A 115,343-nucleotide genomic window follows, 5' to 3' on the forward strand; every position below is an offset into this window, starting at 1 on the left:
TTCACTCGCTTGTCCCGTCACTATCAGGTAGAATGTTTTCGGCCTTATGACAGGAGGTGACGGCATGATTTCAGCGTTAGCGGCGTACAAGGCGATGATTCTGGGTTCCACCACCGATACCGGTTCAGCCAAGCCCTCCCCGAAGAAAGAGGGCGGCGCGAACGCCACCGCCGATGCCGATCTGGTCAACATCTCCACCTCTCAGGATGTCTTCACCGCGGTAGATAACTTCTTCAATCTCGGCGCATCGAACCGTTTCGACGCCTTCCACAAACTCTCCCCAAACGACAAGGAGCAGTTCGTCCAGATCGTCGCCGACCTCGCGAAGTCCGGCTACATGGGATACGAGGAACTCGTGGTGAACAAGAAGGTGGAACGTCACGACCTGGAAAACAAGATCGGCGATGACCGCATCCGAGGCGCCAGGGTCTACGACCGCGCGAAGGACACCCACCGAGGCTAGTCGATAGCGCCCCCCAACTCCAAAGTTGCGCTCCCACGAAGCACCGCCCAAGCCCAGCGTCCCCCCCTTGAAAGGGGGATATGGAGATTCCAGCGGACTCGTACTACAGCTGTCCACGAAGCTCTGCCCGAGCCCAGCGTTCCCCCCTTTGCGAAGGGGGGGCAGGGGGGATTTGCCTTTGGTTACGCGCCTAATGGGACAGGCACCTGCGGAGCCAGTCCCCTCCCCCACTTTCAGGAGATGTCATGTCAGACCAGAAAATAAAGGTTTACCTCGCCTCCCCGCTTGGCTTCAGCCGCGAGAACACCCCCTACCGCGAACGGATCAAGAATCGCCTCAAAGCGCTTAACTGCGAGATCTTCGACCCGTGGGAGCAAGAGGAGGTGGCGAAACGGATCGAGGCGGCGCTCTCCATCGAGGAAGGACCGCGCCGCGCGGCCGCCATCAAGGAGGCGGCCTCCTTCACCGGGGGTGTGAACGCGCAGGGGCTGAAGGGGGCCGACCTGGTGCTTGCGGTTCTCGACGGGACCGAACCGGACAGCGGAACCGTCGCCGAGGTGGGTTACGGCGCGGGGATCGGGAAGCGGTGCTTCGGCCTGCGCACCGACTTCAGGGACTGCGGCGATTTCCCGGGCGTGCCGCTTAACCTGCAGGTGATCTACTTCATCGAGGAAAGCGGCGGCCGGCTCTTCCGCAGCATCGAGGAGATCGAGCTGCACCCCTCCTAAGTCGGTACGTCCCCCTCTCCTCCGGGAGAGGGCCGGGGTGAGGGCGTTGCGATAACAGACACGTTGGCGTCAGTCGTAATCGGCTCCCGGCGGGTTTCATATTGACAGCGGCGGGCGTTGCGGCTAGTTTTGCCCGACCATGAATGACACCGGCAAAAATGGCGAAGAGCTCGCCGCACAGTACGCACCACCCCGACACCGGCACACCCTGCAGGTCCTCACCTGTTGCCTCATCGGCTTCATCTGCTTTCTCGGCGCCTACATGCGCATCCCGGTGCTGCCGCTTTTAGCCAGCGGCATCGGCGCCGGCACCACGGAAATCGGCCTCATCAACGCCGCCTTCATGCTCTCGGCCGGCATCCTCGCCGTTCCCGCTGGGCTCCTGTCGGACCGCATAGGCATCCGACCGGTGCTCCTCACCGGGCTCGCCCTCATGAGCTGCTCGTCCCTACTAATCCCCTTCTGCGGCACCCCCCTTCTGCTCGGCGCCATCTACCTCGTCTTCGGCATGGGGCTTTCCGCCTTCACCCCGACCATGATGTCGTCGGTAGCAAAGGTGGTCCCGCGCTCCCACGTCGGTCGCGCCTACAGCTGGTACACCACCGCTGTCTACCTTGCCATGACCATAGGTCCGGCCAGCGGCGGCTGGTTCGGCCGCATCATCGGCATTCGGGAGGTCTTCTTCGTGTCGGGGGGATTGATCCTGCTGGCACTGGCGGCGGTCCTCTTCTTCCGCCCGGGCCAAGGGGAGGAACACCACGCCCACGCCGACGAGCACCCGGAGCACCTCTCCGGCGTCTTCTCGAACCGCAGGCTCATGGCCGCCCTCGTCGGGACCCTCGGGGGGTGCTTCGGCTTCGGCATGTTCATTTCCTTTCTCCCGCTGCACGCCCGCGCCCAGGGGCTCAATGTTGGGGAGATCGGCATCGTCTTCGCCGCCCAGGCCCTCATGAACGTGCTCCTGCGCATCCCGTTCGGCCGTCTGAGCGACCGGGTCGACCGCGGCCTCATGTCCGGCACCGGCCTCATCGTCTGTGCCGTCGCCGTCATGCTCACCGGTCCCGCCCAAGGGATGGCCGCGCTCATCGCCTGCGCCTGCCTCCTCGGCGCTGGCATGGGGGTCTGCTTCACCGCGCTCAGCTCGCTCGTCGTGGTGGTCACCCCTCCCAAACAGCGCGGGCTGGGCCTGGGTCTCTACAACAGCTGCATCTACCTAGGCATGATGCTCAGTTCCGCGACCATGGGGATAGTGATCAAGAGAACCAGCTTCTCCTTCGGCTTCATGGTGACCGGCGCCGCGACTTTCGTGATGGCGCTCCTCTTCTTCTGCCTGTACCGCACCGTCGTCTCCGCTCCGGAAAAAACTGGGGCGGCCAGATAATCACCCGGACCGCCCCTTCTTGCCACACCGTTACGTGACGTACTCCCCTTCTCATTCCGCCGAGCCGCGCTATTTCCCTAGCACCACCTTACCCTGGGCAAGCCTGTCGGCTTCGGCCGCGCTGATCACCTTGGCGCAAAAGATGTCCGCCTCCTTGAAGGAGCCGGCGGCCTTGGCGGGGTAATCGTCTACCTGCGAGGGGTTGATGCTGAGATAGATCCACATCTCCTTTACGGTCGCGAGCTTGACCAGGTAGGTGTCCCACTCCTTCACCCGGACCACCGACTGGATCGTGGGAATCGCCTTGAAAACGGCCTCACCCTTGCCTGTCGAAGCCGATGGCTGCTGCGCGTTTGCCAGCGCCGTCACCAGGCCGACCGCTTCGAGCTCCGGGCTCTTTTCCCACGCAAGCCGTAGCGCCTGTTTCTTCCCTTTCCCCGCGCCACTCTCTTTGTCCTGCAACGGTACAGCCGATACGCCCACCACAGCAGGCTTGGCAGGCGGGGCCGCTTGGGGCTCCGCAGCCGGCTTACCCGTTTGCGGCACGCTCTCCGCGGTGGGCGCCGGCGTTCCACCGGTCGTCATCGTCCCTTTCTGCAAGGCTCCGCCGACGGGGAAGGGAAGCCCGTTTATCACCGGGCTCGCAGCCGACGGCGCCGCCCCGTTCACCTTCATCTTCGCCAGGATGTCCGCCTGGGTCGCCAGGGTGATGCCGCCGCTGATCATGCCGTACCCTCCGAGGAAGGGGTGGGGCTTCGATTGGAGCAGGGAGAGGCACTCGGTCCGACGCCCCAGTTTCTCCTTGTCCAGAAACGGGAGGGATACCGCGCCCTGAAGCCGCTCTACGTCCCGGCTCCACTGCTCGAAGTCGATGTCCCGCCGCACCGGAAGGTCAAGCAGAAAATCGAGCTGGTGCAGGCCGCTCACCTTGAGCATCAGGATGATGCAGCTCCATTTCTGGATCTGGTTCAGCCTGTGATATGCGGGCTCGTAGTCGGCGAAGGCATCGTAATGCCGGTCCCACCATCCGAGAAACTCCTTGCTCTGGTAGTTCGGGGCGGTCTCCTCCTTGCCCGGCGTCAGCATATTCGAGGAGGCGGCGTAGACCCTGGTCGCCGTCGGCTGGAACAGGGTCTTGTTCCCGTACACCTCAAAGGCGTCCTGCTTGAGGCCGAACCAGAGCCTCGTGTTGGCCGCCCGGCCGTACCCCTGCCAGTACAGTTTCGGAATGAGGATCTCGGTCATGGGGCGGAACCCCTTGATGGCTGCCTTTGGTGAGCTCCCCGCGTAGTCCATGGCCCACATCTTGGCGAGGAGATCGGTGTAGAAGAGCGTCATGCCGGCCTGCGTCCCCTGCAGGTTCCCGTCGTAGCGCGCCTTCTGGTAGGTGTGGTACTGCTGGATGCTGTAAATGGCCGAGAAGACGCGCATGTCCGCGTCGCTGCCTGATGCCGAAAGGGTGCGTAGGAGCGCCACGAGAGGGGCATCGCTCCTCGTCATCCTGACGCGCTGCGCGACGGTGCCGAGGTCCGAGGCGGAGGCGCCGACAAAGCCCGGGTTCCGCATGAGCGGCGAGGTTCGGACGAACTCCTCCAAATCGGAGGCGAACGCGCCGTAGTCCATGTCGAGGTCGAGGGAGAAGCCGATTTTGGCGGGGCTCCCCGGTGCGATGTATGCCTGGTAGAGCGCAGCGATCTCTTCCACCGTCACCGCACGGTGCGCGTCGTGCCCGTAGGAGCGCGCGCCTATGAGCAGGGCGCCGGGGCTCCACTGCACCATGACGACGTCGTCGGCGTTCTTGAGAAACTTCCTGAGCTCGGGAAGATTGGAAACGGAGGCGGTGCTGTAACCATACTCGGCGGTAAAGACGGCGGCGGTATCGAGGGTCTTCTCGAAGGAGATGTCAAGGCTTGTTGCCCCTTCGGGTAGCGCGTAGGTGAAGACGGAAATCTTCTCGGGGAGTGTATTGCTCTTCGCGTAACGCTTGTCGATGAGGGAGCCGATGAGCGGCTTGTCGCCGCGTTTCTCCCTGGGGATGAGTACCGCCCACTCCTTGTCGGAGACCGCGAACACCCTTCCCTTCGACACCTCCCCCGGAACGGTTTCGTTGAGCGACGGGTGGCGGATGGGGATCTCTTCCCCCGTCGATACGCCGAGCTCGTTTTTCAGACCGTAGGCTGCCCAGTCGCGCACCTGCTCGTCCTTTTCGTCCGTGCTCAGCGTGCCGAGGAAGGAAACAAGGCTCGAGATGTCGACAGAAACGTTTGCCGGGTGGGCGGCAACGGCCTGGGTGTTGAGGTCTGAGACCAGCAGGAAGGCGACTAGGGTCACGCAGGTGAGAAAGACTCTGAGGAACAACGGGCATCTGGTCGTGCGGGGCGGGAAACGGTGCATAGCATCTCCTGACAATAACAATTCATGTGCCGCCGATTTTTATCGCACTATATAGATATCCCCCTTCCATGTCAAAGCCACTTTTCCCGTGCGGCGGTCCATCAGGGCGGCGTGCACTGTCACCCGCGTCTTTTGCGGCTCCATGAGTTCCTCGCGCAGAATGAACTCAAGTTCGCTACCTCCGCACCATTCCATCCCCCAGGCGTGCACGTTTCCGATTTGCACGGAGGCGTTCCTGATTGACCTGTCCGCGTTTAAAACTGACACGGGCAGGGTTCAGGCTTGTACGCGCGCGTTTAAAATCCCCATGTCCGCGTTGTAAGTTAGTACGTCCATGTTGCAAGTTTCCATGAGCATGTTTCAAGTTAGTATGTCCACGTTGCAAGTTTTCACGGACGAGTTTTAAGTTAAACCTCCGCGCTGCAGGTTTCCACGACCGCATTTCAAGCTGGTACGTTCGCATTGCAAGTTTCCACGACCGCGTGGAGACTTGGTTTGTCCGCGTTGCAAACTACAACGGGCGCGTTTCAGGTTAGCACGCGGACGTTGCAATTTTGTACCGACCCGCGTGAGGCGGGGCCCGCCGCCTCACGCCCAACCGCCCTGTTTCCACTACCAACCCACGACGAGTTCACCGCCAGAGTATGGCCGCGCAGGTAGTAGTCCTCCCTGGAGAAGTATCCTCCGGCGTGCCCGGCGCTCATACTTGTGAGATGGACATCATGGCTTTTAACCTCTGCGACCGGGATGGGGCCGACTGGGTCGTGCCTTACCCCCCAGAACCTTTCAGAGGATGTTACAACAACCTAGTCTTCCAATATAAATAATGAAAATCCACATTGATTACAACTAACCGTGCATGTTAACCTGCTGCACGCCATTTGGTGCTCGATGCCGGAGGCACTCAGGACTGGAGGGGACCTGTTGTATTAGAGACGAAGTCGGCCTTCTCCAATATGGAAATTGCTTATATAGGTAATCGAGAGAAGTTACCTGTATAGGGAACAAGTTACTTATATAGGTAACCAGCACCCTATATAGGGAACGTTTCTAACCGGTCAACAACGAGTTGGAATCCTTAACGCACTTTAGAGACCAAAGATGGAATCAGTGATCTGCCTATTACTTATTGCCGGATGGAGTGCTAAGGTCTCTTACCACTGCTTCCGGTACAAAAATGCCTACTGGGTCTATCCCACTATCTCCGGCTTCAAGAGTAGAAAAGATCCAATTGACTCAAAAGGAGTGTATCGCCTCTTCGGCTTTTGGACGGGCCTCTGGGCGATATTCTTCTCCGTGATTACTTGTATTTACGTCAGGCAACTGTTCAGTATGAAGTGGTGATTAGCCTTGGTTTGATGATTTGTAAATCCTTTTCCAACAAAGTGGGTAGACCGGGCTGCGCGGTGGTCGGGGTTGGAACGGGCTTGAAAAAGGCGGGCGCTTCGCCGGTCACCTCACGGCGTTGGAAGAAAAAACAATTGAACAGATTGCTGTTGACGGAGTTGTGAGTGACAAAGTTAACTGCAATTTGTAAAGTATGCAGTGCTGAGAGTACTTATGAAGCTGGTACAGCATCTCCTGGTGGGTTAATACCTACGCTGTTGCTATTGAACTATTATTTGCATCGATTACAGCATTAAAGCTGCAAAATCTGGTGCTATGAGTGTCCATCGGGCCGCGCGCCCTTAACCTTTTCTCCGCTGCTCCTCTTCCCACCCGATGCAGGCAAGCTCGACGGTGCGGGGAATGGGGCGAGCGCCCGAGCCGTACGCGCTCACGGTACGCACCGTGACCCCGAGTTCGTGGCTGGCGGCGGCTAGGGAGAGACCGTTACGGATGCGCCAAACGGTAAAACGGTCCGCCGGCGTTTGGGAGTTCTGCTCGAGCATGTCGGCCAGAAGCGTGTCAGCGCCGATCTGTATGTCAAATTCGAGCCATTCCGCCTCCCAGCCGTATTCCCCCAGCACCGCGCCGGAGAAGGCGGCGGGATCTCGAAGAGGTGCAAGCCCGGGAGAATTGAAGATCGATTCCTTGAGGCTGACTGTACCGCCGGAGCCATCGGCGAAACTGACGGACAGAGAAAATTCCGCAACGGGAGTCACGGCGGTCAATCTCGGGCGAGTTACCCGTGTAGCGTGTGCCATTGTTCTAGCCATCTTGAAGTTGGAAAAGCGGTATTTTGCCGTCATAAAAATATAGAAATTTTTTCTACACGTCAAGCGGTCGAAATAAACCGGCTAATTGAATTCCATTTTGTAATAAAGGTCCGCGCCGGATTCGGAACCGCTCTGGGTCTCGATCTGCAGACGTTTGAAGATGTCGTAGCGCAGCCGGAAGAGGTTCTGGCCGGTGATGAGGGAGCGGCCGTAACTCAGGTAGAGCTTGGGGGTGAGGTACTTGCCGACGGTAAAGAGGGACTCTCCTACGGTGGGCTGTTTCACGCCGCCGGGGGTGGTGGGGAGTTCCTTGTACCCCATGCGGCCGGTGGTGGAGGTGTCGACCCGCTCGAGGCCTAGCGTGCTCAGCCCGAGGCGGTCCTTGATCTGCTCCTGCAGCGACTCGGATTTACCCAGGGAGAAGAGCGAGGCGGCGGCGGTGGCGAGCATTCCCCCCTGCTCGCCGCTCTCGCCCATCGGATGGCCGAGCACCATGTACGCCAGGATGTCCACCTCGGGCATGGTCGGCTCGGAGTAGAGCTTGACCACCGGGGTCTTCAGGCTGCCGCCGACGGTGACGCCGGCCTTGACGTCGCCTACCGTACGCAGGGCGAGGACGTCGAGGGTCGGACGGGTCACCGGGTCGTTCACGTAGTAGAGCCTGCCGCGCACGATCTGCAGGTCCATGCCGTAGGCGCGGTAACGCCCCTCCACCACCTTGATCTCGCCGGAACTCTGAATATCGTCGATCCCGTTCAAGACGAGATCCATGCTCCCGCCGAGCCGGGCATCGATCCCGGAGGCCTCCACCCGCACCTTGTCCCCGAGCGTCACCTTCACGCGCCCTTCGAGGTGCAACGGGAACGCGGCCTGCTTCGCCTGGGGCAACGCCCCCTCGAAGACGACGTCCTCGCTCGGGGTGACCGTCTTCTGCACCGGTGGGCCGCTCACGAGCATCTCCGGGATGCCGATCTCACCGGCCAAGGTGGCGCGGGTCCCGGTTCCCTCGAAGGTGAGCTGCGGCGAGGTGTACATGGTGAGTTCCGGAAGGTAGACGGTCTGGAAGCGCTGACCGCTCAGGGTCCCCTGGAAGTCACGCACCTCCCATCCAGCAAGCCGCGCCTTCAGGTTGCCGACCAGCTCGCCGCCGCCGGAGACGGCGCGCAGCCGCTCGATGAGGAACTGATCCTTTTCCAGGCGCGCAGAGAGTTCGACCCCGGTCAGGGTGATCCCGGCACTCGGGAGGTAGGCACCGGCATCGGAGAGGTGCAGGGTCCCCTGCACGGTCGGATCGCCCCAGACGCCCCCCACCTTCAGATCGGCGTCGATGAGGCCGCGGCTCTCCTGCACGAGGCCGGGGAAAAGGGCGGTGAGGAAGCCGTGCTCGCGCAGCTTTCCGGCGAAGCTCCCGCTCACCGCGCCGTTTTGTTCGGGGGTGACCGGGAGTCGGGCGGGCACCGGGAGCCGGAACTCCCCTTTCCCCTGGCCGTATTCGGCAAGGGCGAGGTCGAGGGCGCCGGTTAGGGCGTCGCCGCGCCAGTCGAAGGTGAAACGGGCGGTGCGGATGCCGGCGCTCGCCGCGCCGTTTGCCCCCTGCCAGGTGGCGCTTCCCTGGGTGAAGAGGGCCTCGCCCGCCGCCTCCAGGCGCCTTCCCGGGAGAAGCCTTCCTTTCGCGTTCCCGTCCAGTTCACCCTGCAGTTCGAGCGCTCCGGGAAGCCACGGGCGCAAAAGCGCCGGCTTGATGCCGCTCCACTGAACGGTGACGTCGCCGGTCTCCGGGAGTGCTGTGCCGGCGGGGGTCGTCGAGGAGAGCGCCGCGGTGAGGCTCCCACCGGTGTCGAGCCAGAGCTGCGCCTCCCCCTTCGTCCCGCTTTTGTCCGCATCGACGGCGACGGTGAACTGGCTGCCGATCAGCTTCTCCCCTTCCGAGCGGTACTCACCGGTCGCCTCGGCCCGGCCGTGCAGGACGAGTTCACCTCCCCGTTTCCCTGCGGCGGCTGCGTTCAGCCAGCGGAAGGAGAGGCCGGCCCGGTCGATCGAGGCATCGAACTGATCCCCCTTGTCGCGCCACTTAAAGGCCCCACCGGTGAGCGCGGAGTCTCCCTCGACGTCCAGCTTCCCGCCCGGCAGCAGCCGCCCGTGCGCCTCGGCGTTCAGACGGCCGTCAAGGGCCGTTTCCGTCGCGAGGAAGGGACGCAAAAGCGCCAGGTCCAGGTTCGTTAGCAAAAGCGAGACCTCGCCCCGGTCGGGAAGCGCGAGCCGTGCCGGGCGGTCGGAACGGAAACCGAGACGGGCGGTGCCTCCCCCCTTTTCCAGCGCGAGGTCGACGGCGGCGGCGATGCCGCTTCTCCCGCCGTCCAGCGTCGCTTGGAGCCGGTCGAAGGCTACCCTTTTCCCTTCCCTTGCGAAGGATCCCGCGGCCTCGGCCCTCGCGGTGACGGTGAGTCCCCCCGCAGAAGCAAGGGCGAGCTCCAGGTTCCCGGAACTCTCGCCGGCCACCTCCCCCCCGGCGAGCCACGCGTTGGCGCGAGCAAGGTTCAGGCGCTCCCATACGCCGACGAGCTTGCCGGAACGGTCCCGGCCCATGCTTCCGGAGAGCTCGACGCGCTCGCCGGGGACGCCGTTTAGGACAAGCGGCGTGGTGCTGAAGCGCCCGTTCCCGACGACTAAGTGTGCCGGTGCAGCGAGGGCAAAGGGGCCGACGCCGTCGTTTCCGGCAAGGCGTGCGAGTTCGCCGCGCCACGTACCGTCGGCGTAGCCGCCGGAGGCCAGGAAATCGACGGTGGCGCCCCGGGAGGCAAGGCGCGCCTCCAGGGTGTGCCGCGTCGCGGTCCCTGCGAGGGCGAAGCTTGCCGTGTCGACGCGCAGCCCCCCGGCGGAGAGCGCCGACGCCGTCCCGGATAGCTTCATCGGATGGTCCTTCCCCTCGCCCAGCGTGGCGGAGAGCTGCACAGCCCCGGCAGTGGCGCCCCCTGCGGCGAGGTTCCTCCCGGTCCCGTCTGCCGCACCGGAGAGCATCCCATCGCGCCAGCGCAGCCAGCCGTCGGTCTTGAGCGCCCCGGCGCTTCCCGGCAACAGCGAGGAGAGGTCACTCACGTCGGCGGCAAAATCGAAGCGCCGGTCGACCTCGCCGTGGCCTGAGAACCGGAAGCCCCGCCCGGTGAGGAGGAGGCGTTTGACGGCAAGGCGCGCACCTTGAAAGCCCCCTTCCAGCTCGCCGGAGAGCTCGCGCCCCTTGAGCCTGCTTTGTAAGAGGTGCGCCTGGAGCGCCCCGGATACGGGACCGTCGCCCGCCTGACCGATCGAGCCGGTTATGTCGAGATTGACCTTGCCGTCCCACTCCGCGGCAAGGCGCGAGGGATCGAGACCGCGGCCGGAAAGGTTCCCCGCCACCTTCCACCCGCGGCTCCAGTCCACATCGAGCGCGCCGCGCACGCTTCCTTCAAGCCAGTTGCCTGAAAGGGGCGCTAACCGCACGCCGCTCTTGCCGCCGCGGTAATTTGCCGCTAGTCCCATATTCTCCCAGCCGGTCCCCTTGTTGGAGAGCGCGAAGGTGCCGGCATAGGCGGTGGGGGTCCCGGAAAAGCTGAGCGTTCCGTTCAAAACGGAGGGGCGGTCGAGTTCCTTCGAGAGGTCGAGATGGTCGGCGGCAAGCGCCAGGGCGAAGAGTGGTTCCGAGGCGGTGAGGGTCATGCTCCCGTTGCCGGTGAGGGTCCCCGGGCGCCCGGGACGGACGAGACGCAGCGACCTGAAGTTGAAGCCGGTACTGGTGATGCCCAGCTCTGCATTCACCTCCAGGCGGCGCGCCACTCCCCTTTTCCCCTCGAGTTCCACCGGTCCGGCAAGCTGCTCCGGCGCGCGACCGGGAACAAGGCGCGCCTTGACCGAAACGGCGTCGAGGTCGGCCACGGGGGTTGCCGGTGCGAGCTGCAGGTCGAGCCTCAAAGACGGCTGCCACAGCCCCGCCTCGACAAGGCCGGTCGCCTTGCCGTTTTCCAGGGAGAGGCTCCCCCCCGAGAGGGTCAAAAGGCCGTCCTTCAGGGTCATCCCAGCAGCAAGCTCCTTGAGCACGAACCGCTCACCCTGCAGGTGGCGGTAGTGCACCCCCTTGACCGAGATGCGCTCCACGCGGGCGTCCAGGCGGCGCAAAAGCGCGCTCGGCTGCGGCCAGGCGAGATTGGGGGCCTTGGCGGAAAGCGGTGTGTCATCCTGGATGCGCACCGAGGAGACCCCTATATCGTGCACCAAAAGTTCGCCCCGGAAGAGTCGCTCAGGCTCCCAGGAAAGCTCTAAACGCTCCACCTCGACAACCATGTTCCGACGGGAGAGGCGCAGTCCTTTGACGAGGAGCCGGTCGCGAAGGCGCCCCTCCACCTGTTGCACGCTCGCCTTCCCCCCCATCCCGGCGATGGTGACCAGGGCAAAGCGCGCCCCGGAACTCGTGTAGACGAGCCAGGCCGCCCCGCCGGCTAAAAGCAGGGAAAGGCCGACCGCAGGGGCCGCTATGTAGAGTGCGACGCGTTTCAAAACTCGAACCCCACGGTGAAATGGATGCGGAAGAGACGGGAGTCGTTCAAGGGCTTCGCGAAGTAAAGGTTCAGCCCCCCCACTGGCGTGTAGTAGTGCGCACCTATCCCCGCCCCCTGGTGCAGGTCCATGCGCGCGTAGTCGTTGAAGGCGTTGCCGATGTCATGGAACAGGGAGACGCCCCAGTTTTTGTACAGCGCACGCTCCACCTCCATGCTCCCGACCAGGAGGTGCTTACCACCCACCACCTTGCCCGATGAGTCCTTGGGACCAAGGCTCTGGTAGGCGTAGCCGCGCACGCTCTGGTCGCCGCCGGCGAAGAAGCGGATCGAGGGGGGAAGGTCGGCGAAGGGGTCGGTGAGGACGCTGTAGCCTACGTTGCCCCGGGCGTGGAAGGTGAGACGCCAGGGGAGCGGGACCAGGACGCTCCCGTTGCCGATGAACTGGGCAAGGCCTACGTCGGAGCCGAAATAGGGGTGCGCCCCGCGCACATCGAAGGAGAGTCGGTAGCCTATGGTCGGGCGGATCATGTCGTTGAAGCGCTCCTTGGAGAAGCGAAAGCCCGGGAGCACCAGGCGGGAGCGCGAATCCGCCGTGCCGACGGTATAAAACTCCTCTTGGAACTTCACGTAAACCGTCGCGAGTTCGCCGCGCCCGAGGCCGAAGGTGCGGTCGAGTTCCAACGAGGCGAGGCGGCTTTGGTAGGTGGAGACGTCCTCCTGCTGCAGGTTTAGCTGTATCGCGCTCGAGCTGCGATGGTCGGTCTCGTCCGGCATGGTGTAGCGGCCGGCAAAACCCTGCAGCCTCTCGGCGACGTAGATGCTGAGATCGAGGTCGTTTCCTTCGTGGGCGAGGTTCAGGTCGCGGTAGCGCACCGAGAAGCGGCCGCCGGTATCGGTGCCGTAGCCGACGCCGGGGCGCAGGGTGCGGCGCGGCGCCGCGGTGAGCCGGATGAGCACCGGCACCTTCTGACCCTTCGCCTCCTCGCGCTGCGGCGTCACCACCACCTGGCGGAAGCGCTCGGAGTTGGCGAAGTTCAACTGGGTCTCCCCGAGTTTCGCGTAGGAGAAGGGGTCTCCCTCCTTGAAGGCGACGAAGCGCTTTAAAAAGACCTGCGGATAGTCGGGGGCTCCCTCGATGCGCACGCCGTCGAAGCGGTAGCGCGCGCCGGTTTCCATGGTGAGCAGGACGCGAGCCGTGGCCAGGTCGGGGGAGATGCGGATCTCGTGGTGGGAAAAGGAGGCGTCAAGGTAACCCAGCGTCTGCGCCTGCGACTGCAGGGCTCCCTTGCCCCGCTCGTAATCGGGCTGGGACAGCACCTCGCCCCGGCGCACCGGGAAGGAGGTAACCAGATGGGCGAGCGCCTTTTCCTTGCTTCCGCTCCCCTCTAGCCTTACCTCGACCTCGGCCACGCGCACCGGCTCGCCGGGCTCCACCATCACCGCCAGGACGCTTTTCTCTTTACCCCCCCCCTGCACCGCGGCGGTCACCCGGGCGCGGTAGTAGCCGTAGGGCTGCAGCGCCACCCGCGCCTTTTCCGGCGCCTGGCGCGAAAAACGCTCGAGCCAGAGCCGGTCCACCTTCCCCTCGCGCACGAGACCGTGCGGCAGGGCAAGCGCCTGGCGCACGTTTTCCAACGCGTCCCCCTCGACGCCTGAAATCTCCACCTCGACAGGCTCAGCGGCGCGCGCGGGCGCGGCCTGGGTGAGGCTCCAGGAGAAAGCGAGGGCAAGCACGAGGTATGTGGGAAGGGGTCTCGGCATGTGACACCACGTCATAGGTCTGCGCCGGCGGCTACTGGGGCGACGGGGCGCTGACATAGATGGGAGGCGGCTAACCTTAGGATTTTGGACCCATGAAGTTTACCATGTAAATCTGCGCTGTTGTCCTTGAAGACGTTTTTCCGGAAGCGCGGCTGCGACATGGGGTGAAATGAGGTGACAGCGACGGCAAACGCTGTGACTGCCCACGGGTCTTCCCGCCGGGATAAGTACCATCACAACACGACTTATCCGCTCTTACGGCGAAGACTCGATGCTTCCGGCTCACGGAGCGCTTGGCGCTGTGAGCGTCTCACGCCACACAGTGAGATCGGCGAAAAAAGCTCTCCCAGTCCGGCGCCGCGTAACTCTGATATAATGTCAGCAGCAGGTATCAGAGCCGTCACGAGGTAGCTCATGTCGCAAGAAGTCCAGCACGAAGAAGACGCCCCCCGTATCCGCGAGATGATCATCGACGATCTGGCCGAGGTGTTCCACATCGGCGAGGAGGTCTTCACCGCCGAGTACTCCCAGAGCCTCTACCGCACCTGGGACGAGTACGAAATCACCACCCTCTTCAACTCCGACAACGAGCTCTGCATCGTCGCCGAGCACGAGGAACGCATCGTCGGCTTCGCCCTCGGGACCACGGTGAAAAAGCACAACTCCCCCTGGAAGTACGGCTACCTGGTGTGGCTTGGCGTGCGCCGCGAACTCCAGAAGCTGCGCGTCGGGGAGCGCCTTTTCAAGGAACTGAAGAGGCGCTTCAAGGAGCAGGGGGTGCGCATGATCATCATCGACACCTCGGCCGACAACGAAGCCGCCATCCGCTTCTTCAAAAAGCACGGCTTTGACAACGTGCAGGAGCACGTCTACATGACCCTCAACCTCTCCAAACGTCACAAGAAAAGATCGGTGAAGAAGCTGTGAGCGGGCGCCTAGCGGAGGTGATGGCCGCCATCGACCCGGTCCGCCTCAAAGGGACCCTCACCGACATGCTCGACGTCTACTCCCCTTCCGGCAAGGAGGAGGACGTGCAGCTCTACCTGGAGGACCTCCTCTCCCGCGCCGGCTTCACCGTGGAGCGCCAGGAGGTCGAGGAGGAGCGCTACAACCTGCGCGTGACCATGGGGGAGGACGAGCCGGAGCTCTACCTGGTGGGACATGTGGACACGGTCCCGGCCTGGGACCTGGAGGAATTCGGCGCGCGCGAAGAAGGTGACATCGTGCGCGGCCTGGGGAGCGCCGACATGAAGGGGGGGTGTGCGGCGATGCTGGAGACCTGGTTCGCCATGGCACAGGCGCTGAAACCCGCCCGCCGCCCGAGCGTCGGGCTTTTGCTGGTGGTCGGAGAGGAGGAAAACGGCGACGGTAGCACCGCCTTCCTGAAGCGCTGCCGCCCCGCCTGGGCGGTTATCGGGGAGCCGACGAGCCTCTCCGCCTGCTTCGCCCACTTCGGTTACCTCGAGGCGGGGTTCGTCACCCGGGGGGTCAGGAGCCACTCATCGCTTCCGGAGCTTGGGCACAACGCGGTGGAAAGCATGCTCAGGGTACTCCTGCACCTTGGCAAGGATCCCCTTTTCAAGCGCGGAGCATCGGAGATCGTCTACTCGGTCCGCGAGATGCACTCCTCCCAGAAAGGGTTCGTGGTGCCGGACCGCTGCGAGACCTGGATCGACCTGCACCTGCCGCCGGAGCGCGATCCCGCCTCGGTGGAACAGGGGATCCGGCGCGCCGTAGCCGGGGCGGGTCAGTTCATCCCCGGACTCGACCTCTCCGTCAGCTTCGACTTCGCCTCGGCCGGGTACAACCTCGGCACCGATAACGCCCCCGCACGCATCCTCGAAGAGGTCTACCGTACCCTCGGCCTCACCTTGCGCTTCGACGCCTTCCGCTCTCATTCCGACGGGAATCTTTTCCACGCCGCCGGGTGCAGTCCGCTCATCCTGGGACCCGGGGCGCTGGAACTCGCGCACACCCCGGAGGAGCAGGTCCCCTTCCCCGAGGTACTGGCGGCAGCGCGCATCTACGCAGCACTTTGCCTCGGCATGGACCGGTACGCGGCGCTTAGGGTCGAGGATAGGGGAACCATCGTCGGCTTCGACAGGCAGGCCTGCTGGGCCGGGTGCAGAAGGGATCAGTAGGAGTTGCTCATCCCCTTGTGGCAGCGCCTGCAGTCGTTCATGGGGAAGGCAACCAACATGTGGCAGACGCCGCAGAAGTTGCCGTAGATGTTGGTTTCCATGGTGAAGGCGGTGGTGGATTTGAGCTTGATGTTGAAGACGTCGGGGTGGCAGGAGGAGCAGTCGAGCTCGGCGTAGTGATCCTGGTGCGAGAAGCTCACGTCGCTGCGCGGCGAGGCGGTGCCGAGTTTGAGGGGTTTTTTCAGTTTCTCCGGAAAGGGGAGCGTCACCTGGCCGGCAAGCGAGTTGACCGGGCGGATGTTCCCCTCGTTGTAGGCGGTGGCCCAGTCGATGCCGTTGCCGAAACTTGCCAGCGGCATCCCTTCTGCGAACTCCGCGAAGCGCTTGTTGAGCTCCTTGGTGTTCGCCATGTGGCACCTGTTGCACTGCTGGTTCGGCCCCGCCTGGACGGTGAAGGCGGTGGTACCGTTATGACAGGCGCCGCAGAACTTGCCGCTCGTGTACAGAGCCCTCGTGATCCCGGTGTCGCCGCGCCGCATGCCGAAATTGAGCTCCATGTGGCAGACCCGACAGGTGTAGCGCGCCCGGTGCACCCAGTGGGGAAAGACCACCGGCGCCATCCCGGCCGCTTTGGCCCTGCTGCGCATGGTGACGTTGCCGTACCGTTCGAAGGGGCCGTTCGGGGGAATGGTCTGCAGGACCTTGGCGAGGTCGGCGCGGTCCATGGCCTGGGCACCCACGCGGAGGGCGAGCGCCAGGGCAAGCGCCACCGCCGCCGTAAGCATCACCCTCGTCACTATCCGCATCCCCCCCGGTTTCATCTTCCCCCCAGTCCAATGCACGCTACTTGGCGTCGTTTTGCTTGTACTCCAGCATGTAGGCGTAAAGGTTGCGGCAAAGTGCCAGCCGCTTCAGGTACACCTTTCTTAACGAATCCTCCTGCACCTCGATCACCTTTTGCAGCGCCTCACACTTCGCCAGGAGGTCGCGCAGTTCCTTTACCGACATGGTCATCGCCTGGTCCGTTTTCGAGCAGGTTGCCTCGAAGTCGGCACGCCAGGATTCCTCCGCCGCTGCCGGCTGCGCCAGGGCAAGGGCGAGGATGAGGGCCGCGGTCGCTTTCTTCCAGTTAGCGGTCATGGCTCACCCCGCAACCGGCTTCGCATGGCAGCGTTTGCAGTCGCTCTGCGGGAAGGCGACCTTGTCGTGGCATACGCCGCAGTACTTGCCGTCGAACAGGTCGATCATGGAGTACTTGGTCGCCCCTTTCCTGATACCGACGAAGATGTCGGGGTGGCAGACCTCGCAGCCGTTCCAGACCGTGTGCTTCGCGTGGGAGAAGATGATGTCGGGCATCCCCTCGACTTTTCCCTTGAGGGTGAAATCCTTCTGCACCTTCATGGTCCCCTTCTTCAGGGAGACCCCTTCCAGGGTGTCCACCAATTTGATCTGCCCCGACTCTTCGGCCTTTTCCCAGTTGATGCCGTTACCGAAGGTCTCGCGCGGCATCCTGTCCTGGAAGCGGTAGAACGCCTCCTCCCGGGCCGGGTCCTTCTCCAGGGCATGGCACTTCACGCAGCGCTTGTACTCCTCGCGGTTATAGGTGGTGGTGCAAGAGGCGAAGATCTTGGTCTTGTTGAAGGTGGAGGAGCCGTTGTGGCAGGCACCGCAGAAAAACCCTTTGCCGTTGTCGGCGGCGTGGATCTGGGTGGAATTGGCGGTCATGCCGAAACCGATGTCGACATGGCAGAGGCGGCAGGTGTAGTTCTTGCGGTGCACCCAGTGGTCGAACACCACCGGCGGCATCCCGGCCTGCTGCGAATAGTTGTTGATGGTGACGCTCCCAAAGTCCTGAGGCAGCGGCTTTTTCTTCTTCATCCCCGCGCCCCAAAGAACACCGGCGCAGCATAAAAGGATCAGGCAGGCAAGAAACAGTCTTCGCATGGCACTCCCCCCAGGTCATCCCAGACAGCAGGAAGACATCATTATCATCAGCAAATGTGATCAATCTATTCCAAACATTCAAATATGACAAGACTTATTTTTAATACCTTTTTGATGAAAGGCAACACAGGATCAGGCCACGGTCTATGCCTGTCCTCCCCGCCGCTCTGCCCTTGGGCCGCCCCCCTCTCTCTCTCACCCGTAGCCTTGGCGAAGGTTGATGGGGCTTGCTCTTACGGTCCGGTTTACGGTAAGCTCTCGTATCATCAAAACCTCAAGGCGGTAGAACGTGTATCGAGCAGTACCTTCCGTTGTGGCAGTAATCCTCGTACTGATCCTTTCCTTTCCCATACCTTCCCTGGCCACGGTGAAGACCGGAGCCGAGGTACTGAGCGAGCAGAATTTTCTCCCTCTGCAGGGGAAGCGTTTCGCCCTGGTCACCAACCAATCGGCGGTGGTAGACGGCACCCACATCATCGAGTTGATGCGGCAAAAAGGGGTGCATCCGGCACTCATCTTCACACCCGAACACGGTCTCAAGGGGAACGCCGAGGACGGCGTTAAGCTCGCCGACGACGACAGCGCGACCATCCCGGTGAAAAGCCTGTACGGCGTAACGAAGAAGCCACGCCCCGAGGACCTAAAGGGGATCGACCTCATCGTCTTCGACATCCAGGACGCTGGCGTGCGCTTTTACACCTACATTTCCACCATGGGGCTCGCCATGGAGGCGGCGGCGCAGGCGGGCATCCCTTTCATGGTGCTCGACCGTCCGAACCCGCTGGGGGGGGACTACGTGGCGGGCTTCACACGCGACAAGATCCCCGGGAGCTTCACCTCGCTCTATCCCATTCCGCTCGCGCACGGCATGACCGTTGGCGAACTCGCTGGGATGATCAAGGGGGAAGCGATGCTGCCGGGGCTTGCCCGGCTCGAGCTCTCCGTGGTGCGCATGCAGGGGTGGGAGCGCGGCATGCGCTGGCCCGACACCACCCTCACCTGGGTGGCTACGAGCCCCAACCTCGCCGCGCTCGAGTCGGTGCTGCTCTACCCGGGGACTGGACTCCTGGAGGGGACCGGCGCCTCGGAAGGGCGCGGCAGCAGCACACCCTTTAGGCTCGCGGGGTGGCCCGGCATCGACGCGAACGCGCTCGCACAGCGCCTGAACGAACAGCAGCTCCCGGGGGTGCGCTTCTCCCCGGTGCTGTTCACGCCGGTCCGGCTCCCCGGTATCTCCAGCGCGCCCAAGTACCGGGACCGCGAGGTGGCCGGCGTGAGCCTAAGCATCACCGATTACCGGAAGCTCCTCCCGGTCGAGACGGGTGTCGCCGTCCTGAAGGCGCTCCAGGAGGCGCTCCCGGAGAAGGCCCGCGCCGCGTTCTTCCGGGGTGGTTTTGACGACATGGCGGGATCGGCCGAGCTGCGCAAGGCGCTCGTGGCGGGACTGTCGGCGCAACAGGTCGAGCTCCTGTGGACCCCCGGGGTGGAGGCCTTCCTGGAGCGGCGCCGCCCTTACCTGCTTTACTGAGCTTGAGAAAAAGAAAAAAAATGGGGGTACCCGCTAGGGTACCCCCGGTGCAACGTGGGTATCGGCCGCACTGCGCACATTCCTTCAGGGAAGTCTGCCGGGCCGCCTTCTGGCGCCTTCTCCCCGGCGCAATGCCGGGCCTGGCGCACTTCTGTGCCCCGGCATCCATATGCGTCAACACCTGTCGCTTATCGCCGTCCCCTTCCGCTACTTGAGCACTATTTTCGCGACACCGTCCCTGCCACTCTCAGTAAAACCTCCCTTACAGACTCAAGCATCAGTTTTTGCGCACTTTTAACGGCAAAAAACCCTAAATTGCCGTTACGCCCTGCCGATATGATTGGTTGAGACCGCGACAACGACGTCCAACAACATAAGGAAAAACTCATGGAACGGAAAAATAGACTGTCATTTCGAATCAAACTGCTTCTACTGGTGCTGGTTAGTTGCGGCGTCCTAGGGGCCCCCACCGGTCTCACCGTGATGAAGCAGTTTTATGACTCCAACAACCGTTTCAACGCGACCTACCACGACGTCCTCTATTCCTCTTCCGACGCGCTCCTGAAGTCCGAGGTGCAGACCGCGGTCAGCCTGCTGCAGGCCGTGAGCGATCGCGCCTCCAAAGGCGAGATTACCCTCGATGATGCGAAGAAGCAGGGGGCCGATCTTTTGCGCGGCCTCAAGTTCGGCAAGGACGGCTACTTCTGGGCCGACACCTCCGACGGCACCAACGTCGTCCTCCTGGGCAAGCCCGCAGAAGGGAAGAACAGGATGAACGCGCAGGATGCGAAGGGAAAGTACCTGATCCGCGAGATCATCAAGAACGGCATGCAGCCCGAGGGGGGCTTCACCGATTACCATTTCCCCCGTCCGGGTAGCGACACCCCCATCGCCAAACGGGGCTACTCGCTCTACTTCAAGCCTTTCGACTGGGTGATCGGCACCGGCACCTACGTCGACGACCTGGACGCCAGGGTCGCCAAGGAGGCCCAGACCAACAAGGAACTGATCCTCAAGGACGTCTACCTCGTGATCGTTCTCACCGTAGTGCTCCTGGCGGGGATCTGCATCGTCGCGATACTCGTGGTGCGCCAGCTCCTAAGCCACATCGGCACCGAGCCCGAGGAGCTCGCCTCGATCGCCGAACAGGTGGCCGCGGGAGACCTCACCGTTCGCCTCGAGCCGGGGAAAAGCGGCATCTACGAGGCGATGCGCCGCATGGTGGAGGGGCTTAGGGACGTGATGACCAAGGTGAACCGCAGCGCGCTGGACGTCTCGGCCGCGGCCGGGGAGCTCAACGAAAACGCCCGCCGCACCGCCGACGGCGCGAGCGAGGTGGTGCACCAGGCCGAGACCGTGGCCGTGGCGAGCGAAGAGATGTCCTGCACCAGCAACGAGATCGCCAAGAACTGCCAGCTTGCCGCCGGGAGTTCCGGGCGCGCCAGCAGCTCGGCGCAAAGCGGCGCCGCCATCGTGAAGGAGACGGTGCAGGGGATGAACCGGATCGCGGAGCATGTGCGCCAGTCCGCGGGGGTCGTGGAACAACTCGGGACCCGCAGCGACCAGATCGGCGAGATCGTCGCCACCATCGAGGACATCGCCGACCAGACGAACCTGCTCGCCCTAAACGCGGCCATCGAGGCGGCGCGCGCCGGTGAACAGGGGCGCGGTTTCGCGGTGGTCGCCGACGAGGTACGGGCGCTCGCGGAGCGGACCACCAAGGCGACCCGCGAGATCGGCAACATGATCAAGTCGATCCAGCAGGAAACCAGGCAGGCGGTACAGGCAATGGAAGAGGGAGTGCAGGAGGTGGAGCGCGGCACCGGCGAGGCGGCCCGTTCCGGCGAGGCGCTCGAGGAGATCCTCTCCCAGATAGAGGAGGTCGCGGGACAGATCAGCCAGATCGTCACCGCGGCGGAAGAGCAGACCGCAACGACGCACGAGATCACCGACAACATCCACCGGATCTCGGAAACCGTCCAGGAGAGCGCTCGCGGTGCCGAGGAGATTTCCGCCGCCTCGAACCAGCTCTCGCGGCTCTCGGTGGAGATGCAGGAGATGGTGCAGCGCTTCAGGATCTAGCATCGTCCAACATCCGATGCTTTGGTATCCGGGGCGATTCGTGTATCCTATTGCCTATGCCCAGCCAGAAACCGAACCGCCAAGACGACGTCATCATCGAGGAGGATGTCCTCCTCGCCCCCTTCACCACCTTCCAAATCGGCGGGCCGGCGCGCTATTTCGCCCGTGCCCGCACCGTTCAACAGGTGCGCCAGGCCTTGCGTTTCGCCCAGGACCAGGCGCTTCCCTTTTGTTTCCTCGGCGGCGGCAGCAACCTTCTCGTGAGCGATGACGGCTTCGAGGGCCTCGTGGTGCGGCTAGTCATGGATGCGGTTTCGGTCGACGGTGCGACCGTTTCGGTCGAGGCCGGGTACGACCTGAACCGCCTCGTGCTCGACTCGGCACAGTGGGGGCTCTCGGGGCTCGAGTCGCTTGCGGGGATACCAGGCACGGTGGGCGGGGCGGTACGCGGCAACGCCGGTGCCTACGGCGGCGCCATCGGCGACGTGGTGCATTCGGTCTCGGTGCTCGACACGGCGACCCTGGATGTGATCACCATGCCGCGCGAAGAGTGCTCCTTCGCTTACCGGGACAGCCTGTTCAAACGCGATCCGTGGCTTGCCGTGATGGGGACAGTCCTCACCCTCTCCCCGGCTCCCCCGGCAGAGATCAAGGGACGCATCGAGCAGACCGTCGCCAAGCGCGAGGCAAAACAGCTCTCCTGCGACCGGAGCGCCGGCTCCTTCTTCATGAACCCCGTAGTGCAGGACGCCGAACTGATCAGGAGCTTCGAGGCGGAACAGGGGGTGCGTTGCCGGGAGTGCCGCATTCCCGCCGGCTGGCTTATCGACCGGGCCGGGATGCGCAAACTGCGGGTCGGAGGGGCGGCGGTGAGCCACAGGCACGCCAACTACCTGGTCAACACCGGAGGCGCGACGGCGGCCCAGATGATGGAACTGGCTCAACAGGTCAAGGCGGGGGTGCGGGAAAGGCTCGGGGTGCTGCTCCAAGAGGAGGTCAGCACCCTCGGGTTCACGCGGTAGCGGCGCAGGCCACGCGCCTGAACTCGGCGAAGGAGGCCTCGAGTTCGGAGAGCAGCATGGGAAGGGTCGGCTGTTCTTCGGGCTTTTGGGCCGCATGCTCCATCTGCAGTGCGACGGCGCGCATCACCTCGGCTCCGATGCTCGCAGCAGCCCCCTTGATCGAATGGGCCTGCAGGCGCACCTCCGGGTAGTCCCCACCCTCCACCGCCTCACTAAGCAAAAGGATCAGTTTTTCGCTGGTCGCGCAGTACTTCTCCACGAAGATCTCCACGAATTCAGCCCCACCCATCCTCTGCACCAAACCATTGCGATCAAAAACGGGCGGGGCTTCCCCCACCACAGGAGACGCCGAAGCCGCATCTGCCAGGCCGGCGCCGGAGCTGCCCGACGACACCTCGGCGGCGGTCGCCCCGGATGCCTCGACGGCAGTCGAAACCGCCCCTTCGCCGGAGCTTGCCCCACGCTCGGGAATCCAGCGCCGCAAGACATCGCGCAACTGACCGCAGTCATAAGGCTTGCTGAGGTAATCGTCCATCCCGGCGGCAAGACAGAGCTCCCGGTCTCCGGCCACCGCGTTCGCGGTGAGGGCCACGATGGGGAGGTGCCCCCCAGTCTCCTTCTCCTGGGCGCGTATCGCCCTTGTCGCGGCGAAGCCGTCCATCTGCGGCATTTGACAGTCCATGAACAGCAGGTGATACCTACCCTGCGCCGCCGCGGTAACGGCAAGCGCCCCGTTCTCCACGATCACCACCCGGCATCCCAGAAGCCCCAGCATGTGGCGCACTACGTCCTGGTTCACCGGGTTGTCCTCGGCGACGAGGATCAAGGCGTCGAAGCGCTCCGACGGCTCTCCTGCCGGCAGACAGAGCTGGTGCGCGAGGCTTTCAGGGACGCCGTCGATGGCCTTCATGCTGACGCTGAACCAGAAGGTGGAGCCGACCCCGTACTCGCTGGAAAGCCCGAGCTCCCCTCCCATCAGCTCGGCGAGCTGCCTGGAGATGGCAAGCCCCAGGCCGGTGCCGCCAAAAGTGCGGGTGGTCGAGTAATCGGCCTGGGAGAAGCTTTCGAAGATGTGCGCCTGCGCCTCTGGGCGGATACCGATACCGGTGTCGGCCACCTCGAAACGCACAACCCCCTCCCCTTGTCCGGCGACCGGTGCGGCAGACAAGCCCACCTCGCCGCGGCTGGTGAACTTGACGGCGTTCCCCGCTAGGTTCACGAGGATCTGACGCAGACGCACCACGTCCCCCTCGACGTAACGAGGCAGTTCCGGGTCGATCGTGAGCGAGATCCCAACCCCCTTGCGCTGCGCACCGGCGGCGAAGATCTCCAGCACCCCGCCCAGGAGGTCGTGCAGGTCGAACGGGGCGGGCTCGAGCTCCATGCGCCCGGCCTCGATTTTCGAGAAATCGAGGATGTCGTTGATGATGGAGAGGAGCGATTCGCCGGAATTGCGCACTGCGTCGGCAAAGCGGCGCTGCTCGCCGGAGAGCCCGCTTTCCAGAAGGACGCTCACCATGCCGAGCACCCCGTTCATCGGGGTACGGATCTCGTGGCTCATGTTGGCTAGAAACTGCGACTTGGCGAGGCTCGCCGCCTCGGCCGTCTCCTTGGAGACGCGCAGCTCGGCCACCGTCTGGTTCAGCTCCCGGTTCGCGGCGCTTAGCTCAGCGGTCCTGCGCTGCACCTCGGCCTCGAGCTCCTGGCGATGCGCCTCGAGCTTCTCGTCTCGCTGCTGGATCTGCACCAGCATCCCGTTGAACCCCTCGATGAGGGTGCCGAGCTCGTCGTTTCCCTGCTTTTTGGCGCGCACCGAATAGTTCTTGTCGACCGACACGGCCCTGATGACCTGCGCCAGGTGTGTGATGGGAGCCGAGATGAAACGCTGCAGACGTGAGGCGAGGAAATAGGCGATCAGGAGCGCGCTCAGCATGACCGCCGCCACGAGGAAGAAGTAGCGTGCCAGGCGGTCGGTGAACTCGCTGGCGTCGGACTGCAACACCACGGTGCCGATCTTCTGCTGGTCCAGAACGATGGGGTAGACGCCGTAGATGGCGTCGCTGATGGCAAGGGGGGACCGCGAGTGCTCGAGGGTATCGCGCAGCCGCTTTTCATCGATGTGCAACCGGCCGCCGAACCCGGTCATGAACCAGGGCTTGGTGCCTCCCGGCGCCTGGTAGCTGGCAAGCACCGTGTTGTCCTGCAGCATGATGAATGCAAGGCGGATGTAAGGCTTGGCGCGGAGCGCGGCGACGGTCTCTCCAGCGGCGGCCCGATCGCTGAAAGCGACCGCGGCGGAGCTGTTGTTGCCGATGATCTCGGCGAGGGCGGAAAGCTCGGTTTGCATCTCCCTGCGGAAGCGGTTGGCCTCGTTCACCACGAAAGCGACCGAAACGAGCGCGAGTACGACCGCGTTGGTGAGCAGCAGCATGCCGATGAGTTTGCGTCTGATGGAGAGGTCGCGGAACCGGTTGATCATGAACTCTTTTCTCGTGCGGGAGCGCCGTGAGCGTTAGAAACCATAGCAGCCTTGTCGGCAAAGCCCGCGATTTCTTTAGCTCAAAATCCCGCCAGTACCCGTGCGCCCACCTTCATCTGCCGAGACGGCACACCTTTCTTCCAAAAACATAACCGCCGTCCCCGATCAACGCCGCGCCGGTCGCCTTAACGGGACAGGCACCTGCGGAGCCAGTCCCCTCGCAGCGCTCCCCCGGTTCACCTGCTCACCGCGGCCTTGTGCTCCGCGATGAGGCCGCGGTCCGCCACCACGGCGTGTCCTACGACGGCAATTCCGGCCATGATGACGGCGATGCAGCAGTACCGCGTCTTCCTGTTGATTTTCATAAGGCACCCCTAAGGATTAAATTCGACCAATAGTGGATAACACAGGGGGGAGGGTTGTCAACAAAAGTTGACGAGACAGGGGGGGATGCAACCGATGTTGCTGCGCGGAATGCCGGCGGAAGGCAAAAAAAAAGTCCCGGATCGCTCCGGGACTTTTTTATGCGGCTGATGGTGACTCGCTATACCCGGGACACGTTCGCGGCCTGCAGACCTTTCGGTCCCTTGGCCACTTCGAAGGTGACGCTATCGCCTTCAGCAAGGGATTTGAACCCGTCGCCGGTGATGGCGGAGAAATGCACGAACACGTCGTCGCCATTCTCCTGCTCAATGAAACCAAACCCCTTGCTGTCGTTAAACCATTTTACAGTTCCGTTAACCATTTACTTTTACCTTCTCCATGTCTTTCTGCTGATATTCGTCCGGCTCGTCCGGACCTTCGACACATTAACAGCTTGGTTCCGACAAAGCAAGCATTTAAATTTTCGCCTTTTTCCCAGCCTTGCTACTGCGCCAGGTTCACCACGATGTCGAGTCCGTCGATGGTGAGCGTCGTCACCGCGCCTGCGCCCACCACTGTGGAGAGGTTGCGCACGAAGATCCGCCTTCCGTTCAGGAAGGGGAAGGTCCTGGTATCGTTGAAGAAGTTGCTGGGGATCTCGTCGGTCTCGCTTACGCCGTAGAGCGCCTTGCCTGAGTTCAGCGAGTCCTTGATGCTCACCACGTGCGTCCCAAAAACGCCGTCGACGCTGGTGATCACCGCCATCGCCTGCCGGTAGGGGGAGGGCTGCAGCACCGTGAGCGTGAAAGAAGGTTTCTCAATATACCTGGTGGTGCTGATGAACTGGGCGCTTTCACTCCCGATTGAGAGCGTGCTCGTGGTCGTGGTCCCCAGGGTGCTCGCAGCGGTGTGGGTCACGGTGACCTTGTCGCCGTTTTGCACCGTCCCGTCGCTGTTCGTCGGGGTGCCGCCGTTCACCGAGTACTTGCTGTCCCCTCCCACCGAACCGATGACGCTGATCGGGCTCGTGGAGCCGGTGAGTCCTGAGACGGTGATCGGGGCGGAGGTCACCTGGGCGTCGGGCTCGGTTCCGGGCACGGCGGCGAAAGAGAAGGAGTCGGGGGTGGTCGGGAGGCGCTGGTACTCCGGCAGCCATTCTACCTTGCCGCAGCCGGCGACGGTGAAGATGAGCAGCAACAGGAAGGTCTTGAAAAGGGCGCTGCGGCGCATGCATGGCACGCGGTGCGGACCTGCGTTCAGGGTTTCCATGGCATATCCTCGTGTATTGGAAGGTGCGAAAGCTGGATACTACTCAAAGAAGGGGGCGTTGACAAGGGCTACTCTTTGCAGAGCCCCTTGAACGCCTCTCGCAGCGCGGAAAGCTTGTACGGTTTCTGGATGAAACCTGCGATCCCCTTGCCCAGAAACTTGTGGATCACCTCGTGTTCGGTGAAGCCGCTGGAGATGATCACCCTGACCCCTGGATCGATGCTGCGCAACTCCCGGAAGCACTGCTCCCCGTCCATCTGCGGCATGGTCAGGTCGAGCAGCACGACGCTGATGTCGTTGCGGCTTTTGAAAAGCTCAACCCCCTGTAACCCGTCCGCCGCGGCCACCACATCGAACCCCAGCTCACGCAACATCTCGCTTGCCAGGGAGCGGATGGTCTCCTCGTCGTCGATGAGGAGCACGGTCCCGCTACCCTTCCATGGCACGGAGTCACCATCCCGATGGTTGCTGGTGGCGGCAGGTCTGTCTCCGGCAGGAAACATCACCTTGAAGGTGCTTCCCTCCCCCGGCTCGCTGTAGACCCGGATCGCCCCGCTATGCCCGCGCACGATGCCGAGGACGGCGGCCATGCCCAGTCCCCGTCCGGTGAACTTGGTGGTGAAAAAGGGCTCGAAGATCTTGCCGATGGTATCCCGGTCCATGCCGCAGCCGGTATCGGCGACCTCAAGGAAGACGTATCGCCCGGGCGGAACCGGGTCGGAAAGCCACCCCCCCTTCAGGTATTCCGGGGTCACTTCGATGCAGCCGGTGGACAACGAGATCACCCCGTTTCGATCGCCGATCGCCTCGGAGGAGTTGATCACGAGGTTCATCACCACCTGACGGACCTGGGTCGCATCGACGGTCACCGCGGGAAGCGGGTGTTGCAGGTGGTAGCGCAGCGCCGCCTTCTTGGAGATGGAGACGCTCAGCATGTGCCCCATCTCCTCCACCAGCCGGTTCAGGTCGAGCTCCTCGGTGACGAAGCGCCCCTTGCCGGAATAGGCGAGCATTTGGCGCGCCAGATCGGCGGCCCGCGACGCCGCGGTCTCTATGCTGCGCAGGTTTTCCACCGCCGGTGACTCGGGGGAGAGACGCATCAGGGCGAGATCGGCATTACCGACGATCGCGGTGAGGATGTTGTTGAAATCGTGGGCGATCCCACCGGCCAGCACGCCCAGGCTCTCCAGCTTCTGGGTGTGCAGCATCTGCTTTTCGAGTTTAAGACGCTCTTCCTCGGAGTTTTTGCGCTCCGTGATGTCGTGCACGGACCAGACCACCCGCTCCCGTGCCATGGGGGCAACGCTCCCGGCGAACCAGACCTCTTTCCCGCCTATGGAGAGCTGGTATTCGACCGTTACGGTGCGCCCCGTCTCCTGTGCCTCGTGGATCGCGGCGAGAAAGGAGTCGGCCTGCGCCTTAGGAAAGATCTCGTGCAGGCGCTTGCCTAGCAGTTCCGCGGGGGGGCGGTAAAGGGTGTTCGTCCCGGTGGGGGCGATCTCGAGGTAGCGTCCCTCCGCGTCCAGGACCAGGATGACATCGGTCAGGGAGGCGAAGATGGAACGAAACTTCTCCTGCGAGGACTTGAGGGCCTCCTCGGCGTGCTTGCGCTCCGCCACCTCGACCTGCAGCAACTCGTTGGACTCCGAGAGCTCCCGCGTCTTCTCTTCCACCATGTGCTGCAAAAGAATGGGCTGGCGCAGGAACCACCAGGCGAGGAGCGCGCAGAGGGAACTGAGGAACAGGATCAAGAGCAGCTCGAGGGCGACGAAGCCACCAAGGTGCCACCCCTGCACCGGCTCGACCGAGACGGTCCAGGCGCCGTTGGGGACAGCTACCTCCTGGCTTACCGGGTCGCGCAGAGGGCTCCCCACCGACCAGAAGACCTCCTTCTTCCCCGTCTCCGGGTTCGTGCGCGAGATCTGGTAGTTGTAATCCTGCCCCAGCACCTCCAGGTTCGAGCTGTGCATGAAATCCTGCAGGCGCAGCATGGCGACGGTAAAGCCCCAGAAGCGCTCGCCCCCCTCTTCCTTAATAAAAACGGGGAGTCTGCCGACGACGGCCTTGCCTCCGCCCTGGATCAGGTCGAAGGGGCCTGCGAGGGTGAGCTTCTTGGTGCGTAAGGCAAGAAGCGCTTCCTTGTTGCGCCGGTTGTCGGCAAGCAGGTTGTGACCGATGGCTTTTTCGTTGCCGGTGAGGGGAACGACCTGGCTGATGATCCCACGGGGGGCAAGCTGGAGGGCGCTGGTACCGGGATAGAGCTCGAGCATTTCCCGGGCTATTTGGGGGAAATTGGAAATTTCACCGTCACCCTGCCGGATGAGCGCGGCGAGGGCGTAGGTCGAGGAAAGGGCGCGGTTCAGGTTGTCCCGGATGCCGTGCGCCACCTGGGCGGTGAGGTCGCCTGCCGCCTGGCGCCGACTCTGCACGCGGTTCTCCTCGTAGAGCCAGATGATGGTGCCGCTCACCGCCGCGCCGAACAAGAAGGCGGCAATAACGGTCAGTACCAGTCTGGCGCTGCAGGCGGGGCTTTTATGCACTTTTTGGTGCTGAATGTTTTCTTGCATCGGCTCCACTTTTGCCGCTCGGGGCCTGCGCCGACGGCAGCCTCAAAGCCTCATTTCCGCCTCCCACTCAATACATTAAATGGAAAGGGTACGCCAGCAAAAAGTAAAGACCCCGGACACCTCACTCCAACCGGTCCAGAAGGCGCAGCAGGCCGTCCAGGATGGTGAGCGGGTGCGGTGGGCACCCCGGGATGTAGAGGTCCACCGGGATGAGTCCGTCCACGCCGTCGTGCACCTCGGAAGAGCCGATGAAGGGACCGCCGTTGATGGCGCAGGCGCCGCAGGCGATGACGAGCTTAGGTGCCGGGATCGCCTGGTAGGTGAGCAGAAGCGCCTCGCGCATGTTCTCGGTAACCGGCCCGGTGACCCAGAGGGCGTCGGCATGGCGCGGGCTCGCCACGAACTGAAGGCCAAAGCGGCCGAGGTCCCAGCCGATGGTGGAGAGGACGTTACTGTCCGCTTCGCAGGCGCCGCACCCGCCGGCGACGACGGAGCGAAACTTGAGCGATCTGCCGAAGATGGAGAGCATCTTCTTGTCGAGTGCGCGGGCCAGGCGCCGCTCCTCACCCTCCCGGATTATGAGGTCCTCGCGCCGGTTCGCCGCAAGGCTGTGGTCGCCCGAGTAGGAGATGGCGCCGTGCGGGCAGGCGGCGGAGCACTCGGCGCAGAAAAGGCACTTGCCGAGGTCGACGCTTAACCCCTTGTCGCAGCCGATCGCCCCGACCGGGCAGGCGTCGGCGCAGAGTCGGCAGTCGGCGGGACAGAGCGAGCCCTTGAGCTCCGGGTACCCCCGAAAGCGTTCGGGAAGCGGCAGCGGCTTTTTCGGGTACGCCATGGTGCGGTGCCCCTGCTTGATGCGGGCGAGTACGGCCTTGATCATGATACGACTCCTGTCGATCCCCTACAGGTCGACCCCGCAGTAGGAAAGGTTGAAGCTCTTGTTGCAAAGCGGGAAGTCCGAGATCTGCCCACCTCTCAGCGCCATGGCGAGCCCGCTCCAGTTGTGGAAGGAGGGGTCGGTCACCTTGTAGCGGGAAAATGCCCCGCGCGCGTCGGTGAGCGCCACGTGACACACCTCGCCGCGCCACCCCTCGGTGAGGGCGACGGCGAGACATTCCGCGGAAACCTCCCCCACCGCGCGCCGCGTCGCCCCACCGGGTAGTTGGGCGAGCTGTTCCTCGATGAAGTCGAGCGACTTCTCCATCTCCAGCCAGCGCACCATGGTCCGGGCATAGACGTCCCCGCTCTTTCCGGTCTCCACCGGGATCTGGCTCATGCTGTAGATGCCGAAGGGGTGGTCGCGCCGGATGTCGCGGTTCAACCCGCTCGCGCGCGCCGCGGGCCCCACAAGGCCTAGCTCCAGGGCGGTCTGTTCGCTCACGACACCGGTCCCCTCGAGCCTTGCCAGCACGGACGGGGTATCCCAAAGCAGATCGATGGCGTTGGTCACCTCGTCCCGGGCGGTCCTGATCCGGTCCGCGAGCTGGCGCGCCCCATCGGCGGAGAGATCGAAGGCGACGCCGCCGGGAACCACCAGGTCGCGCCCGAAGCGGCTGCCGCAGATGCCGGCGGTCATGTTGAGGAAGTCGCCCCGGATCCTGCCGCAGAAGGAAGCGGTGGGGAGGTAGCCCACGTCGCCTGAGATAGCGCCCAGATCCCCGGTGTGGTTCGCCAGGCGCTCCAGTTCGAGGGCAATGCCGCGCACGGCCTGGGCGCGGGCGGGAGGCGCCGTCGAGGCGAGCGCCTCCACGATCATGGCGTAGGCGGTGCCGTGGCCGATGGTGGTGTCCCCGGCCATGGTCTCGGCAAGCTTTCTCATCCTCTCGCCCGGGCGCCCCTGCATCATGCGCTCGACGCCGCGGTGCTGGTAACCAAGCGAGACCTCCAGGTGCATCACCTCCTCGCCAAAGCACTGGAAGCGGAAGTGCCCCGGCTCGATGATGCCGGCGTGCACCGGCCCCACCGCCACCTCGTGCACCTCGTCCCCCTCGACGCGATAGAAGTCCATGATGCCGATGGTCGGCGGGCGGTGCGGGGCCGACCCGGGAAGGGAGCCCAGCGCCGGGGCGAAACGGACCGGCTTTGGCCAAGGGTGCCCCTCCGGGTCCAGCGAGAACTGCTCAGCTATCTCCCGCTCGAAGAGATGGAGCTGCGGCGCCTCGTCGGTCAGGGAGTAGAAAGACTTACCCGTGACCAGCGTGCTCATGACACCTATGGTCGCGTGGCTCTTGAAGGAGAGGAGGCAGTAAAGCCTCACCCCGTCCTCGGCCTGGACCCCGAAGTAGGAGACCACGCGCCAGCCGCCGGAAAGAGCCGAGAGAAGCGCCTGGGCGAAACGATCCGGGGCGTGCTGCGGGATCTCGCGCAGGGAAAGGGTGCCGCCGTTTTGCGTGAAGACCATGGAAGGGGTCATGCCTCACCTCCCAAAAGTGCGGCGGCGTCATGCAAGAGCACCCGCAGCGGCTCGGGTATCCATACCCCCAGGACCAGCACGATCCCCATCAGGATGAGCGGCGGGAACACGGTCGGGAAGGCGTCGCGGTAACGGGTGCGCTCCAGGTCCTTCGGGACCTCGCCCAGGACCACCGGGAGCACGGTCGAGGCCATGCCGATGAAGATGAGGGCTAAGAACAGCAGGAAGAGCGCGCCGGTCACGTGGTTTCCCTGCCCGAAGGCGGAGGAGACGATGAGGAACTCGCTCACGAAGGGGGCGAAGGGGGGTGACCCGGTGATGGCAAGAAAGGCCGCCATGAAGAGCGCCCCGGACCATGGGGTGCGCCGGATCGCGCCGCGCACGAACTGGGTGCTCTTCGAGTTGTAGGCGCGGTGGATGTTGCCACAGGAAAGAAAGAGCACCCCCTTGGTGAGGGAGTTGTTGATCATGTGCAAAAGCCCCGCGAAGAGCGCCCCCTTGCCGAGGCCGAGCGCCACGGTGATGATGCCTACGTGCTCGACGCTTGAGTAGGCGAGCATCCTCTTGAAGTCGCTCTGGCGTGCCATGAAGACGGCGGCGAAGGCCATGGAGACAAGCCCCATGACGAGGAGCACCTGCTGGAAGAGCGCCCCTTCCGTGGAGGCGACCGCGATCTGGTACACCCGCAGGAGGGCGAGGAGCGCGCAGTTCACTAGCCCACCCGCAAGGAGGGCACCAACGAGCCCCGGGGCCTCGCCGTAGGCGTCCGGCTTCCAGGTGTGCAAGGGGGCGAGTCCCATCTTTGAACCGAAGCCGACCAGGAGGAAGATGAAGGCGGCGTGGCGCCACCCCGGGTGGAGCGCGGCGGCGTTGCCGATCAGGGTCGGCAGCAGAAGGGTCACCTCCTGCTTTGCGACGATGGTGGAGTAGGCAAGAAAGAAGAGCCCCAAAAGGGCGATGGCGATCCCCACCGAGCAGATGAGGAGGTATTTCCAGGTCGCCTCGATGGAGCGGGCGTTGTGGTTGAAGTAGATGAGGGGCGCCATGGTGAGGGTGGTCGCCTCGAGGGCGATCCATAGGAGCCCCAGGTGGTGCGAGATGGCGACGAGCGAAGTAGCCGACAGGCAGACGAGGAGCGATGCGCACAGGACCCGGTTCGGGCGTTTCAAGCGATAGGCGAGGTAGCCTACGGCGTAGAGCGAGCAGACCGTGAAGAGGATGGAGTTGCCCGCGAGCACCAGCTTGCCGAGCGCGTCGAGCAGGATCCACCCCCCCGGGGACGCCGCGGGAGCCTCGGCGATGAGCGTCGCGGTGATGGCCAGGTGCGCTAGCGAAACCACCGGGAGCACCCAGGCGCGCCGGCGGTTGTCCGGGACGAGCCAGGTAAGCGCGGCACCAAAAAGCGGGAGAAGAACCAGGGCCCACATCATGCAGTTATTCCTCCCTCAGCGCGGAGAGTCTCGAGGTGTCGATGCTCGAGAACTCGCGGCTGATGTGATTGATGACGATCCCCATGACGAAGATGCCGACCAGGAGGTCGAGAAGCGCCCCAGCCTCCACCATGACCGGCATGGCGTCGGCAAGGAGCAGGCCGAACAGGAAGATCCCGTTTTCCATGAGGAGGTAGCCGAGCACCTGGGAGATCGCCTTGCGCCGCCCCATGAGGACCAGGAAACCGCACATGAGGGTCGCCGCGGCGGCAGGGACCACGAGGAGCCCCTCGTGCTCGGGGGCGAGCGGAAGCTTCGCCGCGAAGATGAAGGCGAGCGAGGTGAAGAGCGCACCGAGCACCAGGGACGGGATGTAGCCGATGAACGGGGAGAACTCCCGCTCGATCTCCGCCTTCTTGATGGCGCGGATGATGAGGGTCGGGATCAGCGCCCCCTTGACGAGGACGATGCTCACCACGATGAAGGCCAGGTGCCAGGAGAAGGGGTGCACGAGCGCCGGGAGGACGCCGAGCAGCACCCCCTGCACGGCGACGCTTCGCACCGAAAAGGCGAGGCGGCTCGTGCCGAGGACGGCGAAGTTGATGAGTAGGCAAAGTACCAGGAGCTGGTCGGCCAGGGAATTCATATCGTCACCTCACTACCAGGACCAGGGAGAACGCGGTCAGAATCAGGGCTGCCACCAAAAGCTGGGGCACGCGGATCAGCCTCAGGCGCGCCATCACCGACTCGACCACACCGATGGCGACGGCAAGCCCCAGCATGCCGCAGGCGAAGATGCCCCAGTCGAGATAGCCGTTACCCGAGGAAAAGGGAAGCGCGATGTTCACGAAGAGCGCGCCCAGGAGGTAGAGCTTCAGGGCCGCGCCGTAGAGTATGCAGCAGAAATAGGGCCCGCTGTGGTCGAGCACCATCACCTCGTGGATCATGGTGAGCTCCAAGTGGGTGTTCGGGTCGTCGAAGGGGATGCGGCAGTTCTCGGCGAGGACCACCACGAAGAGCCCGGCCAAAAGCAGGATGAGAGCGGCACCGGTGGCGAGCCATACCGAGAGTGTCACGTGCTGCAGCATCGGCGTGAGACTCATGGTCCCCGAAAGCCTCGTGAGCGTGATGAGAGCGAAGAAGAGGGTCGGCTCGGCGAGGCAGGAGAAGGTGACCTCGCGGGCCGCCCCCATCCCCTCGAAGCTCGAGGCGGTGTCGAGCGCCGCGGTCGTGGTGAAGAAGCGCCCCAGGGCGAAGAGATAGGCGAAGAGGATCATGTCCCCCTCGAAGGAGATCGGTGCGGCGTGTCGCCCGAGAGGTACCAGAAGCGAGGCGAAGAGGGTCGCGGCGAGCGTCACCACGGGACCGGCGCGGAAGATCCAGGTCGTGCTATCCGAGAGGACGATCCCCTTTTGCATCAGCCGCCCCATATCGTAGTAGGGCTGCAGAAAAGGGGCGCCGACCCGGCCCGCGAAGGCCGCCTTGGTCTTGCCGATCACCCCGAGAAGCAGCGGGGGCATGGCGAGCACCAGCGCCATGTGGAAGATTGTGTCGATCATGTCCGACTCCTGTTCGCAATCATGCTCGCATAATTCAATGCACCCACAAAAGAAGCAGCATCAGCGTCACGAAGATGTAGAGGATGTAGATCTGCACCTCGCCATGCTGCAGCCTTCTCAGGAAGGCGCAGGCGACCCCCGCGATGTTCAGGAACGGGAGCACCACCCGATGCAGCAGGGTCTCCTCCGGCGCGTAACTGAGCCTCGCCGCCGCCGGGGCAAGTCCCCGCACCGGATCGACATGGAGCCGGGTCCGGATCAGGGCGCCGGAGAGGGACGAGAAGAAGACGCCGAAGGAGCTGCCGGTGTACTGGATGCGCGGCGAAGGGCGCAAGTAGCCGCATCCCCAGGTGGGTCCCGAGGTCGAGCATCCCTTCACCCTCCCCTGCAGGAAGAGGTACAGGACGGCAGCCAGGATGAGCACGCTTCCCCCCGCGACGGCAAACCAGACCGGGGGCACCGGCAGCGCCGAGACAAGCCCGGTGTCCGGGGCGAGCGCCCTCAGTGCCGGCTGCACCAACGCCATGAAGACCGGCGGGAAAAGCCCGCCCAGAAGGGAAAGGGCCGCGAGGAGGCCAATCGGGGCGAGCATGGTGACCGGCGCCTCGTGTCCGTGCGCGGCGGCTTCGGTGCGGGGTTCGCCCAGAAAAGCGATGCCGTAGAGTTTCACGAAGGCGATCACCGCAACGCCCCCCACCATGGCGAGGACCGGCGCCCCGAGCGCGATAAAGGGCGCTGCGGAGCGGGCCTCCCCGAAGAAGCCCAAGTAAAGGAGCATCTCGGAGGCGAAGCCGTTGAAGGGAGGGAGACCGCAGATGGCGATGGAACCGCACAGGGCGAAGAAGGCGGTGAAGGGAAGACGGCGCGCGAGTCCCCCCATCCGGTCGAGGTCGCGGGTCCCGGCGGCGTGCATGACGCTCCCGGCGCAGAAAAAGAGCAGCGGCTTGAATATGGCGTGGTTCAGGACGTGGAACAGCGCGGCGGCAAGCCCCAGGAAGGCGAGGCGCGGGTTGCCGCTTCCCTCCCCCAGAAGGAAGAGGCCGATGCCGGTGGTTATGATCCCGAGGTTTTCGATGCTGCTGTAGGCGAGCAGACGCTTGATGTCCTTTTGCGCCGAGGCGACGCAGATCCCGGCAAGGGCGGAGGTGAGCCCTACCGCGGTGAGGAGCGCGCCCCACCAGAGCGGACGTTCCGACACGAAGGACATGACCCGCAGAAGGCCATAGATCCCGACCTTGAGCATCACGCCGGAGAGGAGCGCGGATACGTGACTCGGCGCGTTGGCGTGCGCCGACGGGAGCCACAGGTGGAGCGGCATCATCCCGGCCTTGGAACCAAAACCGGCCAGGGCGAGGAGGAAGAGGACGCTCGTGACGCCGCCGGCGACGGCCAGGGACTGCGGCGCCGGAAAGGAGAAGCTCCCGGTGATCCAGAAAAGCGAAGCGAAAAGGGCCGTCAGCGCCGCCCCACCCAAGTGGCTCGCCACCAGGTACACGATCCCTGCGCTTCTCACCTCTTTCTCACCATGTTCGGCGACGAGCAGAAAATAGCCGGAGAGCGCCATCACCTCCCACGACATCATGAAGAGAAACCCGTTTCTCGCTACGACCACCATGGCCATGGCACAGGCGAGGAGACCGTAGAAAAAGGTGACGCTTTTTTCGGAATTATGGGAGGTTGCGGGCCAGTAACCGAGGGCGTAAAGGGAGCCTGCGGGGAAGATGAGGAAGATGGGGATCAGAAAGAATAGAGAGAGAGGGTCGAGGGCGACTTCGCAGGGGCCAAAGGGGAGGTTCCAGTTCAGGGTGAAGCTTGCTTCTCCACCGCCGATGAGCAGGTAGAGAATGGAAGGCAGCGCGAGAATTGAGCTTGTCAGGGCCGCTACCGAGGCCAGCCGCTGTCCCAGTGTTCCGTGTCTCAGAAAGAGACCGGGCAACCCGGAACAGCCGGCTAAAACTATTGCGCAAAGGACCAGAAATGCCGGGTCCCGCATCATGTCAAAAAACAACATAACCCACCCTTTCGAACCAGGAACGGATCGCGAATCTGACCATCGAGTTTCAACCTTCCGCGGCGTTCACCACGAAGCGGAAGGGGAGCAAAGCTGCCGGTACTGCCGCCCCCCGTGCGGCACGGCACGAAGTGCCGTTACTGTTTACAGGGGTGACAGGGACCTCAACATACTCCCTGAATATCGATTTGTCAAAAAAAGATTATTAATCTTTGAGCTGCGCCGATAAAACAACCGCACGGCTCAAGTTCCTTGTTTTCCTGCCGACTGGGGTTATCATTAAGGCCACACGTCCATCCATTCCGAACGATGTTATACAAAATACCAGATTCATAGTTTTTTTCATCCACTGTCGGGATTGATTACGAAGAAAAAAGGGGTTTCAAGACGGCGCTCCGGTAATGAGGTCACGCGAACAGGCGTGGTTTCAACGCGGACTCCCGGAGTACCGGAAGTTTGTCCACGAAGCGCTGCAGATGCCACCACGTCCTCCCCTTTGCGAAGGGGAGACAGAGGGGATTTGCTTTGGTCAATCACAGAACATCTAGCTGAGGCGGCCTTGGAAAAAACCAAATCCCCCCTGCCCCCCCTTCGCAAAGGGGGGAACGCTAGGGCTCGTGCAGCACTACGTGGGCAGTTGAATCCTGATTCCCAGCAACTTTTTGAACAACTAAACAAAAGGAGGGTGACGTGAAGAGTCACGTTTGGCGACCGCTTTTCGTCGTGCTGGTGGTGATCGCCCTGGTGCTGGTGGCGCGCAAGCTCCTGGTGCCGGCCGACTTCGGCGTCGGTGCGCGGGGGTACATGTACGGCTGGCACCGCGCCGGCAACGAGCAGCAGTGGAAAGAGGTGGCGGTGAAGTACAAGACCGCTCAGCACTGCATGCAGTGCCACCGCGACAAGTACGACGAGATGAAGGAGTCCCCGCACCGCAACATCAACTGCGAGAACTGTCACGGACCCGCCCTGAACCACCCGGACGATCCCCACACCCTGACCATGGACCGCAGCCGCGAACTCTGCGCGCGCTGCCACACCCGCCTCCCCTACCCCGGCAGCAACCGCGGCGTCATGAAGGGAATCGATCCGAAGACGCACAACGTCGGGCTTGACTGCGTGACCTGCCACTGGCCGCACGATCCCAGGAAGGAGGGACACAAGAGATGATCACTAGACGATCCTTCTGTAAAAAATCGCTGCTCATCGCCGGCGGCCTCGCCGTTCCCCTCGCCGCGCTGGAACTCTTCGATCCGCGCAAACTTCTCGCCGAGAAGGACCAGAAGGGGCCCCGTTGGGTGTTCCTGGTGGACACCCGCAAGTGCGTCGGCTGCGGCTTCTGCGTCAAGGGGTGCAAGGTGGAGAACGAGGTCCCTTACGATGCCAACGTGACCCGCACCTGGGTCGAGCGCTACGTGGTCACCAACGACGGCAAGACCCACATCGACTCCCCGAAGGGGGCGCGCGACGGCTTCCCGGAAAAGGGAATCGACATCGGCCACGGCAAGTTGGAGGAGATCAGGGACGAGGACATCGAGAAGGCGTTCTTCGTGCCGAAGCTGTGCAACCAGTGCGACAACCCGCCCTGCGTGCAGGTCTGCCCGGTGGGGGCCACCTACCAGACCGCGGACGGCGTGGTGCTCGTCGACCGCAAGTGGTGCATAGGCTGCGGCTACTGCATCATGGGGTGCCCGTACGGGGTACGCTTTTTCCACCCGGTCTACCACGTGGCCGAGAAGTGCAACTTCTGCTACCACCGCATCACCAAGGGGATGCAAACCGCCTGCGTCGACAGCTGCGCCTTCGGCGCCCGGCGCGTGGGGAACCTGCGGGACCCGGAAGACCCGGTGACCAAGGTGATCATGACCGAGCGAGTGAATGTGCTTAAAGAAGAGTACGGAACCAAGCCGCAGGTGTTCTACCTGGGGCTCTCCAAGGAGGTGAAATAGCCATGGTGCACGGAGAAGCCTGGACCATAAAGGAGTTTTTCACCTATCCCAACGAGTACATCTACTGGACCATCCAGATCGTCATGTACCCCTTCATGACCGGCCTCGTGGCGGGCGCCTTCGTGCTCTCCTCGCTGTACCACGTCTTCGGGGTGAAGCAGCTCAAAGACATCGCGCGTTTCTCGCTGGTCTTCTCGTTCGCGCTGTTGCCCGTTGCCATGCTGCCGCTTTTGATGCACCTGCAGCAGCCGTTCAGGGGGATCGAGGTGATGATGACGCCGCACTTCACCTCGGCCATCGCCGCCTTCGGCATCGTCTTCAGCACCTACGGCATGATCGTCGCGTCCGAGCTCTGGTTCGTGTACCGGAAGCACTTCGTGGAGACGGCGCAGGAATTGAAGGCGCTGCCGCAACCGGGGGCAGTGGACAAGCTGCGCTGCATCCTCTTCTCGGTCCTCACCCTCGGCGCGTGGGACGTCTCGCACGAGGCGCTCGAGGCGGACGAGCGGGCGGTGAAAAAGCTCGCCGCGGCGGGCATCCCGGTCGCCTGCTTCCTGCACGGCTACGCCGGTTTCATCTTCGGCTCGGTGAAGGCCAACGCGCTCTGGATGACGCCGCTCATGCCGGTCATCTTCATATGTTCCGCGGTCGTCTCCGGTATCGCCCTTTGCATCCTCACCTACATTCTCACCATGGAAATCAGGAAGCAGCTCTCGCTCAGGCGCCGCCTCGCCCATCCCGAGATCCCCTCCATGGAGGAGCTGAAGAGCGCCGAGGCGCACGTAGTCGCCATGACCTCGCGCTACCTCCTCATGTTCATGGTGGCGGCGATCACTCTGGAGCTTCTCGACCTGATCTTCAGGGGGTACACAGCTGTCAAATCGTGGGACATCCTGCGGAGCGTAATCTACGAGCGGGACTTCGTGAACATCTTCGTGATCCAGTACGGGCTAGGGAACCTGGTCCCCTTCTTCCTCTTCCTGATCCCCGGGCTCACCATCAGACGCGCCACGGTCGGGACGGTGCTCGTGCTTTTAGGGGTCTTCATGATGCGCTGGAACGTCGTCATCGGCGGGCAGGCGTTCTCCTCGTCCTTCTCTGGGTTCATGCACTACGTCCTGCCGATTTGGCCGACCAGCATGGAGACCCTGAAGGAAGGGCTCTTCGGCGCCCTCATCGTCGCCATCGTCCCCTTCTGCATCTTCTACGTGCTGAACAAGGTCATGCCGGTGTTTAAAAAGGCGTGAGGTACTTCAACGTTCGACGTTGAGCATTCGTCCACGCTCCTCCCCCCGCAGGGGGAGGGTCGGGAGGGGGGATTTCATGCCGGACAAAAGCCCCCTCCCTGCCCTCCCCCTCCGGGGGCGGGGTTTATCAAGTCAGCGCAAGCAGCAGCACCAGCGTGAGGAAGGTATAGAAGATGTAGATGTTCAGCCTGCCGTGCTGAAGCCTGCGCACCGGCGCGGCCTTCTCGAAGAGATACTCCAGGAAGGGAAGGTAGATCTTCTCCAGCGTGGTCTCGGGGACGTGGGTCGCTCGACTGGAAGCTCCCGGAAAAAGCCCCTGCACCTCTTCCCGATGCTCCTCCGGACGGAGCATCACGGAAAACCAGCGCACCACCGTGGAGCCAAACGATGACGCGGTGTATTGTATTCTCGGCGATGGCCTCAGATAACCGCACCCCCAGGTGGGGCCGACCTGCACCGGCAACTTGGCGGCGCTCCTGGCAAAGAAGACCCAGAGCAGGACGAGCAGCAGAATCAGCCCCAGTCCAAGCAAGGAAATCCAGTTGAATGGCACCAGGTTCCAGATCCCCTGCGAGGCGAGCGCACCCTGGTACTCAACTAGCGCCTCATTCAGAAGATGCCCGAAAAGCCCGGGGAAGAGCCCGATCAGCGCGCAGCACAAGGCAAGCACCCACATCGGCGCCAGCATCCCCCCCGCCGCTTCTTCCCCACCGTCATGCGCACTCGAGCGCGGCGCACCCAAGAAAACCACACCAAAGACCTTCACGAAACAGGCAACCGCCAGCCCCCCTACCAGCGCAAGTACCGGCGCGGCGAGCGCCGGAAGCAACCCGGCGACGCTGCCGGCGGTCCCGACGGCGCTGAAGGAGCCTAAATAGACCATCAGCTCGCTCACGAAACCGTTCAGAGGCGGGAGTCCGCAGATCGCCACCGCCCCGACCAGGAAAAAGAGCGCCGTGTAGGGAAGCCGCCGCGAGACGCCACCCAAGAGGTCGATCTCGCGGGTGTGCACGGCATGGATCACCGATCCCGCCGACAGGAAGAGCAGCGCCTTGAAAAGCGCGTGGTTCATCACGTGCAGCAGCGCCCCACCCGCTCCGAGCGCCACCAACGCAGGTCGTCCCTGGCTGTCGCCGATCAGGGCGATCCCCAATCCCATCATGATGATGCCGATGTTCTCGATGCTGTGGTAGGCGAGAAGCCGTTTCAGGTCATGCTGTCCGATGGCGTAGACGACTCCGACAACGGCGGAGATGCAGCCAAGGAGCAGAACCAGCCCCCCCCACCAGACCGGCGGCGCCGCGAACCCTGAGAAGATGCGCATCATCCCGTAGATGCCGGTCTTCAGCACCAGCCCGGAAAGGATCGCGGAGATGTGGCTCGGCGCGTTGGCGTGGGCTGAGGGGAGCCAGATGTGCAGCGGCATCACGCCCGCCTTCATCCCGAAACCGACGAGGGCGGTGAGAAAGATACCGGTAGCGACGGGCCCCGCGGCGGGGAGTGCCCCCTCGGCCGGGAAAAGGTAGGCGCCGGTCGCGGCGTTGATCAGCGAGAAGGTGGCGAAAAGCGCCAGCGCACCGAGATGCGCCGTGATCAGGTAGAGCGTTCCCGCCTCGCGCACCTGCTCCTTCTCGTCTTCGGCGGTGAGGGCGAAGTAGGCCGCGAAGGCCATCACCTCCCAGGCCATGAGAAAAAGCATCATGCTCTTCGCGATGAAAAGCATGGTGAGCGACGCCCCGAGGAGTCCCAGGAAAAAGGCGAGCTTACCGCCGTGCGCCGGATGGCGGTCGACGGGCCAGTAGGCGGCGCCGTAAACCGCGCTGCAGCCGATAATTGTATAGACTGGAAGCAGGAAGAAGGCGGAAAGGGGATCGACGCCGATCTCAAGGTCGCCGAAAGGAAGCCCGGAGGGGAGCAAGAAGCTTCCGGGAACAGGGTGAACGAGGGCGAAGAGGGCGCCGGCAAGGCCTAGCAGGGAAGCGGCCACCATGAAGGCGACGCCGAACTTCTGGGCGGGACGCGACTCCTTCTGCAGCAGAAGCGGCACACCGGAGACGAGCTGGCAGCCACCGGCGAGCAACAACAGTACAAGGGACGTCGCAGGCTCGCCGGAGAGGAACATGGTCAGCTCCTTTTGCCGCGCTCGCAGCGCCTTGCCGCCTCCATGATGGCCGCGGGATCACAGGCAAGGTTCAGGGAGGCCCGGAATTCCTTGTCGTGCAGGGCGTAAGCGAGTCGTGAAAGCAGGTGCAGATGCACCTTAACTGTCGGACTGGTGATAAGGAAGAGGATGCGCACCGGGAGGCCGTCGAGGGCGCCGAAGTCGATGGGCTTTTCCAGGAAACAAAGCGTGACGGCGGGCAGCGGCTTGTTCTGCAGGAGAATGGGGTTGCGGACGTGCGGGATGGCGATGCCGTCGCCGATGGCGGTGGTGCCGAGGGCCTCGCGGGCCAGAAGCACCTGGAGCAGGAACTCCGGGTCCATCTGCGGGGGAAGCGGCAGGAGGTTCACCATGTTGCGCAGCACGGAGAGCTTGTCGTCGCCGGCTACGCCGCAGTGCACACCGCCCGCCTCGAGCGCCTGGCTGAGCGTGGGGAGCTCGACATCGGCCTGCGCCGCCTCGAACAGCTCCGGCGGCACCTTGATACCGTGCTCGGTCGCCCACTCAAGCAGGTCCACCCGGTTGATCTGGAACGTGCCCCGCACCAGGGTGGCCGGCAGTTTATCCCTCTTGATCCACTTCATGACCGTGCTCTCGTCCTGATGCAGCAACGCGGCCACTTCCGAAGACTTCATCAACATCGGTTGCTCCCCCAAAGGTCCTGAAAACAGGGTAAGGTATAGCACCGTTAAGACAAAGATACAAGGTCGTTAATCTGGAAAAACTTGAATCGAACCGCCCCCTTGGGGCCATACGCGCGCGAGCGGTAAAAAGAAAGCCCCCGGATCACTCCGGGGGCTTTCTGGTGCAGCCTTTAACTCTTATTTCTTGGCGTGTTGCTCGCCGCCCGGGACGTCCTGCCCGCCTGCGCTGTGGCAGTCGCTGCAGTTCGCCTTGAAGAGCTCGTCGCCGATGTCGACCGGGTGCACGAACTCACTGTGCTTACTTCCCTCCAGGATATTCTCCTGCTTCTGGCTAAGGACGGTGTGGCACATGTTGCAGTCCTTGGAGATCACCTTGCCGGTTGCCGTCTTGTGCTTGCCATCGTGGCAGCGGAAGCAACCCGGAGTGTAGAAGTGGCCGATGTGGTTCGGGTAGGTGTTCCAGCTAACCTTCATCGCCGGGAAGAAGTTCCTGGTGTAGATGTCCTGCACCACGGTCACCGCGTGGGCAATCTCCTTGGTCTTCTGCTTGGAGACGTTCGGGTAATTCTTCGCGTAGTACTCCGGCAGGTCCTTGGCGATGGTCGCCGTGGCCTCTTCCTTGTTCTTGTACGGCCTGGTGAGGATCTCGACCGCAGTCTTCTTCAGGTACGGCAGTGCGATGTCAATGCGCTTGGCGGCCAAGGCCTCGTCCATCTCCACACCCGGGGAGCGGTAGATGTGGGCCGGGCGGTTGTGGCAATCGAGGCAGTCCATGACGCGTTTCTCAGCCTTGGCGACATCCGCCTTGGAGAGCGGCTTCTCGGTATTGAAATACTCGGTGATCGAGCCGTCCTTCTCCTTGACCGCGATGTACGGGATGTCCAGACGCTGCCGGTCGGTCGCGATGTAGCGGACCTCCTGACCGATGTGCCAGTGGATCCCCTTGTTGTGCTGGCTCTTCGGTGTCCCGCCGATATTGATCAGCATGTTGATCTCGCGGGGGGTGTTCTCCTCGTTCGGCGCATAGTGGTAGAACACCTTCTGGCGCCCGGCGTAGAACTTCTCCGGCCAGTGGCAGTGCTCGCAGGTGTCACGCGCCGGGCGGAGGTTGTCGATCGGGGTCTGGATGGTCTCAGGATAAGTGTGGAAGGCGACGGCGTAAAGCTGCCTCATCCCGGAGATCTTAGCCTTCACGTACCATGCGGCGCCCGGTCCCACGTGGCACTCGACGCATTTAACCTTGGCGTGCGGGGAGTTGGCCCATGCCACGTGCTCCGGCTCCATCACCTTGTGACAGAGCTCGCCGCAGAAGGTGGTCGACTCGGTGAACTCGTACCCCTTCAGCGAAGCGACGGATACGATGAGGACAAAACCGATGCTGGCGACGACGAAGAAGATGAACAGATGGCGCTTGTGCGCATCGTTGAAGTCCACCCGCGGGAAGGGGGCGATGTCCTCTTCGGGATGCCTGCGCCTTTTCTCCCGCACGATGTAGGCCCCAAGCGGAACCAAAAGCAGGCCCACGATGAGCATGCCCGGGAAAAGGAAATAGGTCATCAGACCGAGGTAAGGCTTCTCGACGCCCGTGATCCCCTCGTACGAGAGGAAGCCGATGATCAGGCTGGTCGCGGTGACGGCGAGGATCATGCCGACCAGACTGATCAGGTTCCAGGCGTAGCCGGCATACTTTCTAAGTGCCATAGTGTCGTCTCCTTGCGTGTTTTCGTATGGTTAGCGAAAATAGGGCAGAACCTTACTATCCGACATGACTTATGTCAAAAAAAACTATGTTAATGTATACGCGAAACTTTAGAACAGCTATCTACAAAAAAGTCGCAGAAATCATGCGGGAAATACCACCAGCACAAGAGTAGCCTTTATCGTTTTAAAAAACGTCGTTATAATATCAGGAGATCTAATGGTATGCAAGCTTTTACTCATGAGGAGCCGAAACCGGCTCCGGCATACCTACGACTCGTAGCCGAACTCCTTCAGCATGCGGCTGTTGTCGCTCCACTCGCCGCTCACCCGAACGAACAGTTCCAGGAAGACCTTGGCATCGAGCAGGCGTTCGATTTCCTGGCGCGACTGGGTACCGATCTTTTTGAGCATCTCCCCCCTGCGGCCGATGATGATCCCCTTCTGCGAGTCGCGCTCGACGTTGATGGTCGCCTGGATGGCGACGACGCCGTTTTCACGCTCCTTGAAACTGTCCACCACGACGGCGACCGAGTACGGGACCTCGTCATGCGTCAGCCGGAAGATCTTCTCCCTGACGATCTCGGCAACGATGAAGCGCTCCGGCACGTCGGTCAAGATGTCGTCCGGGAAATAGCAGGGCCCTTCAGGGAGAAGGCCATGCACCAGCTGCACGAGCTGCTCGACTCCGTCGCCGGTGCTCGCGGAAACCGGGATGATCTCCTTGAACGGGTAGGTGTCGCCGTAGATCCCCATGCGCTCCAGAAGCTCGCCCTTGGGGACCAGGTCGATCTTGTTCATCACGAGGATCACGGGCGCCTCCACGCCGGAAAGCACCTCCTTGATCATCCCCGCCTCCTTTTCCGGGTCGGCGGCGCCGTCCACGAGAAAGAGGATCAGGTCGACGCCCTGCACCGAGGAGAGTGCCTCGTCCACCATGAACTTGTTGAGACGGGTCTTTGCGCGATGGATGCCGGGGGTGTCGAGGAAGACGATCTGGCCGCCGGGTATGTTGTGGATGCCCTTGATCTGGTTGCGGGTGGTCTGCGGCTTGTCCGAGGTGATCATGAGCTTCTCACCAAGGATGCGGTTTAACAGCGTGGATTTACCGACGTTCGGGCGCCCCACGATGGAGACGAAACCGGAACGGAACACCTGTTCAGACATGCATAGCCCTCCTGGCTCTTATACGTAATTAGAAAGCGGTACAACATACGGGAAAAGGTTTAGCAAGGAAAGCTCTCTTTGCGTCCCCGGCAGGCGTCGGGGACACCGACACAGTATACACCGAAGCGGCGCAATGCCTAGTGCTGCGGGTGTAGGTCCGGGCGACGGGCGTAACGCACCCCGCCTTGCCAGTTAAGAGAGATGAGCTGCGGGTCGAGTGCCGCGTCCTCATGAACCGAGGCGTCAACGCCGTGTTGCGCGCCAAGGCGCGCGAGGTTCCCCCTCTTCTGCCCGATGAGGTCGGAAACCCTGCCGCGCGGCGCACCGAAGGAGACGTGGCTTCCGGCCGGGACGCCTTCAAGAAGGGCGCACATGACGTCGAAGCAGATCTCGGAGGCGACGAGCTGCCCGAAGGCGGGATGGTAGGGGCCCGCGAGGAGCGTGCCGGGGCGCTCCAGCTCGGCCGTCGGCTGAAGCCCCATACGGATCACCGGGATACCGGCGCACGCGGCGGCGACAAGCATCTCCTTGCAGAGGATGACCGCATCCGGGAGTGCGAGCGGAGTGTAGGTGCCGCACCGGTAACGCTCGGCAAGTTCGGTCCCCTCTATGACGAGGGTGGGATAGATGCGCAGGAAGGAGGGGCGAAGGGCGATGGCGACGCGCAGCGTGGCAAGCGAGCGCTCCCACGTGTCGCCGGGAAGCCCGGGCATGAGCTGGATACCGACCGCGATGCCGGCTTCCTTCAGGGCCGCCACGGCAAGTTCCACTTCGGCGACCCCGTGGCCGCGCCCGGAAAAAAGGAGCACCTCGGGGTCCATCGATTGGACGCCGAGTTCGACGGTGGCGACGCCCCGCTCGCGCAGAAACCGTGCCCTCCCCGCATCCACCGCGTCGGGGCGCGTCGAAAGACGGACCGAGGCGAGGATCCCGCACTCGAGAAGCGGCTGCAGAGGGGCGAGCAGCGCCTCCTGATCGGCCGGGGGGAGCGCCGTGAAGGTCCCGCCGTAAAAGGCGACCTCGAGGCTGCGCCCGGGGGCGCCGGCGCGGTACTCCTCGATGCGCGAGAGGAGCTCGGCCGGGGTGGGAAGGACGCCCCGCGCCCCCGCCACCTTCTCCTGATCGCAAAAGACGCAGCGGTGCGGGCACCCAAGGTGCGGGATGAAGAAAGGGACGAACAGCGGCCTCAAGGCTTCCCCTTGAGAAGCTGCATCGCGGCGCGGGCCGCATCCTGCTCGGCCTCCTTCTTGGTGCGCCCCACCCCTTCCCCCATGAGCTCTTCGCCGATGTACACCTCGACGCTGAAGCTCCGGTCGTGGTCTGGGCCGCTCGCCTGTTTCAGCTGGTAACGCGGCAGTTCGCCGCGAAGAAGCCGGGCGCGCTCCTGCAGTTCGGTCTTGGCGTCCCGTCCGCTCAGGATCTCGGGACAGGAGAGAAGCGGCTCGAAGAGCCCGTGCACGACGGCGCGCACCGCGTCGATGCCGCCGTCGAGATAGACCGCGGCGAGAAGGGCCTCGAAGGCGTCGGCCAAGAGCGAGCGCTTCTCACGCCCGCCCCCCTTCTCCTCCCCTTTGCCAAGGCGCAGCGACGCGCCGAGCTCAAGGCTCCCGGCGATGCGGGCGAGGCTCACCTCGTCCACGAGCGCCGCGCGCATCTTGGTGAGTTCCCCTTCCCTGCTTTGCGGAAAACGCACGAGCAGCAGGTCCGAGAGGAGAAAATCAAGCACGGCGTCGCCGAAAAACTCCAGGCGCTGGTTGTCCTTGCCGCCCGCCTCGTTCACGTAGGTGCGGTGGGTGAGCGCCTCTTCCAGAAGTTCGCGCTTGGCGAACCGGTAGTTCAGCCGTTGCTCCACTCTTTGCATCTTGTCTTCCCGTATCTCGCTCATGATAAAGCCCACGTTTCTCCTTAATTTGAGGCAACTATAGTCAAAGGTCTTCGGCATGGCAATAAGGTTCTATGCGCGTGACTCAGGCGGGGTGATGGACCGGCGCCGGCAACGGTCACGGCAAGTCCGCGCCAGAGGCGGCAGGAAGCGGCGCAAAGCGGCTCGGGAAGGGCATTTAAATCTTGCATAATGATCACCCCTCCCATATAATTCAGTGATTTTATAAGAGATCATGAGACCGGTGACATGGGCTTTTTCATTACATTTGAAGGCGTTGAAGGGTGCGGTAAAACGACCCAACTGAGGCTCCTGAAGGAGCGTCTCCAGGCTGCGGGAGAGAAGGTGGTCGCGACGCGCGAACCGGGCGGCTGTCCGATCGCGGACCAGATGCGCGCCATCCTGCTCGATGCCAAGAACAGCGCCATCACCCCGCTTGCCGAACTCCTTCTTTACGCGGCGGCGCGTGCACAGCACGTTCAAGAGGTGATCGCCCCGGCGCTTAAGCGCGGCGAGACGGTCCTTTGCGACCGCTTCACCGACGCGACGCTCGCCTACCAGGGGCATGGGCGTGAGCTCGACCTCGCCGTGATCGGGCAGTTGAACGGTCTCGCGACGGCCGGCGTTCAGCCGGCGCTCACCGTGCTCATCGACTGCCCGGTGGAGATCGGGCTTGCCCGCGCGCTCTCCCGCATCGAGGCCACCACCGGCGCGCGCGAGGAGCGCTTCGAGCTGGAATCGGTGCGTTTCCACGAGCGGGTGCGCGCGGGGTACCTCGCCTTGGCCGCCGCGCAGCCCGAGCGTTTCGTGATCGTGGACGGCTCCGGCGACGTGGCCGCCACCGAGAAACGGATGCTGGCCGCGCTGGCCAAGCGCCTTCCCGCGGCAGCCCAAGCGGCGCTCGGGGCGTAGCCGATGCCCTTTTCCGAGATCATAGGGCAGGACCGGGCCATCTCGGTGCTGAAGCGCTCCATCGCGCTGGATCGGGTGGCGCACGCCTACCTCTTCTCCGGCATCGAGGGATGCGGCAAGAAAAAGACGGCCCTTGCCATGGTGCAGGCCGTCTTCTGCGGCAAGGAGGACGCCTGCGGCGTCTGCCCCTCCTGCAGGAAGATCGCAAACGGCCAGCACCCGGACCTCCATACCCTTGAGCCGGACGGCGCCTTCATAAAGATCGACCAGATCCGCGAGCTGCAAAAGGAACTCGCCTACCGCCCCTTCGAAGCGCCCAAGAAGGCGTGCATCATCGACGGGGCCGAGAAGCTGAACCTCTCTTCGGGGAACGCCCTTTTGAAGACCCTGGAGGAGCCGCCGGGCAACGCGCTGATGATCCTCATCACCGCCGAGCGCTCCGCGGTCCTGCAGACGATACTCTCCCGCTGCCAGACGCTCGACTTCCAGCCGTTGCCGGCCGAGATGGTCGAGGCGCGGCTTTTGCGCGAGCAATTCCCGGCCGAGGCCGCCCGCGTCGCCGCCTCCCTTTCCGGCGGCAGCCTGAAGCGTGCGGTGGAAGTCGCTACCGACGGCGTGCTAGAGGGACGGGTGAACTTCCTGGAGCGGGTGCTTGCGCTGAACTTGAAAGACGTGAACGCGCTTTTCGCCGCGGCTGAGGAGTTCGCCGCCGACAAGGAGGGGCTCCCGGGTTTTCTCGAGCTGCTCCTCTCCTTTCTGCGCGACGTGCTCATCTACCGCTCCACCCCGGAGGCGCTTGCCAATTCGGACCTCGCGCACCTGGTGGCCCGTGAGGCGGAGCGCAGCCCGCAGCAGCGCATCATTGACCTGATCGAGCAACTGGTCGCCACGCGCCGGATGCTCGTTCGCAACGTGAACGCGAGGCTCGCCCTCGAGGTCTTCTTCATGCGCCTGGCGGAGCGGTAAAGCCGCCTCGCGCTTCCCTGCAGTACCGGCACAAACCACAGGTTGATCAGACCTGTTTTCTCTTTGGAGGCATTTTTGGCACAGATCGTAAGGATTCAATTCACCACCGCTGGAAAGCTCTACGACTTCAGCGCCGGCAAGACCACCGTCAAGCCGGGTGACCGCGTCATCGTGGAGACCGAACGTGGTAAAAGCATAGGCCAGGTCGTCGCCGGCCCCATCGACGTGGAGGACTCGCTCGTCCCGGAGGGGATCAAGCCGTTACAGCGCCTGGCCGACCTCGCCGACCTCGCGACCCTCGCCGCCAACACGGCGAAGGAGAAGGAGGCGCACAAGTTCTGCCTCTCCCGCATCAAGGAACGCGGCATGGACATGAAGCTCGTCCGGGTCGAGTACCTCTTCGACGGCTCCAAGGCGATCTTCTACTTCACCGCCGACGGCCGCGTCGACTTCCGCGAACTGGTGAAGGACCTGGCCCACGCCTTCCACACGAGAATCGAGATGCGCCAGATCGGCGTCAGGGACGAATCGAAGATGGTTGGCGGCATCGGCATCTGCGGCCGCGAGCTCTGCTGTTCCTCGTACCTCAGGGAGTTCGAACCGGTATCGGTGAAGATGGCAAAAGAGCAGAACCTGGCCCTCAACCCGAGCAAGATCTCAGGGCAGTGCGGCAGGCTCTTGTGCTGCCTCTCCTACGAGTTCGAGACCTACTGCAACCTGAGAAAGGGGCTCCCGAAGTGCGGCAAGCGCGTGCAGTGCGGCTGCGTCGACGGCGAGGTGGTGAAGGTCAACGTACTGGACCAGACGGTAACGCTTAAGACCACGGACGACTCGCTGGTCACCCTCAAGGGGGAGGAGATCGCGCCGGAGAACGTGAGCGACCGCGTGAAGAAACCGCCGCAGCAAAAAGGTGAGCAGCAGGGGGGCGACAAGGGCAAGGCCCAGGGGCCCGGCAAGCAGCGCCGCAATCGGCCCGTCGACGTCAAGGAAAGAAAAAAGGAGAAACCACAATGAAACCGGCTTTTTACGTCACCACCCCCATCTACTACGTAAATGACGTCCCGCACATAGGGCACGCTTACACCACCTTGGCCGCGGACGTGCTGGCGCGCTACAAGCGGCTCAAGGGGTTTGACGTCTTCTTTCTGACCGGCACCGACGAGCACGGCCAGAAGGTCGAGAAAGCCGCCAACGCCGCGGGCGAGACTCCGCTCGAGCTCGCCGACCGCGTCATGAAGCGCTTCCAGTCGCTGTGGGAGAAGCTGGAGATATCCAACACCGACTTCATCCGCACGACGCAGGAGCGCCACAAGAAAGGGGTGTCCGTCCTCTTCGAGCGGGTCATGGAGAAAGGCGACATCTACCTCGGCGAGTACGAGGACTGGTACTGCACCCCGTGCGAGACCTTCTGGACCGAGACCCAGCTCATCGACTACAAGTGCCCGGACTGCAACCGTCCCACCGAAAAGCTGAAGGAGGAGTCCTACTTCTTCAGGATGAGCAAGTACCAGGACCAGCTGCTCGCCCACATCGAGGCGAACCCGGATTTCATCCAGCCCAAGAGCCGCAGAAACGAGATCATCTCCTTCGTGAAGGAGGGGCTTCGCGACCTCTCGGTCTCCCGCACCACCTTCCAGTGGGGCATCCCGGTCCCAGGCAACGACAAGCACGTGGTCTACGTCTGGTTCGACGCGCTCACGAACTACATCACCGCACTCGGCTACCCCGAGGAAGGGGGCGACTTCGAGAAGTACTGGCCCTGCGACGTGCACCTGATCGGCAAGGACATCCTGAGGTTCCACACCGTCTACTGGCCCACCTTCCTGATGGCCGCCGGCCTCCCGATCCCGAGTAAGGTCTTCGCCCACGGCTGGTGGACCGTCGAGGGGCAGAAGATGAGCAAGAGCCTGCAGAACGTGGTCGAGCCGAACATGCTGATCGACAAGTACGGCGTGGACGCGGTGCGCTACTTCCTGCTGCGCGAGGTCCCCTTCGGTCTCGACGGCGACTTCTCGCACCAGGCGCTCATCCACCGCATCAACTCCGACCTAGCCAACGACCTCGGGAACCTCTTGAACCGCTCCACCGCGATGCTCGGCAAGTATTTCGGCGGCGTTTTGCAGACCCCGGGCGAGGAGAGCGAGCTGGACAAGGCGTACCGCGAGAAGACCGTGGCGATGATCGGGCAGGTGGACGGCTTCATCGACGAGCTCGCCTTCAGCCGCGCCCTGCAGGCGATCTGGGAAGTGATCTCCGCCGGCAACAAATACATCGACGAGACCGCCCCGTGGACCCTCGCAAAGGACCCGGAAAAGCGCGAGCGTCTCTCCACGGTCATGTACTACATGCTCGAGAGCCAGAGGATCGTGTACACGCTTCTCTCCGCGTTCATGCCGAAGACGGCGCAGAAGGGGCTTTCCTGCCTCGTCGGCTCCGACGAGGCGACCGCCGAGGGGCTTGCCTGGGGCAGGCTGAAACCCGGCACCGCCATCGCCAAGGCAGAGGCGCTCTTCCCGAGGATCGAGGAAAAGGCGGAGTAAACCTGGCTCACGCAAAGACGCAAAGCCGCAAAGACACAAGAAAACAAGGCAAAACGTTTAACAGGGATGAATGGGATAAAGGGGATAAACAAAAACCAGTCTTTGGTTTTATCCTCTGTATCCCCTTCATCCCTGTTTGTTTTTTCAGCTTGGTTTTTCTTTGCGGCTTTGCGTGAGTGTCTCTAGGTGTTGCCTAAAATGGGTCGCAACTCTCCCGGAGCGAACATGAAGAAGAAACGGAGGATGCAGTACTTGTAGAACTCGGAGAAGAGGAGCTTAAAACTCCCGGAGTGGCTCCACCACTCTTCTTTTAAGTTGCTGGAGTCGACCGGGTGCGGGTAGATCGCGACGTCCTTTGGAAGCGCGTTCCGAAAAAGGATCGTGGAGCGCTTCATGTGGTAGCGCGAGGTGATCAGCTTTATCGACTTCACCTCGTACTTCATGATGAGGTCGCGCGCGTAGATGGCGTTCTCCAGGGTGTTGCGCGAGGACTGCTCCAGGTAGACGTTCCCGGCCCCTTCCCCCTTGTACAGCTCCCGCTTCTTGACCGACGGGTCGACGCCGATCAGAAAGAGCTTCTTCCCCTGCCCCGCCCGGTACAGCCGCACCCCTTCCTCGACGCGGCCGCGCCCGCCGGTCAGGACCACTATGGCGTCCGCCTTCACATCACGCGGCGCAAGGGAGAAGGTCTTGTACACGAAGTCCACGAACAGCACACTCAAAACGATCAGTATCAGCACGAGTAGGGAGACTATCCCCTTCAATAAAGCCATGATTTAGCACCCGAAAAAACGACAAGCCGCCAACTTTTTGCTTGCATCAGCGGCGCGATTCTGTTAATAGTTACGACTTCAGTAATCACCGGAGGGTACAAAGAATGTCCAGAATATGCGAGATTTGCGGTAAAGGCCCTAGCTTCGGGAACAACGTTAGCCACGCCAACAACAAGACCAGCAAAATTTGGCGCCCGAACCTGCAGAAGATCAAGGCCGTGAAAAACGGTACCGTCAGGAGCATCAAGGTCTGCACCCGCTGCATCCGCTCCGGTCACGTCACCAAGGCTCTCTAGAAGATCTTCCGCACAGTCCCTAAAGCCGCGGCGCATCATGCGCCAGCGGCTTTATTTTTGTCCGCATCCCGTTAGTGGCAAAGCGCGGTGACTTCGATCTCTACCAGGACGCCACGCGGCAGCCCCTTCACCTCCACGGTGCTGCGGGCCGGCGCTGCTTCCTGGAAATAGCCGCCGTAGATGCCGTTCACCGTGGCAAAGTCCGCCATGCTGGCCAGGTAGATGGTGGTCTTCACGACGTCCTGAAAACCGAGCCCAGCGGCCGACAAAAGTGCCCCGATGTTCTTCATCACCTGCTCGGTCTCGGCCACGATGCCACCCTGCACGACCTCGCCGGTCGCCGGGTCGAGCGCGATCGCGCCGGAGAGAAAGAGAAAGCCCCCCGCCTTCACACCCTGGGAGTAAGGCCCGATCGCCTTGGGCGCATTTTCCGTGCTGATTATTTCTTTCATGCCTTCCTCCTTCACTATTTCTTTTACTGTTAACTCTTAAGCCGCTCCACCTTGATGACCCCTTTCACCTTCATGATGGCGGCGAACACCTTTTTCAGGTGATCGAGGTCGGTCACGTCGACCTCGAAGAGGTTTTCCCCGCGCTTGTCGAGGGTGCTCTGGATCGAGGCGCTCGAGATGTTCGCCTCACAGTTGGTGATTGCGGTCGCGATGTTGGCGAGGATCCCCTTCTCGTCGTTGCACACAACGCGGATCTTCACCGGCAGCGCGCTCTTCTTGCCCTTGTTCCACGCGACCTCGATGCGCCGCTCGGGCTCGAGCGCCATGGCGAAGGGGCAGTCCGCGGTGTGCACGGTTACGCCGCGCCCACGGGTGATGAAGCCGGTGATCTCGTCGCCGGGAAGCGGGTTGCAGCACTTGCCGAAACGCACCAGGACGTCCTCGACGCCGTTGATCTGGATGGCGGAGGAGGATTTCCCCTTCAAGGCACCGATCACCTTGCCGATGCGGGTTTCCTTCTGCTCCTTGGCCGCCTCGATCTTGTCGGCGGGGAGGAGTTTGCCGAGCAGCTGGTTCGCGGAGAGCTTGCCGTAGCCGACCGAGGCCATCAGGTCGTCCTCGGTCTGGAAGCCGAACTCCTGGGCGACCTTCTTTAGCTCGCCGTTTTTTTGCAGCTTGCCGAGGTTCAGGGAGTAGCGGCGGAAGTCCTTCTCACAGATCTCGCGCCCGAGCGTGATGCTCCTTAAGCGCTCCTCGGTCTTCACCCACGCCCGGATCTTGTTGCGCGCCCTCGAGCTCTTGACGATCTTCAGCCAGTCCTTGCTCGGGGTGTGGTGTGGGGAGGTGATCACCTCGACGATGTCGCCGGTCTTCAGTTCGTACTTTAGCGGCACGAGCTTGCCGTTCACCTTGGCGCCGACGCAGCGATGCCCCACGTCGGTGTGCACCGAGTATGCGAAGTCGATCGGCGTCGACCCCTTCGGGAACCCCTTCACGTCACCCTTAGGCGTGAAAATGAAGACGTCCTCCGGGAAGAGCTCGACCTTCACCGTGTCCATGAACTCCTTGGAATCGGCGAGTTCCTGCTGCCACTCAAGTAGCTGCCGGATCCAGGTGAAGTGACGGACCTCCTTCTCGTCGTACCCCTTCCCTTCCTTGTACTTCCAGTGCGCCGCGATGCCGCTCTCGGCGACCCGGTGCATGTCGGTGGTGCGGATCTGCACCTCCATCCGCTCGCCGTAGGGGCCGATCACCGTCGTGTGCAGCGACTGGTACATGTTCCCCTTGGGCATCGCGATGTAGTCCTTGAAGCGGCCGGGGATCGGTTTCCAGGTGGAATGGATGATGCCGAGCACCTCATAGCACTCGCGGATGTCGTCCACCGAGACGCGGATCGCGATCAGGTCGTAGATCTCGTCGATGTCGACGTTTCGGCTCTGCATCTTGCGGTAGATGGAGTAGAGGTGCTTGGAGCGCCCGGAGACGTCACCTTTGATGCCGTGCTCCTCGAGCTGCTTCTTGATGATCTCCTTCACCGTGGAGACGTAGGACTCGCGTTCCTGCTTCTTCTTGGCGACCTTGGAGGCGAGGTCGTAGTAGAGCTGCGGCTCCAGGTAGCGGAAGGAGAGATCCTCGAGCTCCCCTTTCACCCAGGAGATGCCGAGTCGGTTCGCGATCGGGGCGTAGATGTCCAGCGTCTCGCGCGCGATGGTGCGCTGCTTCGCTTCGGGCTGGTACTGCAGGGTGCGCATGTTGTGCAGGCGGTCGGCGAGCTTGACCAGGATGACCCGGATGTCGTTCGCCATGGCGAGGAGCATCTTGCGGAAGTTCTCCGCCTGGCTCTCTTCCTTGGTCTTGAAGTGGATCTTGCCGATCTTCGTCACACCGTCGACGAGGCGCGCCACCTCCTCGCCGAAGAGCGATTCCAGCTCCTCGTGCGTGGTCAGGGTGTCCTCGACGGTGTCGTGCAGAAGGCCGGTCACCACGGCGGCAAGGTCCAGCCTCAGGTCGGCCAGGATCCCCGCCACCTCCATCGGGTGGATCAGGTACGGCTCACCGGAGAGGCGCGTCTGCCCCTGGTGCACCTTGGCGCAGAAGACGTAGGCCTTGCGCAAAAGGTCCAGGTTCGCGCCCGGGTTATAGGCGGATACCTTCTCGAGTATGTCGTTCAGTCGTATCATCGCGTCCGTTTTAACTGAAAAAGAAGGGGCTAACAGCCCGGGGCCACATTCCCCGTGAGCCGATAGCCCCTGCAGGTTCAAAAAAGGGGGACCGCTTCACGCGACTCCCCCTCCGATCTACTAACGACCCTTCTTGCCGATCTCACAGCCGATCTTGCCGGCGGCGATTTCCCTCAGGGAGACGACCACGTTCTTGTTGGCGCCCCTGTTGTCGATGAGCGGCTTCGCGCCCTTGAAAAGCTGCTTCACCCTCTTGGAGGCGAGCATGACCAGGAGGAAGCGGTTGTCCACCTTCTCAAGGCAATCTTCTACGGTAACCCTTGCCATAAATGAAATCCCCTTTGTGATTTTACGTAGCTTCTAGATCGAGAAGAGCCTGGAAAGTCCCTGCAGAAGACGGGTGGTGCGGCACTGTTCGGCTACCAGCACGCTTTTAAGCTGTTCCAGGGCCTCGGTGAACTTGTCGTTGACGATGATGTAGTCGTACCAGCGCGCTTCCTTGATCTCACCGGCGGCGTTGTTTATACGGCGCTCGATGACTTCCGGAGAGTCGGAGGAGCGGTTGTCCAGGCGGCGCCTGAGCTCCTCGATGCTGGGCGGGAGTATGAAGATGTAGACCCCGCTTTCGAAACGCCCCTTGAGCTGCCGCGCACCCTGGCAGTCGATGTCGAGGATCAGGTCGATCCCCTCTGAGCGGGATTCTTTGAGGGTGGCGAGCGACGTGCCGTAGAAATTGCCGTGGACCTCGGCCCACTCGGCAAACTCCCCCTCCTGCACCATTCGGTCGAACTCTTCCTTGCCCACAAAAAAATAATCACGCCCGTGCACCTCGCCGTTTCGGGGAGGGCGCGTCGTGTAGCTGACAGAATGCCGCAAGTTGGGGAATATGTCAATTATTTCCTTGCAGAGCGAGGTCTTACCCGCCCCCGAAGGAGCAGAAATCACGTACAGCACGCCTTCACGTTTCATCGTTTCACCCGTTCTCGATGTCGGGATCCGCTACAAACCGTGACGGCGGACCCACGCACCTGTAAAGTCTGCCTTACTCTATGTTTTGCACCTGTTCACGGATCTTCTCGAGCTCCGCCTTCAACTCCACCACGCACGCGGCCATCTGGGCGTCGTTCGCCTTCGAGCCGATCGTGTTCACCTCGCGGTTGATCTCCTGGAGCAGGAAGTCGAGCTTTCTACCCACCGGCTCGCTCTGCGCGAGGGTCTCGTCGAACTGGCGCATGTGGCTGCCAAGGCGCACGAGCTCCTCGGTGACGTCGCACTTGTCGGCCATGACGGCAACCTCCTGCGCGATGCGCTCCTCGGGGAGGCTCCCCTCGCCCAAAAGCTGCGCGATCCTCTCCTTCAGGCGCTGAGCGTACTCCGCTACCACGAGCGGGGCACGCTCCCCCACCTGCCCGATCAGCCGGTCCAGGTTCTCGCGGCGCTTCTTGAAGTCGCCGAAAAGCGATTCCCCCTCGAAAAGGCGCATATCGTCCACCCGGCGCAGCGCGTCGTCCACCGCCGCTATCAGCTCCTGCGGGATCTCCTCGAGGGTCGCCTCGGCCTCGGCTGCGACGGTGACCACGTCGCGCTGGGCCGCCACGAGGGCGAGGTCAACCTGACCGGAAAGACCCAGTGCCTCGCCGATGGTCTGGTACGCCTTCAGATACCCCCGCGCAAGCGGCAGGTTCGGGGTGGGAACCCCAAGGGCCACGGCGTTTTCGACCTGGATGAAGACGTCGATCTTGCCGCGCACGAGCCTCTCGCCCACCCGCTTCTTGATCTCGTTTTCGAACTGCATCAGCGCCCGGGGGAGCTTTACGGTCACCTCGCCGTAGCGGTGGTTCACGCAGCGCACCTCCACGATGAAGCGCCCCGCCTCGTGGGCCGCCTCCCCCTTGCCGTATCCGGTCATGCTCTTTATCATGCCATCTCCCTTTATCGCGCCTCGTCTTATCGGCGGGACTCGAACAGTTTCTTTTCCCAGCGCCAGGCGTCCGCCACGATGGTGTGCAGGTCGTCGTACTTGGGGGTCCATCCGAGTACGTTGCGGATCTTGTCCGCTACGGCGACCAGGCTGTCCGGGTCGCCCGGGCGGCGCGGCGCCTCGGTGACCTTAAAGTCGACACCGCTCACCTCCTTGACCACCCTGATCACCTCGCGCACGCTGCTTCCCGCGCCGTATCCCACGTTGATCACGTCCGAGGTACCCCCCTTCTCCAGGTAAGAGAGCGCGGCCAGGTGCGCCGAGGCGAGATCCTCGATGTGGATGTAATCGCGGATGCCGGTGCCATCAGGGGTCGCGTAGTCGGTGCCGAAGATGGAGACGCCGTCGCGCGCGCCAAGCCCCGCCTGGCAGGCCACCTTGATGAGGTGGGTCGCCTCCGGGGTGCGCTGCCCCATGCGCGCCCTCGGATCGGCCCCGGCGACGTTAAAGTACCGGAGCGCCACGTAGGAGAAGCCGTGCGCAAAGGCCGCATCGCGCAACATCCATTCGCTCATGAGCTTGGAGGTGCCGTAGGGGTTTATGGGTGCGGTGGCGCTCGTCTCCGAGGCGCTCCCCCCCTCGGGCATGCCGTAGACCGCAGCGGTACTGGAGAAGATGAAGCGCTCCACCCCATGCTCGACGCAAGCCTGTAGGAGGTTCAAGGTGTTGCGCGTATTGTTGGAATAGTACTTAAGCGGCAGATGCACCGACTCTGGGGCGATGATGGCAGCGGCAAAATGAAGGACAGATTTGCAGCCGGTCTCCTTGATCACCTCACAGATCTTCGCCTGGTCCGCCAGGTCCCCAACGATCAGGCGTTCGCCGTTAACAAGGGCGTCCGCCGAACCGGTGGAGAGGTTGTCATAGACCACCACCTCGTGCCCGGCTTCAGAGAGCTGACGCACAACGTGGCTTCCTATGTAACCGGCTCCGCCGGTAACGAGAATGACACTCACAGAGCAACCTCCATGTATAAGATAATGAAAGAGGGTCTAGCCACTGGACTAAACCCTCGATACGCCGCGACGGCAAGACTAAACCTTCCGTCACAGGCGCAACGCAGACGCTCAAGCGAGCGATCGCGAGTATTTATAGCACCGCCCCCTCCCCAGTGCAAGGCTAAATCAAATAAAGAAGGGGCTTTGCCGCGGTTCAGCGCCGATGCCCTCCCAACAGACTCAGCGCTTGGGATCTACCCCGGGCTCATGCAGACGGTGCACCTTCATCAGATTGGTTGTGCCTGGGCTTGAGAGTGGACTCCCCATGGTTATGACTACGAGCTCACCCTTTTTCAGCCAACCGGTATCGAGTACGGCGGCCTCGACCGAGAGGATCTGCGATTCCGTGTCCCCCTCTATGTCGACCCTCAGGGCATGCACCCCGGCGTACAGGGCGAGACGGCGGCGCACCTCCTGGGACGGGGTCACCGCGATGATGGGCTGGGCGGGACGGTACTTCGAGACCAGCGCCGCCGTGCTGCCCGTCTGGGTGAAGGCGAGGATGGCGGCGGCCTTCACGCTTTCCGCCGCACGGCAGGCGGCCATGCCGATCACCTCAGAGATGTTGGGGAGGCCGTTTTTGCCGTCCGGCCCCTTGCAGCACTGCGCCATGAGCTGCGGGTCGTTCTCGATGTCGCGCGCCACCTGGACCATCATGGAGACCGCCTCCACCGGGTATTTCCCGGACGCGGTCTCGGCGGAGAGCATGATGGCGTCGGTGCCATCGAGGATCGCGTTGGCGACGTCCGAGGTCTCGGCACGGGTCGGACGCGGGTTGTTGACCATGCTCTCTAGCATCTGGGTCGCCGTGATCACCGGTTTTCCCGCCTCGTTGCAGCTGCGGATGATGCGCTTTTGGATGAGGGGCACCTTCTCCGGGTTCAACTCGACGCCCAGGTCGCCGCGGGCCACCATGACGCCGTCGGAGGCGCGCAGGATGGCGGCGAAGTTGAGTACCGCCTCGGGCTTTTCGATCTTCGCGATGATGCGCAAAGGGGAGCCCGCCTCGTCGATGATCTCGCGCAGCTGCAAAACGTCCGACTCCTGGCGCACGAAGGAGAGCGCTACGTAGTCCAGCCGCTGTTCCATGCAGAACTGCAGGTCCTCGCGGTCCTTCTCGGTGAGCGCCGGGGCCGAGACCTTGGCGCCGGGGAGGTTGATCCCCTTGCGGTCCTTCAAGAGACCGCCGGTGACCACCAGGCAGCGGACGTCATCCCCTTCCACGCCGAGCACCTTGAGTTCCATGAGGCCGTCGTCCAAAAGGATGCGATCCCCGGGCTTCACGTCGTGCGGCAGCCCGCGGTAGATGGTCGGGATCAGGTTCCCCTCGCCGAGCACCTCTCTCGTGGTGACCACGACCTCGCTTCCGGCGTCAAGTGGCATGCCCGCACCCGCCATGAGGCCGGTGCGGATCTTCGGTCCCTGGAGGTCCCCCAGGATGGCGACGGCGTGCTCGCGGTCCTTGGAGAGGGCGCGGATGTTTTCGATGACCTGGACCTTCGTTGCGTAATCGCCGTGGGAGAAGTTCAGGCGGAAAACGTCGACCCCTGCGTGGATCAGGGTGTCCAGCATCTCCTTCGAGTCGCTGGCGGGGCCTACGGTGGCTACTATCTTGGTGCGACGAAACATGGGTTCTCCTCATGGAGCCCGCCGGAGTCCGCCGCTGGGCGGACATCCGGAAGGGCTCGTGACGTAGATGGCGGAAGTGAAAAGCTTGAGGAACGACCCTTCATAATTACCCGAAATCGGGCGAGGGTGCAAATGATAAGGAAGGTTTTACAGCTGGCTCTACTTTGAGGAAATATGCCCTGCCGATCAGCTTGGACCCAGCTCCTGCCACCGGAAGCAGTCGACGGTGTGGTCGTTGACCATGCCTACCGCCTGCATCAAGGCGTAGCAGATGGTGCTCCCGACGAAGCGAAAACCGCGCCTTTTCAGGTCGCGGCTCAACCGGTCCGAAACCTCGCTCGTCGCGGGCACCTCGCCCAAAGTACGCCAGGCGTTTTGCACGGGAGTGCCGTCCACGAAGCGCCAAAGGTACACATCGAAGCTCCCGAACTCCTCCTGCACCGCGAGATACGCGCGGGCGTTGCCGAGCGTGGAGGAGATCTTCAGCCGGTTGCGCACGATCCCGGCGTCCGCCAGAAGACGCTCCTCGTCGGCCGCACCAAAGCGCGCCACGGCCTCGGGGTCGAACCCCGCGAAGGCGCGCCGGTACGCCTCGCGCTTTCTAAGGATGGTGATCCAGGAAAGTCCGGCCTGGGCCCCCTCCAGTGTGAGGAACTCGAAGAGGAGGCGGTCGTCGTGCACCGGCACTCCCCATTCGAGGTCATGGTAGGCACAGTAAAGGGGATCGCTCCCCGCCCAGCCGCAGCGGTTCACGCTACCGCCCGTGGTGGTCGCGGTCAAATTCCCGGTCCTCCCTACGCTGTTCCTTATCGAAACGCTTCTCCTCCCTGCGCTGCTCCTTCTCGAAGCGCTTATCCTCCTTGCGCTGCTCCTTTTCGAAGCGTTTCGCCTCCTTGCGCTGTTCCTTCGCGTCGTGACGCACCGCCTTCCAGTACCCCTTGTCGCTGCGGTGCCGCCCGCGGTAATGCTCGCGGTCATGCCGGTACACGTCGTACTCGCGGGCACGGTACTCGCGGATGCGCTCGATGCGGTAACGACGCAAGGACGGCGGCAGTTCACGGTAGCGCACCGGATACCATCCCCCCCTGTTGTCCGGAGAGCGGTACCAGCGCCCGTCGCGGAACACGAAGTAGACGTTGTTCAGGTAGAAGAGGTCGTACGGTACGCCGACCGCGACGTAGAAGCCAAGACGCTCCGGGTAGACAAAATCCACGTCCTCCTCGACGTCATCGTAATAAGGAGCAGGAGGCGCCGGAGCGACCACCACAGGGCGGGGTGCTGGCGGGGGTGCCACTACCACGGGACGGGGTTCATTCCCAAGGTGGATATTGACGTCGACCCCTACGTTGGATGCGTGGATCTCGGGGACCATAAGCGGCAAGGCAACGACCTGCATGAGCACAAAGAGCGCTTTTCTCTTAAGGGACATGGATGTACCTCCTCTGGATTGGGATGTCAGTGTGACGCAGGGGAACGAACGATCTCGCTGCGCCCGCAGAACTCCCTTATGTAGTTTTCGAACTCTCCCGCAGGCATCGGTGTGGCGAAGTAGAAACCCTGCGCCTCGTCGCACTTCCTGCCGGCCAGGAAGTGGAGCTGCTCACTCGTCTCCACCCCTTCGGCCACCACCTTGAGTTTGAGGCTGCGCGCCATCGAGATGATGGCGACCGCGATGGCGGCGTCGTCGCTGTCGCTTGTGAGCTCGGCGATGAAGGAACGGTCGATCTTGATGGCGTCGATGGGGAAGTGCTTCAGGTAGCTAAGCGATGAGTAGCCGGTGCCGAAGTCGTCGATGCTCAGGCGCACCCCCATCTTCTTCAGGGCCCGCAGGGTGTCGATGTTTCTCTCGGCGCGCTCCATGATGACGCTCTCGGTCAACTCGAGCTCCAGCGAGTTGGGGGGAACCCCGGTCGCCTCGATGTGGCGCTCCACGGTCTGCAGGAAATCCGGCTGGCGGAACTGCCGGCCGGAGATGTTGACCGCGATCTTCATCTGCGGACAGATACGGCACCAGCGCGCCGCATGGAGGCAGGCCTCATGCAGCACCAGCTCCCCCAGCTCGAAGATGAGGCCGCTCGTTTCGGCGATCGGGATGAACTCGTCCGGCCCGACCAGGCCGAATTCGGGACTCTGCCAGCGCAAAAGCGCCTCGGCCCCCGTCAGGCGGAAGCTCTTCAGGTCCCACTGGGGCTGGAAGTGCAGGTAGAACTCTCCCCGTCCGAGCCCCTGGCGCATGCCGTTTTCAAGGGCCGCACGGCGCATGTTACGCTCGTTCATCTCCTGGGAGAAGAAATGGAACATCCCCTTCCCCTCGCTTTTGGCCTGGTAAAGGGCGGCATCGGCGCAGCGCAACAGGCTTTCGACGTCGACCGCGTCGTCCGGGTAAAGGGCGATGCCGATGCTCGTGCTGCCGTAGAGCTCCTCGCCGTCGATGACGAAGGGTGCCGTGAAGAGATCCTGCAGCCTGGCGGCCATCGCCGCGACACCGACCTCGTCCGGTCCGGAGTTGATCACGATGACGAATTCGTCGCCCCCTAGCCGGGCCAGCGTGTTCGACTCGCCGAGGGAGCCGGCCAGACGTGCGGCCACTTCCTGGAGAAACCGGTCGCCGTTTTCGTGCCCTTTCGAGCTGTTCAGGTCCTTGAAGTTATCGAGGTCGAGAAAGAGCAGGGCAAGCTCCCTGTTCTCCCGTTCGGCCAGGGCGAGCGCCTGGTGCAGGCGGTCCATGAGCAGCGACCGGTTCGGGAGCCGGGTGACGGGGTCGTAGTAGGCAAGGGTTTCCAACTGCTGCTCGCACAGCTTCCGGGCGGTGAGGTCCTCGCAGGCGGTGACGACACCAAGGCAGCGCCCGCTTTGGTCCTTAATGGCACGCGAGGTGAGCTGCACCGGGAATTCCACGCCGTCCTTGCGCACGTTCATACACTCCCGGGTCCAGAGGCAGAAGCTGCCAGGGCTGATGCGCGGCACAACGTCGTCGCGGCGCGGCGCGAAAATGCGCGCCTCCTTCCCGACCAGTTCTCCCGGTGCGTACCCGTGCATCTCCGCATCCACGTTGTTCGTGTAGACGATCCTGCCGTCGGTGTCGCTGATGGTGATCCCGAGCCCAATCGGGAGCGAGTCGATCGCTTCCTTCAGCATCGTAAGCCGCTCCTGGTCCTGGGGTGAACCGGTACCGTGCTGCTCGCGGGCCGGGGGAAAACAGGTCATTTCGGCGTTGGCCGCATCATGCATGGGAAAGCTCCTGCCGTGGCAAGCGCCCCGACACGAAAAATGTGATGTGTGTAAAGGAGGGAAAAAACGCCTCCGGTCCGCAAGTTCGGCGCCGGGGTGGTTGGGGAGGGATCATTAAAAGCGGGCGAAAAAAAACGGGTTGCCGATATCTTAGCTTAGATATTTCGGCAACCCGGCTGTCTCGGTGAGACCCTATAGGCTTTCCGCCCCATCCTCGCGGATGGTTTAGTATTATCGTTTATCCAGTTTTTCGGCTGTCCGCATAGCGCGCTTGCGATCGGCTCGAACCCGCCCCGGAGATCGCTCCAGGTAGCCGGCTTGCCTTGCCATCGAGTCAGACTATTAACCAGATGGAGAGGGAAAAGTCAAATGAAATTAAGCTCATCTTACAGGTTGTCCTCGGGAAATCCCCGTGCGGGGCTTAGCCGATGATCTGGGACGACCGCATTTGCTGCCGCATCGGCACGGTCACCGTGACTTCGGTCCCCTTGCCGACCGTCGACTGGACGTCGATGTCCCCCCCGTGGCGCTTGATGATGCCGTAACTCACGGTGAGGCCGAGCCCCGGCCCCTTCCCTGCGGGCTTCGTGGTGAAGAAGGGATCGAAGATCTTCCCCATGCTCTGCGGCGGGATGCCGCAGCCGTTGTCCTTGATCACAACGGCCAGTTGGGGCTGCTCCCCGTACTTGGTCACAAGCCTTGTGCTTATATCGATCCTGCCGCCGTTTGGAAGCGCGCTCTTCGCGTTTTGCAGCAGGTTGACGTAGACCTCCAGAAGCTTCACGAAGTCCCCCTCGATGGGGGGGACGGCCGGGTCGAGATGCAGCTTCACCTCGATCTTCTGCTCCTTGAAGGGACCGTCCATGATTTCGAGGGTGTCCTTGAGCACCTGGTTGATGTCCATTTCGCTGAAGTTGCAGCGCACCTGCGTGGTGAAGCGGACCAGGTCCTCGACTATCTTTTGGCAGCGAACGGCGGCGCTCTCGATGCTCTCGAGCACGTCGATCCCTTCCATGAGTTCGCTGTCGATGGGGTGAGCGAGTGCGTTGCTGCGCAGCATCTGGATCGCCCCGAGGATCCCGGCCAGCGGGTTATTAAGCTCGTGCGCGGCTCCCGCGATCACCTCGCCCAACGTGGTCATCTTCTCCGACTGGATCAGCTTGGCCTGGGCCTCCTTCAGGTGCCGGGTCTTCTCCTCGACCATCTTCTCCAGCCGGGCGTTCAGCTCCCTGCGCTGGGTCTCTACCTGCTTTCGTTCGGTGATGTCGCGCAGCATCACCTGGATCGCCTCCTGCCCCTGGAACATGATCCCGGTCGCGGTCGCCTCGACGTCGATAATCGCGCCGTCCTTGCGCACGATCCTCGACTCGCGCAGCGGGCAGGCCTCGCCGGTCTCCTTGATCTGCTGGATGCGCTCGAGTACCATGCCGTGGAAGTCGGGGTGAACGAAGGTAAAGATCGACTTGCCGGCCAGTTCCTCGGGGCTTTCCAGACCAAAGAGGTTGGACGCCTCCTTGTTGGCGCACAAGTAGCGCCCCTCGCTTTGCACCACGATCGCTTCCGGCGCGTTCTCGAAGAGTTTCCGGTAGCGATCCTCGCTCTGCATCAGTTCCGCTTCCATCAGCTTGCGCTCGGTGATGTCACGGAAGATGCCGCGCGTGCTGATCGCCTGCCCCTTTTCCGTGTTGCAGTTGATGCTCCCCTCCAGGATGATGCTGCGACCATCCTTGGCGAGGAACTCCACCTCCACCCGGGGTATCTTCTGACCGGTTTTCAGCTGGTCGAACATGTTAGCGCAGTGGCTCTGGCAGCACGGCTTGATCACGTCGAAGATGTTCATCGAGGCGAGCTCTTCGTCGCTGTAGCCCAGGGTGCGTTTCCAGGCGCTGTTCACGTAGATGAACTTACCGGTGGCGTCCACGCTCTGGATGAGGTCGTTGGCGTTGTCCAGGATGTCGCGGTAGCGCTCCTCGCTCTCCCTCAACTCCTCTTCGGCCTTTTTACGGTCGGAGATGTCGAGAAAGCTCTCGACCAGGTGGTCCCGCCCGTGCAGTTTCACCCTTGCCACCGTTTTCACGATGGTGATGGTCTCGCCGTTGCCCCTTAGAAGCCGCCGCTCGGCGTTGTCGATGCGCAGCCCCTGGTCGGTGATCGGGCAGGAGCCGACCTTCTCGGGGCAGATGAAGCAGTGACAGACGGCACCGACCATGTTTTCCCTGTCGATGCCGATCAGTTCCACCGCCTTGGGATTCGCGTCGACGATGGTGTGGGTCTCCGCGTCGATGATGACGATGCCGACCTGCACCGTTTCGAAGACGGCGCTCAAGCGCCTGCGGCTCTCTTCGAGTTCGCCGGCTATGTGGGAGAAGTCGAAGCAGGCCGCGGCTGCGGCGCGCTCGGTGTCTTGTGCTTCGAGAATACTGGACATCTGCTGCTCCTGGAACAGATTGAATGAAATGAGACCCTGGCTTCCTACTGTTTTTGCTGCTCTGCGGTCGAAACCGCGGCAAGTTCCTTCAAAACCCTTTTGGCGTCCCGGTGCCCCTGGGTCGACGCCCTCCGAAACCACACCTCGGCTTTCCCCTGGTCCGGGGCAGGCAGGGCGAGCCCCTGCAGGTACATCATGCCCAGGTCGTACTGCGCGTCGGCAAGCCCCGCGTCAGCCGCCTTCTGCATAAGCCCGAAGGCCTTTTTGAAGTCCTGCGGGACTATTTCACCGCGGATATAAACGAAGGCGAGGTTCCACTCCCCCTCAGGGTACCCCTGGTCCGCAGATTTCTGGTACCACTTGAGCCCCTCGAGCAGGTCCTGCTCTACGCCCACCCCGGCGGAAAGCATCACCCCGACCTTCATCTGCGCCTCGGCGTCTCCCTTTTCCGCCAGTTTCTTGATCCCTTTGAAGTCGGTGCCGTCGAAGCCGTGGCAGTAAACAGCCCCAAACAAAACCGACAGGAAGAGCCAGCAAAATATCCGTATAACTTTCATAAGAACCACCTCGCTCATTTTCGATGCATGCACGACATATGCACATAACTTGCCATCCGCTCAGGCGGTGTTCGCCGCACCGGAGATCTCGAGGGGGCGGAGATGAGTGCGGCACCGGGCGCCGGGGCGAGGTAAGTCGGCACGTATCGTGCTGTACAATGAGGAAAGAGGTTGCCGCAATGGGCTAAATGAAGGTCCGCCGCTCCTCCGCCGGCACGCGTCAGAGCGCTAAAGGTGCCGAAAACCGTTACCTTTTCACACGCAGTTATAAGTGCGGTCTCCAGGCCGGCACGGGCTTTCGCGCGCCGGGCTACTGGAAAACCCGCACAAACTGCGTGAAATAGCGCAACGGGCAAGAAATTGTAACACAACGGGACAAAATTAAAAGTGAAAGCCCCCAACCCGCACTGCAAGCGGGTCAGATGGCGCACCAAACGGGGCATTTGCCCCAAGCCGGGTTGGCGATATGCCCCAGCGGCTGACATGATAGGTGGCGAGCGCAGTATTTATATCAAAAAACCTATACACAAATTTTAACATGAATGGTAGTATGGGCCAGCTTTTCGCTGGGCCAAGGGCGTAGACGCCCGCTGTCTTTTCCCATACTTGGGCCGCTACCAGCGCCGCCGAGCATCACCCACCCGTTGCAGGTTGAGGAAGGAACGTTCAACATGAGCAAAAACAAAATCCTGGTTGTTGACGACGAAAAGCTGATCTCATGGTCGCTCGCGGCGAGCCTGAAAAAAGACGGCTACGAGGTCGACACGGCGGCATCGGGCAGCGAAGCGCTCCAGAAATTCGAGACCTTCAAGCCTGACCTGGTCATGCTGGACATCTGCCTTCCCGACGTAAATGGCCTTGAGCTGCTGAAGCGCTTCAAGGCCGCCAACGAGGATCTCTACGTCATCATGATCACCGCCTACGCCAATGCGGATTCGGCGGTACAGGCGCTGCAGGATGGCGCCGAGGACTACTTCGGCAAGCCCTTCAACCTGGAAGCGGTAAAGCATGTCGTGGAGCGCGCCTTTGAGAAGCGGCGCCTCAAGAAGGAAGTGGACTACTTCAGAAACGAACTGCGCCGCAAATCGGACCAGGAGAAGATGGTCGGCAACAGCCCCAAGATGATCGAGGTCTTCAAGATGATCAAGATCTGCGCCGACGCCGATGCCAAGACGGTGCTCATCACCGGGGAGAGCGGCACGGGTAAGGAGCTGGTGGCAAAGGCGATCCACTACCACAGCGCCCGCGCGGACGCCCCCTTCATCGAGGTCAACTGCGCCTCGATCCCGGAAAACCTCCTGGAAAACGAGCTCTTCGGACACGAGAAAGGTGCCTACACCGACGCCTCGCGGCGCCAGAAAGGTGTTTTCGAGCTCGCCGAGGGTGGATCGGTGTTCCTGGACGAGATCGGCGACATGCCGTATCCGATGCAGGCCAAGATCCTGAAGGCGACCGAGACCAAGCGCTTTAGAAGGCTCGGCGGGCAGGAGGACGTCGAGGCGAACGTAAGGATCATCACGGCAACGCACCAGGATCTCCCGAAGATGGTGAAGGAAGGAAAATTCCGCGGCGACCTCTTCTTCCGACTGAACGTGATGAACATCTGTCTCCCGAAGCTTCGGGAACGCAAAGAGGACATCGAGTCGCTCGTGCAGTACTTCATCGAGAGCTTGAACGAGGAATACGGCAGGAGCGTGACCAACGCGTCGCCGGAGACGCTCGAGTATCTCACCAGGTACGACTGGCCGGGCAACGTGCGCGAGCTGCGCAACTGCATCGAAAGGCTCATGATGCTCGAGCAGGGGAAGGTGCTGACGCCCGAGTTCCTAAGCCCGGAGATCCGCCAGTGCAGGCTCCCGGTAGGGGAAAGCGAGGCAGGCGGCGTGATCAGTTCCGACTTCGCCGGAGAGCATATCGTGCTCCCCTCCACCGGCATCTCGCTGGAGGAGCTCGAGAAGATGCTGATCCAGCTGGCGCTCAAGAAGTCCGGCGGCAACCAGTCAAAGGCGGCCAAATTCCTGAAGACCAGCAGGGATACCCTGCGCTACCGCATGAAGAAGTTCGGGCTTTCCGACTCAGGCAAGGAAGGTGAGGTCGAGGGGATGGAAGCAGGCGCCGAAGGTGGCAACGGCGGTGCGGCGATGGCATCGGGAGGCAACGGCGGCTCGGCGGTCGCCGGAGAAGGTCTCAGGTGGGTCTAAGGCGGGTTGGCGGGAAATACTCAGTTTAGATGCCAGAGAGGTTCCCGTTTCTGTGGCAGTTGACGGAGCCTCCCCCAGCACAGCTTTGGAAGGGGAGCTTGCCGTCGGCGCGATCCCGCAGGATGTGCGCCTGCACGCTTTCCCCACCGAGCACCAGACGTTCGACCTCAGGCGAGGTGATCGGGAGCTGCGTCACCACCATAAGCACCGCCAGATTGATCGCCGCCAAGACCCCCACGCAGGTCAAAAGCGCGCCGCTTTTCTCCCGCTCGTATATCTCTGCTTCGTTTCGCCCCGCCGTCCCCATCACCCTTTCCATCGCTCCTCCCTGGCCTGATGCCCTTCTCACAATGATTACGAGCATTTCCTAGCAATTGTCGCACCAGAAGTCGCGTTTTTTGTAATTATCGTCCCCCCTTTCCCTGAACGGTGATTTAACCTTCAAAATCAGGACTTTAGATCTCACACCGAGAACTGCCACCCGGGTTTCCGGCCGGGCACAAGGCGCGCAGGGTGCATGCCCCGTTACGCTCCACGCACCTGGGCAGATTTTGTGGGCGTATTGCCCCCCCTGCGGGTGATTCCGCCTAGCGTGTTCCCGCCCCTCAACGAAAAAGGCCGTCCTTTCGGGACGGCCTCTGTGCTGCGAAGAGCCTTACTGTCCGGTGGTACCGTCGGTCCCGGTCCCCTGCCCGGTCCCGCCGGTCCCCATGTTCCCGCTCGGCCCGCCCAGGTCCGGCTTGCCGTAGTTGGGCTTGTTGTCCATGCCGGTTGTTCTCCGGGTCTGCTTCCTGGATTTCTTCGTCCTCTTCTTTTTCTTCTTCTTGGTCTTCTTCGTCTGATGCGTAGCAGTTCCCTGGTCGGTTTGATCACCGGTAGACATGCCGGTTCCCGGTCCCGCATTCCCGTCCATACCCGTCCCGGTGGTGTCTGCAGCCCAAAGCGTTGCCGCGAAGGAAACGGCAACCAGGGCACCGACGATGACGGAAAGAGCTCTTTTCATGGCTAACCTCCTGACGTTTAGTGAACAACCGCCCCACTATAGCACACGATTAAAAATTACCAATTTGCTCCGGCTGTTTTTGCAAAACACCTCTGTGCACGGGCATCCCCCTTGACACCCGCCACCTTGATTGTTATAAACATTTAACCTTCATCTCAAGAAGGGGGGAGCGACACCTTGAAAAAGAAGAAGGCCTTCGATCTGGCCTATGAACAGTACCATCTGCTGCTGGCAAGGTTTAAATCGACGGGGGACACCCAGGAAAAGCACAGACTCTTCAGAAGGCTCACCAACCTCCTCGCAGTCATGGATTTCCTCATCTCCATCAACAAGGTCCAGTAGAGCTTCACAACGCTCTTATTTGCCTGTCTATCGCGGAAGGCTTCTACACCGTTTGGGCATGCAGTCACCGGCGCGGTTATCCTGATCAGAGGATGGTGTTATACTACTGCCAGTCCAGGTAATCGCTATGACTGTCAAAAGCACACCCATTTCTGCTCGGCAACTTCACTTGGCGCGTCTCTGGCTTGCCGGTCTCAAACTGCTTGACGCGCTGCAGGACGAGTTTTTCCGCCTCTTCAAAAAGACCGTACACGGCTTCGACGCGGAAGACGTGCACGATTTGCGTGTCGCATCCCGGCGCCTGCGCGAGGGACTCGCCCTCTTCGCGCCCATCCTCCCACGCGGCAGGTTGCGGCGCCTCTCGCACCGGGTGAGAGGGCTAACCCGGCTGCTTGGTGAACTGCGCAACGCCGACGAGGCCGCCCTCTTCTTCACCGAGCTGGAGTCGCAGGCACCGACGGAAGCACGGCCGGAAGCGAGGCGGCTGCGGGAGGAGCTGATCGCGGAGGGGGGACGGATCCGGTTGCAACTGGAAAAGGACCTCAGGCGCTTCGACGCTGCATTGCTGCGCAAGGATTTCAAGTTCGGCCCCCCGAACCCCTTCAAGAGACGGCAGGCAGACCCGTTTCACCCCTTCCCGCCATTTGCCGCCGCGGCGTTTGCCGAGCGCGGCACACAGGCTGAAGCCCTCCTGCCGGCTGCGTTAGAGGGAAAAGACGCCGCGGCACAGCACCGCCTCCGGATCGCGGTGAAGAAATTACGCTACCGTCTGGAAATCGTGGCACCGCTGCTATCGGACCAGGGGGAGGAAGCCAGGCGGACCCTCAAGCGCTATCAGGACCTGCTGGGAGAGCTGCATGATATCGATGTTTTCGCAGGACTAGTCCGGGAGCGCGTTGCCGACGGGGCCGGCAGGGAGGAGTTGCTTGAGACGATAGGAAAACGCCGCAGCGACCTCTTCACATCCTTTTTGAAGCTGGATGCGAAGCATCCGCTGGGAACCCTGACGGCGCGGGTCGGTGCGGGTCTTACCGGCCGGGGGAACCGGCAAGTTCGGTGAGGAGCGCGACGACCGCCCGACAGACGGCAGCGGCAAACGGCAGATTGAGCGTCTCGAAGGTGTCGCCTGCCCCGTGGTAGTGCGGATTGCGGAAATTGGTGGTGTCGGTGAGCATGATGGCGGGAAAGCCCGCGTCCCAGAAGGGTGCGTGGTCGGATCTTCTCGTGTCCGGCAGCATCTCGCCGTTGCCGGGCACCACCAAAGGGACCACGGGCAGCGCGGCGCGCCCCGCCACCTGCACGAAGCGCGCAGCAAGGGCGTACGACCGCTCGTTGGCGATCACGGCGAGGAAATCGCCGACAGCGGGGACCTCGACCGGTACCCCGGCAGGGGCCTCTTGCACCACGGACGCGCCGGCGAAGGCCACCGACTCCAGAACCACCACCCCCTCGATATCCCACCCCTCTTCGCGTGCATGGCGGGCCAGGGCCTTGCTGCCGCGCAGACCACTCCCCGATAGCTCCGTCTCCGCGTTTTCCTCGAGGTTCACCCCCACGAACTGCAGGGTCCTTTCAGGGACGAGATCGCTAAGCAGGGCGGCCAATTCCAGCATGACGGCGACACCGCTTGCGTTGTCGTCGGCCCCGGGAGAGCCCGCCACCGTGTCGTAGTGCGCGAGGACGAGGACCCTTTTGCCGGGAAGCGAGCGACCGGTGCGGGTCGCTATGACGTTATGGAAGGTTTTCCCGCCGTCGGTGAAGGGGTGCAGCCCGACATGGTACCCGAGCGAGCGCAGGTTCTCCTCGATGTAGGCCTGTGCCTTGGCGAGGGCGGCGGGAGCAGCCGCAGGATGCCTCACACCCTCGAGACTCCGGATGTGGCGCGCGATGCGTGCCTCACTGACCGCCGGCGCTGCGTCCCCCCCTCCACTGCAACCGGATCGGGGGCTCACTTCAGCGCCTGCAGTTCCTGCTCGAGCTGGGCGACCCGCGCCTCGTCCTTTTGCACCTCTTCGAGCTTGTTCCGGTAGGCGACGCGCGCCGGTATCGTCGAGGAGAGCGGGCTCTTGTTCACGTACGGGTTGTCCGCGTAGGTCACCTTCCCTTTGGCGCGCTTCTTCTCGAACTCCGCGATCTCCTTCGCAGTCGGCGTGCGTCCCTTGGAAACCATCCATTTGTGCTGCAGCCGGGAAAGCTCTTCCTTCTTGAGGGGCAGAGCCCCCTTTAGCCGTTTCAGCTCCTCCTCGAGCATGACACGACGCTTCGCCTCGGCGGGCTGGGCGACGGTCTTCGCCACGCTCCCGGAGGCATCCGGTGCGGCCGGCGCCTCTTGCTTTTTTGGCGCCGGCGCCGCCCCTTTGCCGACAGCACCGGAATCCGTTTCCGTCACCCGTTTCAAGTACCTCTCCGGGATGCGGTCGGAGTCGTCGGTGAAGTGCAACACCCCGGCGTCATCGCGCCACTGGTAGGTGGCGGCCGAAGCGAGGCACGGTAAAGCTGCGGCAAAAATGAGGGCCAGCTTGATGAAGGTTCGCATCGCTCCTCCAGGGGGGCTAAATGACGGTAATTCCGAAGCTGAAGATAATATGCATGTAGGGGCGTTTGTCAATTTTCTTTTGCCTCTTCTCATATTTTGTATGGGGCGAGTAATCATTCGCCCTTCTTTGCTGCCCGCGCCCTCTCGCCACTCACCCAAGCTTCAGCCACACCCAGTAGGGGCGAATGATTATTCGCCCAGCCGCCGGCGCCCCGGCATAATAAAAGAAAAAAGGCCGGGGTTTCCCCCGGCCTTTTCCACAAAGCGCCCAAGGCGCCCTTCCCTATTTAATAGTTATTCGTCCGCCCCGAAGCTGAGCGCGGCAAGCTTCTGGTAATACTCGAAGCGGCTCGCCGCCCAGGCGCCGGCCTTCTCCATCAGCTTCCCGGCCGCCTCCGGGTTCACCTTCTTGAGCACCTTGTAGCGGTTCTCGCCGCCGGCGAACTCCTCGAAGCTCGTGCTCGGCGCCTTGCTGTCCAGTTGCAGCGGGTTCTTCCCGGCGCCGGTAAGTTCCGGGTTGTACCGGTACAGCGGCCAGTAACCGGACGACACCGCCTTTTTCTGCTCGTCCACGCCGCGGGTCATGTCGATGCCGTGCGCGATGCAGTGCGAGTAGGCGATGATGAGCGAGGGACCTTCGTACGCCTCCGCCTCCATGAACGCCTTCACCACCTGCCCGGGGTTTGCGAGTGACACGCTCGCCACGTAAACGTGGCCGTAGGCCATCGCCATCATGCCGAGGTCCTTCTTGGCCATCCCCTTACCCCCCGCCGCAAACTGTGCCACGGCGCCGATCGGGGTCGACTTGGAGGCCTGGCCTCCCGTGTTCGAGTAGACCTCGGTATCGAGCACCAGGATGTTCACGTTCTTGCCGGAGGCGATGACGTGGTCCAGGCCGCCGTAGCCTATGTCGTAGGCCCAGCCGTCCCCCCCAACGCACCACACCGACTTCTTAACAAGGTAATCGGCGATGGGTTGGAGTTCCGCCGCCTTCTCTTCGCGGCAGGCACCAAGCGCCTCTTTAAGGCGCGCCACCCGCTCCCGCTGCGCCTCGATCTCGGCCTGCCCTTCCTGGGCGCTTGCGAGGATCTCGTGCATGAGCGGCTGCAGGTCGGTACAGCACGGGGAGGCGAGCAGTTGCTCCAGGATTTCCCGCGCCGCCTCGCTGAACTTGTCCACGGCGAGCCTCATGCCGTAGCCGAACTCGGCGTTGTCCTCGAAGAGCGAGTTGGACCAGGCCGGGCCGCGCCCGTCGGCGCGCTTCGCCCAGGGCGTGGTCGGGAGGTTCCCGCCGTAGATCGAGGTGCAGCCGGTGGCGTTGGCGATGAGCGCTCGGTCCCCGAAAAGCTGGGAGAGGAGCTTCAGGTACGGGGTCTCGCCGCACCCAGCGCAGGCACCGGAGTACTCGAAGAGCGGCCGCACCAGCTGGCTGCCGCGCAGCGTGTCGAGCTTCACCCGCGCGGGGTCGAGGTCGGGAAGCGACAGGAAGAAGTGGTAGTTCGCCGCCTCCTTCACGCGCAGGGGGGGCTGGAAGCGCATCTCCAGGGCCTTGCGCGCCGGGTTTTCCTTGTCCTTCGCCGGGCAGTTGTGGGCGCAGGCGCCGCACCCGGTGCAGTCCTCGGGGGCGACCTGGAAGGTCACCTTCATATCCTTCAGGTCCGGCATCTTGGAGTCCGCCGACTTGAAGCCGTCCGGGGCGCCGGCGAGCGCCGCGGGATCGTACGCCTTGACACGAATCGCCGCGTGCGGGCAGACGAAGGAGCAGATGGCGCACTGGATGCAGAGCTTCTCGTCCCACACCGGGATATCCACCGCGATGTTGCGCTTTTCGTACTGCGAGGTAGCGGTCGGGAAGGTGCCGTCGATCGGCATGGCGGAGACGGGGAGCTCGTCGCCGAACCCGGCGATGATGCGGCCGGTCACCTCCTTCACGAAGTGCGGCGCGCACGCCCCTACCGGCGCGGGCTTCGTGATGCGGCTCGAGGGAGCGGCGGGGACGGCGACCTCGTGGATATTCAAGAGCGCCTGGTCGACGGCGGCGTTGTTCATCGCCACCACCTTCTCCCCAGCCTTGCCGTAGCTCTTCTTGATGGCCCCCTTGATCTCGGCGATCGCCGCCTCAAGCGGGATGATCCCGGAGATCTTGAAGAAGGCGGTCTGCATGATCACGTTGATGCGTGCGCCAAGCCCAAGTTCCTCGGCGAGCTTGATCGCGTTGATGGTGTACACCTTGAGCCTTTTGTCGATGATCTGCTCTTGCACCTCGACCGGCATCTTGTCCCACACCTCGTCGTGCGAAAACGGCGAGCAGAGGAGGAAGGTGCCGCCCGGCTTCGCCTTGCCGAGCATGTCGTACTTCTCGAGGAAGGTGAAGTTGTGGCAGGCGACGAAGTCAGCATTGTCGATCAGGTACGGCGCGTTGATCGGCTTCCTGCCGAAACGCAGGTGCGAGGTGGTGATGGTCCCCGCCTTCTTCGAGTCGTAGACGAAGTAGGCCTGGGCGTAGTTGTCGGTCGCCTCGCCGATGATCTTGATGGAGTTCTTGTTCGCCCCGACGGTGCCGTCCGAGCCAAGGCCGAAGAACATCGCCTCGTAGGTCCCGTCCATGGCGGTCCTAAAGGAGCTGTCGTAGTCGAGGCTCGCGCCGGTCACGTCGTCCTTGATCCCCACGGTGAAGTTGCTGACCGGCTGGGCGGACTTCAGGTTGTCGAAAACCGCCTTGGCCATCGCCGGGGTGAACTCCTTGGAGCCCAGGCCGTAGCGCCCGCCGACCACCACCGGGTAGCCGACGAAACTCGTGAGCCCCGCCGCCATCCCCTCGCCGATCGCGGTCCGGACATCCAGGTAAAGCGGCTCACCCAAGGCCCCAGGCTCCTTGGTGCGGTCAAGCACCGCGATACGGCGCACCGAGGCGGGAAGCGCCTTCACGAAGGCGTTCAGCGGGAAGGGACGGTACAGGTGGATCTTCACGACGCCCACCTTTTCCCCCTGCGCGTTCAGGGCGTCCACCGTTTCCTGCACCGTGTCGGCACCGGAGCCCATGATCACGACGACCCGCTCCGCGTCCGGCGCCCCGGCGTACTCCACCGTGGCGTACTTACGTCCGGTGAGTGCGGCGAAGCGCTCCATCTCCTTCTCCACGATATCGATGGCGGCCGGGTAGAAGCCGTTCACCGTCTCGCGCCCCTGGAAGTAGACGTCCGGGTTCTGCGCGCTGCCGCGCAAGACCGGGCGGTCCGGGGTGAGACAGCGGGCGCGGTGCGCGTTGACGAGTTCCGTGTCGATCATGGCGCGCATGTCGTCGTAGGAGAGTTCCTCGACCTTCTGGACCTCGTGCGAGGTGCGGAAGCCGTCGAAGAAGTGCAGGAACGGGAGGCGCGAGCGCAGGGTTGCCGCCTGGGCGATCAGGGCGAAGTCCATCACCTCCTGCACGTTGTTGGAGCAGAGCATGGCCCAGCCGGTTGAGCGGCAGGACATGACGTCGGAATGGTCACCGAAGATGGAGAGCGCCTGCGTCGCTATGGCGCGCGCCGAGACGTGGAAGACCGTGGAGGTGAGTTCACCGGCGATCTTGTACATATTGGGGATCATCAGCAAAAGCCCCTGGCTCGCCGTGAAGGTCGTGGTGAGCGCCCCCGCCTGCAGAGCGCCGTGCACGGCACCCGCCGCGCCACCCTCGGACTGCAGCTCGGAGACAAGCGGTACCGTCCCCCAGATGTTCTTCTCCCCCACCGCGCTTTTCGCGTCGGAGATCTCTCCCATCACCGAGGAAGGGGTGATCGGGTAGATGGCGATGACTTCGTTGGTGGCATGCGCCACGTGTGCCGCCGCCGTGTTGCCGTCTATGGTTACCATTCTTCTTTTCATCCTATGCTCCTCTTGTAAATGCACTGCAGTCTCTTATCTCGGACTAGGAGGTGCTCTGCCAGGGAACCACGTCCTGCAGCGCCTCCCGCATAAGGTCCGACACCTTCATGTTCACCTCTTTGGAAAACTTCTCGATCGCTTCGCGGTCCTCGCGGCTCACGCGAACCGAGAGGACGTGATAGCGCGGGTTCTCTTTTTTCTTCATGTCGTTCTCCGCCGCCGCACCGTGGTGCGGCCCCCTTGTCACGGTCTGTAGACCTTCAATAGCGCCTCGGCCATCTCGGCCGGCGTATCCGCCACGCTGATGCCGCACTCCCTCAAAACCGCCACCTTCTCAGTCGCGGTCCCCTTGCCGCCGGAGATGATGGCGCCGGCATGCCCCATCCTCTTCCCCGGAGGGGCGGTGACGCCTGCGATGTACGCCGCCACCGGCTTCGACATATGCTCCTTGACGAAACGGGCCGCCTCCTCCTCAGCACTCCCCCCGATCTCGCCGATCATGATCACCGCATCGGTGTCCGGGTCCTCCTCGAAGAGGCGCAGGCAGTCGATGTGACTCGTGCCGTTCACCGGGTCGCCGCCGATACCCACGCAGGTCGACTGCCCAAGGCCGATCGAGGTGAGCTGCCAGACCGCCTCGTAGGTGAGCGTGCCGCTTCGGGAAACGACCCCCACCTTGCCCGGCTTGTGGATGTAGCCGGGCATAATGCCGATCTTGCACTCACCCGGGGTGATGACGCCCGGGCAGTTAGGGCCGACCAGGCGGGTTTTCTTCCCGACCAGGTACTGCTTGACCTTCACCATGTCCAGCACCGGGATTCCCTCGGTGATGCAGCAGACGAGCTCCACGCCGGCATCCACCGCCTCCATGATCGAGTCGGCGGCGAAGGGGGGGGGAACGTAGATGACGCTTGCGTTGGCGCCGGTCTCATGCACCGCCTCGGCCACCGTGTCGAAGACCGGAAAGCCGTCGACGACGCTCCCCCCCTTGCCCGGGGTGACCCCCCCGACCATCTGTGTGCCGTACTCGCGGGCGCCCTGCGCGTGGAAAAGACCGGTGGCGCCGGTGATCCCCTGGGTGATGACCCTGGTGTCCTTGTTGATCATTATGCTCATGACGCCCCTCCTAAGCCGCTGCCGCTACGGCGGCGACGATCTTTTTGGCCCCGTCGGCCATGCCGTCAGCGGCGACGATGTTCAGGCCGCTCTCCGCGAGAAGGCGCTTGCCCAGTTCCACGTTGGTCCCCTCGAGCCTGACCACGAGCGGCACCTTGATCTCGACCTGCCGCGCCGCCTCGATGACGCCGGTGGCGATCACGTCGCACTTCATGATGCCGCCGAAGATGTTGACGAGGATCCCCTTCACGTTCTTGTCCGAGAGGATGATCTTGAAGGCCTCGGTAACGCGCTCGATGGTCGCCCCGCCCCCTACGTCCAGGAAGTTCGCCGGATCCCCGCCGTAGTGCTTGATGATGTCCATGGTCGCCATGGCGAGCCCGGCGCCGTTCACGAGGCAGCCGATGTTGCCGGAAAGCGAGATGTAGGAGAGGTCGTGCTGGGAGGCCTCGATCTCGTTCGCGTCCTCCTCGTCGAAGTCGCGCATGTCGCCGATCTGCAGGTGACGAAAGAGCGCGTTGTCGTCGAAGCCGAACTTCGCGTCCAGCGCGACCAGGTCCCCTTCCGCGGTCACCACGAGCGGGTTGATCTCGAGGAGCGAGCAGTCGCAGGCGACGAAGGCGGTGTAGAGGTTACCGAAGACCTTCACCGCCTTGTTCGTCAGCTTCCCCCTGAGCCCCAAGCTGAAGGCGATCTTGCGGCACTGGAACGGGGTGAGCCCGACCAGGGGATCCACCGCCTCGGCGACGATCTTCTCGGGGGTCTTCGCGGCGACCTCCTCGATGTCCATCCCCCCCTCGGTCGAGGCCATCACCGTGACGCGGGAAGTGCCGCGGTCCACGAGAAAGCTCACGTAAAGCTCGTTCTCGATGTTGCAGCCGTTCTCCACCAGCACCCGGTGCACCACCTTCCCTTCAGGTCCGGTCTGGTGGGTCCTGAGGGTCATCCCCAGCATGTCGCGCGCGATCATCTGCACCTCGGCGGAGGTCCGGGCCAGCTTGACGCCCCCCCCCTTGCCGCGCCCGCCGGCATGGATCTGGGCCTTAACCACCCAGGGCCCCTCACCCAACCGCTTCGCCCACTCCCGGGCGCTCGCGCCGTTGTAGCAGACGTGGCCGTCGGGAACCGGCACGCCGAACTTCCTGAGAATCGCCTTGGCCTGGTACTCGTGGATGTTCATCTTCCCTCCTCGCCCCCCGTTATATTCTCCCAGCGAAGGGTGCAACATTAGAGTTTATTTGTTTTATTTTGGCGGAAAAACCGGCGTCGGCTCCGCTCAACACTCATATACTCCTCTGCAAAAAGTTTGGCAAACACTTTTATACTATTTTGTAAATAAAATTGGTCATACCAGACTGACACGAACAGACATCGCACCGCCAAGGGTAAATACCGATCCGCCTGCGTTGCCAATTACCCTATTAATACGGCATATTACCCTGCAAAGTGCAGACAGGTCCAAAACTGATCGAACGAGCGTTATAAAAATAAAACGCACCCGGATTCGTTTCTTGGTTACTTTGTAATACAGAGAAATCGGTGGTTCATCAAGGAGGGGAAAGGTGTAGCCGCAAAATAAAACACCGCGTAAACAAGGAGGAAGGCTTGGACAAAAAAATCCCCCGTTCCCTTGCTTGGGGAACGGGGGATTCCGGCACTGCGGCGCGTAAAATTACAGGTTCTGGGCGTCCGCTACCGCGATGGCGGCCATGTTGACCACGTCGCTCTCGTCGTCGCCGCGCTGCAGCACATGCACCGGCTTGTTCATCCCCATGAGGATGGGGCCGATCGCCTCGGCGCCTCCAAGGCGGCGCAAAAGCTTGTAGCAGATGTTGCCGGAGTTGAGGTCAGGGAAGATGAGGACATTCGCCGGGGTCTTCAGTTTCGAGAAGGTGAAACCGTCGAGGAGCTCGGGGACCACCGCGGTGTCCGCCTGCATCTCCCCCTCGATGACCAGGTGCGGGGCGCGCTCCTTCACGAGCTCGACGGCGCGTTTCACCTTCTGCGCCTGCGGATGCTCCACAGAGCCGAAGTTGGAGAAGGAGAGCATGGCGATCCTCGGCTCTATGTCGAGCATGGCGACCTTCTCGGCGGCAAGGATGGCGGTCTCGGCGAGCTCCTCCGCGGTCGGGTCGATGGTCACCGTGGTGTCGGCGAGGAAGTAGACCCCCTTCTTGAACACCATCATGTACAGGCCGTGCACGCTGGAGAGGCCCGCCTGCTTTCCAAGCACCTCCAGGGCCGGACGGATGGTGTCGGGGTAATGGGTGTCGATGCCGCCAAGAAGCGCGTCGGCGTCGCCTCGGGCCACCATCATGGTGGCGAAATGGGTCCTCGACTTGCGGCGCATGACGCGCCTGCTCTCGGAGAGGGTAAGCCCCTTTCTCTGGCGCAGGCGGTAGAGCTCGTCGGCATACCCTTCGGTCAGCTCAGAGTCGGCCGGGTCGACGATCGGCACATCGAGGTCGAGGTTCAGCTCGTCCATCTTCTGCTGGATCTTCTTACGGTCGCCGACGAGGATCGGCTTGGCGATCCCCTCTTCCACCAGGGTCTGGGCCGCCCGCAGGATCTTCTCGTTGTCGCCCTCAGGAAAGACGACCCGCTTGGGATCGCTCTTCGCCTTGTTGATGACCATGCGCATGATCTCTTTGGATTTCCCCTGCGAGCACTCCAGCTGTTCGAGATAGCGCGCCATGTCCTCTATCGGCTGGCGCGCGACGCCGGTTTCCATGGCCGCCTGGGCGATCGCCGGTGCCACGTGCAAAAGGACGCGCGGGTCGAAGGGCTTCGGGATGATGTAGTTCGGACCGAAGGAGAACTTCTCGTTGCCGTAGGCCTTCGATACCGCGTCGGGCACCTCCTCGCGGGCAAGCTTCGCAAGCGCCTGCACTGCGGCCAACTTCATCTCCTCGTTGATCGCGGTGGCGCGCACGTCGAGGGCGCCGCGGAAGATGAACGGGAAGCCGAGGACGTTGTTCACCTGGTTCGGGTAATCGCTCCTGCCGGTCGCCATGATGACGTCGCCGCGCACCGCATGCGCCTCCTCCGGGGTGATCTCCGGGTCCGGGTTCGCCAGGGCGAAGATGATCGGGTTTGGCGCCATGGAGCGCACCATCTCCGGGGTGAAGGCGCCCTTCACGGAAAGCCCGAAGAGAACGTCCGCCCCCTTGGCCGCCTCCTTCAGGGTGCGGAAAGGCGTGTCCGCCGCGAAGAGCTCCTTGTACTGGTTCATCCCTTCGGTACGTCCCTTATAGATGACCCCCTTGGAGTCGCACATGATCATGTTGTTCGGTTTCACGCCGAGCGCTATGGCGAGCTTCGCGCAGGAGTTCGCCGAGGCGCCCGCCCCGTTCACCACGATCCTGATCTCCTCGATCTTCTTGCCGGTCAACTGCAGCGCGTTCAGAAGGGCCGCCGAGGAGATGATGGCGGTGCCGTGCTGGTCGTCATGGAAGACCGGGATGTTCATGGTCTTTTTGAGCGTCTCCTCGATGTAGAAGCACTCCGGCGCCTTGATGTCCTCGAGGTTTATGCCGCCGAAGGTAGGCTCCAACAGCTGGCACGCCTTGATGATCTCGTCCGGGTTCTCCGTGTTCAGCTCGATGTCGAAGACGTCGATGTCGGCGAAGCGCTTGAAGAGAACACCTTTCCCCTCCATGACCGGCTTGCCGGCGAGAGCACCCAGGTTACCGAGCCCGAGCACCGCGGTGCCGTTCGATACCACCGCGACGAGGTTCCCCTTGGCGGTGTACTTGTAGGCGTCGTCCGGGTTCTGCTGAATGGCGAGGCAGGGCTCGGCGACTCCCGGAGAGTAGGCGAGCGACAGGTCCGCTGCGGTCTGGCACGGCTTGGTGGCGATGACTTCGATCTTTCCTTTCCTGCCGCCGGAATGGTAGTCCAGGGCTGACAGTTTCTTACTCACTAGGCGTTCCTCCCGTTGATACTGGAATTTGGTTAAAAAAAGAGGGCAGCAGCAACGGCGTGCTCGCCCTCTTCAAAAGGCTCCCTTTCGGAAGCCCAAAAAAGGCGGGCGGCCCATTGGGCCGCCCGCACACGTTTCTACGCCTCTTCCGGCTCGAGCTCCGGCTCCATGAGCCCAAGCTCCGGAACCTCGAGCTCCTCGCGGTTCAGCACGCGCCTCATGCGATCCACGTCGAGTTCCTTCTCCCAGCGGGAGACCACGACGGTGGCGACGCCGTTGCCGACCAGGTTCGTGAGCGCGCGCGCCTCGGACATGAAGCGGTCGATGCCGAGGATGAGGGCAAGACCTGCGACCGGGATGGTCGGGATCGCGGCGAAGGTCGCGGCGAGGGTAACGAAGCCGCTGCCGGTGACACCGGCCGCACCCTTGGAAGTGAGCATCAGCACGCCGAGGATGGTGAGGGTCTGGGTCATGGTGAGCGGGGTGTTGGTCGCCTGGGCCACGAAAATCGCCGCCATGGTCAGGTAGATCGAGGTGCCGTCAAGGTTGAAGGAGTAACCGGTCGGGATGACGAGACCGACCACGGACTTGGTGCAGCCGAGATTCTCGAGCTTAGCCATCATGCGCGGCAGCGCCGACTCGGAAGACGAAGTCCCCAGCACGACCAGGAGCTCTTCCTTGATGTAGGCGATGAACTTGAAGATGTTGAATCCGCAGATCTTGCCGATGGTGCCGAGCACCACGAAGATGAAGAGGAGACAGGTGAGGTAGAAGCTCCCCATCAGCATGCCGAGTTTCGCGAGAGAGCCGAGACCGAACTTGCCGATGGTGAATGCCATGGCCCCGAAGGCGCCGATGGGGGCGAACTTCATGATCAGGTTGACGACGCCGAAGAGTGCGTGAGAGACGTCATCGATGAACTTGTAGATCGGCTTTCCCTTCTCGCCAAGCGCGGAGAGGGCGATACCGAAGAAGATGGCGAAGAAGAGCACCTGGAGGATCTCACCCTTGGCGAAGGCGTCCACGACGCTGTTCGGGATAATGCCCAGGGCGAAGTCGGCGAAGCTGTGCGACTTGGCGGCGGTGGCGGTGTAGGTAGCGAGCCCCTTGGTGTCGAGCTTGGTGACGTCCGCGTTCATGCCGACGCCGGGCTGGATCACGTTGATGACGAGGAGACCGATGCCGAGGGCCACAGTGGAGACGAGTTCGAAGTACAAAAGGGCCTTGCCGCCTACGCGCCCGACCTTTTTCATGTCGTCCATGCCGGCGATGCCGGTCACCACCGTACAGAAGATCACGGGCGTGATGATCATCTTGATCATCTTGATGAAACCGTCACCAAGCGGCTTCATGGCAGCCCCGGTATCGGGCAGGTAGTAGCCAAGGGCCACCCCGATCGATATCGCCATCAATACCTGGAAGTACAGAACCTGGTAAAACTTCTTCGCTTTCATGGTCTCTCCTTTGAAAATGTTTCTATTGCAAAACCGCTCATCGAATCTGCAGTTCATTTCGCCGGAACATCGTTTGACACCTCATATCAGCAAGACGAATACCAAGCTCTGTATACGAATGTAAGATACCGGAATCAAATACAAAAATAATGTTTTAGGCACGAGAGACCCCATCAAAGGTATTAACCAAAGAAAACACCTTTACTGTTGCAATTGGGAAAAGCGCGATATTTCGACGAGATGCGGCACTTAACCATGGTTAAGATCTTAACCATGGTTAACACCATTGCCGGTTCCGAGGGAGTTTGGAGGGTGCCGGAGGGGGTACTGCGGAAAAAAAATGGAGAAAAAAATCGCGCCCCGAAGGGCGCGGCAGGCTACTTTCTTCTGTGTCTGGCTACTTACGTGACATCTTGAGACGCTTGTTGAGCGCAGGGGGTGAAATACCGAGAAGGCGCGCCGCAATGGCCTGCACGCCGTTGGCCCTGGATATCGCCTCCTCCACGAGCAGTTCCGCCGCCTCGGCAAAAGTGGGAAGGCGTTCGAAAACGGCAAAGGGGTTTTGCCCCTGCACCGGCAGGGGTTCGTCGCTGCGGCTCTGTCCGATGGCTTTTAGGAAGCTGTCCATGGAAAGGATGCGCTCCTTGTGCAGGCTCACCGCGTTGTACACCATGCCGCGCAGCTCCCGCACGTTTCCGGGGAAGCTGTAGGTGGCGAGGATCTGGGCGAGCTCCTTTGGCGGGGTCGGCTTCTTTTTCCCCAACGTTTTCGCCGCTTCAGCCAAAAAATACTCCAGCAGTAAAGGTATGTCACCGACACGGTCACGCAAGGGGGGGATGTGGATCTTATGGGTACAGAGGCGGTAGTAAAGGTCGCGTCGGAACTCTCCGGCAGCCTCCCGCGCCGCCAGATCGCGATGCGTTGCCACGACGATGCGGGCGTTCATCCGCTTGGGCCGGTCCCCTCCCAGCGGGAAATACTCCCCCTCCTGCAGCAGACGCAAAAGCTTCACCTGCGACGCGATGCTCAGGTCGCCGATCTCGTCCAGAAACAGCGTGCCGTTGCCCGCCTGCTCGATCATGCCCGGGCGCGCCTGATCGGCACCGGTATAGGCGCCGCGGACGTGCCCGAAAAGGGTGTCGGCAAACACCGTGTCATCGAGGCCCGCTACGTTAACGGCGACAAGCGGCCCGGAACAGCCACTTAAGGTATGCACTGCACGCGCGATCAGTTCCTTGCCGACGCCGCTCTCGCCGGTGATCAGAAGCGGCTGGTGGCTTGGCGAAACGGCCTCGACGTAGTTGAAGAGGTCCTGCATGCGCGGATCGCCGGTCACGATGTCGGTGAACGCCTCCGGGTGCTGCAGCTGCCTCGACAGCATGCGGTCCGACATGGTACGGAACTCCTGCTGCAGCTCCAGAATCCGGATGGCGCGCAGCACCCCGCCGACCAGCCGGTCCTCCTCGTCGGTCTTCACGATGTAGTCGAAGGCACCAAGCTTCATGCAGCGCACCGCGGTCTCCAGCTGGTTCATGCCGCTCACGATGATGGTCATGATTCCGGGGTGCCGCTCGCCGATCTGCTGCAAGAGCGTCTCGCCGGCAAGCTGCGGCATGGTGAGGTCCAGGAGCACGAGGCCGATCCCTCCCTGGTCGAGGAGCCCCATCACCTCGCGGCTCTCCTGGCAGGTCACGATGTTGTTGATCCCGGCGCAGCTTTTGAGCGTGAGCGAGAAGGACTTGAGCCAGGCCGGCTCGTCGTCGACCAGTAAGATGCTGAAGGCGGGGAAAAGGGTCTTTTTCATGCTTCCTTACTCCTGTGGGGGACGGGCAGCGAGAGGATGACGGTGGTGCCAGAGCCGGCAGCGGAAGAAAACTGCAGCGCGCCGCCGTGTTCCTCCACGATCCCCGCGGAAACCGAGAGCCCGAGGCCGGTTCCGCCGCTGTCCCTTTTGGTGGTGAAGAAGGGGTCCATGAGGTACGGCAGATGCTCCTCCGCCACCCCCACCCCCTGGTCGGTGACCTGGAGCCGAACCACCCCTTCGTCCTGCTGATAGCTCGTGCCGATGAACACGCCGCACTCCCGGTCGGGGAGCGCCTGGCAGGCGTTCAGCACGAGATTGACGATGACCTGCTCCAGGCGCTGGGCGTTGCCGAGCACGTTCGGAAGCGAGCCGTGCAGCGCGGCCTGGAAATGGTTCGTCGAGGAGCGGATGGTGGGGTCGACGAGGCGCAGCGCCGTTCGCACCACCGCGTCCAGGTCGATGAGCGTCTTCTGCCCCATGTCCTTGCGGGCGAAGTCCTTCAGGTCGTTAACGATACGCTTGATGCGCTGGGCACCGTCCTGCATCTCGTCCAGGATGCGCGGGATCTCCTCGCGCATCTCCGAATATGGAACGCCCCCCAGCATGAAGTCGCCGTGCTCCTGGAAATGGGTCTCCAGGATCTCGCCCGCGTCGTCGTGCACCCTTTTCAGCACCGGGATGTCGAGGAGCAACAGGCCGTTTGGGTTGTTGATCTCGTGGGCGACGCCGGAGACGAGCGTGCCGAGCGAGGCCATCTTGTCCGCCTGGATCAGCTTGTCCTGGTGGCGTTTCAACTCTTCCAGCGCCTTGTTGCGCTCGGCCACCTCCTGGGCGAGAGCGGTCGTGCGCTCGGCGACCCGCTTGTGGAGGGTCTTCGACCAGAGTGCGGTGACCGCCAGGATCACGAGAAGCGGCACGAGGATCATCGCACCGTACCTGATGGCAAGCTCCCGTGTCACCCTGGGGGGATCGTTCACGCCGAGCCAGCGGTTGTAGATCTCGGCGTACTGCCCGGTTTTGATGACGATGGCAAGCCCCTCGTTGAAGCGTGTGAGCAGTTCCCTGTTGCCGCGGTTCACCGCGTAGCAGTACTGCTCGCTCACCACGGCCTTCGCCACCGGCACCACGTTGGTCAGGTGCAGCTCGCGGATCAGGTACATCCCCGGCAACTGCGCCACCACCGCGTAGTCACACTGACCGGAGGCCAAAAGCCGCATCGCCTCGGCGGGGGTGGGGGTGAGCACCAGATCCTTCGCGAAGCCCAGCTGCTTCAGGCGCTCGTGCATGATGCCGTCCTGAAAGACCAGCACCTTCTTGCCGCGCAGCTCCTCGAGCCCACGCACCGGTTTCGTGTCGCGTCTTGCGAAGATGGCGTGGTGCACGATGGTGTGCGGCGGAGAGAAGTCGACCGATTGCAGGCGCTGCGCCGAGTAGGAAAGCCCCTGCAGGATGTCGATGTGGCCGTCCTGAAGTCCGGCGCGCACCTCGGACCAGTTGCCGAAACGGAACTCGACCTTCATCCCCATCACCTCGGCGATGGCGCGGGTCAGGTCGACGTTGTAACCGGCGGGGTTGCCGTCCTTGTCGATGAACTCGTAGGGTGGATAGGCCCGGTCTCCCCCCACCACGATGGTCGAGGCGGGGTCGAAGTGGACCGGCGGGTCGGGGAGGAGCCCCCCGGAAGCGGCGAGGGCCGCGTGGGTGAAGAGCAGGAAGGTGAGGAAGAAAAGACCGGCTACGGGATGGAAGAAGCGGGTCCTGGACTTCTTATCGAAGGACTTTCTTGTGCCTGTGCAGGCGTCGTGAACCACTGTTCCATCCTTGTGCGTTGGTGCGGCGCTCCCCCTCGGGTCGGCAGCGGGACAGCCCGTCCCACTATCGCACGCGCAAGGCGCACAAGTCAATGAAGCTCATTATAAAAAAAGGTCCCATTGCCACGAAGCGCAGCAGGTGGCCGCGCGCTCCCCCCTTTGCGAAGGGGGGACGGGGGGGATTTGCCTTAACTCTGGTCCCCAGTTTTTCCGAAGCCCCTTACCCAAGCCGCTGCGCCACGAGCTCCGCGAGGTCCTTCGCCGCCATCTCCCCTTCATACCCGCCGGTCTTGATGCCGTCCTCGAACATGGTGAGGCAGAAGGGGCAGTTGGAGACGAGCATCGGCGCACGGGTCTCCCCGGCCATCTGCACGCGCGCCACGTTCACCCGGGTCCCCACCCGCTCCTCGGCGAGGATGCGTCCCCCTCCCCCGCCGCAGCAGAAACTCTCCATGCGGTTTCTGTCCATCTCGGTGATGTTTCCGCCGAGCCTCTCTAGGATCTCGCGCGGCGGCTCGAAGATGTCGGCGTAGCGCCCGACGTAGCAGGAGTCATGATAGGTGCAGTCGAAGCTCTCCCCCTTCGTGAGCTGCAGGCGCCCCTGTTCGATCAGCTCGGCGACGAAGACGGTGTAATGCTGCACGGGAATGTCGAAGTCCAGCTCCCGGTAGTCCCGTGCAAGCGTGTTAAAGCAGTGCGGACAGGTAGTGACGATTCTCTGGACGCCGTACCCCTTGATCCGCTCTATGTTCTCCCGCGCCATGGTCTGGTAAAGGTACTCGTTCCCAAGCTTCCTCGGGGGCTCGCCGCAACACTTCTCCTCCTTGCCCAGAATGCCGAGCCTCACCCCGGCGGCGGAGCAGATCCTCGCGAAGGCCCGCGCCACCTCCTGGTTTCTGCGGTCGAAGGAAGCGTAACAGCCGATGAAGTACATGACGTCGAAGGGCTCGCCGCTTTCCAGGGTCACCACGTCGAGCCCCTCCGCCCATGCGCCCCGCTCGGCCCAACCGAGCCCGAAGGGGTTGCCGTTCACCTCGTAGTTGGCGATGGCGCCACGCACCTCGTCGCCGGGAAACTTCCCTTCCATGAGAGCCAGGTTTCTGCGCATCTCGAGGATCTTGTTCACGTGCTCGATGTCGACCGGACAGATCTCCTGGCAGGCCCGGCAGGTGGTGCAGTCCCAGAGCACCTCTTCGGTCACGTAGCGGCAGAGATCCCCCTGCGGGTCGTTTAACGCCATCTCGCCTACCTGCTGCACCACCCGCATCGGCGAGAGCGGCTTGCCGGTGGTCCAGGCGGGACAGCGATCCTGGCAGCGCTTGCACAGGGTGCAGGCGTCTGCGTCGTAGACGTCCTTCCAGGCGAGATCGGTCGCCTTGGCGGCGCCGAACTGCTCCGCGCTCTCGTCCTCGAGATCGATGGTCGCGATGCTCCCCTTCGGGCGCAGGTCGGTGAATAGGTAGTTCGCAGGGTCGGTGAAGAGGTGCCTAAGCTTCGTGCCGGGGATGGCGATGATGAACCCCATGGCAAGAAAGAAGTGCCCCCACCAGAGCACCTTGTGCGCCAGGGAGATCCTCCCGAGGTCCCAGCCGGTAAAAAGCGGCGTGAGCAGGAGGCCACCGGGGGAGAAGCGGGCAAGCTCCGGGTTCACGGTCACCTCGGTAGCCGCCATGCGCAGCGCCTCGATGACGAAGCCGGACACGAGGATGGTGAAGAGGAGGGCATGGGCCAGATAGTCGTCCCGCTTGGTCACGAGCCCCTCGGGCTTCACGAAGAAGCGGCGCACGAAGAGCCCCGCCAGCATGAGGATCGCGACCATCCCCGCGATATCGAGAGTTATGGAGTAGGTCTTGTAGAAGGTACCCTTGAGAAAGGTGAGGTCGAAGAGGGGAACGGTGAAATCCACCTGCAGCATGATGAGTAGGGTGCCGATGAACAGCAGCAAAAAGCCCCAGAAGAAAAAGGCATGCAGCGTTCCCGGCTCAGGCACCCGGAGCACCTTGGCCTGGGTCAGTGCCCCCTGCAGCATGAGTTTTATGCGCAGCGCAAGACGATCGAGGCGCTCCAGCGGCTTTGCCTGCCGGTACATGGGGAGCCGCTTCCAGAATCCGAAACCGCAGGCGCCTACGGCCAGGAACGCGAAGAGGTACATGACCCAGATGAGGCCGTGGTTGACGTTCCAGTAGATCTCGCGCGTCGCTTCCATTGAGTCCCCCCGAGGTGCGGAATTGGGAAACTATAACCGAAGCGGGACGCGAGGGACAGGAAATTATGCAGTGAAGACCAGTCCCCCTCTTTAGGCGGACTGACCAGGGCAAATCCCCCATGTCCCCGGTCTATACACCCTTCGCAAAGGGGGGAACGCTTGGGCGAGCTGTCCTCCGTTCCTTTTGAATTAGGCGTGGTTGCGCAGCATGAGCTCTGCGGGATGGGGGGCGAGGTAGACCTGCTTTGCCAGATACTCCTGCCGGTATTTGGCGACATAGTGCCGCAGCAGGGTGATGGGAACAACGAGCGGTACGAGGCCGTCGTGATAGTCGCCGATGACGCCTAGAAGCTCCTGCTTCTCTTCCCCGGAGAGTTCCTTCTTGAAATAGCCCATCACGTGCATCAGCACGTTGGTCTGCTTCTTTACCGTGGCGTGCAGTTCCAGGGCGGTCATGAAGAGCTCCTCGTAGCGCTCGAGGAGTTCGGCAAGCGCGATCTCCCGGCCATGCGCCACCAGCGCCCCCATCTCCCGGTAGTGCTGCGTCGAATGGGACATAACGAGGAGCTTGTGTCGGGTGTGGAAATCGACTAGGCCGCCAAGATCGGGGTTGCCGGCGAGAAAATCCTTCCAGCGCCTGCAGCTGAAGACGCGCTCGATGAAGTTCTCACGCAGCACCGGGTCGTTCAGCCTCCCCTCTTCCTCCATCGGGAGGTGCGGAAACCGCCTTACCATCGCCTGCGCGAAGAGGCCGCTGCCGCTTCTGGCCGGCATGCCGTCACGGTACACCTTGACACGGAAGAGCCCCGAAGAGGGGGACCCCTTTTTGAAGACGAACCCGCACAGTTCCTCTCGGGCAAGGGCCGCGACCTTATCGCGGCAGAAGGCAAGCATCTGGCCGGTTTTGTCTATGCGGGTCTTGTGGGTGATGAGGCGCGGATGCTCGGGGTCTCCCTCCAGGCGCATCGCCTCGCGCGGCACGCTCATGCCGGACTCGACCTCGGGGCAGACCGGAACGAAGGTGAAGAAACGCCCGAGCACGTCGGTCAGGTACCGGTCGTGCTTGTGACCGCCATCATAGCGGACCTTCTCACCTAGCAGGCAGGAACTCACCCCGATCTTTATGGGCGCCGCGCTCGTTTGCGTCATGGGGAAGACCTCACGTCAAAGTAATTGCTTTAGGCGTGATTCTGTCAGAATTCACACCATAGGGGGAGACGGCTGTGCGAAGATACCCTCTCCGACGTAAAGCCGCACCTGCCTTGGGGGCTGCGGAGCCCTCGAGTCGTGCTTCGGAACGGAGGGGACGGAGCGGTGTAGCAACTGCTGCTTAAGCGAGTTCTCGCGGTGAGTTGGGTAGGACTGTAACGATGAAAGCACGTCTTGCTCCTTTTGCGACAGGATTTTTAAACCATCCCATAGGAGCAAATTCCCGGCCAAAACCGCAACACACTGATTTACATACGAACTGCTTGCCAAAGGGGTGCGAAAAACACGACAGCCGCAAAAACAGTGACATCAGCCTGACGTCATCCCGCCGGACCTTCCCTTTCCGGCCAGGCCGAAACGTCCCTGCACCTCCGCAGGCGCCTCGTCGAAGCCCTGGAACTCCATGGTGTAGCTCGCTCTCCCCTTGGTCGCACTGCGCAGCTCGGTCATGTAGCCGAACATCTCCGCCAAGGGGACGCTCGCCCGCACGACTTCCATCTCGCCCCGCCGGTCCAGCCCTTCCACCTTCCCCCTCTTCTGCTGCAGCCCTCCCAGCACCTTTCCCAGGTAATCGGCAGGCGTCTCCAGCTCCAGCTTCATGATCGGCTCGAGAAGCATCGGCTCACCCTCCCGGGCCGCCAGTACCACTCCCCGCTGCGCCGCCCCCCTTAAGGCCGGCTCGCTCGGGGCGACTCCCGGCTCGACGGGAACTTCCACGACCTGCACCTCGAGATCGGTCAGGGCATAGCCGGTGAGGCACCCTCCATGGCACGCCTCCATGATCCCCTGCTCGACCGCCGCGAGCAGCTCGGGGGTGATCGGTGCGACCTGGGTGGGCAGGATGATGTGGACCCCGGAACCGCGCGACGTGGGCGTCAGGCGCAGGAGAAGCTCCGCCTGCTCGGGACGACGCTCGGCGATGGTCTGGAACACCTCACGGCGCACCACCTCGCGCCGCAGGGCCTCACGGTACACCACGCGCGGGCGCCCCGTTTTCACCTGAACACCGTACTCGCGGCGCAGCCGGTCGACGATGATTTCCAGGTGCAGTTCCCCCATACCGGTCAGGATGGTCTGACCGGTCTCTTTGTCCTCGTGCACCCTGAAGGTCGGGTCTTCCCACTGGAAGTAATCCAGCGTACCGAGAAGGTTCCCCCGGTCCTCAGCCCCTTTCGCTTCCACCGCCACCGACACCACCGGCTCGGGCACCGCCACCCCCTCGAGAAGAAGGGGATGTTCCGGGTCGCAGAGGGTGTCGCCGGTAAGGGTCGCCTGGCACCCGGTCACCGCGACGATGTCCCCCGCCACGGCCTCGGGCACCTCCTCCCTGCGATGTGCGTGCATCCTGAAGAGATGCCTTATGCGCTCACCGGCGCCGCGCCCAGGGTTTAGGACGCTTGCCCCCTGCTTCATCCTGCCGCTGTAGATGCGCACGTAGGTAAGCCGCCGCCCCTCTTCCGCCATCACCTTGAAGGCCAGGGCGCGCAGCGGCAGGTCCGCGTCGCAACTGAAGCTTTCCGCCTCTCCGCTTCCGGGGTGCCGCCCTATCATAGCCGGGAGGTCCAGTGGCGACGGGAGGAAGAGGCAAACCGCGTCCAGTACCGGCTGCACCCCCTTGTTGCGCAAGGCCGATCCGAGCAGCACGGGAAAGATACGGCAGGATATGGTTCCGCGACGCAGCGCGAGCTTCAGGCGTTCACTCTCTACCGCGCGCCCCTCGAGAAAGTCGGACATGACCTGGTCGTCGAAGTCCGCGGCGGCCTCGGTGACGGCCAAGCGTGCGTTTCGAAGGGCTTCCTCGTGCTGTAAAGGGACAGGCTTACGCTCTACCGTCCGTCCGAGGTCGGTCTCGGAGAAAACGATCATCTCCTCTTCAACGACGTCGATGACGCCGCTAAAGCCCCCCTCGGCGCCGACTGGAAGCTGCAAGAGCACCGACCTCGCCGCAAGGCGTTGCTCCATCTGGTGCAGCACATGCTCGTGATCCGCACCGAGCCGGTCCATCTTGTTTATGAGGCAGACCCTCGGCACCCGGTAGCGATCCGCCTGGCGCCAGACCAGTTCGCTTTGGGGCTGCACCCCTTCCACGGCACTGAAGATCGCCACTGCGCCGTCCAGTACACGGACGCTCCGCTCAACCTCGATGGTGAAGTCGATGTGCCCGGGCGTGTCGATCAGGTTGATGCGGTGCTCGCCCCAGCGGCAAGAGGTCGCGCTGGCGGTGATGGTGATGCCGCGTTCCTGTTCCTGCGGCATCCAGTCCATGACCGCCTGACCGTCATGCACCTCCCCCATCTTGTGCGTCTCGCCGCTGTAGAAGAGGATGCGTTCGGTGACGGTGGTCTTGCCCGCATCGATATGGGAGATGATGCCGATATTGCGTATGTGGGAAACGTCGCTCGCGGTAATGGCACTTCTCCTTTCGCTTTTTGTTTCGTCACCTTCGAAAAGTTCAATGATATCGGACCAGACACAGAAGTCAAAACGTTGTCTCTGCCAGTCGTCGCTCCCGGCTCATTGCACAGTCCTCACGCTTACGTTGACATTTCCATATTATATATTAAGTTTTTCCAATTCGACCAAAGGGCATCCCTTAAACCACAACCAAGGAGGAAGTCAAAGCATGAAAAAGATGAGCATGATGCTAGCAGTAAGCCTGTCGGCTGCCGTCGCACTGAGCGCCCCGATCCAGATCCATGCCGCTCAACAAAGCACAAGCAAGGCAGACAACACCCAAAAGAACGCCGAAAAGGGAGTTACCGCCGAGCAGCAGAAAGAGAACAAGACAGACCGCGAGATAACCAGGGAAATTCGGCGCAGCGTCGTAAAGGACAAGTCCCTTTCGATAAAGGCGCACAACGTGAAGATCATCACCAAAGACGGTCACGTGACATTGAAAGGCCCTGTAAAGAATGCAGACGAAAAGAAAGCAGTTGAGAAGGCAGCGGAAGAGGTTGTCGGGAAAGGTAAGGTAACCAACGAAATTGAGGTTGCCCACGCCAAAACCAAGAAGGAAAAAAAGGAAGAGAAGGAGAAAAAGGAACAGACGGAGAAGTAGGGTAGCGGCCGGCTCGACGCCGGCTGGCGATTCCGAATCCCCCTCCCGCTTGACGGACCTGCACGCCGCGGCGCTTCGGTTCGCGAAGGCGGGAGGGGGCCGGGTATTGGTAAAGCCCCGATTTGCAGATAAGGTGGCTCAACCCGACCGGCAAGAGGATCGGACACCGCTTATTTATCGACATCACCACCCTGCCCAGAACGGGGCTGCTGCTTACGGGCCACGATTGCCGCCCATTGCTGCTGCACCTCCTCGGGAGCGTACTTCTTGAAAAAGCGCGGGAAGAATCGCGCGATGAGCCGATCTTCCCAGGTAAAAGTCGCCACCCAGCGCTCCGCCGGGTCGGTGCGCTTCTCATCTTTCATAGCCCTGCCTCCGGATTACCAATGCCCCGTCAGGCTGACCCGGCGGGGCGACGCGGAAATCCACAATTTGCCGTTGATCAGTTCGCCAGCCACCACCCCGGTCGCAGCCCCTAGTCCGTCAGCCAAAAGATCATACCAGCTAAAGTGCGTTCCGTTGAATTCGTCAATCACCTCTAGGGCGAAACCAGGAATTAATGCCAGTCCGCCTGAGACAACCATACGCTGCGGTTGTTCCCATTCCCTCGTGTGATAGATGATGGTGTCAGCGGTGAGGCCCAATAGTGTAGCCCCCGCGAAGTGGGACACTTTGTCTTTCTCGATGGCGAAGGCAGGAACCGCCGCAAACAGCGCGACCAGAAAAACCAACTTCTTCATAGCTGCGTCCTCCTGTAATCATGCGTTGCGAGCGGTGGCATCAGTACGCATGCAGGAAGCACTGCTGCTTCACAATTGTACCGAACCCGAGCCTTCTCACCATGCCTCGCAGACGGTTCTTAGGGGGAAAAGAAAGGACCTACCGTTGCTCATCTGATCATCCTTGCAGGGAATGAGATTGTTGTATAATATCGGGTATCTCAGCCACCGGTGATGATCGTCGCCCGTAAAGGAGTGCTCCATGATGACCAGAAACGAAATACTTGCATTTTTAAATTCGAATCCTATTTTCCATATGGCGACCGCGGACGGAGACATCCCGCATGTAAGAGGGATGCTGCTGTACCGAGCCGATGAAAACGGCATCGTTTTCAATACGGGTAAGATCAAGGATCTTTACCGTCAGTTGGACAAGAATCCGAGGGTCGAGCTCTGTTTCACCAACGGCATCTTTGAGAACCTGATCCAGGTCAGGATCTCGGGGACGGTAGAAGCACTCGAGGACCTGGATCTCAAGAAAGAAATTGTAACCAAGCGGGAGTTCCTGAAGCCGTGGGTGGAAAAGGTTGGGTACGAGCAATTGGCCGTGTACGTCCTAAAAAAAGGGAACGCCACCGTCTGGACCATGTCGACCAACACGGACCCCAAGGAGTACATCCAGCTCTAAGGCTGAACCCACCGCTCTCAAAGAGGAAGGCGTCCCCCCAAGGGGAGACGCCTTTTTTTGATTACTTCGTCCTATTTTAGGAAGAAGGTGACCGGCGGCGACCACGGCCCCGCGCCGGAGCGGTTGTGCCCCCTGACGCGAAAGCCGTGTTCCCGGTCGACGGTCAAGCCGTGGACCACCATGGTTTCACCAGCGTTGAAAACGTGAGGGCGCCAGTTGCTTTCGACGGAAAGGTCCCCTTCCCCCACCTTCAGTTCCCACAGGATTACCCCCGGAAGCGGATTCACCGTGATAGCGGCACTACCCGAAACAGGCCCCTGGTATATGGCGACCCCTTGCGGCATCAACAGCGCCGGGTCCCCCTTGCGCGGAGCATTGGGGGTGAAGCCTGTGTACTGAATTACGCTCGGATCACTCACGGCAGCGAGGTTGTAGTATGCCGCCACCGTGTCCAGTTTTTTTACTGCTTCCGCCTCCGCCGCCTTGCGCTCCTGGATCTTGATCGAATCATGCGTCAATGCCCCCTCATGGGCGTACTTGAGCCTCTCTCTGGTAGTCAGCAACTCGGCTGCACTTGCCACGCCTTGAGGTATTCCGTTTTTGAAAGCGGCGTTACTTTCCATTGCAGCGGCTACCGAACCCAGCTCATTAATAAGAGCGACGGCGTTCATCCTCCGGTACGCAGTTGGTATTTGCATGTCGCCTCCCGTTTGAATTGGTTTTTTTTAACAAAAAGGGAGTATACTGAGCGGCGCCGAGTTAGCAACCCCAATTCAAAAAAAGCCTCCGGCATGCTGGGCTGAAGGCGACCTTTTGCGCTGCGAGAAACCTCTTGCGCACTGCGAGAGACCCTTTGCACACTGCGGAAGACCTCTTGCACACTGCGGAAGACCTCTTGCGCACTGCGGAAGACCTCTTGCGCACTGCGGAAGACCTCTTGCGCACTGCGGAAGACCTCTTGCACACTGCGGAAGACCTCTTGCGCACTGCGGAAGACCTCTTGCGCACTGCGGAAGACCTCTTGCGCACTGCGGAAGACCTCTTGCGCACTGCGAGAGACCTCTTGCACACTGCGGAAGACCTCTCGCTAACAGGACAGGCAGAGTGCTGACAAAAAAGCCCTACCCCCGTAAGGGGGCAGGGCTGTAAAACTGCCTGGGCTGTGGCGACGCTATAAATTGCCGGGTGTGGAAGGAGTTGGTGCCGCAGGCTCGTGCATGGCGGCATGCGCGAGAGCCCTGTCCTTCATGGACTGCTGCATAGTCGACTGTTTCATAGTCGCCGTGGCCGACATGGCCTGGCCGGTCATCGACGCGGAGGCGTTGGTCCCGTGATGGGTGCCACCCATCACTGCACCCGTGGCCATCCCTGCACCTGTGCCCATCCCTGCACCTGTGCCCATCCCGGCACCTGCGCTGGACCCCATGCCGGCACCGTGCCCGGAGCCCATACCGGAGCCGTGCCCAGAGCCGCCTCCCATCCCGCCGCGAGCCATGCCCTGGGAGGCAAAGGAAAGCAGGGTAAGCGCTGTCACTGCATAAATGGCCATTGTTCTCTTCATGATGGTTCTCCTTTGATGTTTTTTGCAACTGCACCTCCTTTTTACATAAGACGTGCCAACGAGATGGCCCGTTCCTGAACACGTAGTTACGCGCAGTTACCGCTTTACCACGGCCCGAAGGGGTGCAAAGAGGCGTCGTACAGGTGAAACAGATTGCACTCCACCTGTGCCGGTATGCTCGGGGCAGGTTGCTGAGTCATAAACCGATTTCCGTTGACATGACAAACGGTCATTTATTACATTGGCAGTAAATAAAGGGGAGTAGTTATCGGTCACCGGAAAAGACCGATCCGGTTCTCGTCAATACGGCCTAAGGCCCGGGACCCGGAGCAGCAGAACGCCAACAAGACCTTTATCCAGGCACATGCCCGGGTAAAGGTCTTTTTTTTATGCCACGGCAGAGACATGCCGACGGAGGAGTAAAAATGAAGAGGTCGATGAAAGACACAGGTACGAAGATAGGGGATCGCATCCGTGAGTGGTTGGACTCATTGTTACCCGTCGTGCGGCCGCCGGTCCCCATCCCGGTACCGGTCAAAGGCGACCGGCGCGGCCGCTATTCTTGAGTGGGGTGACATGCCATGGAACTACTTCTTGCGACTATATTCTTGGGCAAACCGATCTGGATGTGGCTTGTCTTTGTTGCTGTGGTGCTCGTACTGCTGGTACTCGACCTTGGAGTGCTACACAAGGACCAGCATGAGATTGGCGTGAAGGAGAGTCTGCTGCTTTCCTCGTTCTACATAACCATCGCACTCGCCTTCGGTGGGTGGATCTGGTTCGAGATGGGAAGGGAGCCGGCACTAGAATACCTGACGGGGTTCGTCGTCGAGAAATCGCTGGCGATGGACAATATCTTCGTCATCGCCATGATCTTCTCCTTCTTCGCCGTGCCCCGGAAATACCAGCATCGAGTGCTCTTTTGGGGCATCCTGGGGGTCATCATCCTGCGCGCCATCATGATAGCGCTTGGAGCCACCCTCGTCTCCCAGTTTGGGTGGGTGCTTTACATCTTCGCGCTGTTTCTGCTGCTGACCGGATACAAGCTGTTGGTGCTGACCGAGGGAGCGCAGGCGGTGCTCGGGTCGTTCCGCGGCGCACGTCCAGTTGCCGCCATTGCCTGGGCACTAGTTTCTGCCGCCCTAGGCTTCGCCGCCTATGTCGGCATGGCGGAAAACGGCGAAGGGGTCACGGTCCAGACCTCGGTCTACCTGCTCACCGCGGCGTCGGCCTTGCTCGGGGGAAAGATCGCATTCCTGACGCACCAGGAAGAAACGGATCTGGCGGGCAATCCCTTGCTCAGGTGGCTGCGGCGACACCTGCGCGTGACCGATTCCATTAACGGGCAGGATTTCACCGTGCGCCTCCCAGATCCCAGGTCGGGAAAGGCGGTCACCTATTTCACGCCGTTATTCCTCACCCTGCTCATGATCGAGATCGCCGACGTGATCTTCGCCGTAGACAGCGTCCCCGCGATATTTGCCATCACCACCGATCCGTACATCGTCTACACCTCCAACATCTTCGCGATTCTCGGGCTGCGCGCCCTTTACTTTGCCCTGGCAGCCATGATGGCGCGCTTTGCCTACCTTAAGTACGCACTTTCCCTGGTCCTCATCTTCATAGGCTCCAAGGTGTTCATCTCCAATCTGATGGGGTGGGAAAAGTTCCCGGCATCGTGGTCGCTGGCGATCACGGTGGGGCTGCTTGCAGGCGGGTTTGCATACTCGATCTGGAAAACGCGCGGCACGGAGGGGCACGGCGGTTGAGGCAAGGGGGGAAAAGTTGAACTACGGCTTTGCGCGCTCGATGATCTCCTCCAGGGAGAGGCCGCGGTTGGCCCAGAGCGGGAGCTGGTCGACCGTTTCGAAGAAGGCGATCTCCTCGGCGAACGCCTCCTGCCAGGGTTCTCCACCCGGAGTGAATTTACCGCAGGGAACGAAGGTGACGTAGCCTGGGTAGGATGCATCGACGTAGTCGGGATCGGGTTCGCCGAGCATGGGAGGGGGAGCCAGTTCTCCCACCTCGATAGTAAGCGGGAAGAGCCAGCAGGCGGTCGGTTTGAAAGTCCACTTGTGGACGCCGAGTTCGACGGCCAGCGCCTGCAGCAGGCACATGTGATCCGCGGTGGCGAAAACGCACTTGGTTTGGTTGAAGTGGGGCGGGAAATCGTCTATCGAAAAGGCAAATGGACGCGTTGCGTTCTTTACCCCCTCGGTCCCATCCGGCCATGCGCCGTTGACGATGAAATCCTCAGGGAGGTTCGGGAAGTGCTCGGGGTATCTCTGCACCACGGCGCGGATCAGCTCAGCCTCCCCAGGCAGGAGATAAACGCCGTCATAGCAGCAAAGAGCCTGACACCCACCGGGATCGCACCCCTTGACCATCATCTGCGCACCTTTTTCCATGACCGTTTCTTCCATCGCCTAGGCTGAGGCTGTCGTTCCCATCGGGGACAGCACTGAAAAAAAAAGGGGCCGCTTTAGCGGCCCCTCTTCGTGTTCAACTTTCGGGTATGCGTGGTGCCCGGAGCCGGGGTCGAACCGGCACGTCCTTGCGAACGAGGGATTTTAAGTCCCTTGCGTCTACCAATTCCGCCATCCGGGCCGATTCCCGTTCAACTTGCTGCTAGATGTTGTTCACGCGCTCGCGCAGGTCCTTCCCGGTCTTGAAGAACGGGGTTTTCTTGCTCGGAATGCTGACGATCTCGCCGCTCTTCGGGTTTCTGGCCTCGCGCGGCTCGCGGTCACGGATGGTGAAGCTACCAAAGCCACGAATCTCTACCTTGTCCCCCTTGGTGAGGGCCTCGCTCATGGCGTCGAATACCATGGAGACTACTGCTTCGGAATCTTTGCGGGTGAGGGCACCACGCACTTCCACCAGTTTGTCGATCAGTTCGCTCTTTGTCATTTAAACACCTCAGTCAAAAAACTATTAGATTACTCAGTCGGCGAAGTGACTGGTCTATTCTTCAGTGCTCTTCTTCAGCTTCTCCTTGAGGAGATCACCAAAGCTGGAGGTTGCCTCGCCCTGGCTACCCATGTAGGAAGCCATCTCGGCTTTTTCCATCGCGGTCTGCAGCGCCTTGATGGAGAGGGCGATCTTCTTCTCGACCATGTCCACGTTCAGGACGGCCGCCTCGAGCTCATCGCCCACGTTGGCGAAGTCTTTCGGGGAAGCAACTTTCTCGTAGGAGATCTCGGAAACATGGATCAGACCTTCGATCCCTTCCTCGATCTCGACGAAGATGCCGAAGTCGGTCACGGAGGTCACTTTGCCGTTGACCTTGGAGCCCGGCTTGTACTTCCTGGGGATCTCTTCCCACGGATCCGGAACCAGTTGCTTGATGCCAAGGGAGAGACGCTCGTTCTCGACGTCGATGTTGAGAACGACGGCCTGAACGGTCTGCCCTTTGGAGAAGAGCTCGCCCGGGTGCTTCACGCGGCGGGTCCAGGAGATGTCGGAGACGTGGACCAGGCCGTCGATGCCGTCTTCGATGCCGATGAAGACACCGAAGTCGGTGATGTTCTTGATCTGGCCTTCGATCTTGGTACCGACCGGGTAACGCTCGCCGATCACGGTCCAGGGGTTCACTTCGGTCTGCTTGATGCCCAGGGAGATCCTGCGGTTGCCAGGATCGACCCCGAGGATCACCGCCTCGACGTCCTCACCTACCTTGAGGATTTCGGACGGATGACGCACACGGCGGGTCCAGGACATCTCGGAGACGTGCACCAGGCCTTCGATGCCGTCCTCGAGGGAGATGAATGCGCCGTAGTCGGTGAGGCTCACGACCTTGCCGCTGACGCGCTCGCCTTCCCTGTAACGCTCGCCCACGTTGAGCCACGGATCGGGCACGGTCTGCTTGAGGCCCAGGGAGATCTTCCCTTTCTCGCGGTCGTACTTGAGGACCATCACCTTCACGGTGTCGCCCACCTTCACCATCTCGGAGGGGTGACCGAGCCTGCCCCAGGACATGTCGGTGACGTGGAGGAGACCGTCAACGCCGCCCAGGTCGACGAACGCGCCGTACTCGGCGATGTTCTTCACCTGGCCGTTCACGATGTCGCCTTCTTTCAGGGTCGCGAGGGTCTCGGTCCTTGCCTTGTCACGCTCCTCCTCGAGAAGTACGCGGCGGGAAAGCACGAGGTTGCCGCGCTTTCTGTTCAGCTTGAGGATGCGGAACTGGTAGGTCTGGCCGATGAAGCGGTCCATGTTGCCGCCAGGACGCAGGTCAACCTGCGATGCCGGGAGGAACGCCTCGACGCCGACGTCTACGGTCATGCCGCCTTTCACCTTGCCGGTGATCTTGCCCTCGATTACGCCACCCTCGCCGGCTGCGGCGATGGTTTCCCAGGCGACCTGGGAATCGGCCTTCTTCTTGGAAAGGACCATGTGGCCGCGGATGTTCTCACCGCGCTCGAAGTAGACGTTCACCTCGTCGCCGACCTTGACGGTCAGGTCGCCGTTCTCGTCGATGAACTCGGCGATGCGGATGGCACCCTCGGACTTGTAGCCGACATCGACCAGCACCACGTCCTGCTCGATCTGGACCACGACGGCCTTGACCACTTCGCCGCTCTGCGGCTGCCTCAGGCTGTCCTGGAAAAGGTCGGCAAACTCGCCACCTTCGGCCTGGTCCAGCTCCTCGTCATTATCGTGTAACCGCCTAATCGGCATATCTTTTTTCTTGAAGCTGCGTTTTTCTTCACCCATCGAAAACTGTACCCCCTCGTGTAATCTCCGTATAAAATCGAGCTAATCTAGCACATCGGTCAAAAATATCAACCTATTTTATCTTGGTCGATGGCCGAAATGCGAGCTATCACTTCATCGATCAACCACTTCGGCGTCGAAGCGCCCGCCGTTACCCCCACGCGATTCACCCCCTCGAACCAGGCTGGATCGATCTGTCCGGCGGTTTCGATATGGTGCGTGCGCGGCAGGAGTTCCCGGCAGATCTGGGCCAGGCGTTTCGTGTTTGCACTGTTGAAACCGCCGATCACGACCATGCAATCGACCTCCCCGGCAAGCTTCTTGGTCTCGTACTGGCGCACCGCGGTGGCATCACAGATGGTGTTGTAGACGCGGGTCTCCCCACCCCTTGCCAGACAGGCGGCAACGACGTCGTTCAGGTGCTCGAAGGACTGGGTCGTTTGCGCCACCACCCCCATCTTGGCCATGCGCGGCAGACGGTCGACTTCCTTGCCGGTGCTGACCACGTAGACCCGACCCGTCGCGTACGAGACGATCCCCTGCACCTCTGGGTGCACGGCGTCCCCCACGACGATCACGTCGTACCCCTCATTGGAAAGGGTCGCCACGTGCTCCTGAGCCTTCTTGACGAACGGGCAGGTTGCGTCCACCACCTCGAGTTCAGCCTTCTCCGCGGCCTCGAGCTCGCTCGAGGCGACGCCGTGGGATCGGATGATGATGGTGCCGCCGTTTTCGACCTCCTCGACGCTCTCCACCGACTTGACCCCCATCTCTTCGAGCCGCTGCACGACCTGCGGCGAATGGATGATGGGCCCCAAGGTGTAGGTGTCACCGCCGCGGTCGGCGGCGTCGAAGGCGAGATGCGTTGCCCTTTTGACACCGAAGCAGAACCCTGCGTGTTTTGCGAGTATGACTTCCATGCTTTACCCCTTCTCCCCCTTGGCAATGCGTTCGCGCACCGCTCTCTCCATGACCGCGAGCACCTCGTCGATGGAGAGGCTGGTCGAGTCGATGGGGAGTGCGTCGGCGGCCTGCTTGAGCGGCGCGTGTTCGCGCCCCTCGTCCTGCCGGTCGCGCTGGATCACCTTGGCGATGGTCTCTTCGAGGGTGGCGCTGTCACCCCGAGCGGCAAGCTCGAGGTAGCGGCGCCTGCCGCGCTCTTCGGCGCTGGCGGAGAGGAAGAACTTCACCTCGGCGTCAGGGAAGACCACCGTGCCGATGTCACGCCCTTCGAGAATCACTCCCCCCTTGGCGCCCATGGCACGCTGCATGGTCAAAAGCGCCGCGCGCACAGGCTTTCTGGCCGATACGGCAGAGGTCAAAAGGCCGATCTCCTCGGTGCGGATCTCCCTGGAGACGTCCTCACCGTTTGCAAGGACGCGGCACGCTTCGCCGTCCCGCACGAAGGTGATTTCAAGGGTGCGGCAGAGTTCGGCAAGTCCCGCGTCGTCGTCCGCGGCGATACCCGCCCGCTTGGCCATCAGTGCAACGGCGCGGAACATGGCTCCGGTGTCTATGTGAATGTATCCGAGCCGCCTTGCCAGGAGCTTGGTGAGACTGCTCTTCCCGGCCCCGGAGGGGCCATCTATCGCTACGATTACTCCGTTTTCTCTTACTGTGTCGCTCAACGCCTTACTACCCCCTCGAGGAGTTCGCGGAAGCCGGGAAAGGATGTGGCGATGCACTCGACGTCGGAGATCGTGGTATTCCCTTTTGCGGTAAGACCAGCCACCGTCATGGACATGGCTATCCTGTGGTCTCCGAAGCTGTCCGCCGCACACCCCTTCAGCGAGGTGACGCCGGTTATTTCCATGCCTTCAGGCGTCTCCGTCACGGTGACCCCGGCGCGTCTCAGGTTGTCCGCCATGGCGGCGATGCGATCGGTTTCCTTCACCCTCAGCTCGGAGGCGTCCCTAACGACGGTGGTCCCTTCGGCGAGCGCTGCCGCGACGCAGATGGAGGGGAACTCATCGATAGCGCGCGGCACCACCTCACCTGAGATCTCCATCGCCTTAAGCTTCGAGGAGCGCACCAGGAGGTCCGCCACAGGTTCACCGGACTCCTCGCGCTCGTTCAAAAGCTCGATGTCTCCCCCCATCCCCTTCAGGATGTCGAGGATGCCGGTTCGGGTCGGGTTTACGCCGACGCCGCGGATCAGGAGCTCGGAGCCCGGCACGATTAGCGCGGCCACCATGAAGAAGGCTGCCGAGGAGATGTCACCGGGGACCACGATATCGCGTCCGGTAAGCTCGGGGCCGCCGAAGACCCGCACGCCGCCGGGGAAGGTCTCGACCCTGGCGCCGAAGGCGCGCAGCATGCGTTCCGAGTGGTCACGGGAGAGGTGCGGTTCGCGCACCACGGTCTCGCCGTCCGCGTACAGGCCTGCGAGCATGATGGCCGACTTCACCTGGGCGCTGGAGACCGGGGAGTCATACTCGATCCCGGTGAGCTTTCCCCCCTGGATGGCAAGAGGCGCCTTTTCGCCGCCGGCGCGTCCGCTGATGCGGGCGCCCATCCGGCCCAAGGGGCCCACCACGCGCTTCATCGGGCGGGCGCGCAGGTACTTGTCGCCGGAGAGAACCGAGAAGAAGTTTTGGCCGGCAAGAAGGCCGGTAAGAAGGCGCATGGAGGTGCCGGAGTTGCCGCAATCCAGCACGTCGCCCGGCTCTTCCAGGCCGTGCAGACCTTTGCCGTGGATGGTGACCGTCTCGCCGTCATCGTCGATTTGCACCCCCATGGCGCGAAACGCCTCCAGGGTCGCCAGGGCATCCTCGCCGCGCAGGAAGCCGGAGACCCGGGTGATCCCGCTCGCTATGGAGCCGAACATGATGGAGCGGTGCGAAATGGACTTGTCCCCGGGGACACGGATTTCGCCGCGGATGCCGGTGGCGGGTTCAACGGTATAGCTTTGCATGAAGCACCTCGGTGCGGCTTTCACAATTTTTTGTCGGACTGGTCGGACTGGTCGGACTGGTCGGACTGCGGCTGCTGGCTGCAGCTGCTGGCTGTGGTTGCTGGCTGCTGGCTGCGGCTGCGGCGGCTGTTACAGAATCGCGTCCCGCTTCTGCTTGGAGTTCAGGAAGAAAGTCCGCAGCCCTTCGGCATCTTCGGCGGCGACCAGGCCGCGCAGCTTCTCCAGGTACCCGGAAAAGAAATCCATCATCTCCAGAATCGCCTCCTTGTTGGTAAGCGCGATGTCACGCCACATCACCGGATCGGAAGAGGCAATCCTTGTGAAATCCCTGAACCCGCCGGCGGAAAAGGAGAGCAGATCGCCGCCGAATCGGTCGTAACCGTCAACGGCATTGACCAGCGAGTAGGCGACCATGTGAGGGAGATGCGAGATCGCAGCCACGACCAGGTCGTGCTGCACCGGATCCATGAGCGGCACGTTTGAACCGGCCACCTTCCAGAGCTCGACCACCTTCTCCAGGGCGGCCGGATCCGTGTTCCCGGTCGGGGTAACGATGCATCGCCTCCCCTGGTACAAAGTGGAGAAGGACGCCTCTACACCGGAGTGCTCGGTACCGGCTATGGGATGCCCGCCAACGAACCAGGTTCCTTCCGGCATGAGCGGCTCGCATGCCGCGACGACGTACTCTTTCACGCTCCCGCCGTCGGTCACGATGCATCCCTTCGAGAGATGCGGCGCGATCTCGGCCACCACCTGCGGAATACTGCAAACCGGTGTCGCGATAAAGACCAGGTCGGCCCCTTCGACTCCCTTTTTCGCATCGGTGGTGTAACTGTCTAAAACGCCCAGCTCGACGCCGCGCTTCAGGTTCGCCTCGCCGCGGCCGATGCCGACCACCTCACCCACGGCCTTCTTCTCACGCAGGACGCGTGCGAGCGAACCGCCGATCAGACCGACGCCGATCACGGCCATCTTCTTGAAGTAGACCATGCTAGGACTCCCTCATTGGCGTGCCCGGGGGTAGGAGCCCAGCACCTTCACGAACTGGCAGCAGGTGGCGAGTTCCTTCACCGCCTCGGCCACTTCCGGATCGTCGATGTGCCCGGTGAGGTCGAGGTAGAAGATGTACTCCCACGCCTTCCTCTTCAGCGGACGCGACTCGATCTTGGAGAGGTTTATGTTGCGCTTGGCGAACGGCTCCAGCATGCGGTGCAGGATGCCGGCCTCATCGCGGACCGAGAACATGAGCGAGGTTTTGTCGTCGCCGCAACGTTCGGCCATCTTCCGTCCGACGACCAGGAACCGGGTGAAGTTGTTCACCTGGTCCTCGATGCGCGCCTTGACGATCTTCAGGTTGTAGATCGACGAGGCGTACTCGCTGGCAATGGCCGCAGCGGTGTAGTCCTCGGCGACGATCTGCGCCGCGAGTGTCGTCGAGGCGACATCCACAAGCGGCACGTTGGGGAGGTTCTCGGCGAGCCACTTGCGGCACTGGGCCAAGGGCTGCGGGTGCGAGTAGACCTTCTTTATGTCCTCGAAGCGCCCGGTGCGGGAGAGCAGGAAGTGGGAAACTTCGAGGAGCACCTCCGCGTTGATCTTCAGCTCGCTCTCCATGAACATGTCGAGCGTGTGCGAAATCATCCCTTCGGTGGTGTTCTCCACCGGGACCACGCCGTAGTACGCCTCACCCTTCTCAACCGCCTCGAAGACGGCGGGGATGGAGCGCTCCGGCGAAAGCGAGGCGGAGAGTCCGAAATGCTGCATGGAGGCCAGGTGGCTGAAGGTGGCGTTGGGCCCCAGGAAGGCGACCTTGAGCGGCTTCTCCAGGGCAAGCGAAGCGGAGATGATCTCGCGGAACACACCGCGCACCGCCTCGGACGGGAAGGGTCCCGGGTTCTCCGCGGTGAGCCGGTCGTAGATCTCCCTCTCGCGGCTGGGAACGTGGAAGTCGCTGCGGTTCTCGGTCTTCACCGCGCCGACCTGCATCACGAGCCTTGCCCGCTCGTTCAGAAGTTCTAGGATGCGGTCGTCAACCGCATCTATGTCCTGACGGAGTTTTGCCAGAGTCTGCTTTTCTTTCAAAGCCTTGGGTCGCCTTTCAGGAGGGATGGTGGCACTTTGCGGAGCTGATACTTATAAGATACCCGTCGCAAAGATGCAACTTTTTTCTGTTTACTATGAGACCTCGGCGCGCGCCTCAGGGTTCATCGGGTTCATGCGGACCGCCAGCGAGAAGAGGTACGGGTAGTCCTTCTGCAGGTGCGCCATATAGGAGAGCCACTCGATGAGCAGGTAGGTGTGGGCGCGTTTCATGTCGCCGCTTAGGTGATCCATGTCGCTTGCGGGGAGGCCTGAGAGCGAATGGCGCGCCTGAAGTTCCTCGATCAGGTGGAAGACGGCCCAGAGCAGGTCCGTGAAGGAATTGTGCTCGAGGAGGTTCGGGTTTTCCATGAGTGACAGCATCACCCCCTTCTTCTCGGCAAGAAAGTCCTTCAAAGCGGCGAGGTCGCCGACGCGGGAGTCGGGACGTACGTCGTGCGTGTCGAGGAAAAGACGGGCAGAGCGGTAATCATCATTCTTCCAGCGCACGTTGACCCTGAGATTCCTGGAGAGCTCCTCCCCGTCCTGATAAAAGGCCTGCAGATCCTTCAGAAGCGGCGTACCCACCTCGCTGAAAAAGATGCCGATCACCATGTTGAGCTTCTTGATCATCGCCTCGCGTTCGCGCTCCTTCAGCACCCGCTCGATCATCAGGGTGACGAAGAGGACGTAGACCGGCAGGAAGGCGACGTTCGACATGAACCCGAAGCCGATCTCCTGCAGGCGGCCGAACGCGAAATAATCCGCCAGGTAAAGGACAAGGGAAACCACGAGCAAAAGCAGGACGATGCGGTCCTTGGGCATGCGGAAAAATCTCAAGGGGAGCCTCCTGAAAAAATAAAGGCGTCAAGGCGAGAGGCTTTAACGCAAAGGCGCAGAGCCGCAAAGACGCAAAGCAAACAAAGGAATGGTTAAAAAACCAAAGGCAGGGGGGTCTTATACTGGGTTTTCATCGAAAATACAAGAGTTTGGTTTCTTCTTTACGCCTTTGCGCCTTGGCGTCTTTGCGTCAGAGCCATTCACCCGATCCGCTTCAGGCCGTCGGCGATGCGGATGGTGGCGCCGCGCCAGGTGGGGAAGATGCCGGAGACGACACCTACCGAGAGCGCCGCCAAAAGCTCGAAGAGCAGGGTCTTCGGGGAGACGGTGAAGTAGGGAAAGTACTGGGCGAGCTCGGTCTCGATCCAGTGTGCGGCAGGGAAGGTCAAGGCAACGCCCAGGAGCCCGCCCAGAAAGGATATGGCGACCGATTCCCCGAAGATGAGCCCAGCCAGGTGCCCCCCCTTGAACCCCAGCGTTTTCAGGGTCGCGTACTCGCCGATCCTTTCGCGTGCCGTCATGGCCATGGTGTTGGCCGCGACCACCATGATGATAGCGATCACCATGTACGAGACGATCTGGATCGCGACCATGATCGCCTCGGTCATCGAGACGAAGCTCATATGGAAGGCCTTCTCCGTCTCGGTCAGGGTCTCGGCCAGGGAATTCTTGAACATGGAGTCCACGGCGAGCGCCACATCGGGGGCAAGTCCGGGGTTTTTCACGCCGACGACGAAATAGCCCACCTGATCGGCGCGCCTGGGTACGCTCCGGCGCATGGTCTCGTTCAGGTAGGTCCAGTGGAAAAGGAAGATGCGCTCCTCGGTCGCCTTCTCCTTGCCGTGGTAAATGCCGCGCAGCACGAACTCCCAGTCCCCCGGGTAGATGGTCCCTTTCAGGGTGATCAGGTCCCCTACCTTCCAGCCGTAGGTCCGGGCCAGGCGCTCCCCGACGATGCACCCCTTGCGGTCGAGGAGAAAGTCGTTTTTCTCCTTGGGAGAGAGGATGAACTCAGGGTAGAGCTCTAAGTAGCTGCGCGGTTCGATGGCGTAGTTGGCGAAGAAGTTCTTCTGCTCCTTGTAATAAGCGCCGAACCAGTTGCCATAGGAGGCCGTGGTGACCCCGGGCACGCCGCGGATCCGCTCCAGGTAGGAGATGGGGAGCGGGAAGACAAGCGAGATCGCATTGCGGGTGATGAGCCTCGTGTCCGAGGCATGCTCGGCGCCTGAGTACCAAAGACCGACCAGGGTCGTCAAAAGGCCGTAGGCGAGCACCGCCACCGCCACTCCGACGACGGTGAGTACGGAGCGGAGCCTGTGCCGGAAAAGATTCCTGAGGATGTATTTCAGGATGAACATCGAAACCTCATGTGGCGCGAAGCGCCTCCACTATCTTCATGCGCGAGGCACGGAAAGCCGGGAGAGCACCCCCAACGAGCCCCATCACGGCGGAAAAGAGAAGCGACTTCCAGATGATGCTGAAGTTTAGCGTAAAGGAAAAGGCGAGCTCGGAGAACGAGGCCCAGTTCATGGTTGAGATGGTGATGAGCTGCATGAACGAGGCTCCGAAGATGCCGAGGATGCCGCCGCACACGCCCAAAAGGAGCGATTCGATGACGAAGGCGGAGAGGATGCTCTTTCTCTGGAAGCCGAGCGCCCTCAGGGTGCCGATCTCGGTCACCCGGTTGGCGACCGCGGCGTACATGGTGATGGTGGCGCCGATCACCGCGCCGATGGAGAAAACCACGGTGAGCACCATCCCGAGGATGCGTAGAAACTTCGCCATCGCCTCGGACTGGTCCAGGTAGTACCGGGTCTCCCGCTTCGCCTCCACGGTGAGGCGCGGGTCCCCCTCCACGCGCGCCTTGTAGGCGTCGAAAGAGGTGGTGTCGCGCAGCCTGAAGATGATCGAGGAGTACACCGGCCGCCTGAAGGCCTGCATCATCTGGTCGCGATCGCCCCAGATCTCCGAGGAGAAGCCGGTCGCCCCGGCATCGAACACCCCCACGACGCGCCAGTCGCGCATGGCAAAGCGCAGCGTCTCGCCAAGTCCGCACCCTTTGAAGCGGCGCGCCACGCCCTCCCCGGTCACCACCTCAGCGGAGCCGGGCCTCGGCATGCGCCCCTCCTTCAGCCGGACCGCCGGCCGCAGCTTGAGGGAAGCTGGCGTGATCCCCCTGATGATGACGTTGGACGGCGTGTCGGTCACCCGTTTCTTCAGGTTGATGAGAACCACCAGCTCCTTGGCGAGAAGCGGCTCGCCGTCCTCCCCCACGGCGACCTCCGGCTGGCTCTCCAGAAGCGCCGCCTGGTCCCGTTCCACCGCGCTTTGCACCTCGGAGTTGGACGACTTGCGCAAAAGCATGACGTTGTCCGGCGAGCCGGTCTGCACCAGGGTCTTTTGCAACCCCTCGGTGAGCATAAGGGTCGCGGCGAAGACGAAGACGACGAGCCCCATGCCGCTCGCGGTGAGGACCGTGGTGAGCCGCCGGGTCCAGAGGTTTCGGAAGCTGTAGGAGTATGGAATGCCCATCTAGGTCACGCTCAGCTCGCCCTTCTCCAGGTGCCGTACGAGATGGGCCTTCTCCGCGGCGCGGGGGTCATGGGTCACCATGATAACGGTCTTGCCGAACTCGTGTACCAGGCGGTCCATGAGTTGGAGGATCTCTTCCGCGGAGGCGCGGTCGAGGTCGCCGGTCGGCTCGTCCGCCACGAGGATTTCCGGATCGGTGACGATGGCGCGGGCGATGGCGACGCGCTGCTGCTGCCCGCCGGAGAGCTGGGAGGGGTAGTGGTCCATCCGGTCGGCAAGCCCCACGACGTTCAGCACCGCTTCCACGTGTTCACGGCGTTCGCGCCGGTTCAGGTGGGTGAGCAAAAGGGGGAGTTCCACGTTCTCGAAGGCGGTCAGGACGGGGATCAGGTTGTAGAACTGGAAAATGAAGCCAACGCTGACGGCGCGCCAGCGGGCAAGATCGCTCTCACCTAGACGGGTGATCTCCACGCCGCCGATCTCGATCTCCCCCTCGTCGGCACTGTCGATCCCGGCGATCATGTTCAAGAGGGTGCTCTTGCCGGAGCCGGACGGCCCCATAAGGGCGACGAATTCGCCCCTCGCGATGTCGAAGCTGATGCCGGAGAGGACCGGGATGATTTGGGTGCCGCGGCGGTAGGACTTGGAGAGGTTCCTGATCCTGACGATGGGCTCGGTCGTTTGCGCCATGTTACTTTTCCGCCGTCTTCACGCGGCTGCCGTCGCGCAGCTTGTCCAGGGGCTTCGTGGCGATGCGGTCCCCCGCCTTCACGCCGGAATCGACCTGCACCAGGTCACCCAGTTTCCCCCCCAGGGTAACCGGGGTGAGCTGCGCCCGGTCCTTCGCCACCTTGAAGACGTAATCCTTGCCGTCGCGGTGTACGACAGCCGCGGGAGGGAGACCCACACGCGGCGTCCCCTCACCCGCCCGCAGCTCGCGCTCCAAAAAGGCGACCTTGGCGCTCATCTCAGGGAGGATGCGCGGGTCTTTGTCCAGGAAGCGGACTTTGACCATGACGCTCCCCTTGCTGCGGTCCGCGGTCGGGACGATGGTGTAGAGCGCACCGCGGAAACGGACGTCGGGAAGGGCATCGAGAAGGATCTCGCACGGCTGTCCCACCTTCACCCTGGCAAGGTTCGCCTCGGAAACGTCGGCCTCCACCTGCAGCGAGCCCATGTCGGCCATGGTGACCACGGCGGCCTTCGCGTTGGCAGCGGCGGCAAGGGGGGAAACGATGTCGCCGACGTCGGCGTTCTTGGTGAGGACCACGCCGTCGAAGGGGGCGCGGATCAGGGTGTAGTCAAGGGAGGCATCGGCCCCCTTGAGGGCGCTTTGCGCCTGCCTCACGTTGGCGCGCGCCGCGGCCACGGCGGCCACGGCGCGCTGGTAGCGGGCTTCCGCCGTGTCGTAATCGGCCTGGGCGATGATCCCCTGCCCCACCAGTTCTTTTGCGCGGGAAAGCGCCCGGGCGGCGTCCTTTTGTTCCACCCCGGCCTGCTCCAGGTTGTCCTGCGCCACGGAGACGGCTGCCGAGGCCTCTCCCTTCACCGCGGCAACGTCCCGGTTCTCCAGGCGGGCGATCAGCTGTCCCGCACGCACCACGCTCCCCTCCTCCACGCCGAGCCATTCGAGGCGCCCGGTCGCCTTGGAGGCGACGGCGGCCTTTCGCTGTGCCACGACGTAGCCGCTTGCGTTCAAGAGGGAAAAGGTCTGGGAAGGGTAGATGAGGGAAACGGTGGCGACCTCAACCTCGACGCTGCGCCTGGAGATAAAGGTCCAAAGTCCCAGGAGAAGGGCGATGAGCACCACGGCTGCAACGATGCGCGGGCGCCGGGTTCTGGCGCCGCCGGGAGTATAGCGTTTCTTGTCTATGGTCAGTCTGTTCAGGTCGTCTTGCGCCATGCCCGGTCACCCCGATAAAGCGGATTCAATAAAAGCGGAAGCTAACACATTTTAAGGCAGCGGGGAAGTCCGCAATTTTCCTAGAGCTCCTCGAGCTGGACATCGGTTATCTCCACATCCGGGCGCTCCGAAACGAGCCAGGATTCCAGCTCCTGCAGCAGTTGCCTCGCGCGCATCGGGCTTGCCGCCACGGTGACGAAGCAGAGTTCCGCGTCGGCGGGCTGGTCGTGCAGCGCGCTCTCCGTGCAGGCGACGTTGAAGCGGTTACGCGACCGTGACAGCACGCTCTTCACGATGGCGCGCTTCTCCTTCAAGGTGCGGCTAGGGAGGAGGAGTCTCATTTGCAGCAGGGTTACGTGCATCGGGTTGTTCCTTTCCGGTTGTCGTGGGGACGGAGCAAGGCAAATCCCCCCTGTTCCCCCTTCGCAAAGGGGGGGACGCTGGGCCTCGTACTGCGCTTCGTGGAGAAGGGACTCCAGGGGCCACCGTATGCGGGAAGAGCAGTTTTACTTTCACCTGGTTCTCTGCAAGGCGAGCCCGGCAGCGGCGCCGGTGGCGGCTGCACGCGGTAATCCAGTATACACGGGCACCCTTTCTGCGCAGCCTTTGCGTGTTGTTTTGGACGGATAAAACGAGTACACTGACGCCTCGCCGAACGGAGGTATTCATGAAGAAAGCTCTGTCAGCCCTGCTGCTCGTAATCGCCATGGGCTCTTTTACCGGCTGCGCCACCACCATGCCGGCACAGCTACCGGAAGGCTTCCGGGTGCAGGCGCTCGTCCACTGCGACGCCGGGTCACCATTTGATGCCAGCGCGAAAGGTGCAGTCGCCTGCGTCAACCGCGACTCGATCCGTCTGTCCGACCTGCATGGGGAGGAAAAGGCTGCAGCAGGTTCCGCGGCCAAGCTCCTCTGCTTTTCGCCTTCGGGGGACCGGCTGGCGGTGGCGATAGCTCCGGGGGAGAGCACCGTCCTGCGCATCCTGGACAGCGCCGGGAACAACGTGGCGGAGACGCGTGTCGATGGGCGGGTCACCTCGCTCGTCTGGCGCTCGGAAAAGGAGCTCTTGGCAGGCGCCCTCGTGGTCAAGAAGTTCAGCTTCGGAACCCAGATGGCGTCGCGTCTGTACCGCTGGGACGGCGCAGGAAAGCCTGAGATCACCCTTCTGGGCGATGTGACGCTCCGCCCCAAGGTGGCGCGTCTGCCCGAAGCGCTGCTTTACAACCAGATGATCGTGGCACTCTCGCCGTACCGCGACGAGATCGCCTACACCACGGTGAAGGACCCGCCGCTTTTCAACCCGTACCTCAAGGTAAACGTCCAGAACCTTTCGACGGGCACCGGCGGCAGCATCGCCGAGGCGCCTCTGGGAGCCGGCAAGGTTGTCTACGCTCCCAACGGAGAGTCGCTAGTCCTCGGCGGCTTGCCGGGGCGCCGCATCTCGCTCCCCACCGGAAAAGAAGTGGAGACCTGGAACGCTTCCGGGGCTGCACCCGCCCTCTCCCCTTCGGGAGCCTATCTCCTCCTAGGCGGGCACCTCTTCCATAAGAACAAGGAAATCGCAACCTTCCCGCCAAACGCCGCGGGGATCTTCCTGCCGGACGGGACGGGCGTGCTCATCATGTACAAGGAGCGGCTGTACCTCGTCTCCGGACTGAAGGACGAGCAGCCCACTCCCCTCGCAGGTGACCTGGAGCGGACGCTCAAACTGCGCGCCCTGCGCAGCAAGGGGCTCATCACCGACGCGGAGTACCGGGAACAGCTTAAGAAGGAGAGTAAATGATGATCCGAGCAATGCTGACGGCGACCATCCTCGCTGCACTCATCGCGCCCCGTCTGTCGGGTGCCGCCGAACCATGCATCCCCTGCCACACCGAGAAGACTCCGGCCGCGGTGGCCCAGTGGCAGGGAAGCGCACACGCCAAAGCCGGTATCGGGTGCGAGAAGTGCCACGGCAGCGACCACGACAAGATCGTGAGGGGGGAGGCGAAGGTCGGCATGAAGGTCTGCGCCCCCTGTCATAAGAAGGCGTACGAGGAGCATCGCTTAAGCAGGCACGGCATGGGGCTCCACTCCGGGTGGGGATGCACCAGGGGGCTTTCGAACCGCAAGAAAGACGAATGTCGCTTCTGCCATCAACCGGGCGACGAGATGCCGCGCTCGGACGTGCAGTGCGCGCGCTTTTTGAAGCAGTCCCCGGAGATGGGGGAGATCGGCTGCAACTACTGCCACAGCGTCGAGGACGCCTGCGATTCCTGCCACTCCAAACACATGACCGACCTGAAGATCGTGCGCGATCCAAACTCCTGTGCCAAGTGCCATATGGGGCCGGACCACCCGCAATGGGAGATGTGGCAGACCTCGCTGCACGGCACGCTGAACGTGAGCGCAGGTGCCAAGGCGGGGCCAGACTGCCAGACCTGCCACATGCCCAAGGGGACCCACAACGTCTCCATCGGCATCACCATGAATTCGGGCGGCGTTCCCTACTCCGCCGCCAAGGCTGAGCCGGCACGCAAGGAGATGGTGAACATCTGCAGCGCCTGCCACGCACCTGCCTTCGCCAAACGCGAGCTCGAGCGCGGCGACCTCGTGCGCAGCCAAAGCCTTGCCATCCTGAAGGATGCGGAACACATCATCTGGGACTTAAACGATCGTGGGCTCCTCGATCCCATGCCGGAAAACCGGCCGCAGCACCCCTTGAGCGGTCCGCGCCTCGTGACCGACAGCCAGATGCTCTACGAGGACACCTCCCACATCGAGCGGCTCTTCTTCAAGATGAAGAAGTACGACTACGCCCGCACCGTGAAGGGGGCCTACCATCAGAACCCCTCGTACACGCACTGGTACGGCAATGCCGAACTGAAGATGGACTTAGTCGACATCAAGAGCGAAGCGAGCCGTTTGAAGGAGCGGGGCCAGAAGGGTGCAGGCGTGAAGCCCCAGGCGGGCGCGGAGGACGAGCTGAAGGCGCTCAAGAACAAGTTCGACAGGGGGGCGCTGAGCGCCGAGGAGTACGCCAAAGAGAAGGGGAAAGTGCTCGAGCAGATGAAGTGACGTCCCGTTTTTAACTTGCCCCTCGGGGGCAAAAAGGTGTATCCATGCTCTCCCGCTCAGGCGGAAGAACAATACGTAAAACCGAAGGAGAAACATCGATGGGCATTCTCGCCAACACAGTAAGCGTCTGTCACTTCAAGGTTCAGGGTGAGATCCCGCAACAGCAGGACCTCCACGACTTTGTCACCAAGCAGCTGGCGGCGAACCGGTTCAACCCGATTGACCAGGGGAGCGAGGAGATCTCGGTCGGCTGGGCGCACCTGGACGACCCCAGGGTCTACGATTTCGATTCCCCCGCGGCCTGCTGCCGCGAGCACTACTTCATGTTCACCCTGCGCCGCGACAAGCGCTCCGTTCCCTCCGCTGTGCTGAAGGCACACCTGGAAAGAGCCCAGGAGGAATTCCTGGCGGAAAACCCCGGCATGAACAAGGTGCCCAAGCAGAAGAGGGAGGACCTGAAGGAGGCGGTGCGCGCCATGCTCCTCTCCCAGACCCTTCCCACTCCGGCGACCTATGACGTGGTCTGGGACACAAAGAGCGGCATCCTCACCTTCAGCTCGCTCTCTCCCAAGGTGATCGAGCTCTTCGAGGAGCAGTTCAAGAAGACCTTCGAGGGGCTCAGGGTCTCCGCGTTCCACCCGTACGCACGTGCCGAGAGCGTACTCGACGACCAGTACAAGGCGCTCCTGCAGCAGGCGAACAAGGCAGGGGGAGACAACTACCTGGAGCTCATCAAGGAGAACCAGTGGCTAGGCGCCGACTTCATGCTCTGGCTCATGTACCAGACCATGAACGAGTCCTCCGAGTACACCGTGAACCAGCCGGGCGTGCTCCTCGCCAAGGAGGGCTTCGTCGCCTACCTCGACGACCGCGTCGTGCTCCTGGGTTCCGGGGAGAACGGGGCCCAGAAGATCACCGTGGCGGGTCCCCAGGACCACTTCAACGAGGTGAGAAGCGCGCTTCTCAACAAGAAGCAGATCACCGAGGCGACCCTCCACATGGAGACCGGCGACGATCACTACAAGCTGACGCTCAAGGGGGAGCTCTTCCACTTTGCCTCCTTCAAGTCCCCCGCGGTGAAGCTCGAGAAGGACAGCACGGTGGACGAGGCGATGGAGCGCGAGGCGGTGTTCTTCGAGAGGATGCTCCTCCTGGAGAAGGGAAACCAGCTCTTCGATTCCGTCTTCGCGACCTTCCTTGAACTGAGGCTTGGGAACCAGTGGGCGGAGCAGGCCGAGGCGATTCAGAAGTGGCTCAACGTCTGCAGCTTCTGCAACAGGCCGCTGGAATAGAAGAGAAAAGGTTGGTAAAAAAACAAGGGCGCAGGGACAGCTCCCCGGACCGAAATCCGGGAGCCGCCTCTGCGCCCTTTGCTTTGAGGCTGTTGCTTTTATTGGCGAGGGTGCCTTACTCCTCCGTGCCGAGGGCGCGGACGATGCGGCCGCCGCCCACCAGCTCGTCCCCCTGGTAAAAGACCACGGACTGCCCCGGGGTGACCGACTTCTGCGGCTCCGTGAAGCGGACCTCGCCGCGCCCTTCCCCCAGAAGCTTCACGCTGCACTCGATCGGCTGCTGGCGATACCTGATCTTGCAGGTGGTTTGCACCTCTTCCCCATGCACCGGAACGACCCAGTTCAGCTCGCAGGCTACGAGCCCGGAGGCGTATAGGATACCCGCCTCCCCCACCACCACCTTACCCCCGACCGCGTCGATGGCCACGACGTAGAGCGGTTCCTTCCAGCCGATACCGAGCCCCCTTCGCTGCCCGATGGTGTAGCGGTGTGTGCCGCTATGACGCCCGAGCACGCTCCCGTTCACGTGGACGATGTCCCCCTTTTTGCCGGCAACACGTCCCCCCTGCTCCAGAAACGCCACGTAGTCGTCGCCGGGGACG

General features: G+C 62.4%; 97 protein-coding genes, 1 tRNA gene and 1 riboswitch (1 of these 99 cut by a window edge). Of the genes, 25 read left to right on the forward strand and 73 right to left on the reverse strand.

What is annotated here, in order from left to right; translation table 11 throughout:
• Window positions 1-64: 64 nt before the first annotated feature.
• The 3 genes from E8K79_RS09590 to E8K79_RS09600 all read left to right on the forward strand — a co-directional run bounded on the left by E8K79_RS09590 (window position 65) and on the right by E8K79_RS09600 (window position 2,572).
• Window positions 65-463, forward strand: coding sequence for a hypothetical protein (locus E8K79_RS09590; protein ID WP_136514558.1), 399 nt, complete (start codon window positions 65-67; stop codon window positions 461-463).
• Between the two features lie 245 nt (window positions 464-708).
• Window positions 709-1,191, forward strand: a complete 483-nt coding sequence (locus tag E8K79_RS09595) for a nucleoside 2-deoxyribosyltransferase (RefSeq protein ID WP_136514559.1) — start codon at window positions 709-711, stop codon at window positions 1,189-1,191.
• Between the two features lie 139 nt (window positions 1,192-1,330).
• Window positions 1,331-2,572: an MFS transporter gene (locus tag E8K79_RS09600; RefSeq protein WP_136514560.1), complete on the forward strand. Its 1,242-nt coding sequence runs from the start codon at window positions 1,331-1,333 to the stop codon at window positions 2,570-2,572.
• Window positions 2,573-2,641: 69 nt separating this feature from the next.
• Here the strand turns inward: E8K79_RS09600 and E8K79_RS09605 are convergent, their stop codons facing one another.
• The 5 genes from E8K79_RS09605 to E8K79_RS09625 all read right to left on the reverse strand — a co-directional run bounded on the left by E8K79_RS09605 (window position 2,642) and on the right by E8K79_RS09625 (window position 13,415).
• Window positions 2,642-4,966, reverse strand: a complete 2,325-nt coding sequence (locus E8K79_RS09605; protein ID WP_136514561.1) for a hypothetical protein — start codon at window positions 4,964-4,966, stop codon at window positions 2,642-2,644.
• A gap of 39 nt (window positions 4,967-5,005) precedes the next feature.
• Window positions 5,006-5,191: a hypothetical protein gene (locus E8K79_RS09610; protein ID WP_136514562.1), complete on the reverse strand. Its 186-nt coding sequence runs from the start codon at window positions 5,189-5,191 to the stop codon at window positions 5,006-5,008.
• Between the two features lie 1,463 nt (window positions 5,192-6,654).
• The gene (locus E8K79_RS09615; RefSeq protein WP_136514563.1) at window positions 6,655-7,113 is read right to left on the reverse strand and encodes a helix-turn-helix domain-containing protein; all 459 of its coding nucleotides are present in this window, start codon (window positions 7,111-7,113) and stop codon (window positions 6,655-6,657) included.
• Between the two features lie 93 nt (window positions 7,114-7,206).
• On the reverse strand, window positions 7,207-11,652 hold the full coding sequence (locus E8K79_RS09620) for a translocation/assembly module TamB domain-containing protein (protein WP_198419805.1): 4,446 nt from the start codon (window positions 11,650-11,652) through the stop codon (window positions 7,207-7,209).
• Window positions 11,649-13,415: an autotransporter assembly complex protein TamA gene (locus E8K79_RS09625; RefSeq protein ID WP_246043784.1), complete on the reverse strand. Its 1,767-nt coding sequence runs from the start codon at window positions 13,413-13,415 to the stop codon at window positions 11,649-11,651. Before E8K79_RS09625 ends, E8K79_RS09620 begins: the two co-directional genes overlap by 4 nt.
• Before the next feature lie 414 nt (window positions 13,416-13,829).
• Between E8K79_RS09625 and E8K79_RS09630 the strand changes: the two genes are divergently transcribed.
• Both E8K79_RS09630 and E8K79_RS09635 read left to right on the forward strand, forming a co-directional pair.
• On the forward strand, window positions 13,830-14,342 hold the full coding sequence (locus tag E8K79_RS09630) for a GNAT family N-acetyltransferase (protein ID WP_136514565.1): 513 nt from the start codon (window positions 13,830-13,832) through the stop codon (window positions 14,340-14,342).
• Window positions 14,339-15,556, forward strand: a complete 1,218-nt coding sequence (locus E8K79_RS09635) for a M20 family metallopeptidase (RefSeq protein WP_136514566.1) — start codon at window positions 14,339-14,341, stop codon at window positions 15,554-15,556. The genes E8K79_RS09630 and E8K79_RS09635 overlap by 4 nt, the downstream gene beginning before the upstream one ends.
• On the opposite strand, the gene E8K79_RS09640 is transcribed toward E8K79_RS09635, so the two are convergent.
• Genes E8K79_RS09640 through E8K79_RS09650 form a run of 3 tightly spaced genes read right to left on the reverse strand, consistent with a single transcriptional unit; the run spans window position 15,550 to window position 17,500 of the window.
• Window positions 15,550-16,353, reverse strand: coding sequence for a c(7)-type cytochrome triheme domain-containing protein (locus tag E8K79_RS09640; RefSeq protein ID WP_407925478.1), 804 nt, complete (start codon window positions 16,351-16,353; stop codon window positions 15,550-15,552). The genes E8K79_RS09635 and E8K79_RS09640 overlap by 7 nt on opposite strands.
• A gap of 46 nt (window positions 16,354-16,399) precedes the next feature.
• Entirely contained in the window at window positions 16,400-16,696 is a 297-nt protein-coding gene (locus tag E8K79_RS09645; protein ID WP_136514567.1) for a hypothetical protein, read from the reverse strand.
• 3 nt (window positions 16,697-16,699) lie between these two features.
• Window positions 16,700-17,500, reverse strand: a complete 801-nt coding sequence (locus E8K79_RS09650; protein WP_136514568.1) for a c(7)-type cytochrome triheme domain-containing protein — start codon at window positions 17,498-17,500, stop codon at window positions 16,700-16,702.
• 289 nt (window positions 17,501-17,789) lie between these two features.
• Here E8K79_RS09650 and E8K79_RS09655 point away from each other — a divergent pair, with 289 nt between their 5' ends.
• From E8K79_RS09655 to murB, 3 genes are all read left to right on the forward strand, one after another.
• Window positions 17,790-19,028, forward strand: a complete 1,239-nt coding sequence (locus E8K79_RS09655) for an exo-beta-N-acetylmuramidase NamZ family protein (protein ID WP_136514569.1) — start codon at window positions 17,790-17,792, stop codon at window positions 19,026-19,028.
• 387 nt (window positions 19,029-19,415) lie between these two features.
• A complete protein-coding gene (locus E8K79_RS09660; RefSeq protein ID WP_136514570.1) occupies window positions 19,416-21,110 on the forward strand; it encodes a methyl-accepting chemotaxis protein in 1,695 nt (564 codons plus the stop codon).
• A 56-nt stretch (window positions 21,111-21,166) separates the two neighbouring features.
• On the forward strand, window positions 21,167-22,132 hold the full coding sequence (murB, locus tag E8K79_RS09665) for a UDP-N-acetylmuramate dehydrogenase (protein WP_136514571.1): 966 nt from the start codon (window positions 21,167-21,169) through the stop codon (window positions 22,130-22,132).
• Here the strand turns inward: murB and E8K79_RS09670 are convergent.
• The 11 genes from E8K79_RS09670 to E8K79_RS09715 all read right to left on the reverse strand — a co-directional run bounded on the left by E8K79_RS09670 (window position 22,122) and on the right by E8K79_RS09715 (window position 36,223).
• A complete protein-coding gene (locus E8K79_RS09670; RefSeq protein WP_136514572.1) occupies window positions 22,122-24,611 on the reverse strand; it encodes an ATP-binding protein in 2,490 nt (829 codons plus the stop codon). The two genes, murB and E8K79_RS09670, sit on opposite strands and share 11 nt — an antisense overlap.
• Before the next feature lie 236 nt (window positions 24,612-24,847).
• Window positions 24,848-24,976, reverse strand: coding sequence for a hypothetical protein (locus E8K79_RS21580; protein ID WP_281276064.1), 129 nt, complete (start codon window positions 24,974-24,976; stop codon window positions 24,848-24,850).
• 179 nt (window positions 24,977-25,155) lie between these two features.
• Window positions 25,156-25,356, reverse strand: coding sequence for a cold-shock protein (locus E8K79_RS09675; RefSeq protein ID WP_135870683.1), 201 nt, complete (start codon window positions 25,354-25,356; stop codon window positions 25,156-25,158).
• Window positions 25,357-25,478: 122 nt separating this feature from the next.
• Window positions 25,479-26,243 carry a hypothetical protein gene (locus E8K79_RS09680; RefSeq protein ID WP_246043785.1) on the reverse strand — a complete coding sequence of 255 codons (765 nt, stop codon included), beginning with the start codon at window positions 26,241-26,243 and terminating at the stop codon, window positions 25,479-25,481.
• A gap of 68 nt (window positions 26,244-26,311) precedes the next feature.
• Window positions 26,312-28,810, reverse strand: coding sequence for a response regulator (locus E8K79_RS09685; protein WP_198419807.1), 2,499 nt, complete (start codon window positions 28,808-28,810; stop codon window positions 26,312-26,314).
• Window positions 28,811-28,931: 121 nt separating this feature from the next.
• Window positions 28,932-29,690 (reverse strand): NADH-quinone oxidoreductase subunit B family protein, encoded by a 759-nt coding sequence (locus E8K79_RS09690; RefSeq protein ID WP_136514573.1) that lies wholly within the window; start codon window positions 29,688-29,690, stop codon window positions 28,932-28,934.
• A 21-nt stretch (window positions 29,691-29,711) separates the two neighbouring features.
• Entirely contained in the window at window positions 29,712-31,223 is a 1,512-nt protein-coding gene (locus E8K79_RS09695) for a hydrogenase large subunit (protein WP_136514574.1), read from the reverse strand.
• Window positions 31,220-32,653 (reverse strand): proton-conducting transporter transmembrane domain-containing protein, encoded by a 1,434-nt coding sequence (locus E8K79_RS09700; protein WP_136514575.1) that lies wholly within the window; start codon window positions 32,651-32,653, stop codon window positions 31,220-31,222. Before E8K79_RS09700 ends, E8K79_RS09695 begins: the two co-directional genes overlap by 4 nt.
• Before the next feature lie 4 nt (window positions 32,654-32,657).
• On the reverse strand, window positions 32,658-33,299 hold the full coding sequence (locus E8K79_RS09705) for a hydrogenase (RefSeq protein ID WP_135870678.1): 642 nt from the start codon (window positions 33,297-33,299) through the stop codon (window positions 32,658-32,660).
• Window positions 33,300-33,303: 4 nt separating this feature from the next.
• Window positions 33,304-34,212, reverse strand: a complete 909-nt coding sequence (locus E8K79_RS09710; RefSeq protein WP_136514576.1) for a respiratory chain complex I subunit 1 family protein — start codon at window positions 34,210-34,212, stop codon at window positions 33,304-33,306.
• Window positions 34,213-34,246: 34 nt separating this feature from the next.
• On the reverse strand, window positions 34,247-36,223 hold the full coding sequence (locus E8K79_RS09715; RefSeq protein ID WP_246043786.1) for a proton-conducting transporter transmembrane domain-containing protein: 1,977 nt from the start codon (window positions 36,221-36,223) through the stop codon (window positions 34,247-34,249).
• A gap of 690 nt (window positions 36,224-36,913) precedes the next feature.
• On the opposite strand from E8K79_RS09715, the gene E8K79_RS09720 reads away from it, so the two are divergent.
• The 3 genes from E8K79_RS09720 to nrfD are packed head-to-tail and all read left to right on the forward strand — an operon-like array spanning window position 36,914 to window position 39,416.
• Window positions 36,914-37,390: a multiheme c-type cytochrome gene (locus tag E8K79_RS09720; RefSeq protein ID WP_136514577.1), complete on the forward strand. Its 477-nt coding sequence runs from the start codon at window positions 36,914-36,916 to the stop codon at window positions 37,388-37,390.
• On the forward strand, window positions 37,387-38,169 hold the full coding sequence (locus tag E8K79_RS09725) for a 4Fe-4S dicluster domain-containing protein (RefSeq protein WP_162604643.1): 783 nt from the start codon (window positions 37,387-37,389) through the stop codon (window positions 38,167-38,169). The genes E8K79_RS09720 and E8K79_RS09725 overlap by 4 nt, the downstream gene beginning before the upstream one ends.
• A 2-nt stretch (window positions 38,170-38,171) precedes the next feature.
• Window positions 38,172-39,416 carry an NrfD/PsrC family molybdoenzyme membrane anchor subunit gene (nrfD, locus tag E8K79_RS09730; RefSeq protein ID WP_136514578.1) on the forward strand — a complete coding sequence of 415 codons (1,245 nt, stop codon included), beginning with the start codon at window positions 38,172-38,174 and terminating at the stop codon, window positions 39,414-39,416.
• 127 nt (window positions 39,417-39,543) lie between these two features.
• Here the strand turns inward: nrfD and E8K79_RS09735 are convergent, their stop codons facing one another.
• The 6 genes from E8K79_RS09735 to rnc all read right to left on the reverse strand — a co-directional run bounded on the left by E8K79_RS09735 (window position 39,544) and on the right by rnc (window position 46,971).
• Window positions 39,544-41,538 (reverse strand): proton-conducting transporter transmembrane domain-containing protein, encoded by a 1,995-nt coding sequence (locus tag E8K79_RS09735; protein ID WP_136514579.1) that lies wholly within the window; start codon window positions 41,536-41,538, stop codon window positions 39,544-39,546.
• Between the two features lie 2 nt (window positions 41,539-41,540).
• Entirely contained in the window at window positions 41,541-42,218 is a 678-nt protein-coding gene (locus tag E8K79_RS09740) for a PTS sugar transporter subunit IIA (RefSeq protein WP_136514580.1), read from the reverse strand.
• Window positions 42,219-42,398: 180 nt separating this feature from the next.
• The gene (locus tag E8K79_RS09745) at window positions 42,399-43,922 is read right to left on the reverse strand and encodes a NapC/NirT family cytochrome c (RefSeq protein ID WP_136514581.1); all 1,524 of its coding nucleotides are present in this window, start codon (window positions 43,920-43,922) and stop codon (window positions 42,399-42,401) included.
• Between the two features lie 267 nt (window positions 43,923-44,189).
• Window positions 44,190-45,086: a GTPase Era gene (gene era, locus E8K79_RS09750; RefSeq protein WP_136514582.1), complete on the reverse strand. Its 897-nt coding sequence runs from the start codon at window positions 45,084-45,086 to the stop codon at window positions 44,190-44,192.
• A 137-nt stretch (window positions 45,087-45,223) separates the two neighbouring features.
• Entirely contained in the window at window positions 45,224-46,276 is a 1,053-nt protein-coding gene (locus E8K79_RS09755; RefSeq protein ID WP_136514583.1) for an elongator complex protein 3, read from the reverse strand.
• Window positions 46,273-46,971, reverse strand: a complete 699-nt coding sequence (gene rnc / locus E8K79_RS09760) for a ribonuclease III (RefSeq protein WP_136514584.1) — start codon at window positions 46,969-46,971, stop codon at window positions 46,273-46,275. The genes E8K79_RS09755 and rnc overlap by 4 nt, the downstream gene beginning before the upstream one ends.
• 246 nt (window positions 46,972-47,217) lie before the next feature.
• Here rnc and tmk point away from each other — a divergent pair, with 246 nt between their 5' ends.
• The 4 genes from tmk (at window position 47,218) to metG (ending at window position 51,386) form a co-directional block, all read left to right on the forward strand.
• The gene (gene tmk, locus E8K79_RS09765; RefSeq protein WP_136514585.1) at window positions 47,218-47,880 is read left to right on the forward strand and encodes a dTMP kinase; all 663 of its coding nucleotides are present in this window, start codon (window positions 47,218-47,220) and stop codon (window positions 47,878-47,880) included.
• Between the two features lie 3 nt (window positions 47,881-47,883).
• Window positions 47,884-48,846 (forward strand): DNA polymerase III subunit delta', encoded by a 963-nt coding sequence (gene holB, locus E8K79_RS09770; RefSeq protein WP_136514586.1) that lies wholly within the window; start codon window positions 47,884-47,886, stop codon window positions 48,844-48,846.
• A gap of 75 nt (window positions 48,847-48,921) precedes the next feature.
• Window positions 48,922-49,860: a PSP1 domain-containing protein gene (locus E8K79_RS09775; RefSeq protein WP_136514587.1), complete on the forward strand. Its 939-nt coding sequence runs from the start codon at window positions 48,922-48,924 to the stop codon at window positions 49,858-49,860.
• Complete coding sequence (gene metG, locus E8K79_RS09780) at window positions 49,857-51,386, forward strand: methionine--tRNA ligase (protein WP_136514588.1); 1,530 nt, start codon at window positions 49,857-49,859, stop codon at window positions 51,384-51,386. The genes E8K79_RS09775 and metG overlap by 4 nt, the downstream gene beginning before the upstream one ends.
• Before the next feature lie 182 nt (window positions 51,387-51,568).
• Here the strand turns inward: metG and E8K79_RS09785 are convergent, their stop codons facing one another.
• Complete coding sequence (locus tag E8K79_RS09785; protein ID WP_136514589.1) at window positions 51,569-52,159, reverse strand: YdcF family protein; 591 nt, start codon at window positions 52,157-52,159, stop codon at window positions 51,569-51,571.
• Between the two features lie 104 nt (window positions 52,160-52,263).
• On the opposite strand from E8K79_RS09785, the gene rpmB reads away from it, so the two are divergent.
• The gene (gene rpmB / locus E8K79_RS09790) at window positions 52,264-52,455 is read left to right on the forward strand and encodes a 50S ribosomal protein L28 (RefSeq protein WP_012531640.1); all 192 of its coding nucleotides are present in this window, start codon (window positions 52,264-52,266) and stop codon (window positions 52,453-52,455) included.
• Window positions 52,456-52,526: 71 nt separating this feature from the next.
• Here rpmB and E8K79_RS09795 read toward each other — a convergent pair whose 3' ends face one another.
• The 12 genes from E8K79_RS09795 to E8K79_RS09850 all read right to left on the reverse strand — a co-directional run bounded on the left by E8K79_RS09795 (window position 52,527) and on the right by E8K79_RS09850 (window position 65,911).
• Window positions 52,527-52,907: a RidA family protein gene (locus E8K79_RS09795; RefSeq protein WP_136514590.1), complete on the reverse strand. Its 381-nt coding sequence runs from the start codon at window positions 52,905-52,907 to the stop codon at window positions 52,527-52,529.
• Between the two features lie 29 nt (window positions 52,908-52,936).
• Entirely contained in the window at window positions 52,937-55,087 is a 2,151-nt protein-coding gene (locus E8K79_RS09800) for a RelA/SpoT family protein (RefSeq protein ID WP_136514591.1), read from the reverse strand.
• A 120-nt stretch (window positions 55,088-55,207) separates the two neighbouring features.
• Window positions 55,208-55,414 carry a DNA-directed RNA polymerase subunit omega gene (gene rpoZ / locus E8K79_RS09805; protein ID WP_085813544.1) on the reverse strand — a complete coding sequence of 69 codons (207 nt, stop codon included), beginning with the start codon at window positions 55,412-55,414 and terminating at the stop codon, window positions 55,208-55,210.
• Window positions 55,415-55,447: 33 nt separating this feature from the next.
• A complete protein-coding gene (gmk, locus tag E8K79_RS09810; protein ID WP_135870660.1) occupies window positions 55,448-56,056 on the reverse strand; it encodes a guanylate kinase in 609 nt (202 codons plus the stop codon).
• 73 nt (window positions 56,057-56,129) lie between these two features.
• Window positions 56,130-57,008 carry a YicC/YloC family endoribonuclease gene (locus tag E8K79_RS09815; protein WP_136514592.1) on the reverse strand — a complete coding sequence of 293 codons (879 nt, stop codon included), beginning with the start codon at window positions 57,006-57,008 and terminating at the stop codon, window positions 56,130-56,132.
• 26 nt (window positions 57,009-57,034) lie between these two features.
• On the reverse strand, window positions 57,035-58,024 hold the full coding sequence (gene galE, locus E8K79_RS09820) for a UDP-glucose 4-epimerase GalE (RefSeq protein ID WP_136514593.1): 990 nt from the start codon (window positions 58,022-58,024) through the stop codon (window positions 57,035-57,037).
• A 222-nt stretch (window positions 58,025-58,246) separates the two neighbouring features.
• Complete coding sequence (gene pyk, locus E8K79_RS09825) at window positions 58,247-59,695, reverse strand: pyruvate kinase (protein ID WP_136514594.1); 1,449 nt, start codon at window positions 59,693-59,695, stop codon at window positions 58,247-58,249.
• Between the two features lie 186 nt (window positions 59,696-59,881).
• Window positions 59,882-60,475: a DNA-3-methyladenine glycosylase I gene (locus E8K79_RS09830; protein ID WP_136514595.1), complete on the reverse strand. Its 594-nt coding sequence runs from the start codon at window positions 60,473-60,475 to the stop codon at window positions 59,882-59,884.
• A complete protein-coding gene (locus E8K79_RS09835; protein WP_136514596.1) occupies window positions 60,450-61,124 on the reverse strand; it encodes a hypothetical protein in 675 nt (224 codons plus the stop codon). Before E8K79_RS09835 ends, E8K79_RS09830 begins: the two co-directional genes overlap by 26 nt.
• A gap of 26 nt (window positions 61,125-61,150) precedes the next feature.
• A complete protein-coding gene (locus E8K79_RS09840) occupies window positions 61,151-62,926 on the reverse strand; it encodes a putative bifunctional diguanylate cyclase/phosphodiesterase (RefSeq protein WP_136514597.1) in 1,776 nt (591 codons plus the stop codon).
• Between the two features lie 163 nt (window positions 62,927-63,089).
• Window positions 63,090-63,166, reverse strand: a riboswitch (cyclic di-GMP riboswitch).
• A gap of 181 nt (window positions 63,167-63,347) precedes the next feature.
• Window positions 63,348-65,354, reverse strand: coding sequence for a PAS domain-containing protein (locus tag E8K79_RS09845; RefSeq protein WP_136514598.1), 2,007 nt, complete (start codon window positions 65,352-65,354; stop codon window positions 63,348-63,350).
• Window positions 65,355-65,398: 44 nt separating this feature from the next.
• Window positions 65,399-65,911: a tetratricopeptide repeat protein gene (locus E8K79_RS09850; protein WP_136514599.1), complete on the reverse strand. Its 513-nt coding sequence runs from the start codon at window positions 65,909-65,911 to the stop codon at window positions 65,399-65,401.
• A gap of 671 nt (window positions 65,912-66,582) precedes the next feature.
• On the opposite strand from E8K79_RS09850, the gene E8K79_RS09855 reads away from it, so the two are divergent.
• A complete protein-coding gene (locus E8K79_RS09855) occupies window positions 66,583-68,112 on the forward strand; it encodes a sigma-54-dependent transcriptional regulator (RefSeq protein WP_136514600.1) in 1,530 nt (509 codons plus the stop codon).
• 25 nt (window positions 68,113-68,137) lie between these two features.
• On the opposite strand, the gene E8K79_RS09860 is transcribed toward E8K79_RS09855, so the two are convergent.
• Both E8K79_RS09860 and E8K79_RS09865 read right to left on the reverse strand, forming a co-directional pair.
• Complete coding sequence (locus E8K79_RS09860; RefSeq protein ID WP_136514601.1) at window positions 68,138-68,431, reverse strand: hypothetical protein; 294 nt, start codon at window positions 68,429-68,431, stop codon at window positions 68,138-68,140.
• A gap of 336 nt (window positions 68,432-68,767) precedes the next feature.
• On the reverse strand, window positions 68,768-69,115 hold the full coding sequence (locus E8K79_RS09865) for a hypothetical protein (protein WP_136514602.1): 348 nt from the start codon (window positions 69,113-69,115) through the stop codon (window positions 68,768-68,770).
• A 177-nt stretch (window positions 69,116-69,292) separates the two neighbouring features.
• On the opposite strand from E8K79_RS09865, the gene E8K79_RS21255 reads away from it, so the two are divergent.
• Window positions 69,293-69,457 (forward strand): hypothetical protein, encoded by a 165-nt coding sequence (locus tag E8K79_RS21255; protein ID WP_198419436.1) that lies wholly within the window; start codon window positions 69,293-69,295, stop codon window positions 69,455-69,457.
• A gap of 127 nt (window positions 69,458-69,584) precedes the next feature.
• Window positions 69,585-70,517 carry a CHAD domain-containing protein gene (locus E8K79_RS09870; protein ID WP_136514603.1) on the forward strand — a complete coding sequence of 311 codons (933 nt, stop codon included), beginning with the start codon at window positions 69,585-69,587 and terminating at the stop codon, window positions 70,515-70,517.
• Here the strand turns inward: E8K79_RS09870 and E8K79_RS09875 are convergent.
• From E8K79_RS09875 to fusA, 13 genes are all read right to left on the reverse strand, one after another.
• The gene (locus tag E8K79_RS09875; protein ID WP_246043787.1) at window positions 70,486-71,316 is read right to left on the reverse strand and encodes a M28 family peptidase; all 831 of its coding nucleotides are present in this window, start codon (window positions 71,314-71,316) and stop codon (window positions 70,486-70,488) included. The two genes, E8K79_RS09870 and E8K79_RS09875, sit on opposite strands and share 32 nt — an antisense overlap.
• Before the next feature lie 89 nt (window positions 71,317-71,405).
• Complete coding sequence (locus E8K79_RS09880; protein WP_136514605.1) at window positions 71,406-71,993, reverse strand: DUF4124 domain-containing protein; 588 nt, start codon at window positions 71,991-71,993, stop codon at window positions 71,406-71,408.
• A gap of 294 nt (window positions 71,994-72,287) precedes the next feature.
• On the reverse strand, window positions 72,288-75,860 hold the full coding sequence (nifJ, locus tag E8K79_RS09885; protein WP_136514606.1) for a pyruvate:ferredoxin (flavodoxin) oxidoreductase: 3,573 nt from the start codon (window positions 75,858-75,860) through the stop codon (window positions 72,288-72,290).
• A gap of 43 nt (window positions 75,861-75,903) precedes the next feature.
• Complete coding sequence (locus E8K79_RS09890) at window positions 75,904-76,065, reverse strand: DUF6290 family protein (RefSeq protein WP_129126753.1); 162 nt, start codon at window positions 76,063-76,065, stop codon at window positions 75,904-75,906.
• A 38-nt stretch (window positions 76,066-76,103) separates the two neighbouring features.
• Window positions 76,104-76,976, reverse strand: a complete 873-nt coding sequence (gene sucD / locus E8K79_RS09895) for a succinate--CoA ligase subunit alpha (RefSeq protein ID WP_135870645.1) — start codon at window positions 76,974-76,976, stop codon at window positions 76,104-76,106.
• Window positions 76,977-76,986: 10 nt separating this feature from the next.
• Entirely contained in the window at window positions 76,987-78,156 is a 1,170-nt protein-coding gene (gene sucC, locus E8K79_RS09900) for an ADP-forming succinate--CoA ligase subunit beta (RefSeq protein WP_136514607.1), read from the reverse strand.
• A 492-nt stretch (window positions 78,157-78,648) separates the two neighbouring features.
• Entirely contained in the window at window positions 78,649-80,898 is a 2,250-nt protein-coding gene (locus tag E8K79_RS09905; protein WP_136514608.1) for an NADP-dependent malic enzyme, read from the reverse strand.
• A gap of 137 nt (window positions 80,899-81,035) precedes the next feature.
• Entirely contained in the window at window positions 81,036-82,352 is a 1,317-nt protein-coding gene (locus E8K79_RS09910) for a dicarboxylate/amino acid:cation symporter (RefSeq protein WP_136514609.1), read from the reverse strand.
• Window positions 82,353-82,749: 397 nt separating this feature from the next.
• The gene (locus tag E8K79_RS09915; RefSeq protein ID WP_135870641.1) at window positions 82,750-84,156 is read right to left on the reverse strand and encodes a sigma-54-dependent transcriptional regulator; all 1,407 of its coding nucleotides are present in this window, start codon (window positions 84,154-84,156) and stop codon (window positions 82,750-82,752) included.
• Window positions 84,153-85,967, reverse strand: coding sequence for a transporter substrate-binding domain-containing protein (locus E8K79_RS09920; protein WP_136514610.1), 1,815 nt, complete (start codon window positions 85,965-85,967; stop codon window positions 84,153-84,155). Before E8K79_RS09920 ends, E8K79_RS09915 begins: the two co-directional genes overlap by 4 nt.
• 220 nt (window positions 85,968-86,187) lie before the next feature.
• Window positions 86,188-88,173, reverse strand: a complete 1,986-nt coding sequence (locus E8K79_RS09925) for a heterodisulfide reductase-related iron-sulfur binding cluster (RefSeq protein ID WP_136514611.1) — start codon at window positions 88,171-88,173, stop codon at window positions 86,188-86,190.
• A 189-nt stretch (window positions 88,174-88,362) separates the two neighbouring features.
• A complete protein-coding gene (locus E8K79_RS09930) occupies window positions 88,363-89,322 on the reverse strand; it encodes a YbgA family protein (protein WP_136514612.1) in 960 nt (319 codons plus the stop codon).
• Between the two features lie 369 nt (window positions 89,323-89,691).
• The gene (gene fusA / locus E8K79_RS09940; protein ID WP_136514614.1) at window positions 89,692-91,791 is read right to left on the reverse strand and encodes an elongation factor G; all 2,100 of its coding nucleotides are present in this window, start codon (window positions 91,789-91,791) and stop codon (window positions 89,692-89,694) included.
• 214 nt (window positions 91,792-92,005) lie between these two features.
• On the opposite strand from fusA, the gene E8K79_RS09945 reads away from it, so the two are divergent.
• On the forward strand, window positions 92,006-92,440 hold the full coding sequence (locus tag E8K79_RS09945; RefSeq protein ID WP_136514615.1) for a BON domain-containing protein: 435 nt from the start codon (window positions 92,006-92,008) through the stop codon (window positions 92,438-92,440).
• 170 nt (window positions 92,441-92,610) lie between these two features.
• Here the strand turns inward: E8K79_RS09945 and E8K79_RS09950 are convergent, their stop codons facing one another.
• Complete coding sequence (locus tag E8K79_RS09950; protein WP_136514616.1) at window positions 92,611-92,805, reverse strand: hypothetical protein; 195 nt, start codon at window positions 92,803-92,805, stop codon at window positions 92,611-92,613.
• Between the two features lie 15 nt (window positions 92,806-92,820).
• Window positions 92,821-93,180 carry a hypothetical protein gene (locus E8K79_RS09955; protein WP_136514617.1) on the reverse strand — a complete coding sequence of 120 codons (360 nt, stop codon included), beginning with the start codon at window positions 93,178-93,180 and terminating at the stop codon, window positions 92,821-92,823.
• 241 nt (window positions 93,181-93,421) lie between these two features.
• On the opposite strand from E8K79_RS09955, the gene E8K79_RS09960 reads away from it, so the two are divergent.
• Window positions 93,422-93,847 carry a pyridoxamine 5'-phosphate oxidase family protein gene (locus E8K79_RS09960; protein ID WP_246043788.1) on the forward strand — a complete coding sequence of 142 codons (426 nt, stop codon included), beginning with the start codon at window positions 93,422-93,424 and terminating at the stop codon, window positions 93,845-93,847.
• A gap of 71 nt (window positions 93,848-93,918) precedes the next feature.
• Here E8K79_RS09960 and E8K79_RS09965 read toward each other — a convergent pair whose 3' ends face one another.
• Both E8K79_RS09965 and E8K79_RS09970 read right to left on the reverse strand, forming a co-directional pair.
• Entirely contained in the window at window positions 93,919-94,545 is a 627-nt protein-coding gene (locus E8K79_RS09965; protein WP_162604644.1) for a fibronectin type III domain-containing protein, read from the reverse strand.
• A gap of 473 nt (window positions 94,546-95,018) precedes the next feature.
• Window positions 95,019-95,408, reverse strand: coding sequence for a hypothetical protein (locus E8K79_RS09970; protein WP_136514619.1), 390 nt, complete (start codon window positions 95,406-95,408; stop codon window positions 95,019-95,021).
• Between the two features lie 581 nt (window positions 95,409-95,989).
• Here E8K79_RS09970 and E8K79_RS09975 point away from each other — a divergent pair.
• Window positions 95,990-97,177, forward strand: a complete 1,188-nt coding sequence (locus E8K79_RS09975; protein ID WP_136514620.1) for a TerC family protein — start codon at window positions 95,990-95,992, stop codon at window positions 97,175-97,177.
• A gap of 21 nt (window positions 97,178-97,198) precedes the next feature.
• Here the strand turns inward: E8K79_RS09975 and E8K79_RS09980 are convergent, their stop codons facing one another.
• From E8K79_RS09980 to E8K79_RS10050, 15 genes are all read right to left on the reverse strand, one after another.
• A complete protein-coding gene (locus tag E8K79_RS09980; RefSeq protein ID WP_162604645.1) occupies window positions 97,199-97,816 on the reverse strand; it encodes a hypothetical protein in 618 nt (205 codons plus the stop codon).
• Window positions 97,817-97,928: 112 nt separating this feature from the next.
• A tRNA-Leu gene (locus E8K79_RS09985) sits at window positions 97,929-98,015 on the reverse strand.
• A gap of 21 nt (window positions 98,016-98,036) precedes the next feature.
• A complete protein-coding gene (locus E8K79_RS09990; RefSeq protein ID WP_135870610.1) occupies window positions 98,037-98,318 on the reverse strand; it encodes an integration host factor subunit beta in 282 nt (93 codons plus the stop codon).
• Between the two features lie 54 nt (window positions 98,319-98,372).
• On the reverse strand, window positions 98,373-100,124 hold the full coding sequence (locus E8K79_RS09995) for a 30S ribosomal protein S1 (RefSeq protein WP_136514622.1): 1,752 nt from the start codon (window positions 100,122-100,124) through the stop codon (window positions 98,373-98,375).
• A gap of 68 nt (window positions 100,125-100,192) precedes the next feature.
• Complete coding sequence (gene ispH / locus E8K79_RS10000) at window positions 100,193-101,044, reverse strand: 4-hydroxy-3-methylbut-2-enyl diphosphate reductase (protein WP_135870608.1); 852 nt, start codon at window positions 101,042-101,044, stop codon at window positions 100,193-100,195.
• A 3-nt stretch (window positions 101,045-101,047) separates the two neighbouring features.
• Window positions 101,048-101,752: a (d)CMP kinase gene (cmk, locus tag E8K79_RS10005; RefSeq protein ID WP_136514623.1), complete on the reverse strand. Its 705-nt coding sequence runs from the start codon at window positions 101,750-101,752 to the stop codon at window positions 101,048-101,050.
• Entirely contained in the window at window positions 101,749-103,038 is a 1,290-nt protein-coding gene (gene aroA, locus E8K79_RS10010; RefSeq protein WP_136514624.1) for a 3-phosphoshikimate 1-carboxyvinyltransferase, read from the reverse strand. Before aroA ends, cmk begins: the two co-directional genes overlap by 4 nt.
• Window positions 103,039-103,167: 129 nt before the next feature.
• A complete protein-coding gene (locus E8K79_RS10015; protein ID WP_135870605.1) occupies window positions 103,168-104,028 on the reverse strand; it encodes a prephenate dehydrogenase in 861 nt (286 codons plus the stop codon).
• A gap of 12 nt (window positions 104,029-104,040) precedes the next feature.
• Window positions 104,041-105,120, reverse strand: coding sequence for a prephenate dehydratase (gene pheA / locus E8K79_RS10020; protein WP_136514625.1), 1,080 nt, complete (start codon window positions 105,118-105,120; stop codon window positions 104,041-104,043).
• Window positions 105,121-105,213: 93 nt separating this feature from the next.
• Window positions 105,214-105,957 carry a hypothetical protein gene (locus E8K79_RS10025; protein ID WP_135870603.1) on the reverse strand — a complete coding sequence of 248 codons (744 nt, stop codon included), beginning with the start codon at window positions 105,955-105,957 and terminating at the stop codon, window positions 105,214-105,216.
• Window positions 105,958-106,157: 200 nt separating this feature from the next.
• Complete coding sequence (locus E8K79_RS10030; RefSeq protein WP_136514626.1) at window positions 106,158-107,315, reverse strand: ABC transporter permease; 1,158 nt, start codon at window positions 107,313-107,315, stop codon at window positions 106,158-106,160.
• A gap of 7 nt (window positions 107,316-107,322) precedes the next feature.
• Window positions 107,323-108,489 carry an ABC transporter permease gene (locus E8K79_RS10035; RefSeq protein WP_136514627.1) on the reverse strand — a complete coding sequence of 389 codons (1,167 nt, stop codon included), beginning with the start codon at window positions 108,487-108,489 and terminating at the stop codon, window positions 107,323-107,325.
• A complete protein-coding gene (locus E8K79_RS10040) occupies window positions 108,490-109,179 on the reverse strand; it encodes an ABC transporter ATP-binding protein (protein ID WP_136514628.1) in 690 nt (229 codons plus the stop codon).
• A 1-nt stretch (window position 109,180) separates the two neighbouring features.
• On the reverse strand, window positions 109,181-110,392 hold the full coding sequence (locus tag E8K79_RS10045) for an efflux RND transporter periplasmic adaptor subunit (RefSeq protein ID WP_136514629.1): 1,212 nt from the start codon (window positions 110,390-110,392) through the stop codon (window positions 109,181-109,183).
• A gap of 80 nt (window positions 110,393-110,472) precedes the next feature.
• The gene (locus E8K79_RS10050; protein ID WP_136514630.1) at window positions 110,473-110,754 is read right to left on the reverse strand and encodes a DUF503 domain-containing protein; all 282 of its coding nucleotides are present in this window, start codon (window positions 110,752-110,754) and stop codon (window positions 110,473-110,475) included.
• 305 nt (window positions 110,755-111,059) lie between these two features.
• Here E8K79_RS10050 and E8K79_RS10055 point away from each other — a divergent pair, with 305 nt between their 5' ends.
• The 3 genes from E8K79_RS10055 to rdgC all read left to right on the forward strand — a co-directional run bounded on the left by E8K79_RS10055 (window position 111,060) and on the right by rdgC (window position 114,741).
• Entirely contained in the window at window positions 111,060-112,175 is a 1,116-nt protein-coding gene (locus E8K79_RS10055) for a hypothetical protein (protein WP_136514631.1), read from the forward strand.
• The gene (locus E8K79_RS10060) at window positions 112,172-113,449 is read left to right on the forward strand and encodes a multiheme c-type cytochrome (protein ID WP_246043789.1); all 1,278 of its coding nucleotides are present in this window, start codon (window positions 112,172-112,174) and stop codon (window positions 113,447-113,449) included. Before E8K79_RS10055 ends, E8K79_RS10060 begins: the two co-directional genes overlap by 4 nt.
• A gap of 98 nt (window positions 113,450-113,547) precedes the next feature.
• Entirely contained in the window at window positions 113,548-114,741 is a 1,194-nt protein-coding gene (gene rdgC / locus E8K79_RS10065) for a recombination-associated protein RdgC (RefSeq protein WP_136514632.1), read from the forward strand.
• Window positions 114,742-114,856: 115 nt separating this feature from the next.
• On the opposite strand, the gene mnmA is transcribed toward rdgC, so the two are convergent.
• A protein-coding gene (gene mnmA, locus E8K79_RS10070) for a tRNA 2-thiouridine(34) synthase MnmA (RefSeq protein WP_136514633.1) crosses the window boundary here: on the reverse strand, window positions 114,857-115,343 show its 3' portion. Its footprint extends 593 nt past the window's final position; 487 of the gene's 1,080 nt are visible here — the last part of the coding sequence; its start codon lies off the right edge, out of view; the stop codon is at window positions 114,857-114,859.

It is taken from the genome of Geomonas edaphica (assembly GCF_004917075.1).
In the GTDB taxonomy this organism is placed as follows: Bacteria; Desulfobacterota; Desulfuromonadia; order Geobacterales; family Geobacteraceae; genus Geomonas; species Geomonas edaphica.

Excerpts from the sequence above, each read along its gene's own strand:
- E8K79_RS09695 (WP_136514574.1), bottom strand. The coding sequence starts at position 31,223 with ATGACCCCTTCCATGGTCTTCACGCAAAACGGCGGCACCCTTTCCCTG.
- E8K79_RS09945 (WP_136514615.1), top strand. The coding sequence starts at position 92,006 with ATGAAAAAGATGAGCATGATGCTAGCAGTAAGCCTGTCGGCTGCCGTC.
- E8K79_RS09650 (WP_136514568.1), bottom strand. The coding sequence starts at position 17,500 with ATGCGAAGACTGTTTCTTGCCTGCCTGATCCTTTTATGCTGCGCCGGT.
- E8K79_RS09855 (WP_136514600.1), top strand. The coding sequence starts at position 66,583 with ATGAGCAAAAACAAAATCCTGGTTGTTGACGACGAAAAGCTGATCTCA.
- E8K79_RS09785 (WP_136514589.1), bottom strand. The coding sequence starts at position 52,159 with ATGGCTTTATTGAAGGGGATAGTCTCCCTACTCGTGCTGATACTGATC.
- E8K79_RS09795 (WP_136514590.1), bottom strand. The coding sequence starts at position 52,907 with ATGAAAGAAATAATCAGCACGGAAAATGCGCCCAAGGCGATCGGGCCT.
- E8K79_RS21580 (WP_281276064.1), bottom strand. The coding sequence starts at position 24,976 with ATGAAAATCAACAGGAAGACGCGGTACTGCTGCATCGCCGTCATCATG.
- E8K79_RS09835 (WP_136514596.1), bottom strand. The coding sequence starts at position 61,124 with ATGTCCCTTAAGAGAAAAGCGCTCTTTGTGCTCATGCAGGTCGTTGCC.
- tmk (WP_136514585.1), top strand. The coding sequence starts at position 47,218 with ATGGGCTTTTTCATTACATTTGAAGGCGTTGAAGGGTGCGGTAAAACG.
- nifJ (WP_136514606.1), bottom strand. The coding sequence starts at position 75,860 with ATGAAAAGAAGAATGGTAACCATAGACGGCAACACGGCGGCGGCACAC.
- rnc (WP_136514584.1), bottom strand. The coding sequence starts at position 46,971 with ATGAGCGAGATACGGGAAGACAAGATGCAAAGAGTGGAGCAACGGCTG.
- E8K79_RS10030 (WP_136514626.1), bottom strand. The coding sequence starts at position 107,315 with ATGTTCATCCTGAAATACATCCTCAGGAATCTTTTCCGGCACAGGCTC.
- murB (WP_136514571.1), top strand. The coding sequence starts at position 21,167 with ATGCCCAGCCAGAAACCGAACCGCCAAGACGACGTCATCATCGAGGAG.
- E8K79_RS09705 (WP_135870678.1), bottom strand. The coding sequence starts at position 33,299 with ATGAATTCCCTGGCCGACCAGCTCCTGGTACTTTGCCTACTCATCAAC.
- E8K79_RS09630 (WP_136514565.1), top strand. The coding sequence starts at position 13,830 with ATGTCGCAAGAAGTCCAGCACGAAGAAGACGCCCCCCGTATCCGCGAG.
- sucD (WP_135870645.1), bottom strand. The coding sequence starts at position 76,976 with ATGAGCATAATGATCAACAAGGACACCAGGGTCATCACCCAGGGGATC.
- E8K79_RS09660 (WP_136514570.1), top strand. The coding sequence starts at position 19,416 with ATGGAACGGAAAAATAGACTGTCATTTCGAATCAAACTGCTTCTACTG.
- E8K79_RS10015 (WP_135870605.1), bottom strand. The coding sequence starts at position 104,028 with ATGGTCTACTTCAAGAAGATGGCCGTGATCGGCGTCGGTCTGATCGGC.
- E8K79_RS09725 (WP_162604643.1), top strand. The coding sequence starts at position 37,387 with ATGATCACTAGACGATCCTTCTGTAAAAAATCGCTGCTCATCGCCGGC.
- rdgC (WP_136514632.1), top strand. The coding sequence starts at position 113,548 with ATGGGCATTCTCGCCAACACAGTAAGCGTCTGTCACTTCAAGGTTCAG.
- E8K79_RS09690 (WP_136514573.1), bottom strand. The coding sequence starts at position 29,690 with ATGATCAAGGCCGTACTCGCCCGCATCAAGCAGGGGCACCGCACCATG.
- E8K79_RS09880 (WP_136514605.1), bottom strand. The coding sequence starts at position 71,993 with ATGCGAACCTTCATCAAGCTGGCCCTCATTTTTGCCGCAGCTTTACCG.
- aroA (WP_136514624.1), bottom strand. The coding sequence starts at position 103,038 with ATGCAAAGCTATACCGTTGAACCCGCCACCGGCATCCGCGGCGAAATC.
- E8K79_RS09625 (WP_246043784.1), bottom strand. The coding sequence starts at position 13,415 with ATGCCGAGACCCCTTCCCACATACCTCGTGCTTGCCCTCGCTTTCTCC.
- E8K79_RS09990 (WP_135870610.1), bottom strand. The coding sequence starts at position 98,318 with ATGACAAAGAGCGAACTGATCGACAAACTGGTGGAAGTGCGTGGTGCC.
- E8K79_RS09860 (WP_136514601.1), bottom strand. The coding sequence starts at position 68,431 with ATGGAAAGGGTGATGGGGACGGCGGGGCGAAACGAAGCAGAGATATAC.
- E8K79_RS09890 (WP_129126753.1), bottom strand. The coding sequence starts at position 76,065 with ATGAAGAAAAAAGAGAACCCGCGCTATCACGTCCTCTCGGTTCGCGTG.
- era (WP_136514582.1), bottom strand. The coding sequence starts at position 45,086 with ATGTCTGAACAGGTGTTCCGTTCCGGTTTCGTCTCCATCGTGGGGCGC.
- E8K79_RS09850 (WP_136514599.1), bottom strand. The coding sequence starts at position 65,911 with ATGAAAGTTATACGGATATTTTGCTGGCTCTTCCTGTCGGTTTTGTTT.
- E8K79_RS10045 (WP_136514629.1), bottom strand. The coding sequence starts at position 110,392 with ATGGCGCAAGACGACCTGAACAGACTGACCATAGACAAGAAACGCTAT.
- E8K79_RS09870 (WP_136514603.1), top strand. The coding sequence starts at position 69,585 with ATGACTGTCAAAAGCACACCCATTTCTGCTCGGCAACTTCACTTGGCG.
- E8K79_RS09840 (WP_136514597.1), bottom strand. The coding sequence starts at position 62,926 with ATGCATGATGCGGCCAACGCCGAAATGACCTGTTTTCCCCCGGCCCGC.
- E8K79_RS10050 (WP_136514630.1), bottom strand. The coding sequence starts at position 110,754 with ATGCACGTAACCCTGCTGCAAATGAGACTCCTCCTCCCTAGCCGCACC.
- metG (WP_136514588.1), top strand. The coding sequence starts at position 49,857 with ATGAAACCGGCTTTTTACGTCACCACCCCCATCTACTACGTAAATGAC.
- E8K79_RS09670 (WP_136514572.1), bottom strand. The coding sequence starts at position 24,611 with ATGATCAACCGGTTCCGCGACCTCTCCATCAGACGCAAACTCATCGGC.
- E8K79_RS09735 (WP_136514579.1), bottom strand. The coding sequence starts at position 41,538 with ATGTTCCTCTCCGGCGAGCCTGCGACGTCCCTTGTACTGTTGTTGCTC.
- E8K79_RS10040 (WP_136514628.1), bottom strand. The coding sequence starts at position 109,179 with ATGGCGCAAACGACCGAGCCCATCGTCAGGATCAGGAACCTCTCCAAG.
- E8K79_RS09740 (WP_136514580.1), bottom strand. The coding sequence starts at position 42,218 with ATGTTGATGAAGTCTTCGGAAGTGGCCGCGTTGCTGCATCAGGACGAG.
- E8K79_RS09845 (WP_136514598.1), bottom strand. The coding sequence starts at position 65,354 with ATGTCCAGTATTCTCGAAGCACAAGACACCGAGCGCGCCGCAGCCGCG.
- rpmB (WP_012531640.1), top strand. The coding sequence starts at position 52,264 with ATGTCCAGAATATGCGAGATTTGCGGTAAAGGCCCTAGCTTCGGGAAC.
- E8K79_RS09965 (WP_162604644.1), bottom strand. The coding sequence starts at position 94,545 with ATGCAAATACCAACTGCGTACCGGAGGATGAACGCCGTCGCTCTTATT.
- gmk (WP_135870660.1), bottom strand. The coding sequence starts at position 56,056 with ATGAAACGTGAAGGCGTGCTGTACGTGATTTCTGCTCCTTCGGGGGCG.
- E8K79_RS09700 (WP_136514575.1), bottom strand. The coding sequence starts at position 32,653 with ATGATGTGGGCCCTGGTTCTTCTCCCGCTTTTTGGTGCCGCGCTTACC.
- ispH (WP_135870608.1), bottom strand. The coding sequence starts at position 101,044 with ATGGAAGTCATACTCGCAAAACACGCAGGGTTCTGCTTCGGTGTCAAA.
- E8K79_RS09615 (WP_136514563.1), bottom strand. The coding sequence starts at position 7,113 with ATGGCACACGCTACACGGGTAACTCGCCCGAGATTGACCGCCGTGACT.
- holB (WP_136514586.1), top strand. The coding sequence starts at position 47,884 with ATGCCCTTTTCCGAGATCATAGGGCAGGACCGGGCCATCTCGGTGCTG.
- E8K79_RS09995 (WP_136514622.1), bottom strand. The coding sequence starts at position 100,124 with ATGGGTGAAGAAAAACGCAGCTTCAAGAAAAAAGATATGCCGATTAGG.
- E8K79_RS09680 (WP_246043785.1), bottom strand. The coding sequence starts at position 26,243 with ATGGAAACCCTGAACGCAGGTCCGCACCGCGTGCCATGCATGCGCCGC.
- E8K79_RS09950 (WP_136514616.1), bottom strand. The coding sequence starts at position 92,805 with ATGAAAGATGAGAAGCGCACCGACCCGGCGGAGCGCTGGGTGGCGACT.
- E8K79_RS09715 (WP_246043786.1), bottom strand. The coding sequence starts at position 36,223 with ATGTTGTTTTTTGACATGATGCGGGACCCGGCATTTCTGGTCCTTTGC.
- E8K79_RS10055 (WP_136514631.1), top strand. The coding sequence starts at position 111,060 with ATGAAGAAAGCTCTGTCAGCCCTGCTGCTCGTAATCGCCATGGGCTCT.
- E8K79_RS09595 (WP_136514559.1), top strand. The coding sequence starts at position 709 with ATGTCAGACCAGAAAATAAAGGTTTACCTCGCCTCCCCGCTTGGCTTC.
- E8K79_RS09710 (WP_136514576.1), bottom strand. The coding sequence starts at position 34,212 with ATGATCGACACAATCTTCCACATGGCGCTGGTGCTCGCCATGCCCCCG.
- rpoZ (WP_085813544.1), bottom strand. The coding sequence starts at position 55,414 with ATGGCAAGGGTTACCGTAGAAGATTGCCTTGAGAAGGTGGACAACCGC.
- E8K79_RS09605 (WP_136514561.1), bottom strand. The coding sequence starts at position 4,966 with ATGCACCGTTTCCCGCCCCGCACGACCAGATGCCCGTTGTTCCTCAGA.
- E8K79_RS09980 (WP_162604645.1), bottom strand. The coding sequence starts at position 97,816 with ATGGAAAAAGGTGCGCAGATGATGGTCAAGGGGTGCGATCCCGGTGGG.
- E8K79_RS09955 (WP_136514617.1), bottom strand. The coding sequence starts at position 93,180 with ATGAAGAAGTTGGTTTTTCTGGTCGCGCTGTTTGCGGCGGTTCCTGCC.
- pyk (WP_136514594.1), bottom strand. The coding sequence starts at position 59,695 with ATGTTTCGTCGCACCAAGATAGTAGCCACCGTAGGCCCCGCCAGCGAC.
- E8K79_RS09685 (WP_198419807.1), bottom strand. The coding sequence starts at position 28,810 with ATGCAAGAAAACATTCAGCACCAAAAAGTGCATAAAAGCCCCGCCTGC.
- E8K79_RS09815 (WP_136514592.1), bottom strand. The coding sequence starts at position 57,008 with ATGATAAAGAGCATGACCGGATACGGCAAGGGGGAGGCGGCCCACGAG.
- nrfD (WP_136514578.1), top strand. The coding sequence starts at position 38,172 with ATGGTGCACGGAGAAGCCTGGACCATAAAGGAGTTTTTCACCTATCCC.
- E8K79_RS09590 (WP_136514558.1), top strand. The coding sequence starts at position 65 with ATGATTTCAGCGTTAGCGGCGTACAAGGCGATGATTCTGGGTTCCACC.
- E8K79_RS09915 (WP_135870641.1), bottom strand. The coding sequence starts at position 84,156 with ATGAAAAAGACCCTTTTCCCCGCCTTCAGCATCTTACTGGTCGACGAC.
- E8K79_RS09645 (WP_136514567.1), bottom strand. The coding sequence starts at position 16,696 with ATGACCGCTAACTGGAAGAAAGCGACCGCGGCCCTCATCCTCGCCCTT.
- E8K79_RS10060 (WP_246043789.1), top strand. The coding sequence starts at position 112,172 with ATGATGATCCGAGCAATGCTGACGGCGACCATCCTCGCTGCACTCATC.
- E8K79_RS09970 (WP_136514619.1), bottom strand. The coding sequence starts at position 95,408 with ATGAAGAGAACAATGGCCATTTATGCAGTGACAGCGCTTACCCTGCTT.
- E8K79_RS09600 (WP_136514560.1), top strand. The coding sequence starts at position 1,331 with ATGAATGACACCGGCAAAAATGGCGAAGAGCTCGCCGCACAGTACGCA.
- sucC (WP_136514607.1), bottom strand. The coding sequence starts at position 78,156 with ATGAACATCCACGAGTACCAGGCCAAGGCGATTCTCAGGAAGTTCGGC.
- E8K79_RS09745 (WP_136514581.1), bottom strand. The coding sequence starts at position 43,922 with ATGGCACTTAGAAAGTATGCCGGCTACGCCTGGAACCTGATCAGTCTG.
- E8K79_RS09925 (WP_136514611.1), bottom strand. The coding sequence starts at position 88,173 with ATGGAAGCGACGCGCGAGATCTACTGGAACGTCAACCACGGCCTCATC.
- E8K79_RS09960 (WP_246043788.1), top strand. The coding sequence starts at position 93,422 with ATGATGACCAGAAACGAAATACTTGCATTTTTAAATTCGAATCCTATT.
- E8K79_RS09930 (WP_136514612.1), bottom strand. The coding sequence starts at position 89,322 with ATGACGCAAACGAGCGCGGCGCCCATAAAGATCGGGGTGAGTTCCTGC.
- E8K79_RS09975 (WP_136514620.1), top strand. The coding sequence starts at position 95,990 with ATGGAACTACTTCTTGCGACTATATTCTTGGGCAAACCGATCTGGATG.
- E8K79_RS09800 (WP_136514591.1), bottom strand. The coding sequence starts at position 55,087 with ATGATACGACTGAACGACATACTCGAGAAGGTATCCGCCTATAACCCG.
- E8K79_RS09675 (WP_135870683.1), bottom strand. The coding sequence starts at position 25,356 with ATGGTTAACGGAACTGTAAAATGGTTTAACGACAGCAAGGGGTTTGGT.
- E8K79_RS09865 (WP_136514602.1), bottom strand. The coding sequence starts at position 69,115 with ATGAAAAGAGCTCTTTCCGTCATCGTCGGTGCCCTGGTTGCCGTTTCC.
- E8K79_RS09910 (WP_136514609.1), bottom strand. The coding sequence starts at position 82,352 with ATGAAAGCGAAGAAGTTTTACCAGGTTCTGTACTTCCAGGTATTGATG.
- E8K79_RS10035 (WP_136514627.1), bottom strand. The coding sequence starts at position 108,489 with ATGGGCATTCCATACTCCTACAGCTTCCGAAACCTCTGGACCCGGCGG.